The organism is Bacteroides sp. 224, assembly GCF_010500995.1.
Classification (GTDB): domain Bacteria; phylum Bacteroidota; class Bacteroidia; order Bacteroidales; family Bacteroidaceae; genus Bacteroides.
In genome coordinates this window covers 1-113,492 of record NZ_QVMK01000013.1, presented here as the reverse complement: position 1 = coordinate 113,492, position 113,492 = coordinate 1, and the positions used below count along the sequence as shown (strand labels likewise).

Annotated in this window: 79 protein-coding genes, 1 tRNA gene, 3 pseudogenes and 1 riboswitch; of the genes and pseudogenes, 42 read left to right on the top strand and 41 right to left on the bottom strand. The window is 38.6% G+C overall.

Going from position 1 to position 113,492, the window contains the following annotated elements; genetic code table 11:
* From D0T60_RS08645 to D0T60_RS08575, 15 genes are all read right to left on the bottom strand, one after another.
* Positions 1–1,125 (bottom strand): hypothetical protein (locus D0T60_RS08645; protein WP_163217770.1); only part of this gene is annotated, 1,125 nt, incomplete at its 3' end.
* A gap of 129 nt (positions 1,126–1,254) precedes the next feature.
* Positions 1,255–2,217: a hypothetical protein gene (locus D0T60_RS08640; protein ID WP_163217769.1), complete on the bottom strand. Its 963-nt coding sequence runs from the start codon at positions 2,215–2,217 to the stop codon at positions 1,255–1,257.
* A gap of 8 nt (positions 2,218–2,225) precedes the next feature.
* On the bottom strand, positions 2,226–3,161 hold the full coding sequence (locus D0T60_RS08635; protein WP_163217768.1) for a hypothetical protein: 936 nt from the start codon (positions 3,159–3,161) through the stop codon (positions 2,226–2,228).
* Between the two features lie 8 nt (positions 3,162–3,169).
* Positions 3,170–3,439: a hypothetical protein gene (locus tag D0T60_RS08630; RefSeq protein ID WP_163217767.1), complete on the bottom strand. Its 270-nt coding sequence runs from the start codon at positions 3,437–3,439 to the stop codon at positions 3,170–3,172.
* Positions 3,436–4,116, bottom strand: coding sequence for a hypothetical protein (locus tag D0T60_RS08625; RefSeq protein WP_163217766.1), 681 nt, complete (start codon positions 4,114–4,116; stop codon positions 3,436–3,438). Before D0T60_RS08625 ends, D0T60_RS08630 begins: the two co-directional genes overlap by 4 nt.
* 8 nt (positions 4,117–4,124) lie before the next feature.
* Positions 4,125–5,096, bottom strand: coding sequence for a hypothetical protein (locus tag D0T60_RS08620; RefSeq protein ID WP_163217765.1), 972 nt, complete (start codon positions 5,094–5,096; stop codon positions 4,125–4,127).
* Between the two features lie 3 nt (positions 5,097–5,099).
* Entirely contained in the window at positions 5,100–9,446 is a 4,347-nt protein-coding gene (locus D0T60_RS08615) for a PAAR-like protein (RefSeq protein ID WP_163217764.1), read from the bottom strand.
* Between the two features lie 3 nt (positions 9,447–9,449).
* Positions 9,450–10,349: a hypothetical protein gene (locus D0T60_RS08610; protein ID WP_163217762.1), complete on the bottom strand. Its 900-nt coding sequence runs from the start codon at positions 10,347–10,349 to the stop codon at positions 9,450–9,452.
* A 12-nt stretch (positions 10,350–10,361) separates the two neighbouring features.
* A complete protein-coding gene (locus D0T60_RS08605; RefSeq protein ID WP_163217761.1) occupies positions 10,362–12,197 on the bottom strand; it encodes a type VI secretion system Vgr family protein in 1,836 nt (611 codons plus the stop codon).
* Between the two features lie 713 nt (positions 12,198–12,910).
* Positions 12,911–13,609: a 16S rRNA (uracil(1498)-N(3))-methyltransferase gene (locus D0T60_RS08600; protein ID WP_163217760.1), complete on the bottom strand. Its 699-nt coding sequence runs from the start codon at positions 13,607–13,609 to the stop codon at positions 12,911–12,913.
* Positions 13,610–13,615: 6 nt separating this feature from the next.
* Positions 13,616–14,191 (bottom strand): bifunctional nuclease family protein, encoded by a 576-nt coding sequence (locus D0T60_RS08595; protein WP_163217758.1) that lies wholly within the window; start codon positions 14,189–14,191, stop codon positions 13,616–13,618.
* Between the two features lie 7 nt (positions 14,192–14,198).
* The gene (locus tag D0T60_RS08590; RefSeq protein ID WP_163217757.1) at positions 14,199–15,485 is read right to left on the bottom strand and encodes a nucleoside permease; all 1,287 of its coding nucleotides are present in this window, start codon (positions 15,483–15,485) and stop codon (positions 14,199–14,201) included.
* Between the two features lie 260 nt (positions 15,486–15,745).
* A complete protein-coding gene (locus tag D0T60_RS08585; protein WP_163217755.1) occupies positions 15,746–16,930 on the bottom strand; it encodes a class I SAM-dependent rRNA methyltransferase in 1,185 nt (394 codons plus the stop codon).
* The gene (locus D0T60_RS08580) at positions 16,917–17,549 is read right to left on the bottom strand and encodes a 3'-5' exonuclease (protein ID WP_163217754.1); all 633 of its coding nucleotides are present in this window, start codon (positions 17,547–17,549) and stop codon (positions 16,917–16,919) included. Before D0T60_RS08580 ends, D0T60_RS08585 begins: the two co-directional genes overlap by 14 nt.
* 12 nt (positions 17,550–17,561) lie before the next feature.
* Positions 17,562–18,134 (bottom strand): DUF5063 domain-containing protein, encoded by a 573-nt coding sequence (locus D0T60_RS08575; protein WP_163217752.1) that lies wholly within the window; start codon positions 18,132–18,134, stop codon positions 17,562–17,564.
* 103 nt (positions 18,135–18,237) lie between these two features.
* On the opposite strand from D0T60_RS08575, the gene D0T60_RS08570 reads away from it, so the two are divergent.
* The 3 genes from D0T60_RS08570 to trxB are packed head-to-tail and all read left to right on the top strand — an operon-like array spanning position 18,238 to position 22,290.
* Positions 18,238–20,640 (top strand): DNA translocase FtsK, encoded by a 2,403-nt coding sequence (locus D0T60_RS08570; RefSeq protein ID WP_163217751.1) that lies wholly within the window; start codon positions 18,238–18,240, stop codon positions 20,638–20,640.
* Between the two features lie 31 nt (positions 20,641–20,671).
* The gene (locus D0T60_RS08565) at positions 20,672–21,307 is read left to right on the top strand and encodes a LolA-like putative outer membrane lipoprotein chaperone (RefSeq protein ID WP_163217750.1); all 636 of its coding nucleotides are present in this window, start codon (positions 20,672–20,674) and stop codon (positions 21,305–21,307) included.
* A 23-nt stretch (positions 21,308–21,330) separates the two neighbouring features.
* Positions 21,331–22,290, top strand: coding sequence for a thioredoxin-disulfide reductase (trxB, locus tag D0T60_RS08560; protein WP_163217749.1), 960 nt, complete (start codon positions 21,331–21,333; stop codon positions 22,288–22,290).
* Positions 22,291–22,393: 103 nt separating this feature from the next.
* On the opposite strand, the gene D0T60_RS08555 is transcribed toward trxB, so the two are convergent.
* Positions 22,394–23,095 carry a Crp/Fnr family transcriptional regulator gene (locus D0T60_RS08555; RefSeq protein WP_163217748.1) on the bottom strand — a complete coding sequence of 234 codons (702 nt, stop codon included), beginning with the start codon at positions 23,093–23,095 and terminating at the stop codon, positions 22,394–22,396.
* A 164-nt stretch (positions 23,096–23,259) separates the two neighbouring features.
* On the bottom strand, positions 23,260–25,449 hold the full coding sequence (locus tag D0T60_RS08550; protein ID WP_163217746.1) for a glutamine synthetase III: 2,190 nt from the start codon (positions 25,447–25,449) through the stop codon (positions 23,260–23,262).
* A gap of 344 nt (positions 25,450–25,793) precedes the next feature.
* Between D0T60_RS08550 and D0T60_RS08545 the strand changes: the two genes are divergently transcribed.
* The 10 genes from D0T60_RS08545 to D0T60_RS08500 all read left to right on the top strand — a co-directional run bounded on the left by D0T60_RS08545 (position 25,794) and on the right by D0T60_RS08500 (position 35,841).
* Positions 25,794–28,004, top strand: coding sequence for a DUF5686 family protein (locus D0T60_RS08545; protein ID WP_203558308.1), 2,211 nt, complete (start codon positions 25,794–25,796; stop codon positions 28,002–28,004).
* Positions 28,005–28,170: 166 nt separating this feature from the next.
* Positions 28,171–29,964, top strand: a complete 1,794-nt coding sequence (rpsA, locus tag D0T60_RS08540; RefSeq protein ID WP_163217745.1) for a 30S ribosomal protein S1 — start codon at positions 28,171–28,173, stop codon at positions 29,962–29,964.
* Between the two features lie 85 nt (positions 29,965–30,049).
* A complete protein-coding gene (locus D0T60_RS08535; protein ID WP_163217744.1) occupies positions 30,050–30,964 on the top strand; it encodes a ribonuclease Z in 915 nt (304 codons plus the stop codon).
* Between the two features lie 96 nt (positions 30,965–31,060).
* Positions 31,061–31,621, top strand: coding sequence for an RNA polymerase sigma factor (locus tag D0T60_RS08530; protein WP_163217742.1), 561 nt, complete (start codon positions 31,061–31,063; stop codon positions 31,619–31,621).
* Positions 31,622–31,668: 47 nt separating this feature from the next.
* The gene (locus D0T60_RS08525) at positions 31,669–32,049 is read left to right on the top strand and encodes a DUF5056 domain-containing protein (protein ID WP_163217741.1); all 381 of its coding nucleotides are present in this window, start codon (positions 31,669–31,671) and stop codon (positions 32,047–32,049) included.
* Positions 32,050–32,072: 23 nt separating this feature from the next.
* Positions 32,073–32,543 carry a hypothetical protein gene (locus tag D0T60_RS08520; RefSeq protein ID WP_163217740.1) on the top strand — a complete coding sequence of 157 codons (471 nt, stop codon included), beginning with the start codon at positions 32,073–32,075 and terminating at the stop codon, positions 32,541–32,543.
* 318 nt (positions 32,544–32,861) lie between these two features.
* The gene (locus tag D0T60_RS08515; protein ID WP_163217739.1) at positions 32,862–33,224 is read left to right on the top strand and encodes a MarR family winged helix-turn-helix transcriptional regulator; all 363 of its coding nucleotides are present in this window, start codon (positions 32,862–32,864) and stop codon (positions 33,222–33,224) included.
* Between the two features lie 234 nt (positions 33,225–33,458).
* Positions 33,459–33,623 carry a rubredoxin gene (gene rd, locus D0T60_RS08510; protein WP_163217738.1) on the top strand — a complete coding sequence of 55 codons (165 nt, stop codon included), beginning with the start codon at positions 33,459–33,461 and terminating at the stop codon, positions 33,621–33,623.
* 66 nt (positions 33,624–33,689) lie between these two features.
* Positions 33,690–34,265, top strand: a complete 576-nt coding sequence (locus D0T60_RS08505) for a superoxide dismutase (protein WP_163217737.1) — start codon at positions 33,690–33,692, stop codon at positions 34,263–34,265.
* A gap of 124 nt (positions 34,266–34,389) precedes the next feature.
* Positions 34,390–34,598, top strand: a riboswitch (cobalamin riboswitch).
* Positions 34,599–34,737: 139 nt separating this feature from the next.
* Positions 34,738–35,841 (top strand): DUF4465 domain-containing protein, encoded by a 1,104-nt coding sequence (locus D0T60_RS08500; RefSeq protein WP_163217736.1) that lies wholly within the window; start codon positions 34,738–34,740, stop codon positions 35,839–35,841.
* Between the two features lie 111 nt (positions 35,842–35,952).
* Here the strand turns inward: D0T60_RS08500 and D0T60_RS08495 are convergent, their stop codons facing one another.
* Positions 35,953–36,849: a hypothetical protein gene (locus D0T60_RS08495; RefSeq protein ID WP_163217735.1), complete on the bottom strand. Its 897-nt coding sequence runs from the start codon at positions 36,847–36,849 to the stop codon at positions 35,953–35,955.
* A gap of 420 nt (positions 36,850–37,269) precedes the next feature.
* On the opposite strand from D0T60_RS08495, the gene D0T60_RS08490 reads away from it, so the two are divergent.
* The 3 genes and pseudogenes from D0T60_RS08490 (at position 37,270) to D0T60_RS08480 (ending at position 42,067) form a co-directional block, all read left to right on the top strand.
* Entirely contained in the window at positions 37,270–38,493 is a 1,224-nt protein-coding gene (locus D0T60_RS08490; RefSeq protein WP_163217734.1) for an ATP/GTP-binding protein, read from the top strand.
* A gap of 2 nt (positions 38,494–38,495) precedes the next feature.
* Positions 38,496–39,128: pseudogene (locus tag D0T60_RS08485) on the top strand (RloB family protein).
* 38 nt (positions 39,129–39,166) lie between these two features.
* On the top strand, positions 39,167–42,067 hold the full coding sequence (locus tag D0T60_RS08480) for a TOTE conflict system archaeo-eukaryotic primase domain-containing protein (protein ID WP_163217733.1): 2,901 nt from the start codon (positions 39,167–39,169) through the stop codon (positions 42,065–42,067).
* A gap of 463 nt (positions 42,068–42,530) precedes the next feature.
* Here D0T60_RS08480 and D0T60_RS08475 read toward each other — a convergent pair whose 3' ends face one another.
* On the bottom strand, positions 42,531–42,815 hold the full coding sequence (locus D0T60_RS08475) for a hypothetical protein (protein ID WP_163217732.1): 285 nt from the start codon (positions 42,813–42,815) through the stop codon (positions 42,531–42,533).
* A gap of 307 nt (positions 42,816–43,122) precedes the next feature.
* Here D0T60_RS08475 and D0T60_RS08470 point away from each other — a divergent pair.
* Positions 43,123–44,265, top strand: a pseudogene (locus D0T60_RS08470) (YhcG family protein).
* A 29-nt stretch (positions 44,266–44,294) separates the two neighbouring features.
* On the top strand, positions 44,295–45,098 hold the full coding sequence (locus D0T60_RS08465; RefSeq protein WP_163217731.1) for a TOTE conflict system archaeo-eukaryotic primase domain-containing protein: 804 nt from the start codon (positions 44,295–44,297) through the stop codon (positions 45,096–45,098).
* 183 nt (positions 45,099–45,281) lie between these two features.
* Here the strand turns inward: D0T60_RS08465 and D0T60_RS08460 are convergent, their stop codons facing one another.
* From D0T60_RS08460 to D0T60_RS08445, 4 genes are all read right to left on the bottom strand, one after another.
* Entirely contained in the window at positions 45,282–46,361 is a 1,080-nt protein-coding gene (locus D0T60_RS08460) for an RES family NAD+ phosphorylase (RefSeq protein ID WP_163217730.1), read from the bottom strand.
* Positions 46,362–46,470: 109 nt separating this feature from the next.
* Positions 46,471–46,543: transfer RNA gene (locus tag D0T60_RS08455), tRNA-Lys, on the bottom strand.
* A gap of 77 nt (positions 46,544–46,620) precedes the next feature.
* On the bottom strand, positions 46,621–47,760 hold the full coding sequence (locus D0T60_RS08450) for an AI-2E family transporter (RefSeq protein ID WP_163217729.1): 1,140 nt from the start codon (positions 47,758–47,760) through the stop codon (positions 46,621–46,623).
* A 5-nt stretch (positions 47,761–47,765) separates the two neighbouring features.
* The gene (locus tag D0T60_RS08445) at positions 47,766–48,353 is read right to left on the bottom strand and encodes a thymidine kinase (protein ID WP_163217728.1); all 588 of its coding nucleotides are present in this window, start codon (positions 48,351–48,353) and stop codon (positions 47,766–47,768) included.
* A gap of 113 nt (positions 48,354–48,466) precedes the next feature.
* On the opposite strand from D0T60_RS08445, the gene D0T60_RS08440 reads away from it, so the two are divergent.
* The 8 genes from D0T60_RS08440 to D0T60_RS08405 all read left to right on the top strand — a co-directional run bounded on the left by D0T60_RS08440 (position 48,467) and on the right by D0T60_RS08405 (position 59,330).
* Positions 48,467–49,036, top strand: a complete 570-nt coding sequence (locus tag D0T60_RS08440; protein WP_163217727.1) for a hypothetical protein — start codon at positions 48,467–48,469, stop codon at positions 49,034–49,036.
* A gap of 14 nt (positions 49,037–49,050) precedes the next feature.
* Positions 49,051–49,731 carry a 16S rRNA (cytidine(1402)-2'-O)-methyltransferase gene (gene rsmI / locus D0T60_RS08435; RefSeq protein WP_163217726.1) on the top strand — a complete coding sequence of 227 codons (681 nt, stop codon included), beginning with the start codon at positions 49,051–49,053 and terminating at the stop codon, positions 49,729–49,731.
* 22 nt (positions 49,732–49,753) lie between these two features.
* Positions 49,754–50,608: a hypothetical protein gene (locus D0T60_RS08430; protein WP_163217725.1), complete on the top strand. Its 855-nt coding sequence runs from the start codon at positions 49,754–49,756 to the stop codon at positions 50,606–50,608.
* Positions 50,609–50,738: 130 nt separating this feature from the next.
* On the top strand, positions 50,739–51,428 hold the full coding sequence (locus D0T60_RS08425; RefSeq protein ID WP_163217724.1) for a YjjG family noncanonical pyrimidine nucleotidase: 690 nt from the start codon (positions 50,739–50,741) through the stop codon (positions 51,426–51,428).
* Between the two features lie 73 nt (positions 51,429–51,501).
* Complete coding sequence (gene hflX / locus D0T60_RS08420; RefSeq protein ID WP_163217723.1) at positions 51,502–52,749, top strand: GTPase HflX; 1,248 nt, start codon at positions 51,502–51,504, stop codon at positions 52,747–52,749.
* Positions 52,750–52,761: 12 nt separating this feature from the next.
* Positions 52,762–54,753 carry a DUF4954 family protein gene (locus D0T60_RS08415; protein WP_163217722.1) on the top strand — a complete coding sequence of 664 codons (1,992 nt, stop codon included), beginning with the start codon at positions 52,762–52,764 and terminating at the stop codon, positions 54,751–54,753.
* Between the two features lie 454 nt (positions 54,754–55,207).
* Positions 55,208–56,851 (top strand): fumarate hydratase, encoded by a 1,644-nt coding sequence (locus D0T60_RS08410; protein WP_163217721.1) that lies wholly within the window; start codon positions 55,208–55,210, stop codon positions 56,849–56,851.
* 208 nt (positions 56,852–57,059) lie between these two features.
* Complete coding sequence (locus D0T60_RS08405) at positions 57,060–59,330, top strand: glycoside hydrolase family 3 N-terminal domain-containing protein (RefSeq protein ID WP_203558306.1); 2,271 nt, start codon at positions 57,060–57,062, stop codon at positions 59,328–59,330.
* A gap of 537 nt (positions 59,331–59,867) precedes the next feature.
* On the opposite strand, the gene D0T60_RS08400 is transcribed toward D0T60_RS08405, so the two are convergent.
* The 5 genes from D0T60_RS08400 to D0T60_RS08380 are packed head-to-tail and all read right to left on the bottom strand — an operon-like array spanning position 59,868 to position 69,864.
* Positions 59,868–62,132: a glycosyl hydrolase family 95 catalytic domain-containing protein gene (locus D0T60_RS08400; RefSeq protein WP_163217720.1), complete on the bottom strand. Its 2,265-nt coding sequence runs from the start codon at positions 62,130–62,132 to the stop codon at positions 59,868–59,870.
* A gap of 28 nt (positions 62,133–62,160) precedes the next feature.
* Entirely contained in the window at positions 62,161–63,420 is a 1,260-nt protein-coding gene (locus D0T60_RS08395) for a DUF4998 domain-containing protein (RefSeq protein WP_163217719.1), read from the bottom strand.
* Positions 63,421–63,440: 20 nt separating this feature from the next.
* Positions 63,441–64,646, bottom strand: a complete 1,206-nt coding sequence (locus D0T60_RS08390; protein ID WP_163217718.1) for a DUF5000 domain-containing lipoprotein — start codon at positions 64,644–64,646, stop codon at positions 63,441–63,443.
* Positions 64,647–64,664: 18 nt separating this feature from the next.
* Positions 64,665–66,668, bottom strand: a complete 2,004-nt coding sequence (locus tag D0T60_RS08385; RefSeq protein ID WP_163217717.1) for a RagB/SusD family nutrient uptake outer membrane protein — start codon at positions 66,666–66,668, stop codon at positions 64,665–64,667.
* Between the two features lie 13 nt (positions 66,669–66,681).
* Positions 66,682–69,864 (bottom strand): TonB-dependent receptor, encoded by a 3,183-nt coding sequence (locus D0T60_RS08380; RefSeq protein WP_163217716.1) that lies wholly within the window; start codon positions 69,862–69,864, stop codon positions 66,682–66,684.
* Positions 69,865–70,244: 380 nt separating this feature from the next.
* Between D0T60_RS08380 and D0T60_RS08375 the strand changes: the two are divergent.
* Positions 70,245–72,191: pseudogene (locus D0T60_RS08375) on the top strand (sialate O-acetylesterase).
* An 82-nt stretch (positions 72,192–72,273) separates the two neighbouring features.
* Here the strand turns inward: D0T60_RS08375 and pelA are convergent.
* From pelA to D0T60_RS08355, 4 genes are read right to left on the bottom strand one after another with little or no spacing between them, the layout of a single operon-like run.
* The gene (gene pelA, locus D0T60_RS08370; protein WP_163217715.1) at positions 72,274–73,371 is read right to left on the bottom strand and encodes a pectate lyase; all 1,098 of its coding nucleotides are present in this window, start codon (positions 73,369–73,371) and stop codon (positions 72,274–72,276) included.
* 14 nt (positions 73,372–73,385) lie between these two features.
* Entirely contained in the window at positions 73,386–74,705 is a 1,320-nt protein-coding gene (locus D0T60_RS08365; protein ID WP_163217714.1) for a TolC family protein, read from the bottom strand.
* Positions 74,702–77,734 (bottom strand): efflux RND transporter permease subunit, encoded by a 3,033-nt coding sequence (locus D0T60_RS08360; RefSeq protein ID WP_163217713.1) that lies wholly within the window; start codon positions 77,732–77,734, stop codon positions 74,702–74,704. The genes D0T60_RS08365 and D0T60_RS08360 overlap by 4 nt, the downstream gene beginning before the upstream one ends.
* A 13-nt stretch (positions 77,735–77,747) precedes the next feature.
* Entirely contained in the window at positions 77,748–78,833 is a 1,086-nt protein-coding gene (locus D0T60_RS08355; protein WP_163217712.1) for an efflux RND transporter periplasmic adaptor subunit, read from the bottom strand.
* Positions 78,834–79,489: 656 nt separating this feature from the next.
* Here D0T60_RS08355 and D0T60_RS08350 point away from each other — a divergent pair.
* Complete coding sequence (locus D0T60_RS08350; RefSeq protein ID WP_163217711.1) at positions 79,490–80,803, top strand: AAA family ATPase; 1,314 nt, start codon at positions 79,490–79,492, stop codon at positions 80,801–80,803.
* Here D0T60_RS08350 and rsgA read toward each other — a convergent pair.
* Positions 80,800–81,765, bottom strand: a complete 966-nt coding sequence (rsgA, locus tag D0T60_RS08345; RefSeq protein ID WP_163217710.1) for a ribosome small subunit-dependent GTPase A — start codon at positions 81,763–81,765, stop codon at positions 80,800–80,802. The two genes, D0T60_RS08350 and rsgA, sit on opposite strands and share 4 nt — an antisense overlap.
* A 43-nt stretch (positions 81,766–81,808) precedes the next feature.
* On the opposite strand from rsgA, the gene D0T60_RS08340 reads away from it, so the two are divergent.
* Both D0T60_RS08340 and pbpC read left to right on the top strand, forming a co-directional pair.
* Positions 81,809–87,415, top strand: coding sequence for an alpha-2-macroglobulin (locus tag D0T60_RS08340; protein ID WP_163217709.1), 5,607 nt, complete (start codon positions 81,809–81,811; stop codon positions 87,413–87,415).
* 152 nt (positions 87,416–87,567) lie between these two features.
* The gene (pbpC, locus tag D0T60_RS08335; RefSeq protein WP_239059524.1) at positions 87,568–89,871 is read left to right on the top strand and encodes a penicillin-binding protein 1C; all 2,304 of its coding nucleotides are present in this window, start codon (positions 87,568–87,570) and stop codon (positions 89,869–89,871) included.
* A gap of 30 nt (positions 89,872–89,901) precedes the next feature.
* Here pbpC and D0T60_RS08330 read toward each other — a convergent pair whose 3' ends face one another.
* The gene (locus D0T60_RS08330) at positions 89,902–90,591 is read right to left on the bottom strand and encodes a response regulator transcription factor (protein WP_163217707.1); all 690 of its coding nucleotides are present in this window, start codon (positions 90,589–90,591) and stop codon (positions 89,902–89,904) included.
* Positions 90,592–90,838: 247 nt separating this feature from the next.
* Here D0T60_RS08330 and D0T60_RS08325 point away from each other — a divergent pair, with 247 nt between their 5' ends.
* The 12 genes from D0T60_RS08325 (at position 90,839) to creD (ending at position 105,737) form a co-directional block, all read left to right on the top strand.
* Complete coding sequence (locus D0T60_RS08325; RefSeq protein ID WP_163217706.1) at positions 90,839–93,424, top strand: tubulin-like doman-containing protein; 2,586 nt, start codon at positions 90,839–90,841, stop codon at positions 93,422–93,424.
* A gap of 45 nt (positions 93,425–93,469) precedes the next feature.
* Complete coding sequence (locus D0T60_RS08320) at positions 93,470–94,042, top strand: hypothetical protein (RefSeq protein WP_163217705.1); 573 nt, start codon at positions 93,470–93,472, stop codon at positions 94,040–94,042.
* A 33-nt stretch (positions 94,043–94,075) separates the two neighbouring features.
* Entirely contained in the window at positions 94,076–97,183 is a 3,108-nt protein-coding gene (locus D0T60_RS08315; protein WP_163217704.1) for a tubulin-like doman-containing protein, read from the top strand.
* 9 nt (positions 97,184–97,192) lie between these two features.
* The gene (locus D0T60_RS08310) at positions 97,193–98,023 is read left to right on the top strand and encodes an Ig-like domain-containing protein (protein ID WP_163217703.1); all 831 of its coding nucleotides are present in this window, start codon (positions 97,193–97,195) and stop codon (positions 98,021–98,023) included.
* 12 nt (positions 98,024–98,035) lie between these two features.
* Entirely contained in the window at positions 98,036–99,193 is a 1,158-nt protein-coding gene (locus D0T60_RS08305) for a hypothetical protein (protein WP_163217702.1), read from the top strand.
* 12 nt (positions 99,194–99,205) lie between these two features.
* Entirely contained in the window at positions 99,206–99,967 is a 762-nt protein-coding gene (locus D0T60_RS08300) for a hypothetical protein (RefSeq protein WP_163217701.1), read from the top strand.
* The gene (locus D0T60_RS08295) at positions 99,960–100,973 is read left to right on the top strand and encodes a nuclear transport factor 2 family protein (protein ID WP_163217700.1); all 1,014 of its coding nucleotides are present in this window, start codon (positions 99,960–99,962) and stop codon (positions 100,971–100,973) included. Before D0T60_RS08300 ends, D0T60_RS08295 begins: the two co-directional genes overlap by 8 nt.
* 37 nt (positions 100,974–101,010) lie before the next feature.
* On the top strand, positions 101,011–102,414 hold the full coding sequence (locus D0T60_RS08290) for a hypothetical protein (RefSeq protein WP_163217699.1): 1,404 nt from the start codon (positions 101,011–101,013) through the stop codon (positions 102,412–102,414).
* A 23-nt stretch (positions 102,415–102,437) separates the two neighbouring features.
* The gene (locus D0T60_RS08285; protein ID WP_163217698.1) at positions 102,438–103,187 is read left to right on the top strand and encodes a hypothetical protein; all 750 of its coding nucleotides are present in this window, start codon (positions 102,438–102,440) and stop codon (positions 103,185–103,187) included.
* Between the two features lie 184 nt (positions 103,188–103,371).
* Complete coding sequence (locus D0T60_RS08280; protein WP_163217697.1) at positions 103,372–103,962, top strand: hypothetical protein; 591 nt, start codon at positions 103,372–103,374, stop codon at positions 103,960–103,962.
* Complete coding sequence (locus D0T60_RS08275; protein WP_163217696.1) at positions 103,962–104,261, top strand: transcriptional regulator; 300 nt, start codon at positions 103,962–103,964, stop codon at positions 104,259–104,261. The genes D0T60_RS08280 and D0T60_RS08275 overlap by 1 nt, the downstream gene beginning before the upstream one ends.
* Before the next feature lie 129 nt (positions 104,262–104,390).
* Positions 104,391–105,737, top strand: a complete 1,347-nt coding sequence (gene creD, locus D0T60_RS08270) for a cell envelope integrity protein CreD (RefSeq protein WP_163217695.1) — start codon at positions 104,391–104,393, stop codon at positions 105,735–105,737.
* Positions 105,738–105,830: 93 nt separating this feature from the next.
* Here creD and D0T60_RS08265 read toward each other — a convergent pair whose 3' ends face one another.
* The 7 genes from D0T60_RS08265 to D0T60_RS08235 all read right to left on the bottom strand — a co-directional run bounded on the left by D0T60_RS08265 (position 105,831) and on the right by D0T60_RS08235 (position 113,167).
* Entirely contained in the window at positions 105,831–106,682 is an 852-nt protein-coding gene (locus D0T60_RS08265; RefSeq protein ID WP_163217694.1) for an energy transducer TonB, read from the bottom strand.
* Positions 106,683–106,869: 187 nt separating this feature from the next.
* On the bottom strand, positions 106,870–108,573 hold the full coding sequence (locus D0T60_RS08260) for a M56 family metallopeptidase (protein ID WP_163217771.1): 1,704 nt from the start codon (positions 108,571–108,573) through the stop codon (positions 106,870–106,872).
* A gap of 13 nt (positions 108,574–108,586) precedes the next feature.
* Positions 108,587–108,952 (bottom strand): BlaI/MecI/CopY family transcriptional regulator, encoded by a 366-nt coding sequence (locus tag D0T60_RS08255; RefSeq protein ID WP_163217693.1) that lies wholly within the window; start codon positions 108,950–108,952, stop codon positions 108,587–108,589.
* 153 nt (positions 108,953–109,105) lie between these two features.
* Entirely contained in the window at positions 109,106–109,519 is a 414-nt protein-coding gene (locus D0T60_RS08250; RefSeq protein ID WP_163217692.1) for a Fur family transcriptional regulator, read from the bottom strand.
* 217 nt (positions 109,520–109,736) lie between these two features.
* A complete protein-coding gene (gene ahpC, locus D0T60_RS08245; RefSeq protein WP_163217691.1) occupies positions 109,737–110,303 on the bottom strand; it encodes an alkyl hydroperoxide reductase subunit C in 567 nt (188 codons plus the stop codon).
* 691 nt (positions 110,304–110,994) lie between these two features.
* The gene (locus tag D0T60_RS08240; RefSeq protein ID WP_163217690.1) at positions 110,995–111,642 is read right to left on the bottom strand and encodes a hypothetical protein; all 648 of its coding nucleotides are present in this window, start codon (positions 111,640–111,642) and stop codon (positions 110,995–110,997) included.
* A 19-nt stretch (positions 111,643–111,661) separates the two neighbouring features.
* Complete coding sequence (locus tag D0T60_RS08235; protein ID WP_163217689.1) at positions 111,662–113,167, bottom strand: IPT/TIG domain-containing protein; 1,506 nt, start codon at positions 113,165–113,167, stop codon at positions 111,662–111,664.
* Between the last annotated feature and the right edge of the window lie 325 nt (positions 113,168–113,492).

Below are 113,492 nucleotides of genomic sequence, written 5' to 3'. Positions count from 1 at the left end.
TGTTCCAATTTTTTCAAGAATGGGAGTCTCACGCATGGGATTTTCGCAGAATTCACGAAGAAGAGTATAGCCATAGTAATTGTTGGAAAGAAGAGATTCACGTACAAATGTTTGCCCTCCTTCTGTAATACCTTCAATTTGATAATCTCTCTTACCAGACATATATTCAACTACAACTTTATTTTGAATTTTGTGCTTTAGTTGAATTAAAAAAGAAAGTACCGTACAAATTCCTCTATGTGTTGAATAACTAAACCAAGGTTGATTTTTGTAACTGTGCAATACACTTCTTAAATAAGTAAATGAAACATAGCCCGTTTCTAAATCCAAATCAAATCCTAAGTCTAAACAATTATCCTTAATTAAATTGTTCCCTCCAATAACTCTTCCTTTTTTTTGTTCATTTTGAATATATAAAACCAGTAGATCACTTCGAATATCAGATGTTCTTTTAAGACAGTCTGGATTCGATGAAATTTTATAAAGACCATATTCATATCCATAATAAGAGTGTTCGTCAATGTATTTATAAAAATTATAAGGATCGGGAAGAAGAAAGATAACGCTGTTGTAAATCATATATTGGAAATCAGCCAAAGACATCACATCTTCATCAATAATCTCAGATTGTGGTGTGTTCTTTTGATATGCTTTTCTCTTATAGTTTTCTAACACATTAACAGCGGTTGAATCGTTAAAAAATAGATACTGTCTCATAAAAGGGTAAATTGTATCAGGAGGAATAGATACTGAAAACGGATAGTTCTCTACATTAACAAAACCTTCTATGGTTTGATGTTTTACAGACAGTTTAAATTCCTCGTTTCCAAACCAAATTTTTGAATTTTGAGGATAGTCATTCACATCAATACCCCACAGCATTTTTACACGTCTTCGAAAACGATCTGGGCGTAAAGGAGGACATTGTTTATAATGCTCCAAGGCTCTTAATCTTGTTTGCTCTAATGTTGTGTCTATCGTATATTTAAATAGTTGATTAGCTTTTAAGTCAACTGCTATACAATCGTTTTTTTGTTTGGGAACAAAGGAAACGAATAAAAACAATATAAAGAAACAAAGTAACGAAGTAATAATCCACCACATTTTTTTTGTTATAATATTCATTAAAAATTTAAGTTTAAGTCAGAATTTGGCTCTATCAAATCAAAGAAACGATGAAAATCAACTATATCATTTCTGTTTAATATTGTTGTGTCTGTTCCTGTGTCATATATAGTTTTTTTCTTTTTAAGATCATCTCCTATAAATAAACGAAGAGATTTTCAATTCTCCATCTACTCGCATGATGCGCATTGCATAGGTTTTAGGGAAAATTTTGCTTTCATCTTCAATACATTCATCATAGTAAACAAAAAATTGCCCACAATCATAATCCGTCATGTATTTATACGTCTCTATATCATCATCTGATACATACATATTTTCTGTTTTCTGTATAAATATCCCTCCTCTATTATATGTGTCCACACGCAGAGGTATAAAATGTGTATATTGAGGAATATCTTTAGAAATTATAGTTATCACATCTTTCCATTCCTTAAAGTTCTGCTCTCCCCACAAAAAATCCAAGTTTTCATGCAATGAGTCATTGAAAGCGACAGGGAAATTTATATAACTTTCAGCAAGTGCTCTGTTTTCTATGTTCACTGCTTTACAGAATTTATCCACTAATATTTCCATATTTTTACTGTCTCTAAAAAAGACAGCAGTATCTCCTAAAACATTTGGTATCACATACTTTTCATCCCAATAAATATATGGGATTTTTGAAATTCTATCCTTTATTCTCCCAACGCTTATAGAATTTAGCTCCCCTTGAATTTCAAAAAAACCGCATTCGTGAATATTTCCTTCTATCTGAGTTTTATTGTTAGGGTATATTTCTATAAAGTGCTCATTTGAAGAGTAATATGGGATATATTCTATTTTCTCAATTTCCCCCAGATATGACTTCATACTATCTTCTTGTAGATATTTAAAAACGATAGATGTATCTGATAAGTTAAGACACTGTAAGAATTTAAGTTCATGCCTTTCATTCTCATCTTCTACATTCGGAGAAGAATCACATAGAATAGGTCTTTTTTCTACAGAAGAATCAACAGCAAGTACTTCATTGCTTGTTTTTGTATTATTACTATTTTTACAGCCATTAAAAATAAAAATCAATAAAGTAAAATAAAGAATCTGTTTCATAATTTGTTTTATTCTATTTCTACCTGCATCGTATCTTTCACTTCCTCCTCCAATATCACCTCCTGCAGCTTTATAGAATCAGTAGTGGTAGCAAGTAAGGAATCTGGCAAATCTATAGCAATGCTGTCATCTTCGATAGGAGGATATTTTATGAATTTATCATTTATTGACTCAGAAATAAGAGTTGGAATCCCTTTCCTCCAATAATAAGATTTAGAGTTTATTTCTTTTATTTCTTTAGAAGATATTTTATACTCATAAGCAAAATGCAAAACTGTAAGATTCTTATTTGTGACATCTTCAGAAACTTCATCTTTTAAATGTTTAAATCCTTCTCTGTGAATATCGCCTATTCCATAAGGAGTGTCATAAATTCTTTCTATTATTTTATAATTTTCATTAATAAGACTTAGGCTATAATTACTTCTTGAATCAAAAATTCCAAATTCAGAAAGAATTCTACCTTTTTGACTACACACAATAACCCAGTATGTGTCTACATGGATTTTTCGATAATACAACAATACTTCTTCACCTGTAGGTAATGGAGGTAAACGTTTTGAAAAATAAGAGTCTCGTACATGAAACTCTTCACTATAAACAGGGTTCGGATCATTTGGAAGTCTTAATTCTTCAATATTCAATTTATATACATTCAATGTATCATAACCATAAGGAGGCAGTGAATGGTCCGATAATGGTTGATAAATATTAAGTGTATCAATTCCGCTAATACCAAAAGGTAATGGAGTAATGGGTACCTTAGCCACCAGTTCGGAAAAGGTTAAAGGCTTCTCATATATTTCATCTGAAGTATCGGTTGTTTCTACATCTACCGAAGCAGAAGCAATAGTATCAGTTATAGAGGAAACTGAAGCCGATTTCTTATTATTGGTACAACTAAGGCAACTAATAAACAAGAGCAATAATAAACTATTTTTCATAAGTCACTTTATTCTATTTCTACCTGCATCGTATCTTTCACCTCCTCCAATGCCATCTCCTGCAGCTTTATAGAATCAGTAGTGGAAGCAAGTAAGGAATCTGGCAAATCTACAGTAATGTTGTCATCTTCGATAGGAGGATAATCTATAATTCTATCATCTATTATTTCATAAATAAGAGTAGGATTTCCTTTCCTCCAGTAATAAGATTTAGTACTTATTGCTTTTATTTCTTCAGAAGATATTGTGAATTCATTAGTATGAATTAAAACTTTCAAGTTATTATTTTTTTTACAAAATCAGGAACTTTATCACCTAAATGTGTAAACCCAAATTCATGTATTTTGCCTATTTCGCGTGGTAAGCGATAATAATTTATTACTGCTTCATAATTCTTGTTTATATAGCCAAGTACATGGTCATTGCCTGATTCAAAAAGTCGTAATTCGGAAATCAACTTTCCATCTTGATTGCATACTATAAGCCAGAAAGCCGATCCTTCCTCTCTTCTCCTTTGAAAATATAATAATACCTCTTCCCCTGTAGATAATGGAGGAAAACGTTTTGAAAAATAAGAATTTCGTTCAGAAAGAGCTTCTTCTTCACTAAAAATAGAATTCAGATCATTTAGATATCTAAGATCTTCAGTATTTAATTTATATACATTTAATGTATCATAGCCATAAGGAGGCAGTGAATGGTCCGACAATGGCTGATAAATATTAAGTGTATCAATTCCACTAATACCAAAGGGCAATGGAGTTATGGGTACCTTAGCTACCAGTTCGGAAAAAATTAAAGGCTTCTCATATATTTCATCTGAAGTATCGGTTGTTTCTACATCTACCGAAGCAGAAGTAATAGTGTCGGCTGTAGAGGAAGCTGAAGCCGATTTCTTATTATTGGTGCAACTAAGGCAACTAATAAACAAGAGTAATAATAAACTATTTTTCATAAGTCACTTTATTCTATTTCTACCTGCATCGTATCTTTCACTTCCTCCTCCAATACCATCTCCTGCAACTTTATAGAATCAGTAGTGGTAGTAAGTAAGGAATCTGGTAAATATATAGTAATGCTGTCATCGATAGGAGGATATTTTATGACTTTACCATTTATTGACTCAGAGATAAGGGTTGGAATCTCTTTTCTCCAATAGTAATATTTATGTTTTGTTTTTTTTATTTCTTTAGAAGATATTTCGTGCTCAGTAGTATAATGCAAAACTGTAAGATTGTTATCTACTACATATTCAGGAACTTCATCTCTTAAATGTTTAAACCCTTCCTTTGGAATTTTCCCTTTTTTATACGGTGGATAATAGTGCTTCCTTATTACTTTATATTCTTCATCGACAGAACTAAGCATATAAAAACGGTCTGACATAAAAAGTTGTAATTCAGAAATCAACTTCCCATCTTGATTGCATACTATAAGCCAGAAAGCCGATCCTTCCTCCCTTATTTTTAGATAATACAACAATACCTCTTCTCCTGTTGGGAGTGGTGGTAAGCGCTTTGATAGATAAGATGATAGAGAAGACTCACTCAAAAAATCGCTATCTTTATCTTCGTCGCTATAAATAGGGTCTGTTTCGTCGTTAGCCCTATAATCCATAAAGCTTTTAATATTCAATTTATATACATTCAATGTATCATAACCATAAGGAGGCAGTGAATAGTCCGATAATGGCTGATAAATATTAAGTGTGTCAATTTTACTAATACCAAAAGGTAATGGAGTAATGGGCACCTTAGCCACCAATTCGGAAAAAGTTAAAGGCTTCTCATATATTTCATCTGAAGTATCGGTTGTTTCTACATCTACCGAAGCAGAAGTAATAGTATCGGCTGTAGAGGGTGTTGAAACCGATTTCTTATTGTTGCAACTAAGGCAGCTAATAAGAATTAATAATAATAAATTGTTTTTTAGCATAAATTATTTCCTTTTTTCTATTACTACTTTTTTTTCATTAAAACCTTCTATATGTAAATGATGGTGATGGTCTTCATAAGATTTTACTGACGATCCAAAGCCATCAAACTTCTTCATATTATCTTCTGAGGCTAATACTAAGAATTTTGAGTATCCAAATTTTATTAAAGCGGCATGAAATGCATTCTGGCGAGCTAAATCCAAATCATCCCAACCTTCACTTGTATTGATATGCAAAGACCCTTTTCCTCTACTTCTTAAATATTGCATATCAATATTATACCCAGTATAATGACTCCTGCTCGGTATCCCTATTCCATATTGACAGGTACATCCGTTAAATGCAAAATCACCATAACTACATTCTGCTAATGCTCCTAAAAATGAAGCGAAAGCATCCGGACTGATATAATCTCGGAATGGATTCTTTTGAGGTTCCTGAAAAGTGGTGTTGTACCCAATGTAAGTTTTACCAAACGTTTTATTAAAATCGCGAGGCATATTAAGCAGCAACCTTGTTCCAGAGGCTATCTTGTCACGAGATTCCCTGTTGTTGGTTCTAAAAACCACGAAAGTTCCCAGAAAACATTTCATTCCTTCATCATCGTGATAATAGTAATGAAAATCAAAGGGCTCTTTAGGGGTATCAATAAGAGTGTCGTAATTTTCGGGAACTATTTTCTTAATTTCTCCCGAAGCATAGATATGATACTCTACGCATTCTTTCGAGTTTAAATGAAATGGACATTGCGTAAGAGAATATTTCTTTTTCAATCCGTTATAACATTTAATTCTTTCATCGAGCTTAGTATGGTTGCCTCCAACTTTTCTCATTATATCCCCAATATTTCCCTTGTCGGCCAGGAGGTTCAAACTTATAGTTTTGTAATGGCACCAATACCACATTGTAGATAAAATTAAGATATCTAACTTCTCTACCATTTTTGTAGGATCATCTAATACATTAGGGGCAGCATCTCCTAATTTCTTATCCAAATATTTCTGCAGTTCTTTATAGGCTGCTTTTCCTGTAATCTGAATTAGTCCATGCCCACGGTATTTGTATCCGTCGCCATTATCATTCTCATTTCCCAATCCCAGTTTTCGCTTTTCCGACATGGTTTTACCATAAACATAATTGCCTAATTTTTCCGGGTTTTCCAAGTAACTTTTTGGATTTTCCTTCACATCCGGTCTTCCTCCAAAGTTAGCTATCAATCCTGTTTCTGTTGTATAATAGAGATTTTCTTTTAGAGTTGTAAAATTAGTTTCTGAATAGCAAAAAGTCAGATACATTATTTTACGGTTGCAATTCGTTATTCCAAACTCCTGAAACTGTTTGTTGAGTTCCTTTACAAAATCTTCTACAGATGTGGTTCGAATGCTTTCCGGATTATTCTTATCAGAAAACAATCTCGAAAGATTGGGAAACAGTTGTTTGAATTCTTCTACTGTAAGTTCGCCACAACGAGGACAGTACTTCTTCCTCTGGCTATGATCCGTCCATTCCACCACAGCCAATCCATCCAGCACTTCTGTTTTGTCGGATGTTTCTTCTTCTGTCATTTCCACATAAATGTATCCATTTTCAGAATTTATATACTGCTTTTTGTTTTCGAAATATTTATTTGTACTCTTGGTTTTTACTCTTGCATAGAGCTTTTTCAGAATCTTAGGCGGCTGTTCTACCGCAAACTTTGGATCTTCATTTTCAACGGATTCTTGATAAGCCGAGGCATCTTCTTCTATGAGTACCGGCTCTTCGGTAGAAGCAGAAGGAGTATTCTCAGGTTCTCCACTCCATTCTTTTTTTAATGTGATGTTACATTCTGCTACTCCGGATGCATCTACAATGGCTTCGTGGGTTTCTATAGGGGTAGCGCCTGAGCATGTATCCAGATAGAGTTCGAAAACCAGTGTTTCTTCTTTCATATTTAGTGTTTGTACGGTCATCGTTATCTCTTTTCCGTACCGTATAGGGGTGAGGCGAGGTCGGTTTTTACCTGGATCGTTAAAAATGAAAGAGTGGAATAATGATTCGTTGGCAATCAGTACACTGTTTCCAAATGGGTAAAGATAGCTTTCGCCTTCGTATACAACTTCGGGCATGTTTTTTGGTTGAAAATTAAATCCCCCCTTTTTCTGAATAGTGAAAAACAGAGGAACAGGAGCACCATTGTCTGGGAATATTTGTTTCGTAGCCAACTCGTATTTTTCTTTACTAAATGTGTAAGCTTCTACCAAATTTCCCTCATTATCAAATGTATTTCCATGCAATACATCCAATATTTTGCATTTGGCAACATTGAAAGTAGTCATTCCTTGTTCGCCCACCCAAATAGCAATAGAGCAACATCGTCCGGCAAAGATTGGTGCCTCTATTACATAATGTATCAGCTGATTAACACCTGCTTTCCCGAAGATGCGTTCGCCGGTGTTGAATATCCAGAACGCGTTTTCCATGGTGGGAGTCACTACTTGAATTTGCTGTATTAGTGTTCCGATTTTATTATCTTTGACAGTTTCTAATGATGACAAGTAAGGTTGCACATAATATTCGCCTGTTCGTTGAAAAGTAAGTTGGATACCATCTCCTTCCATTTTTTTTGCGTTAATGCCCAGCATGGTTAATGGTTCCATACACGCATTTCTAACTATCTCTTTCTTTTCTTCATTATATATCCCCCACTTGATTGCATCTCTTTCACTCTCCCATACATCCGAAATTTTATAATCCTGAACTGCCAGTTTCAATTCTTCGTTCACAAACACAATGCACTTGTTTTCGCTGTATACTCCTCCTTCTTTACAATGACTTTTTACGGGGTAGTTCAGCGTAACATCAAACCTTTGCTTGTCAACCGTTTTTTTCTTAAACTGAAACCGCATTAAGTTAGCCCCTGTTTTTGTATTTAGGAAATATTGTCCTTCCTTTTGAATAAAAAAACAAATAGAATCGGAGTCGGGTGCTCTTAATGGACCTATGCCAATAAAGTGTCCTTTGCTATCCAAGAAACGTTTAAATTCTTTGTTTTCTTTTTTTGAATTAAAATCGTCAACGCTCCATATTAATTTGCCTAATTCTTTTTTTGAATTAATAGGTCTTATGTAGGAATAGCCGTCGCCGTTTTCATAGAATCTTTTTACAAGCGCTACAATAGACTCATTTGGGCGAAACACAGTTTTATTCAGATGCAGACTTACAGGTATATTGGGTAGTATCTCAATTCTTATATGTTGAATTTTGTCGGGAATAGTTTCTAAAGGCTTGTAGCGAAACAGTTGCAGGATGTATACTCCATAATTGAAGAAGTTGAACGAAAATTTGTTTTTCTGGTCACAGGTTAACAAGTTATTGCAAACAGTGTTCTTATCTTCTGTTTCTCCTTCTTCTATGATTGCCCAATGGTATTTCCAAAGGTCGTTTTTGGGATCAATATCATAGTTAAATACACCTGTAAATTCTATCTTTCCAGGTGGATAAGCCGCTAATGCATCTTTGGCATTTATATCAAACTCATCCGCTTCCTTATTATTGGTATGTTTTAATACTATCTTGCCTATCGAATTTTCTTCTACCTCAAAAGAAATAGTGCACGAATTATCGTTAGGGGTTTCGCCATAGGCTTCTATCTTATAGCGCCCTATTTCCGGAAAAACGAATCCTGTTAATTCTTGTCCCAACCTCACAAACTCTTTGTAAGGTATGTATTTTTTCTTAACCTCACGAGTAATTCTCCAGGATATAAGATCGGGATCTCGATTTGAATCCGGACGAGGCGTTGCTGTTAAATCAATCCTATGGTTTTTAAGGACGGACATTTTTTGAGTTCCTACAGCTTCTTTGTCGAAATGTTTAGCTGTAATTCCTGACACTCTCGATGGTCTTTTTGATGTTTTCTCAGCTTTAAACAAGGGGTCGACAAATGGAAACTGACATACGCTGACTTCATCTTGCTGATTGTTTAACAGTTGCATAGTTGCCGCCACCATTTGCCCATGATGCTGTATGGTTATTATACCTTGGCATCGTTGGCAAGTACCTTTAGAGATATCCAGCAGGAAACCAAATCTTTTTTCACCTGTAACGTATGTATACACATCTTCCCAAACTACATTCGGCACACATGGAATAGGCTTACTTGGATCTCTGTAGCAAGTAATAAAACTAAGAGAACGGATATCCTTATCTTCATCAGTAATCATCCATTTTTGAAATGCAGGGTTAGTGATGGTGTACTTTTGCTGCGAAACAGTTTGCATTATAGCCGGGGTTTTAGCAAAAGAACACTTGGCAATTGCACCATGACAAACCCAAAAAGCGCTGATTCTACCTTTATCATCCGACATATTTTATTCTCCTTTCAAATTACACATAATAGTTACCTTCTTTTTGTATAAACTACCCATTCTGGAGTCGATTTTAATCTTCATAGTTTTGATAGCTCCGGAAGTCGCTAAGATAGACTCTCCCTCTATTGCAGAATAAAAAGGCTGATTTGTGCAACTCTTTTTTAGCATTAGCGACAAAGATTCGGTTAATCCCCGATGTTTCTTGCTATGCCCCGAAATAGAAAATTTATATTTATCAAAATCGGGCAGATGCAATTTCTCTTTAACGGTGTAATAAATATCCGATCGACCAATCAGATTTTTTAAAGTCAATTCGCGAGTAGTATCTTTTATATATGGTTTTGGGGTAGCTCTTACTGTAGGTTCAATAATCCATGAGTTAGCAATTTCGGTCTTGGCGGGAGGTGACACCACCTCGTATTTCCGAAAAAAAGGATAACAAAAAAAGAATGTAAATAAGTCGCCATTTATCAATTCATGGAAGCTTTTTGAGTCAACTAAATTCGCTTCCATTTTATCAAGAAATTCGGTTACTATATTCCCTTTGTAAGTTAATTCTACTTCTGAGCGCTGAACAAACCATAATTCTTTTATTCTTTCCCAGTTGGTTATTTCAATAATACTTCCGGCATCATCGGTTAAAATATCCAATTGATAGAGGCATTTACTCACTTTTTGTAAAATGTCATCAAATAGATTCAAAATAATTTTATCATTTAACCGAACATTACTTTTATTCAAACGCACCAAATGACCTTGTTTTTTCTTTTCTATATACTGATATGCTATATCATAAGTCAGTTCATTAGAACTCTTCTGAAATTCGCTCTCCGCAATGATGTTCATCCGAACTTCGTAATTTCTGATTTCCTCAAAAGGGAGTAGCTTGTTGGGTATCATTTGAGTCATTGCTTAGAATAATTGTACTTTTTCCGAACTTTGTATATCTATTGTTTTGGAAGAGGCCAACTCCATATTCTCCTTGGTGCTGTCTATCCGAACTTTCTGTGCAGTTAATTCGTATTCTTTGGCAGTTTCCTCCATACGTTCTTTTGCAACAGTAGTAATTTCATTAGATTTTAAACTGAATTGATTGTTTACAATTGCCTCTAAATTTTCGCCAACTTTCATAAAAACATTTTCAGAAGCTGAAAGTATGATGTTTGTAGCATCTAATGCCAACGTTTCGGGGGCTGAAATTTTGATGTTGCTTCCTTTTGTGTCCAGATGAATTACATTGCCATTCAGATCCTTTATGGTGATTCCCAATGTTTCTTTAGTATCATCAAATTCCACTGTATGCCCACTACGCGTAACAATACTCTTAACAGCATTTTCTGCTGCGGCTCCCCCTGTATTCTTCCCATGAAACATACTTCCCATTACATACGGTCGGTTAGGATCGCCAAACTCGAAGCCTACCATCACCTGATCTCCTTCTTCGGGAATGAATACCATTCCCCGGTTCTTTTCTACAACACCTATTTTTTTATTGCCATAGCCTACAATTCCTCCGGCATCGGGACTCATTACACGCAACCAAGCATCACCAACCCTGTCTCGTGCAAAAGGAAACTCTACTTGTACGCGCCCCAATCCTTCAGGGTCATTGTTTTTAATCACTGTTGCCAGAACAGAACTGGCTACAGGCATTTTCAGTTCAGGAGTTGGAACAAATTTCAAATCAGCCGGAATAGCTTCGAACTCACAACTATAACGATGATTCTCGTCAATACGATGAACCACCTTAATCACTCTATATGTACCCAATTCTGAAGTGCCCATGCCTTGTGGCATTGATATGGTTAGCAATCTTCCGATACGTGGGTCGCATGTTTTAGAAACACCTCTTACATATACGCTGCGAGAGGCTGTTGCCGTTTTCCGCCGCTCCACCATATCATCCAGTGCACCTTTATCTTCTACGGCAAGAGAAGCCGGCAGTAGAGTAGGTCTATTAGTTACCAGCTCTGCAGCTTTTTGAGCAGCTACATATAAGTATTCATCTGAGTTTTCAATTTCACTCGGTGATGTTTGCCGAAGAACTTCATCTTTAGCAGATAAATATTGATAATTGGTAAATGTATTAGCCAACAATCGTGAGCCAAATTGAAGTGTCATTATTTCTCTGTCGTACATTACTTCAAATGGCTCCCAATCTTTATGAGTACCAAATACAAGATCTCGCCCGGTGTAATATAATGTTTCGCCCGATATAGCTGATAAGCGTTGCAAGAATTCCCAATCGCTTTCATAATATTGCATCAGGAAGTTTAAGCGTACGTTGTACCTTGGAGTATTTACAATTGATAAAATATCTTCTTGTACACCTGCAGTAACCTCTTCTACAACGTCTTGCAGAGACATTCTGCCAAAAATATCCAATCGCTGGCCTCTTTCCAGCAAGTTGGTCGGACTGCTACCTTCCAGCACCAGATAGCCATACTTTCCTTCCCGACCTTCGGTGTATACGTTGTCTATTACTCCTCTAAACTCGTATACCCATGCGCTATCGTCGCCTTGCTGCAAATCAATATCAAGTGTTTGTCCCATCAAGGCTATCTGGTTTGATAAATCACCGAACAGCGATTGACTGGCCACATCATAATCTAATACTACTTTAAATCGATGGTGTTGACCAAACTCCTGATTCAGTTCCAAGGAAACAACATTATTCATTTTATCTCCTTCAATATACACAAATGCATTGGTAATGTGTTTTTCATCCAACAAATTCGAGGTCGCCATATCTTTTATTCTTTTAAGTTTATAAAGTCGTGTTAATGCTGCTATAGTACATCACATCCTTATGTTGCAAAACAAAAATGTGCACGAAAAGAATTTTTCACAGACGAAAGTATAATAAATTCTGTAAAAAAACAACTATTCCCCAAAATATTTCCTTAAGCCTTTTTCTGTTTCAAGTAAGTTAAGAAGAGTTTTCCATCAACTTTGTTTACCTTACGTACACCCGGGTATACCGGGGTTGTGCACCCGGATGTACGGATTTGGTAGATGTGGATGTAGATAACCCGTACACCCGGGTGTGCAGACTATTTTCTTAATGATTTAAAAAATTAAAAAAGTGTATAAAGCAAAGAACTGAAATAAAGAATAAAAGCATAATGCATGTAATAATATAGAAAAAGGTGGGACTTTGGTGGTACTTGGTGGAACTTTTTTTAGGAAGTTCCATTAATATATTCTGTTGTATATCAATTGATTATGTGTCTGGTGGAACTTGCGGGACTTTTTTGAAGAAAAAACTTTCTGGGGGAGAAATAACGCCCCTTAACTATTTCGCAACAAATGACGCGGATTGTACAGATTGCACGGATCTTAAAACACGGATAAAATGCATAAAGAATAATCCGTGATTTTAATCCGTGCAATCTGTGCAATCCGCGTCTAAAAACACCGATCATTTATTGAAAACAATCATGTTCCGTGTTCACTATCGCTCACTGGTTCATCAAACTAAACGTAAAGCAGGCCGCCAGTGCAGCCGTTTCTGTCCTTAATCGCGAGTTTCCCAGGCTGATAGGCTGAAATCCTTTTTCTAAAGCTTTGGCAACTTCCTCTTCGCTAAAGTCTCCTTCCGGACCTATCAGGATAAGTGTATCTTCATTGGGAAGCAACATATCCTTGAGTAATTTCTTCTCTTGTTTGTAACAATGAGCTATAAACTTTTGTCCTTTAAATTCCTGATTCAAGAATTTGTCGAAGGCAGTCATTTCATGAATCAGGGGCAATCTTGCTTTTAAAGATTGTTTCATTGCCGAGATTACAATTTTTTCTATGCGATCTGTTTTAATATTCTTGCGTTCGGAAAAGCGGCAATCGAGAAAAGTGATTTCGTCGATACCAACTTCGGTGGCTTTTTCGGCAAACCATTCGTTCCGGTCCATGTTCTTGGTAGGAGCCATGGCTATGTGCAAGTGCCCGTTCCATAATGGTGGTTGAGGAGTGGTTTCCAGAATAGACACTAAGCATCGCTTGTTGTTGGCACCACTGATAGCTGCCTGGTAAAAGTTACCCTTTCCGTCTGTAAGGGTTATCTCGTCGCCTTCTGTCAGTCGGAGTACACGGGTGCAATGCCGGGCTTCCTCTTCCGGAAGCTCGGAGGTAGATAATATGTTGGGAGTATAAAATACGTGCATGAATGGTTATTTTCTTCGGGATATTTCATCTCGTAGTAAAGAGGCAAGTTCATAGTTCTCTTCGGAGATGGCTTTTTCCAGTTCTTTTTTTAGTGCGGTAAGGCTTTTACCTTGCAATGAAATAGTTGATTCGTTAGTAGATTCCTCGGTATAAAAATTGTCGGATATGTCTTCTATAAGCAGTTGTTCTTTTTCCAGAATAGATTCATATACATAGATGGGACAACCGGAACGTATGGCAATTCCGATGGCATCTGAGGTACGGGCATCTATGCGGGTTCGGGTATCATCCTTCCTGAAAGTGACGTAGGAGTAAAATACCCCCTCTTTAGCTTTGTAGATTAATACTTCTTCTGCTGAGATAGAAAATGAAGCCATACAAGTAACAAACAAATCATGAGTAAGGGGTCTGGGTGGTTGAATTCCTTTGAGACTCAATACTATAGATTGTGCTTCGGCAGATCCTATAATGACAGGCATCTGTCGTTTTCCTTTCACCTCCTGCAAAACCATGGCGAATGCGGAAGCTTGTTCTTGGCTGTTGGCTACGTTTACTACTTTTACCTCTATCTTCTGATCCATTTTTTTGTTATTTTTTCGTTTCCTTTTCCGGCTGATGTTTGTATTTAAACACAAGGGCAAAGAGTATGGCAACCACTAATGCATAAGCAGCAAAAATGTACCAAACGGTACTCCATTCTCCTACTGTATAAAATGCGCCTTCATATTCTTTAGAGTATGTAAAATGGTTTACCACTGCTTGTGCGCCCAGCGTTCCTACGGTAGCTCCCACACCATTAGTCATAAGCATAAACATTCCTTGCGCGCTCGAACGAATGGCGGGTGTTGTTTCCTTATCAACAAACAAAGAACCCGAAATGTTGAAGAAATCGAAGGCAACGCCATATACAATCATAGAAAGGATAAACATCCAGACATTCGGACCAGGATCTCCGGCTCCAAACAAACCGAATCTTAATACCCAGGCTACCATGGCGATGAGCATTACTTGCTTAATACCGAATTTCTTCAAGAAGAAAGGAATAAGGAGGATGCACAATGTTTCCGAGATTTGCGAAAGAGAAATCAAAGCATTGGCATGATTTGCACCAAACGAGTTGGCAAATTCGGGCATGGCCTTAAAACTGGTGATAAATGGATTGGCAAAGCCATTGGTAATTTGCAGAGATACCCCAAGAAGCATGGAGAATATAAAGAATAAAGCCATTTTGCGACTTTTAAAAAGCTTGAAGGCATCAAGCCCCAAGCTCTCGGCCAGACTTTTCTTTTCTCCTTTATGGCTCGTTACCGGTATATTAGGAATAGCCGAAAATGCGTAAACGGCCAAGAGCAATCCCAATGCTCCTGAAGTAAAGAATTGCGCATAAGTAAATTGATAGCCGGTAATATCTACAAACAGCATGGCACATATAAAACCGATGGTGCCGAATATGCGGATGGGTGGAAATGCTTTGATGGTATCCAGACCTGCTTTTTCCAATATGGAGTAAGCTACCGAATTAGATAGAGCAAGCGTAGGCATATAGAAAGCCACACTAAAAGCATAGAGTGTAAACAAAAGCGGGAATTCTACTCCACTTCCGGCAGTATATCCATAATATCCGGCAGCCAGCATAAATAATCCTCCCACAAGATGACAAAAACTGTACATTTTTTGTGCAGGCACCCAGCGGTCGGCCACGATACCAATTAATGCCGGCATAAACATGGAAACAATACCTTGTATGGCATAAAACATCCCAATGTGTGAGGCTTGGTTAACACTTACTAAATAACTTCCCATAGAAGTTAGGTATGCTCCCCACACTGCGAATTGCAGGAAGTTCATAATGATCAGACGGTATTTTACACTCATATATTTTGTCTTTTATATATTCTTTCTGTAAGGTGTAAGGCAAATATACAATTTCGCAATGATAAGTCGGGCAAATAAAAACAAAAAAAATTGGCTATCCTCCCGGACATCCAATCTTTGTTAACCTTAAATCTAATACCATGAAAAACACAGTGCAAATATAAGGTTAAATATGTTATGCAACATAATATTTGCGCTTATTTCTCTTCTTGTATAACGTTAATTAACTTTTTAGTTCAATTAATTCTCTTAAGTCTTTATTATTCTACGTATAAAACGAGTCCTTTCAGGTATTCGCCTTCGGGATGGTAAATGTTAACCGGATGATCGGCAGGCTGCGTTAATTGATGCAGAATGCGAACACTTCTTCCCGATAAAGCGGCAGCAGTAAATACAGCCGTACGGAAATTGTCTTTAGTAACAACCTGAGAGCAGGAGAAAGTAAACAGGATTCCTCCCGGTTTAATTTTCTCGAAAGCCTTGGCATTTAGTTTCCTGTATCCTTGAAGTGCATTGCGCAAGGCATCTTTATGTTTGGCAAATGCAGGTGGGTCAAGAACAATCAAATCATATTGATCGCCCATGCGATCTAAGTATTTGAATGCATCTTCTGCAAAGGCAGTATGGCGGTTGTCTCCCGGAAAATTTAACTCTACATTCTTGTTGGTCAATTCTATTGCTTTGGCAGAGCTGTCGACAGAATGAACCTGAGTAGCTTCTCCTCTCATGGCATAGAAAGAAAACCCTCCGGTATAGCAAAACATATTCAATACAGAACGGTTTTTAGAGTAACGTTCCAGGAGAGCACGGTTTTCGCGTTGATCTACAAAGAAACCGGTTTTTTGTCCTTTCAGCCAGTCGACGTGGAATTTTAGCCCATATTCCTGAGCAATGTTTTCTGCACTTCCTCCTTTTAAGAAACCATTTTCGGGGAATAAATCGGCTTTGAAGGGCAGCGTTGTTTCAGATTTATAATAGATGTTCTTTACGGAGTCTTTCATAACTTCGCTTAGTGCTTCGGCAATGGCCATACGATCTACATGCATACCTGCCGAATGTGCCTGCATAACAGCTGTTTCCGCATAAACGTCGATAACTAAGCCGGGGAGGTTGTCGCCTTCGCCATGTACCAAACGATAGGTGTTATTGGTGGGGTTGGTGGCTACTCCTATGGCTTTCCGCATATCATAAGCTATTTGCAGTTTGCGCTTCCAGAAATCTATATCAATAGGTTCCTGTTTAAAGGAGAGCACACGTATGGCAATGCTTCCAATCTGGAAATGCCCTTTCGCAATGAATTCTTTTTTAGAAGTGAATACCTCTACAATTTCCCCTTCGTCGGGATCACTTTCGAAACGTGCAATGGCACCGGAGAAAATCCAAGGATGAAATCTTTTTAACGATTCTTCTTTACCCGGTTTCAGATAAACTTTATGATATGACATGAGGAGTATGAGTTTCTGGGGCTAATTCGTAATCGCCCGTTTGTTTTAGTTCTTCAAGAAAGTTATATATTTTTAGGCAAGCCCACGCGTCAATAGCCGCATATTGTTTTTGGGGGTCTGTCAGTACATCCGTTTCCCAATTAGATAGTCGTTGAGATTTTGATATTTTCTCTCCAAACAAGATGGCGTATATCTTTTGCAGACTTTTATCGGTTATACCAAATTTGTTCACATAGTCTTGCAGTTCTATGCAAGATTGCTGTTTGAACTGACTGCGCTTGTGAAGCATCATGAAATCATCTTTCAATGATAATCCTACTTTAATCACTTCCGGATTCTCCAACAGCTCAATGATGGGAGAGATAAGTCCGGTACGGTTTAGCCTGAACAGGAAACAGCATTCGTCTGATGATATTTGCAGTAAAGCCACTTTATGCGTTTGTCCTTTGGTAAAAGAGGGGCGGGTTTCACTGTCTATACCAAGTACTTTTTTTGATAACAGATAGTTTATTGCCTTGTGTGTCTCTTTTTCCGTGTCGATAACATGTATTTTTCCCGGAAAGGTGGTTTTAGGTAATTCTTTTAGGTGTTCTTTGTCTATTGTTCTTTGTATAATCATAACATAACTTAATTAGTGATAGTTATCATGGTCGTCATCCGCATAATGATAATCATCATCTTGATCGGTAGCTTGGTTATACTTAACGTCGTGCAGTGCGCGTAGTGTATTAACTAATTTCTGTCCCCAAAGTCTACCAAAATTTTCTTTGCAAATGTATAAGGCATCATTCATGGTTTCGTTAAGCCCCAGGCGGAATACAAATACAAAGTCTTTGATATCCTGGTAAATGTCGGCCAAATCTTCCGATATATTTTTTTTGATGGGGGTGTCGCTGTATGCCATCTCCGGAAGGAATACTTCCAGATAATCGTCTTTCTCTGCAAGAATGTCGGCAAGATTGATACGAAGTATGGTGTAGGTTTCTTCGGTAACGTAAGATTCAAGTTCTTCCTCGCCAATTTGTTCTATTTCCGGTAGCATAGATGCCTTTATATATAATAAAGGTAAAATTTTAAGCATCGTATTAACAAAAGTCTCCTGCTTCATTCCTTCTGCGCGTTCAAGGAATGCACAGAACTCTGCGGCTACAGTAACAAACTCTACAGCGTTTCGGTCGAATATAACTTGGCTCTCTCCATTCATGATACAAAGTAATTGAAACGCAAAGGTAAGAAAAAAAAGAGAGTGGGAATCTTTTTTTTTGCTACATTTGCATGGAAAACAATCATATATCATATCTCATTTTATGGCCAAAAAGAAAGTTGATAAAGAGACTGACAAGTATGCAGTCCTACCAAATAAATTTACCTCATTCTTTAAGAATGAAACTATTCACTTTGTTATCGGATTGGTTCTGGTGATTTTCTCTGTATATTTACTACTTGCCTTTTCCTCCTTTTTCTTTACGGGATCGGCCGATCAGAGTATTATCGATTCTGCCAATTCGCAAGAACTGGCTTCCACTCATAATCGGGTGAGTAACTATGCCGGATCTCGTGGTGCTCAGTTGGCCAGCTACCTGATTAACGATTGTTTCGGTCTTTCTTCATTTTTTATATTGGTCTTTCTGGCTGTTGCCGGAATAAAGATGATGCGTGTTCGAAACATTCGCTTGTGGAAGTGGTTTATCGGTTGCTCATTGCTATTAATCTGGTTTTCTGTCTTTTTTGGGTTTGCTTTTAGAGATTTCTACCAAGACTCTTTTATTTATCTGGGAGGGATGCATGGATATAATGTAGGTCTTTGGCTGGAGTCGCAGGTTGGAGTACCGGGTGTCTGGATGATACTGCTTGTTACTGCCATCTGTTTCTTTATTTATGTAAGTGCCCGCACCGTTATTTGGCTGCGTAAACTGCTCACCCTGAATTTTATAAAGAGAAAGAAAAAAGAAGAGGAAGTAACCCAAGCGCCGGAAGAAAAAACTACAGAAAGTGTAGATGAGTTTTCGGTAGACAGAACCTTTGTGCAACAAGAACCGTTGACGACTAAAGCCGAGGAAGCATCAAATAAAGGTCTGGAAATGATTTTTGAAGAAACAGCGGCAGAATCGGAACTTGCCGCCGCCGCTGCCGAAGAAGCCGAGCCGGAATTTCAGATTGAAGCAAATTTGGATGATGATGAAAATTACCGCGGACCGGAACTGGAGTCTTATAACCCCAAACTGGATTTAGAGAACTATCGTTTTCCTACTATCGATTTGCTGAAGCGGTATGATAATAGTGAGCCCACTATTAATATGGAAGAACAGAATGCCAATAAAGATCGGATCATTCAGACATTGCGAAGCTTCGGCATTGAAATCAGTACTATTAAGGCAACGGTAGGACCTACCGTAACTCTATATGAAATAACCCCCGAGCAAGGCGTTCGTATATCGAAGATTCGCGGTTTGGAAGATGATATTGCCCTGAGCCTTTCTGCATTAGGTATACGTATTATTGCTCCGATTCCGGGTAAGGGAACTATTGGTATTGAGGTACCGAACTCCAATCCGAAAATTGTATCTATGCAATCCATTATTGGTAGTAAGAAGTTTCAGGAGTCCTCCTACGATTTGCCTGTTGCACTGGGTAAAACCATTACCAATGATGTTTTCATGGTAGATTTATGCAAGATGCCCCACGTGCTTGTGGCAGGTGCTACCGGACAAGGTAAGTCGGTTGGGTTGAATGCCATTATTACCTCCTTATTATATAAGAAGCATCCGGCAGAATTGAAGTTTGTGTTGGTCGATCCGAAAAAGGTAGAGTTTAGTATCTATTCGGCTATCGAGAATCATTTTCTGGCAAAACTGCCCGATGGTGATGAGGCTATTATTACCGATGTGACAAAAGTGGTACAAACGCTGAATTCCATTTGTGTGGAAATGGATAGTCGTTACGACTTACTGAAAAAGGCCCATGTACGCAACATCAAGGAGTATAATGAGAAGTTTATTAACCGCAGACTGAATCCTGAAAAAGGACATAAATTTATGCCCTACATTGTAGTAGTAATTGATGAGTTTGGCGATTTAATAATGACAGCGGGCAAAGAAGTAGAACTTCCTATTGCACGTATTGCCCAGTTGGCGCGTGCGGTGGGTATACACATGATTCTTGCTACGCAGCGTCCTACAACCAATATTATTACAGGTACCATTAAGGCTAACTTCCCGGCTCGTGTGGCTTTCCGTGTATCGGCTATGATCGACTCGCGTACCATTCTCGACCGTCCGGGCGCAAACCAACTGATAGGGCGAGGAGATATGCTTTTCCTTCAGGGAGCAGACCCCGTGCGTGTGCAATGTGCCTTTGTTGATACCCCCGAAGTAGAAGATGTTACTAAATATATTGCTCGCCAGCAAAGTTACCCAACTGCCTTCTATCTGCCCGAATATGTCAGTCCCGATAGTGGAAGCGACTTGGGGGATGTAGATATGGGTAGGCTTGATCCTCTTTTTGAAGAAGCCGCCCGACTAATCGTGGTGCATCAACAAGGTTCTACCTCGCTTATTCAACGTAAATTTGCAATTGGGTATAACCGTGCAGGACGTATTATGGATCAGTTGGAAAAAGCAGGCATTGTAGGGCCCAGCGAGGGAAGCAAAGCACGTCAGGTGATGTGTTTGGATGAGACAGATTTGGAAATGCGTTTGAGCAGCTTCTAACTACTATGTACTAACTACTACAATATTGATTATGGGTAAATATTTGATTATACTATGTATGTGTTTCCTTACCATTTCGGCTTTGGCCCAACAGCAGGAAGCAAAAAATGTGTTGGATAAAACCTCGGCTGCTTTTGAAAAAGCAGGTGGCGTAGAAGCCAACTTTGACTTTGAATTCTTGGAAAAAGGAAAGACGTCAGGACATCATGTGAAAGGTGAAATTCAACTCAATGGAGATAAATTTAAAATGTCTACCGACCAAGGAGTTACCTGGTTTGATGGTACTACCCAATGGACTTATTTAAAGAACAACGATGAGGTAAACATTAATACTCCCACAGAAGATGACTTAAAAGGAATAAGCCCTTATAGCTTCTTTTCTATGTACAAAAATGGCTATAACTACAAGTTGGGCACTACCCGCACTTTTAAGGGGAAGCCCGTTATAGAGGTAATTCTAACAAGTATTAGTGATCCGGAGTTGCCTCGTGTTAGGGTGTATATTACTAAAGGAACATATCAACTTTGGTACATCGAAGCCGAATATAATGGCAATTTACAGAAAATCGTGATCTCAAATTATCAAACTGGCAAGGTTTTTGCTGATTCGATATTTAAATTTGATAAAAAACAATACCCAACCGCAGAAATAATAGATTTGCGGTAACACTATGATTATTTTATAATATTATGGAAAGAGAACAAGTAAAATGTTTGATTATTGGTTCGGGACCTGCCGGTTATACGGCAGCGATTTATGCCGGACGTGCTAACCTTTCTCCCGTACTCTATGAAGGAATACAACCTGGGGGACAATTGACTACTACTACCGATGTAGAGAACTTTCCGGGATATCCAAGTGGTATATCCGGTACACAGATGATGGAAGACTTCCGTCAGCAAGCGTTGAGATTTGGTACAGATATTCGTTATGGAATTGCTACCGCTTCGGATTTAAGTCAATCTCCTTACAAAATTACCATTGATGGCGAGAAAGAGATAGAAACCGAGTCGTTGATTATCGCGACAGGTGCTACTGCTAAATATTTAGGATTACCCGATGAAGAAAAATATGCCGGTATGGGAGTAAGTGCCTGTGCTACTTGTGATGGTTTCTTCTATCGTAAGAAAGTAGTTGCCGTAGTGGGTGGTGGTGATACTGCCTGCGAAGAAGCTATTTATTTAGCCGGATTGGCCTCTAAAGTATATTTAATTGTACGTAAGCCTTATTTGCGTGCTTCTAAAATTATGCAGGAGAGAGTACATCATCATGAAAATATAGAAGTGTTGTACGAGCACAATGCAGAAGGACTATTCGGCGAAAACGGTGTGGAAGGAGTTAAACTCGTAAAACGCTTAGGCGAATCTGACGAAGAGCACTATGAGGTAGCTATCGACGGTTTCTTCCTGGCTATTGGGCATAAACCAAACTCCGATATCTTTGCCAAATATCTGGAAACAGACGAAGTAGGATACCTCAAAACCATTGATGGTACTCCTGTTACCCGCGTTCCCGGTGTTTATGTTGCCGGCGATGTAGGCGATCCTAATTATCGACAAGCAATTACGGCAGCTGCAAGTGGTTGTAAAGCAGCTATTGAGGCTGAACGTTATTTGGCAGAACGCGCCTATCAGGAAAGTATAGGTTAAGAGTTAAAAGATAAAAGTAAAAGAGGGGAAGTTAATAGATAATACTAAATCAAATATCTATTCTCTTCCCCTCTTTGCTTTTAACTCTTATCTTTTATCTTCTCTATCCTATCTTACTGATTTTCTTCAGTTTTTCTTCGTCTATAATCTTGATTTTTCTTCCGTCTATGGTGATTAAGCGCTCATTTGCAAAATTAGAGAGAGTGCGAATGGCATTGGAAGTAGTCATGTTAGAAAGATTTGCAAGGTCTTCTCTTGAAAGGTAAATACTAAGGGTTGAGCCATCTCCTTCCAAACCATAACTTTCTTTCAGGAAAAGAAGCGATTCGGCCAATCTTCCGCGAATATGTTTTTGTGTAAGGCTGACCGTGCGTTCATCTGAAATACCTAAGTCAATGGAGAGCTGTTTGATGAAAAACATCGCTAATCCACTGTTTTGGGTAATTAATGTTGTAATGATACTCATTGGAATCAGGCAGATAAGTGAGGGCTCTACGGCAGCAGCGGCAGTTAAGTATTCTTCTTTGGCAAAGTAAGCACGGTAGCCAAAATATTCAACGGATTTAATCATTCGAATAATCTGACTTCGCCCACCAACACCATCCTTGAAAACTTTAACTTTTCCACTAAGGAGGCACATTAAATGAGCGGGCATTTCACCTTCGCAGTAAATTAATTCATTCTTTTTGTAATTCTGCAAGGTGAAATTACTCGATAACAGTTCTCTCTGCTCGGGTGTCAGAGGGGTCCAAATATCAAGAATATAATCCGGAACAGTGATGTCCGAAAAGTTAGATTTAACCATAAGATGCTGCAAAACCGTGTTATACAGCACAAATGTAACAAGAAAATCTGAAATAGATATAAAAAAGGGGGAAAAGCTTCATCTGTGGAGAGTTGAGAGTGGGGAGTTGAGAGTTACCATGCGGCATCGTAACTCTCAATTCTCCACTCTCCACTTAACTAAGTTTACTTATTAAAAAGCAATTCTCTATATTTAGGCAGTGGCCATATTTCGTCGTCTACCTCCATTTCGAGGCTATCTATATGATCGCGGATTTGCTCCAGATAAGGGCGAACCGTTTTTTCGTAAGCAAAAGCCTTTTCTTCGTGGCAGGTTTTGTGATTAGCTGCTTTTCGGGCTTCCGTCATATCTCTTACTAATGTTTTGATGGCTGTTACCCGGTGAGAAATTTCTCTGACCAGTTCTCTGCGATCCAGGCTTAATGTTTCGTACTCTTCCGGCGAGAAAACTTCTTTAAGACCTCTTAAATTGTCCAACAGTCTGTTTTGATAAATCACAGCAATGGGCACAATGTGATTGATTGCCAAATCGCCCAAAACGCGACTTTCAATCTGAACTTTCTTGGTAAACTTCTCAAATTCAACTTCCAGACGACTATTTAGTTCACTTTCATTAAATACTTTTTCGCCTAATAATACAGAGCGAGATTGTGCATCGGTGTAATGTAGTAATGCTTCGGGCACACAAGCTATGTTGCTTAATCCTCTGCGAGCAGCTTCTTCTTTCCATTCGTCGGAATATCCATCTCCTTCAAAACGAATAGGTTCCGAAGTAATGATCATTTCCTTTAGAATACGGAAGATGGCTTCATCTTTCCCTACTCCTTCTTCCATCAGTTTATCTACAGATGCTTTGAATTCGTTGAGCTGATTCGCCATGGCTGCATTAATGACAATCATCGAAGCTGCACAGTTGGATGAAGAACCGGCGGCACGGAACTCGAAACGATTTCCGGTGAAGGCGAAAGGGGATGTACGATTGCGGTCGGTGTTATCCAGAAGAATTTCAGGAATACGTCCGATACCCAGTTTCAGCGTTGTTTTTTCTTCCGGTGTCATTTTAGAATCAGTTACTTGCTTGGCAATTTCGTCCAGCATGTATGATAGCTGTGAACCTAAGAAGATGGAAAGAATGGATGGAGGTGCTTCGTTGGCTCCTAAACGATAACAGTTTCCGGCGCTGGCAATGGAAGCGCGCAATAAATTCTGATTTTTATAAACCATCATAAGCACATTCACAAGGAAGGTAAGGAATAGCATGTTTCCCTTCGGATTTCTTCCCGGAGCAAACAGGTTTACTCCTGTATCTGTGCAAAGCGACCAGTTGTTGTGTTTGCCCGATCCGTTAACACCACTGAAAGGCTTTTCGTGAAGTAATACGGCAAATTGATGTTTGCGTGCGATTCGCTTCATTAAGTCCATTACAAGCTGGTTGTGGTCATTGGCCAAATTGGCATTCTCGTATATAGGTGCCAGCTCAAACTGATTGGGCGCTACCTCGTTATGACGGGTTTTCACCGGTATGCCTAATTTGTGACATTCAATTTCCAGCTCTTTCATGAAAGCAGTAACACGCGGAGGAATCGAACCAAAATAATGATCCTCTAACTGTTGATCTTTGGCAGAAGAGTGACCCATCAAAGTGCGTCCTGTAAGGCAAAGGTCCGGGCGAGCACTGTAAAGCGCGAGATCTACCAAAAAGTACTCCTGCTCCCATCCTAAATTAGCGAAAACCTTCGTTATATTCTTATCAAACAATTGGCAGACTTCGGTTGCTGCTTTATCTACAGCCGCCAATGCTTTGAGTAATGGCGTTTTATAATCTAATGCTTCTCCTGTATAAGATATAAATATGGTAGGAATACATAAAGTTGTATCTACTACGAACGCAGGAGACGAAACATCCCACGCTGTATATCCGCGTGCTTCGAATGTGTTTCTGATTCCTCCATTGGGGAATGAAGAAGCATCCGGTTCCTGTTGAATTAGTAATTTGCCGGAAAATCTTTCGATAACATCTCCATCATCCGAGAATTCGATAAAGCCATCATGTTTCTCGGCTGTGCCATCGGTTAGTGGTTGAAACCAGTGAGTATAGTGAGTTACATTGAGCGATTTAGCCCAACTTTTCATTCCGTTAGCGATCAGGTCGGCCATTTCGCGACTAATTGGGGCTCCTTTGTCAATGGCATCTGTTACAGCCCTGTAGGCTTCCTTTGGTAAGTATTCCTGCATTTTTTTTTGGTCGAATACATGGCTGGCGTAGTAATCCGAAAGTTTGTTGGAAGGAGGAGTTACCTCTAAAGCTTGCCGATGAGTAAGCTCTTGCAAAGCGTAAAATCTCAATTTAGACATAATGAGTTTTGAATTTATGGGTTGTTTATGATGCAAAACTATATAAAATTTCAAATACACCCCCTAAAAAATAGGGGTCTTTTTGGAGTTTTATATGTTATTTTTCATTTGAACCCCTAAAATATAGGGGTGTGCCGCTTTGTTGCTTTTAGAAATGGGTGTTCGTAATGCTATAAATGGAACCCTTCTTTTGGTTTGAATGAGGTACTCTTTTCTTCTCTTAGAGAGAATGCTTTTCATCTTTTTTAATATTCATTCTTCATGACTTTCTCTTTCTTGGCTATCTTAATCTTGTTTTTATATGATATTTTTTTTAAGTTTGTTTATTCGAAACAGGAGGCTAATTGAAACAACGACTAATATATGTATGGTTTCTTCTTGTTTTTTTATTTTCCACTGCCGTTTGGGGAAATGAAGAAACCACACCGCCATCTTTAAGTAACCCTCCGGTGTCAGCAGATTCGGTGCTGAATAAAGTGATGCAACTTGCGCCATTGTATGAAACACTGATTGATGAATACCGGACCGATATTTATTTAAAGGGGCGTATTTATATACGAAAACGAAACTTCCTGATGCGTTTTGCTCCTTCTTTTTTTAAAGCCAAGAGGGGAGTGAGGGAATATTTAACCGAATCTTATGGCGAATTACATTATACAGCTCCTAACATCTATGACCAAAAACTAAAGGCTACCTATGGAACCATCGATAAATTTGAAGGAATAGGGGTTGATGTTTTAGATTTCTTCCATGTGAATATTTATTCTACCTCCCTGCTGACCTCTAAGCTAGTATCACCTTTATCATCGAATGCACATAATTATTATACTTTCTCTATTGATTCTTTAGAATATGTTGATAACAGCCTGGTTTATCGGATTTCTTTTACTCCTAAAAATAAAAGTTATCAATTGGTAAAAGGGCATCTGTTGGTTAGTGAAGGGGTGTGGAGCGTGCGCGAAATGCAATTTAGTGGTCGTTCCGAATATCTTTACTTCGATAATAAGATAAGAATGGGAGGGGTAGGGCAGCAAGATGAATTTTTGCCCGTACACTATGCTTTGAATGCTACTTTTCGTCTTTTGGGAAATGTAGTGGATGGTAATTTTATGGCAGCCTTTGACTACAAGTCGATTAAACTTAAAAAGAAAGAACCTAAGGTTAAAAAGAAGAAAACAGATTATGACCTGACGGAGTCTTTTACACTACAGTGCGATACCTCTACCTATTTAAAAACAGATAGTGCCGCTTTTTCAGCCTTACGACCTATACCTCTTACGGTGTCCGAAGAAAGATTTTATTATGACTATTTTTCCGAGAGAGATAGCGCGAGTACACCAAAGCCACGTTTAAAGAGTACTACACAACTCTTTTGGGCAGAAGTAGGAGATGTAGGCGAGGCACTTGTTCGTAGGCATACATTCGATTTGGGGGAAGGACAGCGTGTTAGATTTTCTCCTATCCTTAATCCTTTTCTGCTGAGCTATAGTGGAAAAGATGGTTTCTCTTATCGATACGACATTCGTTATAACCGACTTTTTAAGGGTGATAAATACTTGCAGTTGGCTCCACGAATTGGTTATAACTTTAAGCATAAAGAATTCTATTGGCGTATTCATGGAGATTATGATTATTGGCCGGCTAAAAGAGCATCATTGCATGTGAGAGTGGGGAATGGAAACCGAATCTATAGTAGTGATGTGTTGGACGATATCAAAGAAATGCCGGATAGCATTCTTAATTTTGATAATATGCAGCTTGATTATTTCCGAAATATGTCTGCGGAAGTTATTCACCGGTTAGAGGTATTTAATGGTTTCACTGTAAATGTCGGACTTTCCATGCATCGTAGAAGTGCCGTGAAAAAAAATGATCCCCCTGCTGATATAGCCGAAGAAACCCCGGAATTATTGGAAAAGATCAGGAGTCATTATACCAGTATTGGGCCTCGTATTGGGCTTTCGTGGACTCCCGGCCAGTATTATTACCTGAATGGCAAACGTAAAATAAACCTGTATTCAAAATGGCCAACATTCTCCACCGATTGGGAGCGTGCTATTAAAGGAATCATGGGTAGTACTACCAAATATGAACGATTAGAAGTTGATGTGCAACAAAAAATACCGCTTGGCTTGATGCGTAGCCTCTATTATCGTGCAGGTTGTGGAACGTTTACAGATCAGGAGCAACTCTATTTTGTGGATTTTGTGAACTTTGCCAAGAACAATCTTCCTACAGGATGGAATGATGAAATCGGAGGAGTTTTTCAACTGTTAGATCGTCGTTGGTATAACTCTTCCAGAAAATATATGCGTGGGCACATTACGTATGAAGCCCCTTTCCTTATTATGCCTCGTTTGCGGAAATATACACGTAATATTCTGAATGAACGTTTGTATTTGGGTGTATTAACTATGCCTCACCTTAACCCTTATATAGAGGTGGGTTATGGCATCGGAACCCATGTTTTCGACTTTGGAGCATTTGCAAGCTGTATCAATGGCAAATTCTCGGATGTAGGAGTGAAGTTTACATTTGAATTGTTTAATAGATAAACGAGAGCTATCTCTGTGGTTATAAGCGAAAAAGGATAGAAAAACATCCCTTTTTTATGTTTAGTATGCTTTGGTTTTCAGGAAAATACCATTATCTTTGCGCCCGATTTATATATCAATATAATGTCTTACTTAATTAAAGTATTTTTAAACAATTAAATTATTAATGGAAGAACTAAAAAACATTGCTCCTGTTGAAGACTTCAACTGGGATGCGTATGAGAAAGGTGACACTTTCGCTCCTGCCGTTCGTGAAAGCCTTGAAAAAGCTTATGACGGTACTTTGAACAAAGTTAGCGACCGTGAGGTAGTTGACGGAACTGTAATCTCAATGAACAAACGTGAAGTTGTTGTTAACATTGGATTCAAATCAGACGGTATCATTCCTTTAAATGAATTCCGTTACAACCCTGAATTAAAAGTAGGTGATTCTGTAGAAGTATACATCGAAAATCAGGAAGACAAAAAAGGACAATTAGTATTGTCGCACAAAAAAGCACGTGCTGCTCGCTCTTGGGATCGCGTAAACGCTGCTTTGGAAAACGAAGAAATTATCAAGGGATTCATCAAATGCCGCACTAAGGGTGGTATGATCGTAGATGTATTCGGTATCGAAGCATTCTTACCAGGTTCACAAATCGACGTGAAACCAATCCGCGATTACGATGTATTTGTTGGAAAAACAATGGAATTCAAGGTTGTTAAAATCAATCAAGAGTTCAAAAACGTGGTTGTTTCTCATAAAGCTCTTATTGAAGCTGAACTTGAACAACAGAAGAAAGAAATTATCGGTAAACTTGAAAAAGGACAAGTTCTTGAAGGAACTGTTAAGAATATCACCTCTTACGGTGTATTCATCGACCTTGGTGGCGTAGACGGTTTGATTCACATTACAGACCTTTCTTGGGGACGCGTTAGCGATCCGAAAGAAGTGGTTGAATTGGATCAAAAACTTAACGTGGTTATCCTCGACTTCGATGATGAAAAGAAACGTATCGCTTTAGGATTGAAACAACTTACTCCTCATCCATGGGATGCGCTTAGCGCTGAGCTGAAAGTGGGTGACAAGGTGAAAGGTAAAGTAGTGGTTATGGCCGACTACGGTGCATTCATCGAAATCGCTCCGGGTGTTGAAGGTTTGATCCACGTATCAGAAATGTCATGGTCGCAACACTTGCGTTCTGCTCAAGACTTTATGAAAGTAGGTGATGAAGTAGAAGCAGTTGTATTGACTCTTGACCGTGAAGAACGTAAGATGTCTTTGGGTATCAAACAATTGAAACAAGATCCATGGGAAACTATCGAAGAAAAGTATCCTGTTGCTTCTAAACATACAGCTAAAGTTCGCAACTTCACTAACTTCGGTGTATTCGTAGAAATCGAAGAAGGTGTTGACGGATTGATCCACATTTCAGACCTTTCTTGGACTAAGAAAGTAAAACACCCATCTGAATTTACTCAGATTGGTTCTGAAATCGAAGTTCAAGTATTGGAAATCGACAAAGAAAACCGTCGTTTGAGCCTTGGTCACAAACAGTTGGAAGAAAATCCATGGGATGTATTCGAAACTGTATTTACTGTAGGTTCTGTACACGAAGGTACAATCATCGAAATGTTGGATAAAGGTGCTGTAATCGCTCTTCCTTATGGTGTTGAAGGTTTTGCTACTCCAAAACACTTGGTAAAAGAAGACGGTTCGCAAGCTCAGTTGGACGAAAAACTTGAATTTAAAGTTATCGAATTCAACAAAGATGCTAAGAGAATCATCCTTTCTCACAGCCGTATCTTCGAAGATGTTGCTAAAGCAGAAGAAAAAGCAGAAAAGAAAACTTCTACTAAGAAGACTTCTTCTAAAAAAGAAGAATCTCCAATGATTCAAAATCAAACTGCATCTACTACATTAGGTGATATCGATGCATTGGCTGCTTTGAAAGAGCAATTAGACAACCAAAAGAAATAAGAAATTATTTTCTTGAATAATATGAAAAAGGAGTGCTTTTGAGCGCTCCTTTTTTTATTCTAACTTCTTTTTTTACCTTTGCTCTATGGAGAAATTTGAATTACACATACTGGGTTGCGGTTCTGCCCTTCCTACAACTCGCCATTTTGCAACTTCGCAAGTGGTGAATATACGCGAAAAGCTTTTCATGATTGATTGTGGAGAAGGAGCACAAATGCAACTGCGCAAGTCTCGCTTGAAGTTCTCCCGTTTAAATCATATATTCATTTCTCACCTCCACGGCGATCATTGCTTTGGTTTATTGGGGCTTATCTCTACTTTTGGTTTACTTGGTCGAACCGCAGATCTATATATTCATTCTCCACAAGGCACAGAGAAACTATTTCGGCCGATGTTGGATTTCTTCTGTAATAGACTTCCTTATACTGTGTTTTTTCGCGAATTTGATACCGATAAACCAACGCAGATATATGCCGACCGTTCCGTAGCGATAACAACCATACCATTGCGTCATCGGATTCCCTGTTGTGGATTCCTGTTCGAAGAATCTCCCCGTCCTAAACATATCATTCGTGATATGGTTGACTTCTACGAGGTTCCTGTTTATGAGTTAAACAGGATAAAGAATGGAGCAGATTATATCAATCCTGACGGCGAAGTAATTCCCAACTCCCGTTTAACACGTCCATCAGAGCCGATACGTCGGTATGCTTATTGCTCAGATACCATTTATCATGAGAAAGTGATTGAACAAATAAAAGGAGTAGACTTACTTTTTCATGAAGCAACCTTTTCGCAAAGCGAGCAGCACCGGGCGAAAGAAACATTTCATACTACAGCCGAACAGGCCGGACGTATTGCTTTGTTGGCGGAAGTGAAGAAACTTGTAATCGGGCATTTCTCTGCTCGGTATGAGAGTGAAAGCGTATTATTAAAAGAGGCACAGGCTGTTTTTCCTAATACAATTCTGGCTAAAGAATCTCTTTGTTTAAATGTTTAAAAGTCAGTTTAATTTTAGCGGAATCTTTGTTCAGTAAAAGATATCCTTTTATATTTGTGGAACTTTAGGCAATTATGTCGGGAGATTAGAATAGAAGTGAGTCAGAAACCATCTTTTAATGAACAGAAAGTAATCTCTTTACTCCAGGATAAAGAATCTGTGAGAAAAGGATTTGAGATGATTGTTTGCGAATACAGCGAGCAGTTATATTGGCAAATCCGTCGGTTAGTACTATCTCATGATGATGCTAACGATATATTGCAGAATGCTTTTATCAAAGCCTGGCTTAATATTGATTATTTCAGGGGAGATGCAAAAATCTCTACTTGGCTTTATCGGATAGCATTGAATGAGTGTCTTACCTTTCTGAGTAAACAGCGTGCAACCAATAATGTTCCTATTGATGATCCGGAAGCTTCTATTATTCAGAAATTAGAAAGTGACACTTATTTCTCGGGAGATAAAGCAGATCTTTTACTTCAAAAGGCATTGTTAACTTTACCGGAAAAACAACGTATGGTTTTCAACCTGAAGTATTATCAGGAAATGAAATATGAAGAGATGTCGGAGATTTTTGGAACATCAGTCGGTGCTCTCAAATCATCTTATCATCATGCAGTGAAAAAGATCGAGAAATTTGTAGAAGAACACGATTAAACCTTTTGACTTTATAATCGTCTAAGTTTAAAGAGAGGAGAAAGCTTATGAAAGAGGAAGATAAATTATTAAAAAGATTCGGCACAGAGAATAAATTCACCGTGCCCGAGAATTACTTTGAGCAGCTTACTTCAGAAGTAATGGATAAGCTTCCTGAACACGAATCATCTAAATTTGAATATAAGGAACCAACAGTATGGGAACGCTTTAAACCTTGGGTTTATATGGCAGCCATGTTTATTGGAGCTGCTTTAATTATAAGGGTAGCTTCTTATAATCCGAATCCCTTTGAACAGAAAGAATCACCGGTTGCAGAAAACGCAACAGAACAGCTTATTTCTGATGAATATCTTGATTATGCATTGAGCCAATCAATGCTGGATGACTATTCTTTATATGTTTATCTCACCGATGCGAATGCCGAATAATGACTTAATACAGACTTAATAAAATGAAACGAATACTTATTCTACTGTTTATATTGACAGCCGGCATATCTGCTGCTATTGCGAGAGATGGGCTAAATCAACATCTGTCTCCTGAAGAATTTAGAGCAAAGCAACAGGCATTCATTACAGAGAAAGCCGATTTAACCAAAAATGAAGCCGCAAAATTCTTTCCCGTTTACTTCGAACTTCAAGATAAAAAGAAGGCTTTAAATGATAAAGCCTGGAAGTGGATCAATAAAGGAAAAGATGAAAAAACAACCGATGAACAGTATGATGATATAATGCAGAAAGTATATGATGCTCGTATTAAATCTGATGAATTAGATAAAGAATACTATCAAAGGTTTAAAAAAATACTTTCGCCCAAGAAAATCTATTTAGTTCAAAGAGCTGAAATGAGGTTTCATCGGGAGTTGGTAAAAAGCGCACATAATAAGGGAGATAACCCTCAACCGCCCAGAGGGAAGAGATAATAAGAGCCGGATTAATTCCGGCTTTTTTAATGGTTATTTTTCCAATGAAGTGGTTTGATTTAAACTTCGCTTGAGTGTCTTTTTGTTAAGCCGTTGTGTATTTGTTCTCAAGCCCTTGAGTATTTATTCTCAAGCTGCTAAGTATTTGTTCTCAAGCCGTTGAGAAAATATTCTCAAGCCGATGAGAAAAAGACAGAGTTAACCGTATCTACAAAAAGACACACACAGAGTATGAGTAATCTAAATTAGAAATATTTTCTTTCAGAAATTAATTCCTATATTTGTTCCTGATAAATTAAAGTTTAAAGAAATTGAGTTATGCGGAATTTATGTACACTACGCGAGATTTATCGTGTAATCAGAGACTTTGAGGAAAAGTTTCAGCAGGAGCATGGATTGAGTTTAAACGAAGGAATGCTTCTTTGTGGGTTAAAATCAAAACAATGTACTTCGAGCGAAATAGCAAAAGCGTTGGGATTAACCAACTCCAATACTTCGAAAGTCATCAAGTCGGCTGAGGATAAAGGATACATAGAACGCTCTATCGGAAAGGATGACAAGCGACAAATGTACTTCTCTATAACAGAGGCAGGGAGAATTAAAATAGCGAATATTGGTACCGAAGGGCAAGCTATAAATACTCTTCTGAAAGAGATTGTTGACAAAAGCAAAGATGTTTGATATATTCAAGCCTTGCTCGTTCTTTTATTTTAGTGTTGTTTCTTAGGTTGTTTGTATCCTTTTTGAGCTGAAAATCAGCGGTTGGTAAAGTCAATAGTGATTATTTTTAAGTTGTATTTGAACAAGTATGCAAACATAAGTGTTATGCTTATAGATTTGCTCTCTATAGGGTACATACTCTTTATTGTGTGAATCATGATGAAATTATTATAAACCAACTAAAATTTTAGATACATGAAAAAGTACATTTGCACTGTATGCGACTATGTTTATGACCCGGAAAAAGGTGATCCGGATAGTGGAATAGCTCCGGGAACAGCTTTTGAGGATATTCCGGATGATTGGACATGTCCACTTTGTGGAGTGAGTAAAGATGATTTTGCTCCTTATGAAGAGTAATCAATCCGAGAAAAGATAACTCATAGTATTTACTTAAAAACGAGAATAAATAAAACTAAATTTATCATGAAATTTGAATTACCTCAATTGCCTTATGCTTTAGATGCATTGGAACCAAGCATTAGTAAAAAAACATTAGAATTCCATTGGGGAAAACACCACCAAGCGTATGTAAACAACCTAAATAACCTGATACCAGGTACTAAGTTCGAAAATGCTGATCTGGAAACAATGATTCGCGAAGCTGATGGTGGTATTTTTAATAATGCTGCCCAAGTATGGAATCATACATTCTATTTTGAGTCTCTATCTCCGAATGCTTCGAAAGAACCTAAAGGAGCATTGGCAGAAGCTATCAATAAGAACTTTGGCTCATTAAATGAATTCAAAGAACAATTCGCCAAATTGGGTGGATCTTTGTTCGGATCGGGATGGACATGGTTGGTGAAGAAAGCCGATGGCTCATTGGCTATTACTCAGGAATCGAATGCTGGTAATCCACTTCGCAGTGGAGATGCTCCATTGATGACATGCGATGTATGGGAACATGCATACTATCTTGATTACCAAAACCGCAGACCGGATTATTTAAAAGAATTCTGGGATGTGTTAGACTGGAAAGTAATTGAAAAAAGATTCTAAAAGAATAATGACTGGATAATAAGAAGGCAGTGTCGAAAAGATGCTGCCTTTTTTAATTGTCTGAAAACAAATAACCTAAATAGAAATAGTTTAGTTTATTTTTTGCCAATAAAACAAAAATGCAGATATTTGCCGCCGATTTGGTGTCACTACTCCTATTAAACCTCGGGAAAGTGATGAAAAGGGAATCAGGTGAAAGTCCTGAACAGACCCGCTGCTGTAAGTCCTGCCAATCTCCTATAGAAAACTCATGCCACTGCTTCTTTGAGAAGTGGGAAGGTGCTACAAGGAGAAGGATAAGTCAGAAGACCTGCCAGATTATACATTGTTTTTGACTTTCGGGAAATAAAGTCGGAAAACGCAAAGAATAGCTATTGGCTCTGTATTCTTTTTATCGTTTTCGTTTCTATTTTGATTGTTTAAAGATGATGTATGTAAATGCAATTTATGTTGAACCAATTATATACGGAAAATGAAAAAGATTAATTTGTTGTTGATGCTATTTGTTTCAGTAGTGTTTATGTTTAGCTCATGTTCAAGTGATGATGATCCTGTTTATAAGCACGGAGTGATTGAAATACCCAATCCAGAAGGAGGATATGTTGTGAAAATGGGGGAATTGCTGACTATTAACCCCGAAATAGAAACAGAACCGGGAGATGTCTATGAATGGAGTATTGATGGAAAGCAGATATCAAACAAGCGTGTATTGGAATACACTTTTGAAAAGTCCGGCACGTATGAGGTTGTTTGTATGGTGGTAAATGATATTCACTATTATTTAAAGAGTGCTAAGGTTACAGTAAAAGTATTATCATATACACATTTGGATTTATCAAAATTTGATTTATCAGATGGTATAGCAACAGCCGGCGGCAAATATTGGGTAGATACGTATAAGGTAGGTGAAAAAGGCAAAGATGGAGAAATAGAAAATGCTCATGTAAAAAGTCAAATCTTCCGTTTTTCTCATACTGCAATGGATTTTGGTGGAGGCTGGACTTCTTGGGATGGATTTACAGTAAGTAATTCCAATGACAACAGCGAACAGGCAGACTTTGTAACCAATCAATTTGCATCTATGGCAAAAGGAGGAGTGAAAGGAGAGTCAACTCCTTATTTGGTAGTCTATGCAGCAGAAGGAATGCGTGCTGATAAAGGGGAATTTAAGGAAAAAGATTATACTACTTGGGTGCAAATAAATGATAATGAAAACAGTTATAAAGCTGTGGGGGCTTATGTTTCTAATCATTCATGGCCTTATTATTGCATAACCAAAGGAAATGGCGTGGCTCGTAAATTTAAGCAAGGAGACTACTTAAAGTTGAAAGCTTATGGAGTTGATGCCGAGAATAATATAAGTGAACAGCCTGTTGAATTCTATTTAGCTGATTATCGTTCTGTTAATGAATCGGAATGGACTGTGAATGATAAATGGGAATGGATGGATTTATCTTCGCTGGGTGAAGTGAAATATATCTTCTTTAAACTGGAAACAACAGATAAAAGCGGAAATTGGTCCAATACATCTCTTTATTTTTGCTTAGACAACCTTACCGTAGAGAAAATCGATTAGAATAGGTTTTTGTTTGCCGAATCACAGAGGCTTACTTTTGCTCATAGGTAACTGCCTCTGTGATTCTTTTTTTGTAGTAGAGATGGTTATTAAATCTAACTTTTCTTGTATTTAATCAATTTTCTTAATTAAATTCATCTTCAACCATTCTTTATATTGTTTGTGCAAACCCTGTAGCTTCTTCCAATCCTGAATATTTCCTTCTTTCGGCAAGGTTACATTTATGATAGTTAACTTTGTTTTGTTGGGTTTGATAACTTCCAAATCATATTTAATGTTTGCGATGGTATCTCTTGCTATGGTATCCTTCCCACTAACATCTTTCCAGTACTGAATGATATTGTCGGTTTGATAATAGCTTCTTTGGCTTAGTTGAGCAACAGAATCTCCATAATGAAAGGGAGACTTACTGTAATAGATAAATTCATCATGATAATCACAATTGTATCCTAAGTTTTTGATTGTGTTGATAATAGAATCTTTAGAGAGCTTAATTGTGTAGGATTTTCCGATATATACTGTGCCTTGGGGTATTTTGTATAAATGTTGGGGAGGGGGCAAGGTTGTAGCGCAAAAAGCAAAGAAAGAAACTCCTAACAAAGCGTATTTGAAACAGTGCTTAATACATGAAAAAGAAAAAGCAGTTTGGCACTTTTCTGTTTTGATCAGATAATAGCTTAATGGTAATATGCTCAATGCCATATAATCTGTATAATCAATAGTTCGGTATATTCCCCAACCTGTTACATGGTTAATTGAATCAATAATAGGTGTTATTATGGGTAGTTTCCAAAGTATAAAGCCGATGCCGGTAATGAGAACGACCCACTTCTTAAAGCGTGGTGCAACAGTCGCTATAAATAATGGGAAGATAAGTAACCCTGCGAAGTCGGATAACTTTCCGGTAAGGAAATTCCCAAACGCCTGTTTTAAATAGAAATCGTTTATCAATAAAAGTGATAGCCCGATGATAAAATAAGGGTTAAGGATTAATTCTTTGTTTCTCATGGCTTTTTGTTAATGTTAAGTAGGGTTGAAATTAGGTGCAAGTGTGGTGCAAATTTATAAAAAGCAAGAAGTTGAAAATTAGCAACTTGCGTTTTTTTTTTCGATTCGCTTGGAAACGTTCTTCGCCATTTTGGGGGTTCAGAATCGTTTTTGTAACAGGCTGAATGTTAATGTCTTAATAGCCATCCAATACATGTTTCTAGGCTAGTTTAATAACACAGCGGTAACACAATAAATTATTTAAAAGATCTATTTTAAAATCACAATACAAATATAAATATTTACAAAACACTTTCAGGCATGATTGGACAATATTTTAAATAAATAATCAATCTTGTTTAAATAAAGCATATTATACTACCAATATATAGAGTTTAATCGTTATATTTGCGATAAATGCTCAAATAAACGAGTTAAATTATGATTATTCAGTTTACAACAGGTAATTTCCTTTCTTTCAAAGAACAATCCACCCTTTCACTGGCAGTCTCAGCTTTGAAGGAGATACAAGTTCCATCTGAAGAAATAATCTTTGGTGTGGGGAGTACAGGACTGTCATTGTTAAAAAGCGCAGTTGTCTATGGAGCCAATGCCTCAGGAAAATCCAATTTCATCAAAGCATTCGAGTTCTTTAAGTGGTATGCAATAAATTCATCCAAAGATATTCAAGCAGGTGAACGTGTTAATATTGAGAGTTTTCGATTAAATTCCCTTACAACCGAAGAACCAAGTTGCTTTGAAGCCATATTCTGTGATACAGAAAATCAATATAGATATGGTTTTGAAGCAGATAACTCATTAGTGCACACAGAATGGCTCTATCAAAAAGCAAATAAAAAGAGAGCCAAAGAAATTGAGCTGTTTTATCGGGAAAAAGATAATTTTGATATTCATCCCAAATTTACAGTAGGTAAGGAAGTTGCCGGCAAACGGATGGTGAGAGCAAATGCATTGTTACTCTCTGTTGTTGCCCAATTCAATGATCCAAGAGCTGTAGAAATTATGAAATGGTTGAATGATACTACTATTATTTCAGGATCCAATGATGAAAAAGCATTATGGAATACGGCAATAGATCACTTGGATGACGCTGAAATGCGACAACGGATAGTTGAATTTTCCCGTTATGCTGATTTAGGTATTGAGAATATTGAAAAGATCGAAAATACTATTGTCAGTAAACATGCACAATATGATGAAGAAGGTAATGAAGTGAAAACAGTCTCTTTCCCATTTCAAAAAAATGAATCGGAAGGAACTATTAAATACTTCTCTTTAGCATATCCTATCATTGATGCGCTGGACAATGGTAAACGTCTGATTATTGACGAATTCGATTCGAAAATGCATCCACTTCTTACCAATAAAATAATAGCTTTATTCAATTCGAAAGAAACAAACCCTAAAAATGCTCAATTGATATTCACTACCCATGACACCAATTTGTTAAGTGCAAACATGTTCAGACGGGATCAGATATGGTTTACACAAAAAGATCGCTACGGAGCAACCGATTTGTATTCATTAGCAGAATATAAAGTACGTAATGATGCCTCTTTCGAAAAAGACTATCTCTCAGGGAAATATGGTGCTATTCCTATTGTTGGTGATTTGTCGCGTTTGTTTAATGCCTCAGAAGAATAATTATGGCAGCAACAAGAAAAGGCACAAACCCGCGTATAGAAAGAAAATTAACTCGTGTTAGCGGAGTGCGCGAAGTAAAATAGACATTTCTTATTGTATGCGAAGGAGTCAATACCGAACCCGATTATTTCAATGCTTTCCGTTTAACTTCTGCCCATGTAAAAGCTGTTGGCCATGGAATGAACACATTGACACTTGTGCAAAAAGCAATTCACATTAGAGAAGAAGAAAGACGGAAAGGGCGATCATATAACCAGAATTGGGTAGTTTTTGATAAAGATGATTTTCCAGAAAAAGACTTTAATACAGCTATCTTTATAGCTCGGCAAAATGGCTTTGAGGTAGCATATAGCAATCAAGCATTTGAATTTTGGTTTTTGCTTCATTTCAATCTATATCAAGGTTCTTTACATCGTTCTCAATATGAGAGAATGTTAAGTGATTTACTTGGATTTCCTTATACAAAGAAGACGGGTGTAAGTACTAAAATGTTTAATTTATTGTTTCCTAAACAACAGAAAGCCATTCAGAATGCTAAGATTGTAATGAAGCGGTTTAATGGAAATAATCCAGCACAGGACGAGTCCTCAACAACTGTTTATCGGTTGATAGAAGAACTGATTAGATTCTTATGAGAACTAGTTATATTTGTTAGGAAAAAGCTTATGGTATCATGTCTGAATCAGAATTGTTAAAGCAAATAGCTGAATTGAAGACCCAGAATCTAAAACTTCTTGCAGAGAATGAAAGATTACGGGAAATGCTGAACTTGCCTCAGAAAAACACTGAAAAAACGACTCTATTGTCAAACATTCTGAAACAGATAAATACAGAGAAACCCTCTGCAACTTCAATAAACAAATATAGCACCCCTGAAGAAAAGATTGACTTATTTCAATCCCTGTTTCAAGGTCGGACAGATGTATATGCCAAGCGTTGTTACAGTAAAAAACATCGAAGCAGTTATTATATCCCTGCATGTAAGAATGAATGGGTGAAAGGCATTTGTGATAGAACACGCGTCAAATGCAAAGATTGTACCAATAGGGATTTATTGCCATTGACAACAGAAGTTATAGATAGTCATCTACGAAACAAAGATGAACATGGCGCCGGTATTGTTGGAATTTACCCCCTCTTACAAAACGAGAATTGTGTTTTTCTAGCTGTTGATTTTGACAAAGAGAAATGGAAAGAAGATATAACCACATTTCGTTCTATTTGTAACACTTATAATATTCCGGTTGCCATAGAACGCTCCCGCTCAGGAAATGGAGCTCATGCATGGATATTTTTTGCACTTCCCATTCCTGCCGTATCTGCACGGAGACTTGGTAATGCCCTTTTAACAAAGGCAATGACAGTCAGGCATGAGATCAGTTTCACGTCATACGATCGAATGTTTCCAAATCAGGACTTTATGCCTAAAGGTGGCTTTGGTAATTTGATAGCATTGCCACTGCAAGGGGGTGCACGCGAAAATGGGAATAGTGAATTTATTGACGAAAACTTCAAAAGCTATTCTGATCAATGGTCTTATCTGGCCTCTGTCAAAAAGATGAATTTAACTGAAATAGAAGTTTTACTTCCTCTATTGTGCGAAGGAAGCAGTTTAGGTGAACTCGGACGCATAGAGGATAATGAAGGAAATCTATTTAAACCTTGGGAAAACGGAAATCCTGATAATATTGAAAAGAAAGACTTTCCGGAAATTTTGACTATTGTTGAAGCAAATTTGATATATATTCCTAAAGAAAGAATAAGCGCACGAGCGCTTAATCGTATCAAAAGATTAGCTGCTTTCCAAAATCCATTGTTCTATAAAACTCAAAAGATGCGAATGTCTACCTACGGTATTCCAAGAATTATTTATTCATTGAATGAAACAGATGAATATATCGGCATTCCGAGAGGCTGTAGATCTTCACTTGTACATTTACTTGAAAGCTCAAACGTACAATATGTTTTTGATGATAAACGGAATAAAGGAAAACAAATAAATGTTCACTTCAAAGGAACATTTCGAGAAGAGCAACAGTTCGCAGCAGACGCTTTGCTCCAGTGCGAAAATGGAATATTATCTGTTCCTACAGCTTTTGGGAAGACTGTTATCGGGGCTTCACTTATTGCAGAAAGAAAATGCAATACATTGATATTAGTTCACTTGCAGACTTTATGCGATCAATGGAAGAGGTCATTGGAACAGTTTCTTGAAATAAATGAATCTTTGCCTGAACCGGAGAAGAAACGGGGACGAAAAAAGGCACGTCCCATTATCGGACAAATATGTTCAGGGAAGAAAACTTCATCTGGTATAATTGATATTGCGCTTGTTCAAAGTTTAGTCCGTGAAAATGAAGTGAATGAACTTGTAAAGAATTATGGGATTGTAATAGTCGATGAATGTCATCATGCTTCCTCGCTTAGCTATGAAAAAGTACTTAGCGAAATAAATGCCAGATATGTTTATGGATTAACTGCAACACCTAAACGGCAAGACGGGCAGCATCCAGCAACTTTTATGCAATGCGGACCGATACGATATAGCATTAGTGCAAAAGAACAAGCTGACAAACGAAACTTCGAACATTATATTGTACCCTGCTTTACCAGATTCAGAAAACCTTTAAATCAAAATGAATCCGATTGGCATATTACGAAAGTATATGCTGCACTTGCAGAAAATGAACCTCGTAATCAACAGATAGCAGCTGATGTGAAAGAAGCTATAACAAATGGTAGAACTCCTATTATCCTTGCCCAACGGAAAGAGCATGTTAATCGATTGGCAGCTATTCTTGGAAGTCAAACGAGTGCACAAATAATAACACTCATTGGCGCCAATTCAACAAAAATAAGGAATAAAATGGTAGAATCATTAGCTGCTATTTCTGACGATGAAAAACTTATTGTGATTGCCACAGGAAAATACATTGGAGAAGGGTTTGATTATCCACGTTTAGATACCCTGTTTCTTGCATCTCCAATTGCATGGAAAGGAACATTGGCCCAATATGCCGGACGCTTGCATCGTGATTATCCCGAGAAACAGTATGTAATTGTTTACGACTATGTAGATATTCATATCCCTGTTTTAGAGCGAATGTATCATAAACGCCTTACTGGTTATGCTCAAATTGGATATAAGACTTTGTCTTCAAAGAATGAACCGGATAAGATTAATATGATTTATGATTGTGATACTTTTGTATCAGTCATCCGTAATGACTTTGCTAAAGCAGAGAAAGAAATCCGGATAGTGAGTCCTTATATTCGGAGAAAACAACTCAATGTAGTATTTGAATGGCTGAAAGTACCTTTACAAATCGGTATACCTATTACAGTTACAATTCGTCCTGTAGAATCATATAAAGAACAGGAACAGATAAGGGAGTGTATAGAGGTTCTTCAAGCTAGGTTGACTGTTGTGCAAGAATCGGATATTTATCAAAAATACATTATTATAGATGATAGGATTGTTTGGTATGGGAACATCAGCCTTTTTGATCCAGGTAATTCGGAAGATACTATTATGCGACTGGATTCCAAAGAGTTAGCGAATGAGCTATCATAAGGCAACTACTGAATGTGCGCTTAAAGTTTTAACAATTCAACCTACTTTTCGGATTGACCCCTGATTTTCGAATTGACCCCTGTTAATCAAAGTTATACTGTAGTAGAATGAAAAAAGGACTTAAAAAAAGTCCTTTTCTACTGGTGATCCGCCTGGAATATGAACCATGCGTATAATCGGCTTATTTCTAACACATTGCAAATTGTCAATAAACTTAGGACATCAAATGGCCACAAAACTCATTTTGTTATAGATGTCTCTCGGAATAGAGAATATTACTTCTCATCTTTTCTTTTCAGGTTCGAAAATACAATTTTTTGGTCTAATAACCAAATGTTCTGTAAATTAATGATTTATCTTTTTTCTGTAGTCCAAGCCCAGTGCAGAGTGCGAGCCCTTTATATATAAAGGCTTGCACTCTGCACTGGTGATCCAAATAAACTGTCTATATGCCTACATGGGATTATATTTCTATAGCCTTGTCGCGTTGGAAAGGCAGGTGTTCATCATTGAACACATAGCCCAACTGATTTGAAACATAAAGAGTATTACCAATCTGTTTGTCAACATTATAATGTGAGTGTCCATATATCCAATACTGAATATTGCTATCTTCGACACAATCAGCTAATTTTACTGTAAAAGCACCATTGGCATGGCTGTTGGCATCTACATAAATACCCTTCAATTCAGACTTGTCCAAAAGCCTAAAAGGTGTTTTTTTTCCTGCTATGATAATTTTATGCATGTATTTTCAATTGCTATGCTCTGTTTTTAGTTGCAGTGAAAACGATGCAAACATACTGGAATAAAAGAAAATCATCTAGTGCAAATGATTGTTCTGTTTTTCTATCACATATTTAAAGCCTCTGAAAGTACATTGGACATTCCTAGTCAGAGTTGGACAGAATTTTAGAGGTGGTATGTTTTCGCTCTTATTCTTGATGTTGGCGATTCTGGCAATATTGGCAATTTCGAGTGATTGATAAGGATATGAAAAAAGAATTCGTAAATTTGTTGAATTAAACAATTCAAATAAAAGGCGGAAAAAATATATGAGCGCAGATATAATAAAGGAATCTGAATTTAGACAATGGTTGATTGATTTGAAGGGAAGGATTCGACAAAGTCAATTAAGAGCAGCTGTTAAGGTTAATTCCGAATTGCTGCGATTATATTGGGATTTAGGACAGGATATAGTCGTTCGCCAAATGGATGCTGTATGGGGAAGTGGATTTTATTCTCGTTTAAGTAAAGAATTAAAGAGAGAATTCCCTGATATGCAAGGATTCTCAGTCACTAATCTGAATTATTGTAAACGATTTTATCAATTTTATGCAAATAGTAAACAGTATAACCAACAAATATATGAAGGATTCCACCCTCAAGCTGGGGGTGAAATTCAAATAACTCATAATATGGGTGATATAATTTACCCCCAAGTTGAGGGTGAATTTCAAGACAACCCATTATTCTCAATTCCCTGGGGACATCAGAAGCATCTTATTGATAAATGCAAGTCTGTACATGAGGCGCTATTCTATGTACAAAAAACGATCAAAAATGGTTGGAGTAGAGCTATGCTAATGAATTTCATGGATGTCAATCTTTATCAAACACAAGGAAAATCAGTTAACAACTTTGATCGTTTGCTTCCTGAAGTTTAAAGCGATTTAGCAAGAGAAACTTTGAAAGATCCATATAATTTCGATTTTCTCACTCTCACGGAGGATTATAAAGAAAAAGAGTTGGAAGATGCCTTAGTTACAGATATCACAAAATTCTTGCTGGAGCTTGGACAAGGTTTTGCTTTTGTTGGCAGACAGTATCCTATAAAAGTTGGTAATAAAGAACGGAACATTGATTTGTTATTCTACCATTTAGAACTACGCTGTTATGTAGTAGTGGAGTTGAAAGTGAAAGAATTTGAACCCGAACATGCAGGGAAACTGGGTTATTATATTGCTGCAATCAATGACCTGCTGAAAAAAGATATGGATAACCCAACTATTGGTTTACTTATTTGCAAAACAAAAGATAATATAGAGGCTCGCTACTCTTTAGAAAGCAGTAGTCAACCAATAGGCATTTCCGAATACACATTTTCAGAATTATTGCCTAAGAACCTTAAATATTCACTTCCTTCCATCGAAGAAATTGAAAGAGAACTAAATTTAGAGGATGAAAACAAAAAATAGAAATACAATGTAATAAATATAAGCGCAATATGTCCGAATTTGACCTACGAAAACGGATCACAGAATTAGAGGTTGAGAATTTTGAGTTACTCGCTGAAAATGAAAGGCTGCGAAAATTGCTGGGATTTTCTCAGAGGGAACATATTCCACAAGGAACCTTTCCAGTATCGAATAATCTAGAGCAAAATAATACTAAAAAGACCTGTATTCCCTTAATAAACAAGTACAGTACTCCTGATGAAAAAATAGAGTTGTTTCAATCGCTGTTTCAAGGACGAACAGATGTGTACGCCAAACGATGCTACAGTAAGAAACATGGAAGCAGCTATTACGTTCCAGCATGCAAAAACGAATGGGTGAAAGACCTTTGTGACAAAACACGCATTAAATGCAAAGATTGTCCTAACCGGGATCTGCTGCCTCTGACAAAAGAAGTAATCAATAACCATTTAAGAAATAAAGATGAACATGGTGCTGGAATTATCGACATCTACCCACTTCTGCCAAATGATAATTGTCTACTTCTTGTCGTTGATTTTGATGAAGAGAAATGGAAGGAAGACATAGATATATTTCGTTCTGTATGTAAAACATGCAATGTTCCGATTGCTATAGAACGATCTCGCTCCGGAAATGGCGCTCAAGCATGGATATTCTTCGAAAAATCAATTTCAGCATTATCTGCGCGAAGAATGGGAAACGCACTTTTAACAAAGGCAATGTCTGTTCGACCTAAAATTTGTTTCACTTCGTATGATCGAATTATATTGGCAATGAAGCTAATAGTGCTATTCGCCATGTTTGTATCTGTCCGCTGTATGCGGTTTCGATGATGCATTCAATCATGTGAATATAAAATTAAAGAAGAAAATATGAAATTCTACAAAAACAAACATTGCTGTTGATTTGAAGGAGCGGAGTTCCCTGCTATTGTTATCACAACTAAACAAAAATAAGCAGATTAAAGAAATAAATACCTTCATGCCCTTCCACCATTGGTTCTTATAATCCCTATGTTAATCCCAATTATAAATAAGTTTGGCTTCCTTGCTCAAAAGTCTACTCTCTATTTGCCCAAAGATGGAATCTTTGTATTGTTCTGGATATTCTAAAGAGATGGACTCACTACTTTCGTTATAGTTAAATAATATCGTTTGAAATGGTTTCTTTATTATTTCATACTCATAGCTTGTGGGCATAGTTATTTTAAATAAATTTTTAAGTTTGGAACAGTAACCTTCCTTTGCTTTCGCATCTCTAACCGGAATTGCTATATTATCAAAAACGATTTCATTCCATTGGAATACAGGGTTTTTACGTGTTGAGCTATAAATACACCCTATAATATCTGAATTTTCAGCTAATGTTAGCATTATTTGTTGAGGTATTATATATTCTGGCTTAAAGGAGTCGCTCTGATTATATGTTTTTATTGAACATGCAATGATTAAGGGATAGGTGTTTAGAATTTTGATTAAATCACCGCGGTGTTCTATGTTAAAATCGTTTACTGGAAGTCTCAAATCTAATAATCTAATATCTTCAACTACTTCAACCCGGGATACATAAAAATCAGAAAGCGAAAGCTCATGCATTTCTGCCCAACATGTATGAATTGTTCTGCCTAAATACAAGCAAGGATAACCAGGTATACTATATCTTTGTGTTTGAATTTTCCCCCTTAATTCAAATGGTATATGGAACATCTCTCTAGGCCTAAAAAGCTCCTTCTCAGATTCTTTTTTACGCATTCTATACCAATGTGCATCCTCCTTATTGTCGCATGATATTGAATAAATGTTCAATGAGGTACTTGTGGCATTTTCTGAGATATAATCCTTGATGAGCTGATAACAATCTGCAATCCGTGCAGATGAATAATAGTCAAAAGCTTTTATGATTGTATCACATAAAGCTTCAACATTCTTTATAACTTTACCCCATTCGTCTTTTGATAAAATACTTTCGCTATTTTTAAGTTCTGCTATTCCTTTTCTATAAAGTTCAAATATTTTACTTAATTCATTTTCATAAGATTGTTCCCTTCTCTTTAAGAGTTCATCTTTAATTTTTTTATTTAGTTTTGATATTGACATATTAAATGTTGTTTGCGTTGTTTGTCTGCTGACCCTTTTATCCGAATCTCACAGACGTTTATCAGACGACCGTTGAGAGCAAAAAAAAACGGCTGAAAAGCCGTTTTTGTGATCCGCCTGGGGCTCGAACCCAGGACCCCAACATTAAAAGTGTTGTGCTCTACCTGCTGAGCTAGCGAATCAATCCTTTATTGCGGTTAAGCGGGTGCAAAGATATGGAGTTTTATTTTAAAAACCAAGACTAAAAGAAAGAATTTTTTCATTTATTTTTCTTTTTTCTCTTTGGAGTCTGATTATCAGTGGGTTGTGGAGGACTGGAAATTATTCTTTCATGATCTATAATAAAGCGTTGGTAATAAGAAATCATCAGAGTTGTTAGTGGGAGTGCGATAATCATGCCTACAATTCCCATTAGAGAACCCCAAATGGACAAAGAAAGTAAAATGATGGCGGGGTTCAATCCGGTGATTTTGCCCATAATGCGAGGAACAATTAAACCATCTTGTATAATTTGCACGATGGCAAATACGGCAAGAGCGGAGAGAATGATTATCCAAAAGTTCTGTCCGGTATCGGCAGCTTTGAGTATGGCAAGCATAATGGTGGGAACAAAACCGATGATTTGTAGGTAAGGCACCATATTGAGAGCACCTATGAATAACCCTAAACCGATAGCTAAGGGGAAGTCGATGATCAGAAACCCAATGCTGAATAAAATGCCTACGAAAAGAGCAACCACTGCTTGTCCGCGGAAGTACCTGTTCATGCCTACTTCCACATCCGAAACCAGATTTTCTGCAAATTGGCGGTATTTCTGGGGGATCAACCTGCTCCATCCTTTGGATATTGATTCGTAATCCATTAGTATGAAGACAATATAAAGAAGGATGATAAAAGAAGCGAAGATGCTTGCCAGAAAGCTAATAGATTCAGACAATATTAACCATAGCTTTGGCAAAGCTCCTTTTACGGAATTTATAATATTCTCTTCATTGAGCGTTTCATTTAATGTCTTTAGGTCAATATTTTCGCGAATAAACTCCGAAAGACTCTGGGGCACAGTGCTTGCCTGTATACCTTCTGTGAAATAGGTTATCAATAAATCTTTTACTTTCCCGAACTCCTGTATCATAGGCGGAATCAGAACCAGAAATATGGTACAACCAATAATAAGTAATAGAAGCAAGGTACAGAGTATAGCGATTATACGGTGCTTCATTTTTAATTTATACTGGAAGAACTTCACAACAGGGTAAATCAGATAGGCAATAAGCCAGGCCAAAAAGAAAGGAAGTAATACTCCACTGAGGTGGTCAATTAAAACCAATATGCCGATTACGATACCTAAACCGACAAGATTTCGTATAAAACTATCGAATGTAATTTTGTTCTCAAACATATAACTTAGGGTGTTGAAATAGCTTTTTGGTAACAAACTCTACACAAAGGTTCGTATTCTTCTGTTTCGCCAAGCAGAAACTGTTTATCATTCTGCACAATGCGGTGAGAGAAATTTGCCAGACTACCGCAATGTACACAAATAGCATGTACTTTTGATACTTCGTCTGCAATGGCACAAAGTTTGGGCATTGGACCAAATGGTCTTCCTTTAAAATCCATATCCAAGCCGGCAATAATCACTCTTACTCCATCATTGGCCAACTGATTGCATACATCCACAAGGCCTTCGTCAAAAAACTGCGCTTCATCTATGCCAACTACATCAATCTCTGAAGTAAAAAGTAAAATGCTGGCAGAAGTGTCAGTAGGGGTAGAGGCAATGGCATTGCTATCGTGCGAAACTACATTTTCCTCGGAATAACGCACATCTATGGCCGGCTTGAAGATTTCGACCCTTTGGCGGGCAAATTTGGCTCGTTTTAATCGCCGGATCAGTTCTTCTGTTTTGCCTGAAAACATAGAGCCACAGATAACTTCAATTCTTCCTCTTCTGTTTGTCTCTTTATTGTGATCTTCTGAATAGACTACCATATATCTTATAAAACCTTATATTTGTTACAAATGTAACACATTTGTCCGCTCGACTTACATGATATAGATTATTTCTTTCTACATTTGCGCGTATAAAATAAGTAATTTGCTTTATGACTGAAATTATAAAGGAGATAGAACAAGATCTTGAAGAACTAAAGCTTTTGTCTGAGAACATGCCCGAATCTGCCAAAGATTCTTTTCGTCGCCTTATGCAAAGAAGGGTAGAGGAAATACGGAAAAAGCTGGATATACTACAGAATGAACTCTCCAAAGAACCCGTATTGGAAAATAGGGTGTCGGAAGAGTTTGTCGATACGGAAGAGGCTATTGCCGAAGAGTTTGTTCTTGAAGAATCATCTGTTGTAGAAGAAGCAATTTCAGCCAACCATATAGAGAGAAAATCAGAGGACTTGCAAGAGAAGATCCCTGCTATAAAAATCGTTGGAGAAAAGTTGAATCGGGACGTAAACCTGCAAAGTGTATTGAGCTTGAACGATTCTTTTCGATTCTCTCGCGAGTTATTTGAAAATGACAAAGAAAGGATGCAATCTGTACTGGCAAAAGTAGGAACGATGAATTCTCTTGAAGCCGCAGAGGTTTATCTTGCAGAAGAAAATCTGAATCGCGAGAATGAAGCATATTCTGATTTAATGAGTATCCTTGAAAAGTATTTCTCTTAAGCTAAAATAAGACTATGGGAAAATTATATGTAGTACCAACTCCGGTCGGAAATCTGGAAGACATGACATTCCGTGCCATCCGTATTCTAAAAGAGGTTGATTTTATTTTAGCCGAGGATACGCGTACATCCGGAATTCTTCTGAAACACTTTGAAATCAAAAGACCGATGCTTTCTCATCACAAATTTAATGAACATAAAACGGTTGAAAATGTTGTTAGTAGAATAAAAGGAGGAGAAACGGCTGCACTTATATCTGATGCAGGGACACCCGGAATTTCCGATCCCGGCTTCTTGATAGTCAGAGAATGTGTTCATAATGATATTGAGGTGCAGTGTTTACCGGGGGCTACGGCTTTTGTGCCTGCCTTGGTGACAGCCGGTTTACCGAACGACCGATTTTGTTTTGAAGGCTTCCTTCCGCAAAAGAAAGGGAGAATGACAAAATTGAAATCTTTAGTGGAAGAGCGAAGAACCATGGTCTTTTACGAGTCTCCTCACCGTTTGCTGAAAACATTAATTCAGTTTTCCGAGTATTTTGGGAGTGGAAGAGATGTTGCAGTTTCGCGGGAAATTTCTAAATTGCACGAAGAAACAATTCGTGGAACACTTGAAGAGGTTATACAGCACTTTACGGCTGTTGATCCCAGAGGTGAAATTGTTATTGTATTAGCAGGAATAGACGAATTAAAATAACTTTAATTTAAAACTTTTATTTATGAAGAAGTTAGGACTTTTACTAGTATGTATGACCTTGTTGATATCATGCGATAGTATAACAGGTAAAAAGAAATTGCAGGAAGAAAGAGACTCACTCTCTACAGCATTATCGCAGCGCGACGCAGAGTTGGATGAAATGATGAGTACTTTCAATGCTGTTCAGGAAGGATTCCGCCAAATTAGTGCCGCCGAGAGTCGTGTGGATTTACAACGTGGCACCATCTCGGAAAATGCAGCTACAGCTAAGCAGCAAATTGCGGCTGATATTGAGTTTATCACTAAAACAATGGCCGACAATAGAGCACAGATTGCTAAACTGCAAGAGCAATTGAAGGCCAGTAATACAAATTCTTCTCAACTGAAAAAGGCAATTGCGTCTTTAACCGAAGAATTAAAAGCCAAAACTAAACGTATTGAGGAGTTGCAAGCAGAACTTGCATCCAAAAATATTCGTATTCAAGAGTTAGATGCTGCTGTAAGCGGATTATCTGCTGATAAAGAAACGTTGGAAGCTGAAAACGAAGCCAAAGCAAGAACTGTTGCCGAACAAGATAGAAAAATCAATACAGCATGGTTTGTGTTTGGAACAAAAGCCGAACTGAAAGAACAAAAGATTGTTCAAAGTGGCGATGTGTTGAAGAGCGCTGACTTCAATAAAAACTATTTCACACAAATAGATATCCGTACTACTAAGGAAATTAAGTTGTACTCAAAACGTGCAGAACTTTTAACTAATCATCCGAAAGGAACATATACTCTTGAAGAAGATGATAAAAAAGAACTCACTTTGAAAATCTCCAATCCTACAGAATTCTGGAGTATTTCTAAATACTTAGTGATACAGGTTAGATAATATCTTGATAAACGAAACCACAGGTGTGTCGACAATAGATGATAGCGTTGACACACCTGTTCTTTTTTTCATTCTATCTACTAACTCCTAGCTCCTAACTACTGACTACTAACTCCTATCTCCCAATCCCGTGAAATACAAAAATATATTTTTCGACTTAGACGATACCCTTTGGGCTTTTTCCGATAATGCCCGCGATACTTTTGAGGAAATGTATCATCAACATCATTTTGAACAATACTTTGACTCTTTCAATCAGTTTTATACCCTTTACCAACAAAGAAACACTGAGCTATGGGTGCTATATGGAAAGGGTGAAATAACTAAAGTAGAATTAAATAAACAACGTTTTTTATATCCGCTTCAGGCTGTGGGAGTTGATAATCCGGAGTTGGCTCAAAGGTATTCGGATAATTTCTTTTCTGTAGTACCAACCAAGAAAAAGTTAATGCCTTATGCTAAAGAAATCTTAGAATATCTTTCCCCAACCTATAATCTGTATATTCTATCCAATGGTTTCCGAGAACTTCAGGCTAAGAAGATGGCTGCTTCCGGTATCAATCATTATTTTAAGAAAATAATTCTCTCGGAAGATTTGGGTGTCATGAAACCTTATCCGGAGATTTTTCATTTTGCTTTATCTGCTACTCAATCCGAACTAAAAGAAAGCATTATGATAGGAGATAGCTGGGAAGCGGATATTGTAGGAGCCAAAGGGGTAGGGATGAAGCATATTTATTATAATTATGCAAAACGAAAAGACAAATTCAATTCCGATTATGTGGTTGAGGAATTGATAGAAATAAAAGATTATTTATAAGAAACTGTTTTCTATTATTCCTCTTTTCATATTCTATTCTTATATTTGTCTCCGTTAATAACCCAAACATTCAATGAAAGAATTTATCATCTCCGAATCTCAAACCGAAACTGCCGTACTCGTGGCTCTCATTACCCAGAATCAGGATGAACGAAAAACCGCCGAGTATCTGGACGAACTTGACTTTCTGGCTGAGACAGCCGGGGTTGAAGTTGTGAAAAGTTTCACCCAAAAACTGGATTATGCACACCCCGTTACATACGTGGGTAAGGGTAAGTTGCAGGAAATTAAAGAATATGTAGATGAATATGAAGTGGGGATGGTGATATTTGATGATGAACTTTCTCCCAAACAGTTGCGCAATATTGAAGCGGAACTGAAAATCAAAATATTAGATAGAACTTCGCTCATTCTCGATATCTTTGCCATGCGTGCCCAAACGGCCCATGCCAAAACACAGGTGGAATTGGCTCAATATCAATATATGCTCCCCCGATTGAAACGTTTGTGGACTCACTTGGAACGCCAAGGGGGTGGATCGGGTAGTGCCAAGGGTGGTTCCGTAGGTCTTCGCGGACCGGGTGAAACGCAGTTGGAAATGGACCGCCGTATCATTCTTACCCGTATGACATTGCTGAAAGAAAGATTGAAAGAAATTGATAAGCAAATGTCTACCCAACGAAGAAACAGAGGACGCATGATGCGTGTGGCGTTGGTAGGATACACCAATGTAGGTAAATCTACGTTGATGAACCTCCTTGCTAAAAGCGAAGTTTTTGCAGAGAATAAACTCTTTGCTACGCTCGATACTACTGTGCGTAAAGTAATTATAGATAATCTTCCTTTCTTACTGTCTGATACAGTTGGGTTTATCCGCAAACTCCCGACAGGATTGGTAGAATCCTTTAAATCGACACTCGATGAAGTACGCGAAGCTGATTTACTGCTTCATATTGTAGATATCTCTCACCCTGCTTTCGAAGAACAAATCGAAGTAGTAAACAAAACATTGGCAGATATTGACAGTGCCGGCAAACCAAGTATACTTATATTTAACAAAATAGATGCTTATTCTTATATAGAAAAGGCCGAAGACGACCTTACCCCCCGAACCAAAGAAAACTTAACACTCGAAGAACTGATGAAAACGTGGATGGCTAAGATGGAAGACAATTGTCTCTTTATCTCCGCCCGCGAGAAAATCAATATAGAGGAAATGAAGAGTGTGGTTTATCAAAAAGTAAAAGAATTGCATGTACAACGCTTCCCTTATAATGATTTTCTTTATCAGACCTACGACGGTGACGAAGAAAATGATTAAAAGATAGCAAACATGAAAACGTATCGGAATTTAACTGAAGGAGAGATTCTTCAGTTAAAAGCTCAGTCGTGCCTGGCTGATAATTGGGAAAAGGTATGGGTTACAGAAAACTTTGATACCGAGTATATACACCATACCCGTTTCTCGGGAGAGGTAAAGTTGGGTGCTTTCCTTACGGAGTTCACACTGCCCGGGGGAATTAAGAAGCATGCCGGGCTACGCCATGTTACCTTACATAATGTTACCCTGGGAGACAACTGCCGCATAGAAAACATTCAGAATTACATTGCTAATTATGTAATAGGCGATCATACATTTATTGAGAATGTAGATATCATTATGGTAGATGGCATCAGTAAGTTTGGCAACGGGGTAGAAGTATCCGTACTGAATGAAACCGGTGGTCGCGAAGTATTGATTAATGATAAGTTATGTGCTCATCAAGCCTATATACAAGCGTTGTATCGGCATCGTCCCGAGTTAATTAACCGTATACGGGAAATTACGGACTACTATTCCAATAAATATGCATCATCAACCGGAACCATCGGCAATCATGTTATGATTATCAATGCAGGTGCCATTAAAAATGTGAAAATTGGCGATTTTTGTCACATAGAAGGTACATGCCGTTTAGAGAACGGAAGCATCAATAGTAATAAAGAAGCTCCCGTACATATAGGTTATAGCGTAATTTGCGAGGACTTTATTATTTCTTCCGGTTCGCATGTTGACGACGGAACGGTGCTTACGCGTTGCTTCGTTGGTCAGGCTTGTCGCTTGGGGCACAATTATTCTGCTTCCGATTCATTATTCTTTAGTAATTGCCAGGGAGAGAATGGCGAAGCCTGTGCTATTTTTGCCGGGCCTTATACCGTAACCCATCATAAATCTACGTTGCTGATTGCCGGTATGTTTTCTTTTATGAATGCAGGCTCAGGCTCTAACCAAAGTAACCACATGTATAAGTTAGGTCCTATTCATCAGGGAACGATGGAACGGGGAGCCAAAACCACTTCCGATTCTTATATACTTTGGCCGGCGCGCGTAGGAGCTTTCTCTTTAGTTATGGGGCGACATGTACACCATGCCGATACCTCTAACCTGCCTTTCTCTTATTTAATAGAACAATCGGATACTACCTATCTGGTGCCGGGAGTTAATTTGCGCAGTGTGGGAACAATTCGTGATGCCCAAAAATGGCCGAAGCGCGATAAACGTACCGATCCTAATAAGTTAGACTTTATCAACTACAACCTTCTTAGTCCGTATACCATTCAAAAGATGTTTAAAGGACGTTCTATCTTGAAAGACCTTAAACGGGTATCGGGCGAGATTTCAGAACTCTATTCGTATCAGAGCACCAAGATAAAAAGCTCTTCGCTAAACCGGGGACTGAAAATGTACGAAACAGGCATTCAAAAATTTCTCGGCAACTCCATTATCAAACGTCTGGAAGGTATTCAGTTTAAAAGTAATGAAGAAATACGTCAACGCCTGAAACCCGATACGGAAATTGGAGTAGGAGAGTGGGTAGATATCTCAGGACTGATAGCTCCCAAAAGCGAGATTGATAAACTGATGTGTGGTATTGAAAGTGGCGAAATTAATCGTTTGCGTTGCATCAACGAAAGCTTCGAGAGGATGCATAAAAACTATTATACGTACGAATGGACCTGGGCTTATAACAAAATACAAGAGTTTTACGGAATAGATCCGGAGGCAATCACTGCGCAAGATATTATTCATATTGTGAATATGTGGAAGGATGCTGTGGTAGGTCTTGATAAGTTAGTGTATGAAGATGCCCGTAAAGAATTCTCCCTTTCCTCCATGACCGGTTTCGGAGCAGATGGCTCTCGCGACGACATGAAACTTGACTTTGAATATGTGCGTGGCGACTTTGAAAGCAATCCGTTTGTTACTGCCGTATTAAAACACATTGATGAGAAAACGGCATTAGGTAATGAATTGATTGAAAGAATGACTCTTCTTCAATCTTAAAGAACTTTCATATAGGATAAAACACCCGGGTCTTTCGAGTCAAAACACCCGGGTGTTTTAGAGTGAAAGATCCGGGTGCTTTGAACCTCAATGAGTTGTCTTTCAAAAAATAGCCAATATTTCTTTCGTCTTTTTAGTATGCACAATCATTTGTTATGTGTGTAATGAATTTGATTGTGAAACATTTTCTGTGTTTTCGTATTTTGATGCCGCGTTAGGTGCGTGATTGGTGCGTTAGGTGTTTTTGCCTACCTAACGCACTTTAAGTATTTAATATACAGTGAGATAAACCCCAAGTGCGTTAGGTGCGTTAGGTTTTGGCAAAAAAATCTCTGTGTAACCTGTATTTTTTCTGCGTTAATCCGCGTTAATCTCCCTCTCAATCTTCTTTTTCTTCTTTTAATATTCTTAACTTTGTCCCTCTAACTAACAATTACGTAATAAATTAAAAGATATGGCAACACCTCCGTTTAAGTATCAGGAACCCTTTCCAATGGGTAAAGATACTACCGAGTATTATCTGCTTACCAAAGATTATGTTTCTGTAAGCGAGTTTGAAGGTAAAGAAATTCTGAAAGTAGAGACCGAAGGACTCACTGCAATGGCCAACGCCGCTTTTCGTGATGTGGCTTTTATGCTTCGTCCTGAACACCAACAACAGGTGGCTAAAATACTTTCCGATCCGGAAGCAAGCGAAAACGATAAATATGTAGCATTAACTTTCCTGCGTAATGCAGAAGTGTCTGCTAAGGGAAAACTTCCTTTCTGCCAGGATACCGGTACTGCCATCATTACAGGAAAGAAAGGTCAACAAGTTTGGACAGACGGTTGTGATGAAGAAGCACTTTCTAAAGGAGTTTATAAAACATATACCGAAGAGAACTTGCGTTACTCTCAGAATGTACCTTTAAATATGTACGATGAGAAAAATACCGGTTGTAATCTTCCTGCTCAGATAGATCTTTATGCTACGCAAGGAGCCGAATATAAATTCCTGTGTATTGCCAAAGGTGGTGGATCTGCTAATAAAACGTATTTATATCAGGAAACCAAGGCATTGCTGAATCCTGCCAAATTGGTTCCTTACTTAGTAGAGAAAATGAAGACGCTGGGTACAGCAGCCTGTCCTCCTTATCATATTGCCTTTGTAATTGGAGGTACTTCTGCCGAAACCAACCTGAAAACAGTGAAGCTGGCTTCTGCCAAGTATTACGATAATCTACCAACAGAAGGAAACGAAGGTGGACAAGCATTCCGCGATGTTGAACTCGAAAAGCAAGTACTTTGCGAAGCTCAAAGAATGGGACTCGGTGCTCAATTCGGCGGTAAATACTTTGCCCATGATATTCGTATCGTTCGTTTGCCACGTCACGGTGCTTCTTGCCCCGTAGGTATGGGCGTATCTTGCTCTGCCGACCGTAATATTAAAGCCAAAATCAATAAAGACGGAATCTGGATTGAGAAACTGGAAGAGAATCCGGGCAAATACATTCCGGAAGAACTCCGTAATGCAGGCGAGGGTGATGCCGTAAAAATCAACCTGAATCAACCCATGACGGATATCTTGAAAGAATTAACCAAATATCCGGTTTCTACTCGTTTGTCTTTAAACGGAACCATCATAGTAGGGCGTGACATTGCTCATGCTAAACTGAAAGAGCGTCTGGATAGGGGAGAAGGTTTACCACAGTATATCAAAGATCATCCGATCTATTATGCAGGTCCTGCCAAAACTCCGAAAGGAATGCCTTCGGGTTCATTTGGTCCTACTACTGCCGGTCGTATGGATTCTTATGTGGATCTGTTTCAGGAGAATGGCGGAAGTATGATTATGATTGCCAAAGGAAATCGGGCACAGGAAGTTACCGATGCTTGTAAAAAGCATGGTGGTTTTTATCTGGGAAGTATTGGTGGTCCGGCTGCGATCCTTGCACAAAATAATATTAAGAAGGTAGAATGTCTGGAATATCCGGAACTGGGTATGGAAGCTATCTGGGAGATTGAAGTGGAAAACTTCCCGGCATTTATCCTGGTAGATGATAAAGGAAATGATTTCTTTAAGCAGTTGAAGCCGTTGGATATTAATTGTAAATTGTAAAATAGGTTTAATCCTGATATATCCTTGAAAGATTAATTCCTACTGCCCTTTTCTAAGAGAAGGGTGGCAGGAATTTCTTTTATAATCCCTTCTACGTCTCTTTGGCATATATTATTGCAGCAAATTTGTTGTTTTTTGCAGCATTTGTGGTGAATAGAAGCATTTCCAATCTTTACCTTTGCTTCATTCATATTTAATCCTTATCAAAATGAGAATTCTTAAACTTTCTTTCTTGGCTTTATGCCTGTGTGTTTCAATTGTTCGAGCTGATAATGAACCTGTCTATAAAGATAAAAACGCGCCTGTCGAAGAGCGTGTGGAGGATTTATTACGGCGAATGACTTTACGTGAAAAAATAATCCAACTACAGAATCGTTCTACAGGAGATGCAAATGATCTTCCTAATACTTATAAAGGAGAGAGTTTCGGATCTATGCACGAAATGGGTCTTTCTGCCCAAGATGTTGCTAATTTATACAGGAAAGTATTTGAATACATGAAAACGGAAACTCGTTTGGGAATTCCTATCTTGTCTTCCGCCGAAGGTATTCATGGCATTTTACAGAATGGATGTACTATTTTTCCCCAGGCAATAGCACAAGGAAGTACCTTTAATCCCGAACTAATCTTTCAAATGGCTGAAGCAGAAGCTGTTGAGGCTCGTGTGATGGGTATTCGCCAAGTATTGTCTCCGGTGCTGGACATTGCGCGGGAACTTCGTTGGGGACGAGTGGAAGAGACTTTCGGAGAAGACCCCTATTTGATTTCCGAAATGGGTATTAACTTCGTTCGTGGCTTCCAAAAGCATGGAGTAGGATGTATGCCTAAGCATTTTGTGGCACACGGAACACCTACTGGCGGATTAAATTGTGCTTTTGTGGCAGGTGGCGAACGCGAATTGCGCAGTATATATGCCTATCCTTTTGCGCGTGTTATCAAAGAAGCCGATCCGATTGCTATTATGGGTTGTTACAGTGCTTATGACGGGATTCCCGTAACCGGTTCTCCTTACTATATGACCGATTTTCTACGCGGAGAGTTAGGCTTTAAAGGATTTGTTTATTCGGATTGGGGTTCTGTGGATCGTCTGAAATTGTTTCATTTCGCAGTTCCTACCACAGCCGCAGCCGGTAAACAGGCACTTATAGCCGGTGTTGATATGGATGTTTGGGATTGGGCGTATGAAACTTTACAAGAGCAAGTTGAAAAGGGACAGTTAGATGAATATTATATAGATAGAGCTGCCCGTCGGGTGTTGACCGCTAAATTCAAATTGGGCTTATTTGATGATCCTTATAATGATCCGAAGAAAGTGGATAAGATTGTTCGTAGCAAGGAACATGTGGCATTAGCTAAAAAAATAGCAGATGAAAGTGCTGTTCTGCTGGAAAACAAAAACAATATACTTCCTTTAGATATTTCTAAGTATCGTTCGATAGCAGTTGTCGGCCCTAATAGTGCTCATGGTATAGCCGGAGATTACGCGTGGGTCAATGCAGAAGATAAAGAATGTGTTTCTTTGTATGAAGGAGTGAAGAATGTATTTGGTAAGAAAGTAACGATAAATCAGGTAGACGGATGCGATTGGTGGAGTCAGGATGAAACAAAAATTGTTGATGCTGTGAAAACTGTAGAAAATAGTGATTTAGCTATCATTGCAGTAGGTACACGCAGCTACTGGTTGGGCCGCAATGCCAAAGCCCATAAAGTAACTTCGGGTGAAGGTTTTGATCTTTCTTCTTTGGAATTGCCAGGCAAACAATTGGAACTATTAAAGGCTATAAAGAAAACCGGAAAACCGATGATTGTTGTGTTAATTACAGGAAAACCCTTAGTTCTTTCGTGGGTAAAAGAAAATGCGGATGCTTTATTAGTGCAATTCTATGCCGGAGAGCAACAAGGCAATTCAATGGCGGATATTTTGGTTGGGAATGTAAATCCTTCCGGGCGTTTAAATATATCTTTCCCACGTAGTACAGGCAATACCCCTTGTTATTATAACTACTATCCTACGGATCGTGAACAGATATTTGACCAAGGTGGCTCTTTAGACAATCCTGGAGGGCATTACATATTTGAGAAACCTTATGCTTTATATAACTTCGGCTATGGTTTAAGTTATACCGATTTTAAATATAATCAATGTGTATTGAGTGATTCTATATTCTCTGATGCCGGAAGGTTGGTTGTGAATGTGGAGGTGGAAAATACAGGAAAGCGAGCCGGAAAAGAAGTTGTGCAGTTATATGTCAGAGATAACATCAGCACAGTATCTACTCCGATTCAACAACTAAAAGCTTTTAAAAAGATGGATCTCAAACCAGGAGAAAAGAAAACAGTTACATTGGAACTGCCTATTTCCGAATTGGCTTTGTATGACGCATATATGAAACGAGTGGTAGAACCTGGAGATTTTGAAATACAAGTTGGTGGCTCGTCTGATCGAATTCATTTTAGAAATACGATTGCGGTTCGGTAAATGACGTTTTGTCAAAATGAAAATTAAAACGTTTCAGAATAGCCTATTTATCCACTAAACTACAGAAGAGGAAAATAGCGAAAAATAGAGCAGTTGGAAATAGCTGAAATGATATTGTTTTAAGTTGATTTTGATTAAAATGATGGAATCTAAATAAATATTATGTTGATATGGTATTGAATTGGTGAATAATGAGTAAAAAGATATATTGCCATTCTCTTTAAAATATACTCATTTAGAGTTGAAAAGCTCTCCTAAAGTACCCTTAAAAACAAAAACGGCCGCTACAGCATATTGCCGCGGCCGTTCCAATACCCTGTAGCGGCCGCAATAGCATATATGAAACGGCCGTCACAAACTACCGGAATGGCCGTATGAAATCAATGAAATGTCCGAGGGATAATAGAGGGATGTTCTAATGACTAATTTTAACACCTCTTCACTCCTCCTTGAAGAGAAAATGAAGAGGTATCTGTTATGGGAAATGTGTATATTCGAAAAATATGAAAGTGTATTCATTGATTCAGTATCTTTCTGCTAAAACGAGCTTATAAGGTATGTATCCCCCATGGCTGTTTCTATCGTAGTTACATAATATCCTTTCCCATCTTTTATAGTATTCGTAGTTAATCCTTTTACCTTAATTAACTCATTCGTCCTTATTATACACTTGCCTCCCTGCAAAGACTTTATAGAAGCTGACGACAGTTTGTTATTTTTCCATTGTATATTCACTTCAAAAGCACCTCTTGCTCTTAATCCTTTCACTTCACCCTCTTTCCATACATCCGGCAATGCAGGCAATATATGAAGCTCTCCCAAATGGCTTTGCAGCAGCATCTCCGAAATACAGGCTGTAGCTCCTAAATTTCCATCAATTTGGAAGGGAGGATGAGCATCAAACAAATTCTCATATACACCTCCTTTTTCCATATAATCCATACCCGTATCATCTGTTAGCATGAGAGCACTTTGAAGGAGCTTATGAGCCCGATTTCCATCTAACAAACGTGCCCAGAACGCTATTTTCCATACACGGCTCCATCCGGTTCCGCTGTCGCCTCTGGCATCTAAACTTTTGCGGGCGGCATCTGCATATTTTTTATCAAGAATTGGTGAAATGGCTTTGCCCGGATATAGAGCCATTAAATGAGATACATGTCGATGCTTATTGTTGGGATCATCATTTGTATATTTCCATTCCCGAAGTTGGCCCCAATCACCTATATGAAGTCCATTGTCGAGTTTTGAGAATTTCTCTTCCAATTCTTGGATAAACTTGGTATCGGTATTTAATATCTTACCTGCCTGAATTGTATTATTGAATAGATCCCAAATAATTTGCTGGGCATGTGCTACACCATTTTCCCAAGGACCGTGTTCGGGCGACCATTCGTGAGCTGCAAGAAGTTGTCCGTTGTCATCCGAGAATATTCTGTCTAACCAGAATTCGGAGGCAGCTTTCATGGCGGGATAGGCTTTTTCTTTCAGATAATCTTTTTGAAGATTGAATAAGTATTTGTCCCATAGATGCATACAATACCAGCCGTTGGCCGGGCGGTTCCAGTTCCAATCTGAGTATCCGAATATATTGTTTTGGGTTTTTATCGTCCATCCGCGACAATCTAATTCTGCAGCCATCTTCCTCCATGATTGCTGAATCATGGCTTCATTATAAATGTAGTTTATAAATGGCGTATGGCACTCGGAAAGGTTTGTTACTTCCGTAGGCCAGTAGTTCATTTGAATGTTGATGTTCGAATGAATATCCGATCCCCAGGGCGGATCATTGGAGTTATTCCAAAGACCTTGCAAATTGGAGGGTAGATCAAACCCGGTTCTGGAGGAAGCAATAGTTAAATAGCGCCCATACTGAAAGAATAGAATATCCATGTATGGATTGTATTCACCTTCGAGATATTTTGCTAATAATTCATTGGTTGGGAGATTTGATTTCTGATTTCCAAGAGTTAATTGAACTCTCTTAAATAAAGAATGATAATCCTGTAAATGTTCCCGAATGAGTTGACCATAGGTGGAAGAAATAGCCTTTGTTCTTGTATGTTCAAGTTCTTGTTCCCAATTATTTCTTGTTAGATAATCGGGAGTTTCCGGGGCATAATTTGTGCCGGCTGATAGTATTAATGTGGCAGAATCGGCATTTTCTACCCGAATGGAAGAACCATTTGTCGAAATCTTTCCTCCTGTATTTAAAACAGTCAGGGAAGCTTTGTAGGATAATAATGTCAGTTTGTCGGAAATTTCAAGTGTGTTTTCGGTTACTTTCGTCTTTTCATCATGAGCACCATTCAATCTTACCTGGAAATCAATTTTACCTTTTTTGTCGGCTTTGAGGTTCATCACAATTACTTTGCCGGGGTGGCTGGCAAAATATTCTCTGCTGTAGGAAACACCTCCTGATTTATAGTTTACATGCGCAGTTGCATCTTCTATATTTAAAGAACGTGTATACGCTGAATATTCGGAATGTCCATTGAAATGAATATAAATATCTCCAAAGTTCTGATAACCACCCCGGTTTTGGGTATCTCCTGTCCACAGGGATTTGTCATTGAATTGGATGTGTTCCTCTTCCACTCCTCCGAATATCATCGCTCCCAGACGGCCATTGCCTATGGGTAGGGCAGAGGTCATCCAGTTCTTAGCCGGAGTTTTATACCATAAAACCAAATCTCCCTGAGGAGATTTGGAAGCATTGATTTGCCCCGAACAAGCGAGACAAATCAATGCTAATAGAAAAAATACGTTGTTTCCTGTTCTTTTTACCTTGTATGAAAACATATTTCTTGGGTTATTTATGTATCTGTACCTATTCTGCTACACTCCATAATCTGATAGACTTGAATTCGATATTCTTACGAAGTTCGAAGAATGAAACTACCCATCCGATGGTTATAGTCGTTTGCTTATCGAGTTCAAAGGTCGGCATGGTGATGTTAACATGACCATTATCAAATTCATAGCAGGAAAGTGCGGCATTGGGAAGATAACTATTATCCGGCAACTCGTTACCTTCCATTACGGCAAAATGAATGGTATGATCTCCTTGGTGGCAATTGGCTACTTCTATTCGCATTTCATATTTGCCTTTAGGTAGAGTAATGGTTTGCCACAATTTACCATTTTCGTAGGTACCTTGATCCCATCGGGTTGTCTCGAATTGTACGATTCCACCGCCATACGTAGCGAACCCTGCACCACCTGCACCATTTTGGTTACGAATAACATCATTCCACGACCAATGGTCGAGCAACCCCCAATTATTGGACACTTCAGAGCCGGTAAATGGGTATCCTGCGTTTTTGATATAAACACCTGTTAGGTCTTTGGTAACACCGACATAATTTTTTTCGGGTAAAGTTACCTCTTCCTTTGTTGTGGTAAAAATATCCAATGCAGTTTCTTCAGGCATGTACTCTGTGTTATAGCGCATAATTCCTCCTGACTTAAAATTCTCCAATTGAGTGGAAGTATCATCTACAGGAATGTATAGGGTTTTAAAAGCTCCGTCTTCCTGTTCGTATTCAAGGTTACATCCTATGATACCATCGCCTCTCGAAATATTCCAGTTAATCTGCGTGATCCATTCCCGTTCATTATTCTTTCCCATTCTCTCTTCAGGAGTGATGCTTCGTATAATTCTGCCGGTTAATGTTTCCGCATATTGATTTCCATAGGCATAAGCTGATACAGCATTGGGAATAGATTGATTGCCTTCCGGGTCGTACGTAACGATGGAGAAATCGTACTGGCCTTCCTTCAGATTATCCAGCATGAATTCAAAGGTTTCCCCGGCTTTTTCTCGAACAATGGGGAATTCTTTTGAATCTTTTTCTAAGGTAACCGGGTCGATCCAGTTGATTACACATTTTACCTGATTGACTCCGTAGATCATTTGTCCTTCAATCTTTATTCTGTTCTTTCCTGAATAAGCTTGTAATAAATCCAGCTTTCCAACATGGATGGTTTCTCCTTCTTTCAGGAATCCATCAATATTATCCAGCATATCACTACAAGAATATGACATATATAGTAATGCGCTGATGATTATCCAATGTATTTTTTTCATATCATTTTCTTTTTATCGGTTTATTTTATAGGAGTTCCATAAAACCATAATTGCTGCATAACTACCAATCCTGCACCGGTGTGGGTTGAGTTAATTTTGAAGCGGATATATCTCACAGCAGGAGTACCCATCGGGAATTCAAATTCTTCTCCTCTTCTTGCATATTCGATATCTTCTTCGGATTTAGAGCCGGAAGGCCAACCGGATGGTTTGATGCTTTCACAATCCATCAGCTTAGTCCAGCCGTCCCAACTGCCGGATTGATCGGGAACATCTGCAGAACCCCAAACTTCCCATTCTTTGATGGAACCATTATCATATAAGAAATCTCCATTGTTCATCAAACGTTGCCAATAGGTGAATCGGCTAAGTGTAGCCACTTGCCCCATATCAAATGTAAACCACACCGGGAACTCGTCCGGATTAAAGTCTTGGCTATGAGCTAAGTTCATTTCATCCCAACGGTTGTTTCCATTAAACAAATTCTCCATTGGGCCATATACATCTACTTTTAAATCTCCCGGTAATACCAATGCTTTAAACTTGGTTAAGTCCAGTTTCTCTTCATACAGAGGAGTTATATTAGTGGAGTATGTTTCTGACGAGTTGCCCCATAAATCCCTGATTGATATTTTGAAGTCTCTTGGTTCGGCAGCAAAACCACGTACCCGAAACTCAATTCCTTTCATGGATGTATATTCTGTATGAACAGTATACCATTTGTCATCTTCATCTTTTGTAGAAATATCTAGCATGAGATAATTCGTATGATCGTTTGTGGTATTAATAAATATACCTCCGAAAGTGGGTCCGGTCTTTAACTCTTCGTATGCGGTAATGCAGGCCGGTGTTCCGGGGATAACATCGAAAGAAGTAGACTCTCCTTCATTCTCATGCCTGTCTACGGCTGATATCCGGAGATTTTTACTCTCTGTGTTTCCAAATCCCTCTACCAGAATTTCGTCAGAATATAAGGATGCTCGTGCTTCCATATCTTTTCCGTTATCCAGTTTATAATGCACTTTTACATACATTAAGTCCTCGTCGTTGGGAGCTATAAATTTTATTTTTACTCCACCCGGAATCTCTTCGTAAGAATCTACGGTTACTTTGCCCGGAACTCTTCCGTCATCGCCTCCAAACGGTTTACGAGTTTCTATATCATCCCCGCAACCACTTGCCAGAAATAACAGGCTTGTAATTATTGTGTATACTATCTTTTTCATTGTTGTTCAGATTTAAAATTACCAACCATAGGTTTGAATAAGTTTATTGTCTATTTGGAGGTCATGGTCTTTGATCGGCCATAAATATTCTTTGTTTGTAAATGCTTTGGCATTATACAACACTGTTATTTTATAGTATTCTTCTTCAGTTTTTCCATGTACATTCCATCCTTTGACAGGTTTACTTAGTTCTTTAGTAGCATCTTTCCATCTTCGAAGGTCGTGGTATTGCTGTCCTTCCAACGCTAATTCAATTTGGCGTTCATGTTTGATGATTTCGCGTATTCCGCCTTTAGAAAGAGGCTTTGTGGGATCATTACTGTATTTTTCCCAAGCAACTCTTACATCACCGATGTCTTCTGTCTGTCCGAATAGTCCTTTTTTCAAGCCCGAACGTTCGCGTATGCGTTTGAGGTATTCGTAAACTTCCGGGTTTACTTCTTCGCCTTCTGTCGACTCATTCAGGGCTTCGATATACATGAGATATAAATCGGCTAAACGTACAATCGGGAAGGGGTATTCCTTAATATCCTGTTTGTCGTTGGTTATTTCATTCTCGTAATGAACCAGTTTCTTTGCAAAATATCCGGTGGCAGAATACAATGTGGCCCATTTATCACCAGAGTTCTTTCCACTCTTGGCATCTACATAGTTTTTGCTATTTTCATCATTGGCATCTTTCCAACCATTGCCATACCAGGTGGAGCCGTCGAATCCAAGTGAACCGTAGAAACGGGGTTCTCTGTTGAAATTCAATACAGCCGTGGTAAAGCCCGATTTTAAGTTGTACTTTTCTGTATTGGGAACTTGCTGAGTGCTGTAACGATTGTTGTAATATCCTTTGTTTATCCACTCTAAATCTTCGTTAATAGGTACTCCGTTGGCCGAATAGAATCTTTCGGCAGTTTCTATGGTTGGAGCAAATACTCCGGTGGCACAAGCCTGTAACATTGCTCCGGTAACCTTACCTTGATTCAGGGCCGGTATAACACAAGCCATAGAATTTCTTTGTAGTGCACCTGTGCCTTGCTTGCCTACACTCCATATTAATTCCGCATTGAATCTTTCGGTTACTGCTTGTCGGATATTCATAGCGTAATGAATTTCATCGGGTATGGAAAATACGGCATTCATGCTGAAATCATATAATGCATGTCCGTTTTGTTCAGCCAGTTTGATGGCGGCGTGACAAGCTTCCATAGCTGATACCCATTTTTCGCGACTGTATGTTTGATTGATTAAATGTTCTCCTTCTTTGTTCCTGAAGTTAGCATAATCGGTATTACCATTGAATAAAGGACTTGCTGCCCATAATAGTATTTTGGCCTTGATAGCTAATGCAGCCGGTTGAGTTAAGCGTCCCATCTCCGTTGCCGGAAGAAAGATTTTGGGAGGTAGATTGTTGTAAGAGTCATCAATCAGTTTCACCATATATTCCACCACTTTATCTACCGGTACACGAGTCACTTTTACTTCTTCTTGCGAGGCAGATACCGGCACATAAGTATCGGTTATGGGAATGGGACCATATAGATGAAATAAATAGTAATGGTAAAATGCTTTTAGTATGTTGACCTCGGCAATCCACCTTTTTCTTTCACTGTCGCTCAAGTCGGGAACACGCTTACGGTCTCTTACATACTCAAGAAATATATTACATTCTCTGATTGCCCTGAACATAGGTTTGGCTCCTTGTTCTCCATCCCAATAATTAGTTAATGGGTTTGTGGTATTTTGTAATCCTCTGGCAATTCCCCAAGAGGTATTATTGGAAAATCGGGCGTCGCCTTTTTCTGTATAATACCAAACTTCATGCCCACTGGATAAGCCGGGGTTATCCCATAAATTCCCATATTCAGGAACAAAAGAGTAGCAGTTGAAAAGATATTTTTCCGCTGTTGTTTTATTGTTGAATACAATATCGAGTGTGGCTAAATTATCGGGAATAACATCCAGATAGTCCGAACATCCATAATTCAAAGACATTAATAGTACAATGAATATATTTACCAACTTTTTCATATATGTTATTCTTCTAAAAATTAATATTAATACCTGCGTTATATACTTTTTGGATAGGGTAGCCTAAACCATTGCTTCCCATTTCAGGATCCCATAACTTGAACTTGCTGAATGTCATCAGGTTGTTGCCCGTAACATAGAGTCTAACGGTTTCCAGTTTTAATCTTTTAGTTAACTTTTTAGGAAGCGTATAACCTAATTCAATGGTTTTTAAACGTAGAAAAGAAGCGTCATGCATCCACCAAGTACTTCTTTGATTATTATTCTCAATTAAAGTAGGAGATAGACGAGGCCAGAACGCGTATGAATTGCGGTTATCTTCCGACCAATGATCATCGGCTATTACTGCAAGTAGGTTATTTACAGTTGTTAAATTGCTGTCGATACCCAGATCGTTCTTCTCTTGTCCCGTTAAATCAATAAATGGAGCGATTTTATTGGGTTCAAGGAAAAATGAAACTCTGGCATTCCCTTGAAAGAATACAGATAAATCGAAACCTTTATAGCCGGCAGATACGCCAAATCCATAAGTTATTTCGGGTTGATTGGGATAGCCAAGGAAAACCTGATCTTCTTCTGTAATCTTTCCGTCTTTGTTAATGTCTTTGTATTTTATATCGCCTGCCATAGCTCCACCTTTGAATCCGGTTTGTGAAGGAGAGTTGAGTACATCATTTTCGTCAATGAACAGGCGTTCCGCAATATATCCCATATTATAGGCAATGGGCTGTCCTATTCTCGACCTCCAAGGCTGACCGAATCCAGCGTAGTCAGGCTCTTCAAAAGCTTCATACTTTCCTTTTGCATAAGTAAAGTTTCCCATACCTTTTATCCAATAGTCTTTATTTATGATGGAATAACTTGCGGATAAATCGATACCACGGGAAGAAGCTTCACCAATATTTGCATAAACACCTGCCGACAATCCCATGGATGCAGGAATATAAGAGCGCCCCTGATATATGTTAGTACGATATTCGTAAAATAGATCGGCCTGGATTTCGAGTGCGCTATTGAACATGCCCAGTTCAATTCCAAAGTTTGTTTTCTTTGATTTTTCCCAGGTTATGTTTGGGTTGGGATAACGTGAATTGGAAACTCCGTCTTTATAATTAATGAATTCCGTTCCGAAGTGTTGTCCACGTCCACCATCGCTCATGTTTACTTCTGACAGGTAATAAAATCTATCTTTAGGATCGCCGATGGCATCGTTACCTACAAGTCCGTATGTCAATTTAAACTTCAACTTGTCGATGGTATTGGTTAAAGGCTCCCAGAAGTCTTCGTTGGAGATAATATATCCGGCTCCTACAGAAGGAAAGAAACCATAACGCTCATGTTTAGAGAAACGCTCGGAACCATTATAACCAAAGTTGAGCTCGGCAAAGTATCGGGAATCATACGCGTATGTAAAACGTCCGGCCACTCCTTGATTGCGGCGTGGTAATGATAATTGAAGACTTTCTGCATTGGACGTTTTTCTTTCCTGTCTTGTAAATACCAGCATACCGCTTACACTATGTTTATCGAATATACGATTGTAACTCATGGCTGCTTCCATGTAGTTTGTTGTCTCGGCATTCTCATAACCTTTATAGTATCCCAAATGTTCTTCTCCGTCTGTGTTGAGGAGCTTAAGTTGGTAAGTATCTGTCTGCTTATCATAATCATTAGCCTGATAATGGAATGGTTTATTATACCTTAAAGTTTCATTATATGACGAACGAGTGGTACTAACCATTATGCGGGCTTCCAACCCTTTAAGAAGGAAATCGAATTTTTGCTTCAATTCAGCTTGTGCTACAATGAGAGTGCGATTGTATTCTTTATATCCTTTTACCATGTCGGCATAAGGATTCAGATATTTGCTGTTTTCCGCATTTCCAAAAAGTACATGAGTTGCATTTGCTTGGTCTCCAATTGCCGGATAACTTTTAGGATATAATACCGGACTGGTTCTCATCACTTTGTTGAAGAGTTGATCTCCACCATTTAACGGTCCCACATAGTCGTCGAAATTACCATTAACTCTTATGATAAACTCTGTAGATTTACTTAGATCCATGTTTACGTTAGAGCGTACGGTATACTTTTGCAAATTAATATTGTTATTGTAGTTATTCAGCTTTTCATTTTTTAGTACACCTCCGTCTTTGGTATAGGATGCTGCTACATAATATCTTACCATGCTTCCTCCTCCACTCAAGCTCATATTGGCTCTGTGTGTTAGTGCATAGCTTTTAAATAACTCATCATACCAGTCTACAGCCGGGTATACATAAGGATTGGTTCCTGCAATGGTATTTTCTATTTTCTCTTGGCTATATAACAGTGCACCATTGGGTTTTATCAGGTCCCGACGAGTATTTACGGCTTCATTGTTGAGGTTCATGAAAGTAATAGGGTCGGCAACATCTATCATCTTTCGTGGTTGAGATATAGAACTTTCAGCGCGAACCGAAATCTTAGGCTTTCCGGTATGCCCTTCTTTGGTAGTGACAATAATTACTCCATTGGCACCACGAGCACCATATAACGCGGTGGCTGTGGCATCCTTCATGATGGAGAATTGGGCAATGTCATCTACGTTCAAACGGGCAAGGTCATTGGTTGTTAACTCAATATTATCTATAAGAATAAGCGGATCTTTTTTGTATCCGAAGGTAGTAACCCCACGAATAAAGAACTGGGCGTTGTCATTTCCGGGCTCACCACTTTGTTGATAAGCAATTAGTCCGGCTATTCTTCCTGCAAGTGCAGTAGTAAGATTACTGCTGGGCACTTTCAAATCTTTTGGGTTTACTGTGCTGATAGCACTTATCACACTTTCTTTTTTCTGTTTGGCGAATGCTACTACAGTAACATCATCAAGTTCGTTGGCTAATACTTGTAACTGAATGTTGTAAACGTTGCGAGAGTCAATAACTATTTCGCTGGTTTGCATTCCTACATAAGAAAATGCCAATGTATTTCCCATAGCTACATTGATAGAGAATTTACCGTTGATATCGGTAATTACTCCTCCGGTTGTGTTTTTCAGTACTACTGTTACCCCGGGGAGAGGTTCGTTGGTATCATCTGTAACAGTTCCTGTTACGGTTTTGTTGTTTTGTGCATGAAGAGTCTGTAAACATAGTATACAAGAAAAAAGCACAAAGGTTCTTTTTATTAAAAAGAGAAAACTTTCATTACTCATATTTCCATTGATTAAAAGATTGTTTTTTAAGTTTTTATTTAGATTTTGGGCTATTTAATGCTTTCCGTTTTTCCTCCTTTCTTTATTATAGATTTAGTGATTAATTGATAATAGCGAATTATTAATTCAGGATAATAATTGTTCTTCATATTGTATTATTTGTAGTTTTAGTTATTGTATAATAGGATAGATATTTAAGTGCTCCAAAAGTAATATGTCTATGTGGTTTTTTGTAGTTACTAATGCTTCAATAATTAGCGTAAAAGGGTCAAAATCACTCATTTGGCGCATTCGTATCATCTTTTGGCGTATTTGTAATATAAACCAGAACCTATATTTCCTACTTTTGTGCCTACTACAATTAATTATTAACTGGAAAAATGAAGAAATACCAATTAACACTCTTATTGCTTTGCTTAGCAAGCTTTGCACAAGCTAAAATTACATTGCCATCGTTCTTTACTAATAATATGGTAGTGCAACGGAATAGTACACTCACTATTCCCGGAAAAACAAAAGCCAATAAAAAGGTAACTGTTACGGTAAGTTGGAATAATGAAAAGTATATCACCAAGGCAGCCGCCGATGGCAGCTTTAAAATAGAAGTTCTTACTCCTGATGCGGGAGGTCCTTATCAGATTGCTCTTTCCGATGGAGAAAAGCTAACTCTAAAGAATATCATGGCAGGAGAAGTATGGATTTGCTCCGGACAATCAAACATGGAAATGCCTGTAGGCGGATGGGGTAAAGTAATGAACTATGAAAAAGAAATAAGTGATGCCAATTACCCCTCCATTCGTTTGTTGCAGGTGAAGAAGACCATTGCTTTTACTCCGCAGCAGAATGTAGAAATGAATATGGATGGTTGGCAGGAATGTAGTTCGGCTACTGTACCCGAATTTTCATCTGTTGCTTATTTCTACGCACGCAAATTGTGGGAGGAATTAAATGTCCCTATTGGTGTTATTGATTGTACGTGGGGAGGAACACCGGCTGAATCGTGGACCAGCCACCAAACCTTAAAGCAAGTGATGGGCTTTGAGGATAAAATGGCTCAAATGAGTAGCTTAGGATTTGACAGGGATAAGCTAATTGAAGCATATTACCGGGAAATGGAAGAATGGCGTGAGAAGATTTTCATTAATGATGCCGGATTCATAAATAAAGTACCTCAATGGACTTCTGCTTTGCAATCAGGCGAAGGATGGAACACCATGGAGCTACCAGGCTACTGGGAAAACAAAGGATTGAATTTTGATGGAACTGTTTGGTTTCAGAAGTCTGTAGAAATCCCCACAGAATGGGCAGGCAAAGAACTTACTCTTAGTTTGAGTATGATTGATGATGATGATGTTACCTACTTTAATGGTGAAGAGATCGGTAAAACCTCTGGTTGCTCTACCCTACGCAATTACAAAATTCCGGCAAGATTGGTGAAGGCCGGAAAAGGTATTATTACCGTACGTGCTATAGATTATGGAGGCGAAGGAGGTATACATGGAGATGCCCAAAACTTGTTTGTGGAAGCAAATGGAAAGAAAATTTCATTGGCAGGTAACTGGAATTATCATATAGGTGCGTCTATGAAGGAGGCTGGTGCCAGACCAGTTACTCCCGAATCTTATGGCTATCCAACTTCTTGCTATCCTACTGTTTTGTATAATGCTATGATACATCCTCTGACTGTATTCCCAATTAAAGGAGCTATCTGGTATCAAGGAGAGAATAATGTGGGGCATGATGTGCAGTACAGTATGCTCTTTCAGGCAATGATTACGGACTGACGAAGAGCATGGAAGCAAGATTTCTCTTTCTACTTTGTGCAGTTGGCTAATTATTTGAAACCGGAGGAGGTACAACCGGATTCTAAATGGGCAGCTCTTCGCGAGGCACAATCACATTCATTGCATCTGCCTAATACAGGTATGGCGTGTGCTATTGATCTTGGTGAAGCTTATGATATCCACCCGAAGAACAAACAGGAAGTAGGTAGACGGTTGGCGCAAGTATCTTTGGCTAATACCTATAAGAAGGGTACCTATAACGTTCCGACTTATGTAGGTTATCGCATTTCTGGGCGTACACTGATTCTTAGTTTTGATCGGGAAGTAGTAGCTAAGGACGGTGACCCCAAAGGATTTATTCTGGCAGGACCGGATGGAAAATATCATCCCGCAAAAGCCTCTATTCAAGGAAAAGAAGTGATTCTACAGGCAGATGAGGTAGAAATACCTACTGCGGCATGTTATGCATGGGCAGATAATCCGGTATGTAATTTGTATGGTACAAGCGGACTTCCTGTGGTTCCTTTCCGAACAAGAAAGTAATCAGGAATTGTGAAACAAACAGGGTAGGGCTGTTAGTGCTTAACAACCCTACCCTGCAAACATATTGGTTAGTAGCAATTATTTATTTTTTTTTCTCTTTTCTCTTCTTCCATTGCGCATACTTCTTGAATACTTTCAATCCATCATGATTATACCAGGAGTAGCCGTTTCTTCTTTCATGACCAATCTGGGCTATGGAGTAAACCCTCTTTCCATCCCTGTCGCAAAAGAAAGGTCGGTTGGTTTCAAGATCGTAGAAGCGTGCCCAAAGTGGATCGCAATCTATGCAAGGTACCATCTTATAATCTTTCTTACCTTCTTTGTTGGTAAAGAATTCTTTTTTAATACCTTCTATCTTTACTTTCTCGAACCATTTAACTGCACCTTCTATCGAATTGATGATTTCTTGTGAAGGGTTGGGTAATGACATCAATAAGATAACAACCTCATCAGACTCCTGTCCGCTTAAAGACGGAAGCTCATAAGCACGGGCTTTGGTAGGTTGCAAGGTAATATGATCGTGTTGAGCACACCATACGGTAAGTTCTCCGTTTTGTTTTACCTGTGTTTTTAAGATACATTCTACACCCTTATCGAAGGCTTTGCGGGCTTTGGTGCAATATTCTTCCGGAGCAAAGGTGAACGGTGCTTTTTGTTCGTAAACCAAACGAAGCAGATTCATTACATTAATCATTGCATTGTCATTGTAAGTGATTTCGATGTAATAACCTTTGGGCCTTGGGTAGAATTGAGGCCATCCACCATTGTCGTACTGTGCATCGAAGAGATATTGCAAACCTTTGAGTGCAGCGTCTTTATATTTTTCGTTAAAAGTGGCGTTGTACATTTTGGCTAAGTAAACAATCTCTGTAGTAGTAGCATTATTGTCGATAGTGCTTTCATTTACTTTGTCTTTATGGGCAAGTGCATCTTCTCTTTCTGCTTCGGTGAGTTCGGCAGGTATATAGATGTTCTTCGGCCATCCGCCGGTGGTTTGCTGATAGAGCAATACATTCTCGGCAATTCGTTTGGCTTCTTCCGTTTTAAAGAACTCTTCGGACAATGACCTGGCCACCTTGTACCATTCTTTGTAAGAGCTTTTGTCTTTGTAAGATACTTCCTGACTCATGCAGGCTAAAGTGAAGGCTACCAATAAGCATGATAATAACAATCTTCTCATAACTGTTTTTTTATTTATTCTAAATAGTTAATTACTTTTCCGCTGATTTGCATTAAGGAGATTTCGCACAACTTGGTATTGTATGCAGCCGTCAGGATACGTTCCTCTGCATCCAGCAAGCTCTTTTGGGCTTCGCGCATTTCGAAGCCGGAAAGATCTCCTAACATATACCGATCCATAGCAATTGTATGGTTTTCTTTGGCTGCAATCAGGTTCTCCTGCTCAAGCTTTAATACCTCGATATTGTTTTGATAGGCTTGCCATAAGTTGGCCATGTCTGCTTGCAAATTTAGTTCCAGTTGTTGGCGTTGTAAGCGCGCGTTCTCTATGGCTATTCGTGCGTTTTTTCTCTCTCTGCTTCTGTTGCCATCAAAGAGGTTGATGCCAACGGTTACTCCGCCGTTGAATCCCCAATTGCTTCGTTGTTTGTTGGCAGCTATATCATATTTATATAAGGTATATCCGTAACCGGAATTGAGCCTTAAATAAGGATAGTTGCGAGCGTTTACGATTTTCTGATCTAACTGAGCCAGCATATTGTTTTGTTCCGCTTTAATGAGGGATGCATTGGTGTTCATGGTTCCTTCCCAAAGATCGTTGTAAATCAAGGTCATGTTTACATCAATGGCAGAATCCGGAACGAAGAACATTTCATCTACATTATGATTGGCCATTAACTCATTCAGGGTGATGCGCGAAGTGTTCAGCAACTCCTGTTGTTTCATATATTGAGAACTGTCGGCGTTAAAATCCACGCGTGCTTGTTGCAAGTCCAAACGCGAGAAACTACCTATATTATAGCGAGCTTCCACAATGCGCACACGCTCTTTGGAGAGGGATACGGCATACTTTAAGTTCTTCAAGCGAATCTTTTGCTGAATATGGTTATAGTATTCGGCAGTTAGGTTGGCAATGAAGTCTTCAACGGCGATGCGAGTATTGGTTTCTCCTTGTTTCTCCAATTCTTTCAGGCGTTGATAGTTGGTAGAAATCTTAAAGCCATCAAATATGGTCCAGTTTAAAGCAAGCCCTGCATTGAATGTCTGATCGAATACGCCACTATCTTTGGCCTTCTCGCCGGTGGCTCGAACAGTGGTTTCGGTATTGTCTATGGTGGCTTTGTAGCTTCCCGTCAGATCGAGTGTAGGCAGGAAACCTGCATTGGCAAGCGTAGCATTGTTTTTATTGACTTGTTCTTCATTGCGACTGATGCGGATGGAGTAGTTATTTGCTAATCCGGTTTCAAGGCACGACTTTAATGTATATGTTTGCTGTGCATTGACAATACCCGGCAAACAGATAAGCAAGCATATATATAAGTAAATTCTTCTCATTTCTTTTCTTTATTTAGGCGATTGGTAGAAATGTAACTGTAAATAGCAGGTACAATATAAATTGTAAGGAAGGTGGATACCAACATCCCCCCAATTACAGAAACTCCCATGGATATACGCTGGTTGGCTCCTTCGGCAGAGGCAAATGCCAACGGCAGAAGTCCCAGCATAGTGGATATACTGGTCATAAGAATAGGGCGTAGTCGTTGCAAAGATGCTTCTTTAATAGCCGTAAACTTATCCATGCCGGCTTCTTGCTTCTGATTGGCGAACTCCACAATCAGAATACCATTCTTGGCAACCAACCCGATAAGCATAATAATACCAATTTGGCTGAATATGTTCATGGTAATTCCGCTGAACAACATAAATACCAATGCTCCGGCAATAGCCAACGGAACGGTAAGCATCACAATTAGCGGATCTTTGAAACTCTCGAACTGTGCAGCAAGAATCAAATAGATTAATACAATGGCAAGAACAAAGGCAAACATTAAACTCGAAGAGCTATCTCTGTACTCTTTAGAGTCTCCGGTAAGTGCTGTACGGAAGGTGTCATCCAGTACTTCTTTGGCTATTTTGTCCATTTCATCCAGCCCTTGACCAATGGTTTTTCCCTCTGCCAATCCGGCTGATATGGTAGCAGACACAAAACGGTTGTAACGATATAGTTGAGGCGGAGCAATGTCTTCATCAATCTGTATCAGGTTATCCATCTGGGTCATCTTTCCCCGGTCGCTACGTACATAGATGGAACGGAGGTCGGCCGGCTTATTGCGATCTTGCCGGTTGATTTCTCCCAGAATTTCGTATTGCTTCCCATTCATGTAAAAGTATCCCATGCGCTGTCCGCTTAGTCCGTATTGAAGTGTTTGGGCTATGCTGCGGGTGCTGATACCTAACATGTTGGCTTTCTCTCTATCTATGCTGATACGTGCTTCGGGTTTGCTGAATTTAAGATTCACATCGGCCATTCGGAATAGTTCACTCTCATTTACCCGTGCCATAAATTCGGGTAGTATTTTCTGTAAGCTTTCTATATTGGTGGCCTGAAGCACATATTGTACGGGCATACCACCTCGTCGCCCTCCGAAAGTGGTTTGTTGGCGAACGAATGCACGAGCCTTGGTTTTTGTTTGTACGGCTTTAGTTAATTTTTCTGCTACATCCATCTGGCTGTAGTCCCTGTCTTTCATATCTTCCAGCGATACCTGTATGTTTCCGCTACTGCTTGATACGCGTGCGGTAATGGTGCGAGCATCGGGTACTAAAGAGTCTACCAGTAAGTTAAGGTCTTCCACATAATCTCTCATATATTCGTAAGTAACTCCTTCGGAACCACTGGCGCTGATGGTAACCATAGAACGGTCTTCCAATGGAGCCATCTCGGCAGGAATCGTATTCCATAAATAGCCGATTAAGACGATAGTGATAAGAACAAGTGGAATAGCAATATATCTCTTTCGTAAAAATATAGCCAGGCTTTTACTGTATATACGATTCATTCCTTCGAAGAAAGGTTCTGTTTTATTGTATATCCAGTTCTTCTTTTCTTGTCTTTTCAATAATTTGGTAGCCAGCATGGGCGTAAAAGTCAATGCCACAAAAGAAGAGATAATAACAGAACCGGCAATTACCACACTAAACTCCCGGAAGAGTCGCCCGGTCATTCCTTCCATAAATACGATGGGGAAGAATACCGCCACCAAGGTAATGGTGGTAGAAACTACGGCAAAGAAAATTTCTTTGGCACCTTCGATGCCTGCTTCCTTGGGAACCATGCCGCGTTCTATACGGATGTAGATATTTTCCGTCATTACAATGGCGTCATCTACTACCAGCCCCACAGAAAGTACAATGGCTAACATGGACAGCACATTGATAGAGAATCCGGCCAAGTACATCACAAAGAATGCACCAACCAGTGATACCGGAATAACAATACATGGTACTAACGTAACACGCCAGTCTCGTAAGAACAGGAAGATAATGATGATAACCAGTACGAAGGCAACATAAACCGTTTCTTGTACCTCTTTGATAGAAGCACGGATGAATTTGGTATTGTCGAAACCGTAATTGGTGATTACATCTTCGGGAAGATCTTTTTTCATCATCTTCATGCGGTCATATACTGCATCGGCTATTTCGATATGGTTGGCACCCGGCTGTGGAATGACCACGACCCCAATCATTGGGATGCCGTTCATCTTCATGTAGCTTTTAAGATCTTGCGGGCCAAGCTCTGCTTCTCCGATATCGCTGAAACGAACAATGCGGTTATTACTTTCTTTCAATACTAAATTATTAAACTCTTCGGTAGTGCTCATTAACCCCAATGTACGGATGGTTAATTCGGTAGTATTTCCTTCGATCTTACCCGAAGGAAGTTCTACGTTTTCCCGGTCGACTGCATTCTTTACATCCATCGGAGTAACACCGTAGGCTGCCATTTTCATCGGATCGAGCCATAGACGCATAGAGTAACGCTTTTCTCCCCAAATAGATACCCCACTTACATTGGGGATGGTTTGGAGTTGCTCTTTTACGGTAAGGTCGGCTATCTCGCTTAATTCTAATAAAGAACGTTTGTCGCTTTGAATGGCCACCATCAGAATGGGTTGCGCATCTGCATCGGCTTTCGACACAATAGGAGGGTCGGTATCTCTCGGCAGATAACGCTGGGCACGAGATACTTTGTCGCGTACGTCATTGGCGGCCGTTTCAAGGTCGACCGAAAGTTCAAACTCAATGGTGATACGGCTTTGCCCCTGACTGCTGACGCTGGAAAGAGAACGTATGCCGGGAATCCCGTTGATGTTCTGTTCCAAAGGTTCGGTAATCTGGTTCTCAATTACATCGGCATTTGCTCCGGGGTACGAACAAGTTACGGAGATAATGGGGTTATCTACCGAAGGATATTCTCTTACTCCCAATGAGGTATATCCAATCATCCCGAAAAGGAGGATGATAAGGGTTAATACTGTAGCCAATACCGGTCGGCGTATACTTAATTCGGATATATTCATAAGGCTACAGTGGTTATTCTATTTCGTTTAAGATGACAGACAGTCCGGTACGTAATTGTAGTGTTCCCGAAGTGATTAAGGTATCGCCAAACTGTAATCCTTCCAATACTTGTACTAATGATTCGTTGCGTAATCCTTTAGTAATGGGTACAGGTTGTGCTTTGCCCGATTTGTAAAGGAATACTTTATCTACTCCTAATTCGGGGACAATGGCTTCGGATGGAATAGCGATGGCGTTATCGGCTTCCCACATTCTTATTTGTATGTTGGCGGTACGCCCGGGCTTAATGCGACCATTGCTGTTGGGGTAGATGGCTCTTACTGTAAAACTGAATGTGTTAGGATCAATCTTTGAATCGACAGCATAAACCTGCCCTTGATAAGTACCCAAATCGTTTTCCAGAGTGAAGCTTAACTTAGTGCCCGGTTTCAATTGGTTGGCATATTTCTCGGGTGCGTAGAATTCTATTTTTAAAGGAGTAACTTTGGTAAGAGTAGCAATGATGATGTTTGGAGAGGCATAAGATCCTTCACTAACATGTCTTAACCCTATAATTCCATCAAAAGGCGCCCTCAATTCGGTTAAATCAATGTTGGCCTTTATCAACTGAATGTCTGCATTCAGCATAGCCAGCTCCGTTTTTACCTGTTCGTAAGCTTCCTTACTAACGGCATCTTTTTCCAGCAGAGCCTTCTGGCGATATACTCTATCTTCTGCAAGCTGTATTTGAGCTTGTAATCTTATAAGTTGAGCTTGTAGCGGAGCATCGTTTACCTTAGCCAATAATTGCCCTTTTCTTACAGCTGTACCTTCCGTGAAATATATATTGGTGATAAGTCCGGATGTTTGGAAAGCAAGATCTACCTCCTCATCGGGTAATAAAATACTCTTGGATTTGTAATCATCAACCAGCATTTGTGGCTTAATGACAACTGCGTTAACGTTTAATGATCTTCCTGCATTTCTTTGTCCGCTTGGTGGTGCAGGAGCTTCGTTTTGTTTATTTGTACTGGTTTTAGGTAAAAAACGGTAAAGGCCCAAACCCGTCAGACCAACAATAATAAGGATAATGATTCCCCATTTAACTCTTTTGTCCATGAATAGTTTTATTGTTTTTTTTAAAGATACAAAAATACACCTTTTGTTAGACTCGAGGAAACTCAAAAGGTTTAATGATATACAAAAGAATGATTGAAGAAAGGAAAAAAGGGTAGAGACGCGAAATTCATCAGTTACACAGGGAATTTTTTGCCAAAACCTAACGCACCTAACGCACTTGGGGGTTATCAGTCTAACCGTCAGTTATTTAGGGTGCGTTAGGTGGGCAAAAACACCTAACGCACCAATCACGCACCTAACGCGGCATTAAAATGTGTGGGTATGGAAAATATTTCACAATCAAGTTCCTTGTATTCGTGGCGAATGAATGTGTATACTAAAAAGAGGAAAGAAGTATTTGTAGAGTGTAGAATGATAGTTTGTTGCGAGAAAAAAGACCCGGGTCTTTCGGGTCAAAACACCCGGATGTTTTAGGGGGAAAGACCCGGGTGTTTTTAGCACATCGACATATAGATAGAAAGAAACGTTGGCAATAGATTAGAACTTTAGCCGATATGATGGGGAATTGTGTGGATAATCATTTTATAAATACTATCTTTGTTTAAGAAACTGTTTTGAATTTTAGGGATAATTTATTGTCGTTTCATAAAACTCAAAACCACATCTAAAAGATTTTCGGAATAAAAATCCTTGCTATGTCAACCAACAATAAGAATAAAGTTAAAGGTATTCCCTACGGGCTAAGTGATTATGCACGACTGGTGAAAGATAATTATTATTATGTAGACAAGACCCGGTTTATTCCTCTGATTGAAGAAGCCGCCTTGTATTTCTTTCTCATTCGTCCTCGACGTTTTGGTAAAACGTTGCTGGTGAATATGCTTGACTCTTATTATGATATAAATAATGCTGATCGTTTCGAAGAACTTTTTGGCGAACAATGGATATACAACCATCCTACCAATTTGCGAGCTAAATTCCTGATATTGCGCTTTAATTTTTCGGCTGTAGATTCGCGTCCCGAACGTTTGGAGGCATCTTTCGAAAGCCATTGCAACATGCGGTTCTTGGATTTCTGCAATCGCTACGAGCATCTTTTTAATCCCGGTTTTCGTGAGGAACTCAATAGCCTCACTATCTCTACCGATAAATTGGAGTACATCAATACACAAGCCGGAAGCTTGGGGTTACATATCTACCTCATTATTGATGAGTACGATAACTTTACAAACAGTATTCTTGCTACCATTGGTAAAGATGCTTATACCCATACCACACATGGTGATGGATTTTTTCGTTACTTCTTCAATGTACTTAAACTGATGACTTCTGAAAATGAGGCTGCTTTGCGACGTATGTTTATCACCGGAGTAAGTCCCATCACTTTGGATGATGTAACATCGGGCTTCAACATTGGCTCTAACTTTACTACCGACGCACAGTTTAACAATGTTGTGGGATTTTCAGAAATTGAACTTCGCCAAATGTTGGAATATTACCATTCTGCCGGCATGTTAGCTGTAACCCCCAACGAGATGATGGCCGAGATGAAGCCATGGTATGATAATTATAGTTTTGCTATGCGAAGTTTGGGCGGAGAAAGTATGTATAACTCCGACATGGTACTTTATTATATAAGTAATTACCTGCGTACAGGATATCCACCTGATGAGATGATCGACAAAAATATTCGTACCGATTATAATAAGTTACGGCATCTGATAAAAACAGACAGGAATCTTGGCTCCAACTTCTCTGTAGTGCGAGAAGTGGTAGAGAACGGTTATACCACCGCCATAATCAGCAATGGGTTTTCGGTAGAAGAGATGACTAATCCGCATAACTTCAAATCATTGCTCTACTATTTTGGGTTGCTGAGTATACAGGGTGTGGAGGCAGGAGAAGCTATACTTAGCATCCCCAATCATGTAGTGCGCGAACAGATGTATACTTACCTGATAGAAGGTTTTGCAGATGCCGACATTTCTGGAATGAGTGAGGAAGCTTAATACGCCGCCCTATACTTCCCTTCCTCCATATCTTCCAGAATATTCAGATAAGAAGTATATCTCGATTCGCTGATATAATATTTCTCTACTGCTTCGCGTACTGCACAGCCCGGTTCCTTTTGATGCGTACAATTATTAAAACGGCAATCTGCCGAAGTCTTGAATATTTCGGGGAAGTAATGCCCAATCTCTCCCTCATTCATGTCGAAAGTACCGAAACCTTTAATTCCCGGAGTATCAATGATATACCCGCCTTGAGGTAACTCAAACATTTCGGAGAAAGTGGTGGTGTGCATACCTTTCTTGTGATAAGAAGAAATTTCTGCCGTACGAACATTCACATCCGGAAGAATCTTATTAATAAGTGTGGACTTACCAACCCCCGAATGTCCCGAGAATAGGGTTACTTTATGCGCTAAATCTTCTCGAACAGCCTCTATTCCTTCATTGTTGAGTGCCGATATTTTAAAACAAGGATAACCTATGTGAGTATAAAGAGAGATAAGCGCTTCCATATATCGTAACTCATCTTCATCGTAACGGTCTATCTTGTTAAAGATTAATTTAACAGGGATGCGATATGCCTCTGCCGAAGCCAGAAAACGATCGATAAAAGTAGTACTCGTTTCCGGGTAGTTGATGGTAACTATCAACATGCACAGATCCAGATTGGCAGCCAGAATGTGCGATTGTTTCGATAAATTGGAAGAACGACGGATAATATAATTCTTCCGATCTTCTATCTCAACGATAAAAGCAGTCCCCTCCTGATTCGGAATAATGTGAACATGATCGCCCACAGCCACGGGGTTGGTACTCTTAATCTCTTTCAGGCGAAAGTTGCCTTTGATTTTGCAATCAATCACTTCGCCCTCAACGGTTTTAACCTGATACCAACTGCCCGTATTTTTTATAACGGTTCCTTGCTTTGATATTTCGCTTATTTTGTTTTCCTTTGTCATACGATCCATATTCTATGGCAAAAATAATTAAATAAAAACAATAATGAGAACGTACACAAACATTCTTCACTTCTTAAGATGCGCTTTTGCATTTATTCTTGTATTTTTTATACATTCCTGTAAACAAGAAGTTACCGAAGAAATCATTCCTTCCAATGAATATGCTCCTTATATAAGTGCATATACGGGTGGGGGAATCAGTCAAAATTCAACCATTCGTATAGAGTTTGCCAAAGAGCAACCCAACGTGGAGTTGAATACGGAACTGAAAGGGAAATTCTTTTCCTTTACACCCTCGTTGAAGGGTAAAGCCTATTGGATCAATAGTAATACGATTGAGTTCGTTCCCGAAGAAGACGCACTAAAGCCCGGTACGCTTTATAAATGTTCTTTTCGGTTGGGCGATTTTGTGGAAGTTCCCAAAGATTTACGCAAATTCGAGTTTACCTTTCAGGTAGTTAAACGCGATTTTGCGATGAATATGCAATCATTGTCTATTCAGGCATCTTCTTCGGAGTCAGTGTCGGTAAAAGGAGAACTGCGGTTTAGCGATTTGGTAACAATTACCAAAGAAGATGTTGACAAGATGATTAAAGTAAGTACAACAAACAATCAAAAACTTACTGCCAAAGTAACACCTACCAGCAGTCCGCTTTATTTTGAGTTTACAATTGATGATATCAAAAAGGAAGCAGAGAACTTCAGAATTAAGATAGAAGTAGATGGCAGCACTTTGGGTGTAGATAAAAAGATCAGTAGAGAAATAACCATCCCGGCCAAAGACCGTTTCCTCTTTCTGTCTGCCGAGCGTGTGTACGAACCGGAGAATGGAATAGAAGTTACCTTTTCCGAATCAGTATCTACCTCTCAGAACCTAAAAGGATTAATTACTGTAGAGGGTGCTTCCAATGTTCGCCTTCAACCTAAAGATAATAAAGTGAATGTGTTCTTCGATCCTCCCAAAGGCGGATCTGTGACACTTAAGATACATGCCGGAATCCGCAGCACCAATGACAAGAGGTTGGAAAAAGAAGAAACCATTCAGTTTGTGGAAAAAGCAGAGAAACCTCAGGTAGAACTACTGGCAAAAGGTACCATACTGCCCGATTCTAAGAACCTGATTATTCCTTTCCGTGCAGTAAGTCTGCATGCGGTAGACTTAAGTGTTATCCGTATTTACGAAAGCAATGTATTGATGTTTCTGCAAGACAATAGCTTGAGTACAGCAAGTGAGTTGAGGCGTTCCGGGCGATTGGTGTACAAAAAAACGTTGCATCTAAGCAATGAAAAAAACGTAACCCATTGGCAAGACTACTCCATTGATTTAAGCGGACTGGTAGCACAAGAGCCCGGAGCCATTTACCGGATTATGCTATCATTTAAAGAAGAATATTCCGCTTACCCTTGCGATGGAGACGATGCCAAACCTGCAACGGAAGCATCGGAAAAGCAAATGAATCGTATCTTAACCGTTGGGCAAGAAGAGCTGGACGATTCGGAATGGGATACACCAAGTACCTACTATAACCCGGAATACGAAGGGTATGATTGGAACATATATGAATGGGAAGAAAGAGAAAATCCTTGCCATCCTTCTTATTATATGAATTCGGAACACAAGGTGTCTTGCAATGTATTGGCCAGCGATTTAGGGTTGATTGTAAAAGCAAACTCAACCAATAAACTATGGGTAACAGTTAACAACATAGTAGATACCAACCCCATAGAAGGAGCCGATGTAATTGCTTATAATTTCCAGCTTCAACCCATTGGTACAAGTAAAACAGATGCCAACGGATTCGGAGTGATTGACTTGAAAGGGAAACCTTTTGTGGTGGTAGCATCTAAAGACAAACAAAAAACATACCTCAAAATTGTAGATGGCGAAGAGAACTCCGTCAGCCGCTTTAATACAGGTGGAAAAGTACTGGAGAAAGGCTTGAAAGGCTATATCTATGGCGAGCGCGGAGTATGGCGACCGGGAGATACCTTACATGTTTCTTTTGTGTTGGAAGATCGCGAGAAGAGAATTTCGGATAAACATCCTGTATCCATCGAATTGTATAACCCCAGAGGACAATTCTACGATAAACAAATCTCTACTAAGGGAGTCAACGGATTCTATAGTTTCCGTATTCCTACAAAACAGGAAGATCCAACCGGGTTATGGAGCGCTTATGTAAAGGTAGGAGGAAGTTCCTTCTATAAATCATTACGCATTGAAACCATTAAACCTAACCGTTTAAAGATTAACCTGAAGTTTCCAAATGATATTATTAAGGCAACCAAAGGTAATTTCGAAGCTAACTTATTTTCTTCTTGGCTTACAGGTGCCACGGCTTCCAATCTGAAAGCCGATATAGAAATGAGATTGACAAAAGTACATACACAGTTTTCGGACTACAGTCAATATAATTTCAATAATCCTGCCACGAATTTCAGTACCAATACGATGGAGATATTTGATGGGAAATTGGATGAAAGCGGAAATGCGACCTTCGATTTTAGTGTGCCCGAAGCAGAAGATGCTCCCGGAATGTTGAATGCTAATATTACCACCCGTGTGTATGAACCGGGCGGAGATGCCAGTATAAATACCATGAGTGTGCCTTTTTCTCCTTATGATGCTTATGTGGGAGTTAATCTGAATCAACCAAGTGGAAGATGGCTGGAAACAGATCAGGATCATGTTTTTGATGTAGTAACAGTTAATTCCGAAGGAAAACCGGTGAACCGTTCCAACCTTCAATATAAGGTGTATCGCATCAGTTGGAGTTGGTGGTGGGAAAGAAGCAGTGAGTCTTTTGCTTCTTATATAAATAATTCGTCTTATACCCCGGTTGCGGAAGGAAAGCTCCGGACTGTGAATGGAAAAGGAGAATTTAAACTTCGTATCAATTATCCGGAGTGGGGACGTTACTTGGTGTATGTGAAAGATGTGGATGGCGGACATGCTACCGGAGGTACTGTGTACATTGACTGGCCGGAATACAGAGGACGTTCCAATAAGTCGGATCCAAGTGGAGTAACCATGTTAACTTTCTCTCTCGACAAAGAATCTTATGAGGTAGGAGAGACGGCAACAGCCACCATCCCGGCTTCTTCTAACGGAAGAGCTCTGATTGCTATAGAAAACGGAACTTCCGTATTGCATCGGGAGTGGGTGAATGTAACTGCCGGTAACGATACCAAATATCAATTTAAGGTAACGCCCGAAATGGCGCCGAATGTATACTTGCATCTAACGTTGTTGCAACCACATGCTCAAACCATTAATGACTTACCTATCCGTATGTATGGAGTGGAACCGGTGTTTGTAACCAATAAGGAAACCATACTGGAACCCAAAATTGATATGCCCGACGTGCTGCGTCCGGAAGAAGAATTCTCCGTAACAGTCAGCGAAAAGAAAGGCAAACCAATGACGTATACCTTGGCTATTGTTGATGAAGGTTTGCTCGACCTGACTAACTTTAAAACACCCAACCCTTGGGATGATTTTTATGCTCGCGAAGCGCTTGGTATTACTACTTGGGATATGTACGATCAGGTAATCGGTGCTTTCACCGGTAAGTATAGTTCACTGTTCGGAACAGGTGGCGACGAAGAAATGAGCGGTGCAAATACCAAAGCCAATCGTTTCCGCCCTGTAGTGAAATACCTGGGTCCCTTTACTGTAGGCCGTGGAGGAAGTAATACACATAAAGTGAAATTCCCCATGTATGTAGGTTCTGTACGTACCATGGTAGTGGCCGGTCAGGATGGTGCTTACGGAAGCGCAGAGAAAGCTACTCCTGTGCGTTCGCCGTTGATGATACTTTCTACATTACCTCGCGTATTAAGCACAGGAGAAGATATATTATTGCCGGTCAACGTATTTGCCATGGAAAATTCGGTGAAAGATGTAACCGTAGAAATCGAAACATCCGATAACCTGAAACTGACCGAAGGCAAAAAACAAAAGGTAAGCTTCTCTCAAACCGGAGACAAATTGGTGTACTTCCGTATAAAGACAGGCTTTGTTACCGGTAAAGAAATAGTGAAGATTACTGCTTCCGGTAACGGACACTCTACCAAAGAAACCATTGAAATAGATGTTCGCAACCCGAACCCAATGGTTACACTGAACCAGAGCAAATTGCTGAAAGCCAATGAAAGTGTGGAGCTAAGTTATGAAGTAGGCAATAACTCGAAAGATAATTGGGTAAATCTGGAGACTTCGAGGATTCCAAGCGTTGATTTAAGTCGTCGTTTCGATTATCTGTACTCTTATCAGCATTGCTGTACAGAGCAGTTAACATCCAAAGCATTGCCTTTATTGTTCATTTCTATGTTTAAAGATGTATCTGCCAAAGAACAGGAAGTTATAAAGAAGAATGTGCAGGAAGCCATTAAGAAATTATACGAACGCCAATTAAATAATGGAGGCTTTATGTATTGGCCGGGATATACCAATGCAAACGATTGGGTATCTACTTATGCCGGAATCTTCTTAGTAATGGCTTACGAGAAAGGCTTTGCCGTTAATCCGAATGTGATAAACAAATGGAAAGCTTATCAGCGGAATGTAGCAAAGAGTTGGACACCTTCGCAACGAACAGAAAAGCGTTATTATTGGGAGTCGGACTACCAACAGGCTTATCGCCTTTATTCGTTGGCCCTTGCGGGAGCTGCCGAACAAGGAGCTATGAACCGTTTAAAAGAAGTAACTAACCTGCCTTTACAAGCAAAATGGAGACTTGCGGCTGCTTATGCCTTGAGTGGTAAAATGAATGTAGCTAATGAACTGGTATTTAATATTGCCGCAACAGTGGAACCTTATCCTTCTTATAACAATGTATACGGATCTTATGATCGCGACGAGGCTATGATCTTAGAAACATTGGTGTTGATGGGACAAGATGAAAAAGCATTTGAGCAGGCGAAAAAGGTTTCAAAGAATCTTTCAGCTGCCAATTACTTTAGTACCCAATCCACAGCTTATTCATTGATGGCAATGGGAATGTTGGCAGAGAAGTTATCCGGCTCTATCGACTTTGAATGGACATTGAACGGAAAGAAACAAACTTCCGTGCAATCCAAACGGGCTGTATATCAAACGGCTATCCCTACCTCTCCGTTGAAGGGAAAAGTAGTTCTGAAAAATCAGGGAGGCGGTGCCTTGTATGTTGATTTGATTTCGCGTACACAACTGGCAGTAGATACCTTGTCCGAAATAGCCAATAACCTGCGTCTGGAAGTACGTTATGTAGATATGGCCGGCAAAGCTTTTGCTATCGACAAGATTAAGCAAGGAGCTGACTTTAAGGCAATTGTGAAGATCTCCAATATCAGTGGAACAGAAGATTATAGGGATATTGCACTTACCCATATAATACCATCCGGATGGGAAATCTTCAATGAACGAATGGTAAGTGATTATGGTGGTGCAAGTTCCGGCTCAAGAGGAAACTTCGACTATCAGGATATTCGTGATGATCGTGTGCTTACTTATTTTGATTTGAGAAAGAATCAATATAAGGAGATTACCATACGTTTACAAGCTACTTACGCCGGAGAATTTGTTTTACCTGCTGTGCAGTGTGAGGCGATGTATGATATATCGGCGCAGGGCAGAACAAAGGCTGGAAGAGTAGTGGTGGAGCGGTAGTTAATTATTTTTGAACCACAGATTATCGCAGATTATGAAAATAAATTAGGTTTAAATAAAACCTAAAAACTCTGCGATAATCTGCGTTAATCTGTGGTTCAATATAATATTAAGTTATCATTAAAATATAAATGAGATTAACTCTCCGAAATATGAAAACAAGTAGGAAGATTGGCTGCTTAATTGCCATCATCCTACTTGTTCTTTATATGGGTTGCCTGCCTGGTAAACTATTTGATGTATCTTATTCAACAGTAGTAACCGATCGTAACGGTGAGTTACTGGGTGCTCGTATTGCGAATGACGGTCAATGGCGCTTTCCTGCTTGTGATACTGTTCCTTTGAAACTGAAAGCATGCATTATAGAATTTGAAGATCGTCACTATTACCAACACTGGGGAGTAAACCCACTTGCCGTAGGAAGAGCCATTAAACAAAACCTACAACAAAAGCGCATTGTGAGCGGAGGAAGTACCATCACCATGCAAACCATTCGTCTTTCTCGGAATAAAGCACGTACACTGGGAGAGAAAGTGGTTGAAGCCATACTTGCCACCCGACTGGAATTCAGTTACTCAAAAGAAGAAATTCTGGCGATGTACGCTTCTCATGCCCCTTATGGAGGAAATGTAGTGGGGTTAGATGCTGCTTCATGGCGATATTTCGGTCATGCAGCGAAGGAACTTTCCTGGGCGGAGGCTGCTACTTTGGCAGTATTACCCAACTCACCTTCCATGATGCACTTATCTAAAAGCAGACAAGCTTTGAAGAATAAACGAGATAGATTACTAAAACGCTTATTCGAAAAGAAAACAATAGATGATATCACTTACGAACTCGCGCTGGAGGAAGAATTGCCTGATGAACCCTTGCCTTTACCTCAAGTAGCCCCACACTTGGTTGCCCATTTATATAAAACAAAGAGAGGGCAGGAGTCTGCCTCTACCATTGATAAAGGGATTCAAATTCGGGTAGAAGAAGTGGTGGAACGCTGGAATGATGAATTTACAAAGAGCGACATAAAGAACCTGGCAGCTATTGTGCTTGATGTGCAAACCGGCGAAGTAGTGGCCTATTGTGGTAATGCTCGTTTTGAGGAAAAACGATTTGGAAATCAGGTAGATGTTATTCGCTCCCCTCGTAGTTCCGGAAGTATTTTAAAACCATTCCTTTATTATGTAATGTTGCAAGAAGGAGAAATATTGCCTGCTACCTTGTTGCCGGATATACCTGTAAATATCAATGGTTTTACTCCTCAGAACTTTAGTCGTCAGTTCGAAGGTGCTGTTCCTGCCGGAGAAGCTATTGCCCGGTCATTGAATATTCCCTCGGTTCATCTGCTAAGAGAATATAGTGTGCCTAAATTCCATGATTTTCTGAAACAAATAGGATTAAAAACCTTGACCAGACCCTCGGCCCATTACGGACTTTCTCTGATTCTGGGAGGAGCAGAAGTCACCTTATGGGATGTAACCGCTGCGTACGCGGATATGGCACGAGCACTCCAAAACTTAGATAGAGTACCTTTCGCTCTGCTTCTTTCGGAAATAGAAAATCGCAAGTCACAACCACCTCTTTTTAAGCCGGGTGCTGTGTGGCAAACCTTTAATGCGATTAAGGAAGTGAACAGACCCGAAGAAATAGACTGGCGTTTAATTCCCTCTATGCAAACCGTTGCCTGGAAAACGGGAACCAGTTATGGCTTTCGCGATGCCTGGGCAGTAGGAGTTACTCCTCGTTACGCTGTAGGCGTATGGGTAGGAAATGCAGCCGGCGAAGGAAAGCCTGGTTTGGTAGGTGCTCGAACAGCAGGACCTGTAATGTTCGATATCTTTAATTTACTCCCTTCTTCCGATTGGTTTTCAACGCCTTATAGTGAGTTTACGGAAGCCGAAGTTTGCAGAAAGTCTGGTCATATTAAAAGTCGCTTTTGTGAGGAAACCGACTCTATACTGATTCTTCCTGCAGGCTTTCATACCGATCCTTGTTCGTATCATCATTCCGTTACTTTATCGGCAGATGAAAGATACCGCCTTTATGCTGATTGTGCAGAAAATGAGCCTGTGGTATTGCGCAATTGGTTTACACTGCCCCCTGCATGGGAATGGTACTATAAACAGCATCATTTGAATTACAAGTCCTTGCCTCCTTTCAGACCAGGCTGTGGAGAGGATATGCGTTCGCCTATGCAATTTATTTACCCGCAGATGAATGCGAATGTCTTTTTGCCCAAGCAGTTAGATGGTACTCCCGGAGCCATCACTTTTGATTTGGCACACACTAATCGTAGAGCATCCGTTTACTGGCATTTAGACGGTGCTTATATAGACATGACACAGGATTTTCACAAAATCTCCTTAATGCCCGAACCCGGTAAGCATGCTATGACAGTAGTAGACGAAGAGGGAAATACACTTTCGGTGACTTTCTTTGTGCAGAGCCGGAAAAAAGATTAATAGGAAAGTCCTATAAGCAAGTTACAACTCTTATTCATGTTTCTTTAGTATATCCTTTTTGTTGATGAAACCGTGAATGATAGCTTTACCTACTAATTCGGTGGCACTGTTTACGCCCAGTTTCCGAAACAAGTCTTTCTTATACGACATAATCGTCTGTTTAGTATGTCCCGTTTTTGTGGCTATTTCCTGCGAGGTATAGCCTTGAGCAGTCAGCTTGATGATGGTTAAATGTATATCATTGAATGCCTCTACCAATAAAAAAGAATCAGAATCTTTATCATCCGAGTCTTTACTGATTTGTTTAAACCGTTGGCAGTAAAATTTTCCTCCGATGTAGACTTCTTCTACCGCTTTCTTTAGGAAATCTAATGATGAAGATTTTAGAACAACCCCTTCGATATTGAGTGTCAGTAATGATTTGATAATCCATAACCCTTCATGCATGCTATAAACAATAATCTTAGCATTTGACTGTATGCCTCTGATTATTTTGATAAGCTCCAATCCTTCTACATCTTTGAGATTTAAATCCACAATGAAAATATCTTGCGGTTTAGTTCTTATATGTTCTAAAAGTTTAGCCCCTTCTGTAAAAGTGGAGATTTGTACATTGATAAAGTATTTTTTAAGAAATGAACAGACGCCAAGCAGAACAGAGTCATGGTCGTCGACAATTGCAATATTAAACTTTAATTGCTGTAGCGAAGTGGTGGTCATTATCGTGATTTTATAGCATTAAGTTCCGAAAATATGACTTCAAAGTTACAAATAAAAACGCGTACATATACCCATATATATGGGTGTTTGCGTATTGAATATTTTATAAACTTTGCGATTCGTTATATTTTTCAGCTAAAAAAGGAAACACACGTTAAATTAAGAAAGATCATCTATATGTTTTTAGCTTATATTCGGGTTCAATAAAAATATAAGGAAAGGCTAATGAGGATGGAAGGCTAATACAATGACAAATCATTTGATAATTGGGCTTGGGGGTACTGGACATGGAATAATGAAAGCGATTCGAAAACGTATTGCTGAAGAATTTCATAATGATTTGTCTATGAATGGGGTGGAAATAGAATATTTGTATGTCGATACCATTCATGCTGTTTCAGCAGACACTTCTTTGCTTTCATTACAAAAAATAGCCCTTTATGGGGTAGATTCTAATGTATTTGATAATCTTTCTTTATATCCTACTATTCAATCCTTTATTACTCCGGTTGATAAAGAACTACTTTTAGGAAATGCTAATCATTTGAATAATGGTTTTAGTGGGCAAAAACGGAGGTTGGGACGGTTATTACTCGCAAATAATATTCTCGGACTTCATGATGGAAGCTTTACTGCACGGTTGAGAAACAGTGTACTGAAACTGATTGACAGAAGTAAAAAAGAAGAAGTCACTTTTCATATTTGTTCAGGTTTAGCCGGGGGAGTTGGTTCTGGATCAATAATTGATATTATTGCGCAAATTCGTAAACAGTTTGATCCCAGAAAAAGCACTGGTAATCGATATAAATTGTATTTATATCTAAATGTTCCTGAAGGCAATATGGTTGATCCTATGTGTAATGCAGGATATTATCAGGCCAATAGTTATGCTGCTTTGAGCGAGTTAAATGCTATCTCTATAGGTGTTTATAAACCTTGTGATTTAGACTCCCACTCTAAAAGGGAAGATGGAAAAGTAGAGAGATTATTAGGAGGGTGTAATGCTTTTGAAATGGCTTATCTCTTTACAAATAGCGATGAGGATGGACGTCAGCAACAGTTTGATAGTAAAATATCAGCTTCTGTTGCGGATTTCTTATTCCAAAAGATTTATGTACATATGCATGGGTTACTTAGAATGGAAGAATTTAGTTTCGATGACATACGGAATGATGTGGGTACACCTATACTTAGTAACAGTTTTTCCACTTTTGGCATTAAGAGAATAGACTATCCCGAATTAGAAATAGAGAAGTATGTGACTTATAGTTTTGTAAGGCAGGCTATTCTTCAATCATTATACGATAATTGGAATCATAAATCCGGGTTTGAAGAACTTTCGTTTGATGAAGTTAACATTGATATAGTTGATGAAAAGATACGAGAAGAGTTTTTGTTAGCAGATCGTTACTTAATACTTTCTACACCTTTAATTTATGATTCCACAACCAAAAAATGGAAAGAAATAGCTCCAGAATGGGAAACATGGATACAACTCTTTGCCGACGATATCCAAACCGGACAAGATAAAAAGAAGTGGTTGAGTGACTTTAATTCTTACTGTGATTTACAATATCATGCCCAATATCGTGGTTCTGGAGTCAAAGAATTTTATAAGATTCAGATAAACGAAAGATGGAGATATGCTGATTATATTCGTCAGCATATTGAAGAAAAATTATTCAATGGATGGAGGAGTGGAGCAAAGTCTTTATTGGAAATTGTGAAGTTTTTGCATCTTCTCATAGAAGATTGTGATAAGAGAATTCCTGAGTTTCAAAAAAAAATAGAAGATTTTGAGTATTCTATACAACACGAAATTATTCCGGAAATTGAACTTTGCGAGAAGGAATGGAAAAAAGTCGGTTGGTTAATAAATATTATAGGTAGTCCCTATCGTAAGATATTCCTGGCATACAAAATGGCTAAAGGTTCTTACTATGAATTATTGACATTGACTGAAGGATATCAATATGCTATATCACTGATTAGTTTGGTGAAAAGTGAATTGGCAAGAATTCTTGAAACTGTGAAATCATTATATTTTCTGATTTCGGAGATATTGATTCATATAGAAACGGAATTAGATAAGAACTGTAAGCATCCGGGGGAATTTGTGAAGATATGCAATCCTGAATGGGTGAAAAATCTAACCAAACAATTTGTTTCTGACGAATTAGTGCAAAAGCACAATGCCTCTTTAGCTCGAAATGGATTGGCTGAATTATTGGGTACGGATGGAAAAAGAGGCTTTACTAATATGCTCGACAAGTTAGATATGGTTAGCATAGAAGATACATTTATCCAGGTTTGCTTAACAACTGCTTCTTCTGTGATGGCTGATTTGGAAGTTACAGATCCTACTCAGAAGATAATAGACGTAAATATTCTAGAGAAGATTAAGAAGTCATATACTTCAGATGAACAATTAGAAGAGTTAATTCAATATCTGGTGCAATCTTCACAGTCCTATTTGCAGTTTAACTCGGAAGAAGTTGATAAATTAGCTATGAAATATGGGATTCCATTGCGGCATGTTGTGCAATTAAGTTTACCAGAGTATTATGATGCAACTAATTTTAGACAAAAGTTTATTGATATGTTTAAAAAAGCATGTCCGAAGTTTAGCGTTCATAGTGACTTGTTGACTAATTATAAAAGAACCGAGTTGGTAGTTGTTAATGCCACTGTTGGTTTCCCGTTGAGTATTGTTGCGAATATTGAGACATTAAAGGATAGATATAATGAAATGTTGAATGGTTCTGAAGCTGCTTTGCATAAGATGATGCTCCATACAGAAAGCGACATTTTGTTACCCAATTTGCTTTGTTAAGTTTTGAATAAAGAGGAATGAATAATATATAAAGAAAAGATTAGTATGTTATACGTTATTGGTGAATTGTTTTCCTGTATCTTTTGGGGAGCACTTATTGGCATAGCAACAACCTTGGCGTTGTTTTATTTGCCTAAGATGATCGCTCCTCATTATTCATACAATCCTTTAGGTTTTTTTCTTCTTGCATTTGGACTTATATTCCTTGGGTTTCAATCAACTTTCTTTATAGGTGGGGTTAAGGTGAAGTCTTATCTGCCCACCAAAGAGCAGATTGTGAGTTTGTTACCGCAGGTAAATATCTCTTCTTCTTCCGTCAACTTAAAAGAGGTGTCCGCGGAATTAGTTAGTCAATATCCGATGCTGGCCGATTATGTGGAGGATATTAACATAGAAAAGTTGGAAGTGGGTGAAACGGTCTTTTCCAATGCCTTTGAAGTGGCATCTTATTATACTAAGAATATTCAAAGCGCTGTAAACGGTTACCTGTGGAGACGCGTGGCTTGGTTTATGGGGGCGGTGTGCCTGATTGGGTTTTACTTTTTTAATGATGCGTCGAAGCAGGGGAGGAGAAGAAGAACTGCCACCACAAGACGAAGAAGTAGGATGTTAGACTAAAGTATAAGTGAAAATAATTATAATATAAATATCATGGCAAACCATTTAATTATTGGACTTGGAGGAACCGGAGGTTCCGTTTTGCGTGCTTTACGCAAACGTATTTATGAAGAGTTTCGTTCGAACGATCCTACGAGTGATGCACATATCGAATATTTGTATGTAGATTCCAGTCTGGCTGATTTGAACAACGAAGAAGATTGGCAGACATTGGGTATGTCGGTGCAACTTTCTCCTGCTCAACGCTTATCAATCAATGGAATAGGTTTCGGTGTGTTGAGTAATTTAGATCAATATCCGGGTATCAATGCATTTATCAATCGCAAAGATGAAGCGATGCTGAAAGAGGGAATTGGCGCTATAATCAGTGAAGGTATTGGCGGACAGCGCCGACGTTTTGGGCGTATGTTAATCGCCAATAACATGTGCGGATTACCACAAAACACATTTGTAGGTCAAGTACATTCGCGTGTAAAAGCATTAAAAGAGAAAGAAGATGTGGATGATGTAACTTTCCATATCTGTGCCGGATTAGGTGGTGGAACGGGTTCAGGCTCCATCGTTGATGCTGTGACACAAATTCGAAATGAGTTTCAACGTACCGGAGATGACCGTGCAAAATTTAAGATACAGTTGTATCTCTATGTACCAGAGAAAATCATTCAAATACCGGGAGGTGAAGATAGTAACCGCTACTATCAACCTAATGGCTATGCTGCTTTGTTAGAACTGAATGCCATGTCTGTAGGACGTTATTTTCCTACAGATGTAAAAGGAAATACCGACGAATATGGCAATGTACGCCGTCTTCTTAAAGGACAGGACGCATTTGATATGGCCTATCTCTATACCAATGTTAATGAAGCAGGCAAGGAGGTGAACTTGCACAAAGTGCTACCCAACATTGTAGGAGACTTCCTCTTTCAAAAGGTGGTGGCTTCATCAATGCAGAGTGGAGGAAAGATGGCGCGCTTGGAGAGCAACGAGAATAATGGCTTGCTACCGGAAGAGAATGAAACCAAAGAACCAGTACATAGCCGTAAGTTTATGACATTCGGTGTAAAGCGCATAGAATATCCCGAAACTGAGGTCGTGGAATATGGTGCTTATTATTTTGCTCGTCAAGCTTCTACGCAAATGCTCTATGGCTTGTGGGATGATGCACGCGGATATATAGAATGTACTGAAGACATGGTGGGTAAAAGTTATGTTCATGATGTTGATAAAGACTCTGAAAGAGAGGCAAACTTGCTGACCGATGACTATTTGCTGCTTAGCAAACCACTACCGTCAATAGAAAAGCATGTTACCAACTGGAAACCAATTGTTCAGGGTTGGGAATTTTATATAGATCGTTATAAACAGGATGTACAGACTGAATGTCCTAAAAAAGAATGGTATGAGGAGTTTAATCAACTCTGCGAGAAATTCTTTGACTCAATGTATCGCGGTTGTGGCGTGAAGAAGTTCTATTTCGATTATGAAACTCAAATTTCTGGTTTTGCTGAAGAGATTTGTCGTCGTATTGAAAACAACTTGTTTGCCAAATGGAAGAATGGTGATATGTCTATCATGGAAGTGCATAAATATATCACATTGTTGATAGAAAAATGTAACCAGCGCTTAGATGATTTCAAGAGTAAAATTACCAAACGAACAACTTACCTGAATGAAGATTTAGCAGATCAGCTGGAAGGTATTCGCAGAGATTGGAACAATATTGGCTGGCTCACAGATGCACTCACGAATGCTTCTACCAAAACATTCGGGCGTTTTGCTGATGCAAAACGGGAACAACTCACTGTGATGACCTCTGTAGCAGCTTATGGGTATGCTGTAAAATTGATGTCGGAAATCATAAATATGCTCACTCTGTTCAATGTCAATACTATTGAACCATTTATGAGGGTGTTGGATGATTATGCTGATATCATGAAAAAACAGGCGGAGGAGAAATGTAAATTGAGCGACGCCGAAATGGGTAATATGAATGGTGAAGTAGTAAAAGAGTATGATCCTAAATTGGTACGTGATACAATTCAGGGATTTCTTAAGAATAAAGCCAATCAGAAGCTGCATGCAGATAGCTTACGTGCGAAGATCATAGAATCAGTGGGCATTACTAATGATGGATTCAGTACACTCAGCAAGAAAATAAATGTAGGCACATTGCAGGAAATAACTCTGAAAGCTTGTATTGAGAGTGCACGTAAAGAAATGGATGATTATTCGATGAAGAATGCGAATCAACGCTTGGTTAATGTGAACATTCTGGATAAATTACGTAACACTGATTGTAGCACACCAGACAAGCGTAAACGCTTTGTGAAAGAAATATATAATGCTGCGCAAAGCTTCTTACCTTTCAATGGTTCGGAAGAAGGTAAAGGAAGTCCGGAAACAGCAGCCAACCATCAAAAGATCATTCAACTCTCATTGCCCCTTTACGAAGATGATGATACGTTCCGCAATGACTTTATTAAAGATTTTGGCGAAAGTGGTAAAATTCCATTTAATAAGGATTACGATGTGTCAGTTAACTTCAAAAGCAATCAAATTGTTGTAGTCACTGCGCACAGTGGATTCCCGTTACGTTATGTTGATAATGTGAGAGTATTGAAAGAAAAATATGATATACTGACCAGAAGCGAAGTAAACCGCATGGTTGTACATACTGAAAGCTTCTCTAAATCGTCGTTGCCTACCCTTTTTAGCAAAAGTGCTGAAGAAGCCGAAAAAGAACTCATGCCCATTGTTTTGTTGGCTTATGCGATTGAAGGTATTATCATAGAGCGCGAAGATGTGGAGACCGGAGAGAAGATGAAAGCCTTTGCCGGAGAGAAAAATAAAATGGGACGTATAAGCCGATGGATTGATGCTGGAGACGATATTATCTCTACACTTAAAGAACTGAGTAAGATGACCCGTGCAATGGATGCGGCTATGTTAAAGAAAGTTGTAGTAGAAGAATTAAATACTAACTACAAGGGCGAGAAGAAAAAGGCATTGATGCTGAAGTTAGGTGAAACACTAGACAACGTAGTTCTGCCACTTGTGGGTAGAAATGAAAAGAATCTGTTATATGTTGCTTTCAATGCAGCAGCAGAAGAGTTATGTGATAAAGATTTAAAAATTGATTAAAATAGTTTTATGGCAAAGAAAACAGGTATTTGCAGGAATCTTGACTGCGACAATTATAAAAAGGAAATAGAGGTAGAACCCGGAGGAGATTTTGAGTGTCCACTGTGTCATCAGCCTTTGGGCGAAGGTAAAAAACGTAATAGCAAGGATGATCCTAATACGGGTAGTCCTATGAAAAAGATTATAATAGCAGTGGTAGCCTTGATAGTTCTTGCTGGCGGAGGCTATTTTGCGTATACTATGGTTGCAGGAGGCGACAAAGAGGAACCTACAACATTAGAGTCTATAGCCCTTAATCAATCTTCTACTACTCTTGAAGTGGGTGCTGTAGAAACCTTGCAAGTCACTAAAACCCCTGCTAATGCAGAAGCAACATATATTTGGACTTCCAACAATGAAGCTGTTGCAACAGTGGAAAATGGTACTGTTACTTTACTGAAAGAAGGTGAGGCTACCATTACTGTAAAGGCTTTGGAAAACGAATCACTTAGCGCTTCATGTGTGTATGTAGTGGAAGGAAAAGGTGGTGGCGACTCTGACCCCCTTGTAAGAATCGAAACCGGCGATGCCGCCACCGGCACCGGTACTGGCACCATCAGCTATCACTACGGAAAATACACCGGAGAAATAAAGAATAACAAAGCAAATGGTACAGGAAGCTTGAAGTTCTATAAAGCATACCGATTGAGCCAATACGATAAACAAGAAAGAATGGCTGAATCAGGGGATGTGGTATCCGGAACTTTCAAAGACGACAACCTGACCAATGGTAAATGGTTTGACAAAGATAACACCCAAAAAGGTGCTGTGTTAACCGGAGAATTAGGCACACCTGAATAAAAACGAAAGAAAATGAGGCTTACATCTGTTATAACTCTCATAATGCTTTTCTGCTTCCAAGCACTTTCTGCCCAGCCGAAGGCTGAAACGGAAGTAATGAAACGTATGTATAAGGATGCTCAGGAACGGAAAATCACTATAGCGAAAAGTGGAGAGATTGCTTTGGGAGCAATATGTCCGGGCAAGTCGATGAGAGTGGTTGTTACAGATGGGGTGCTCAGCGAAATGGGAGTAACCTTGTTTCATCCGGGGTTGGATAGAAAGGTTGCTCCTCCTGTGTATATATTTATAGAACGCTATTTGCTAAGTTTATTATTGAAGAAGAATCAAACTGAGCAAAAGTACTTGATGCGTGAAGATTTTGTAGAACTAAAATTGAATGGTAGAGATTTGTTTCAAACAAGTCGTTCTGTTTCATTAGTGTTGCAAACGATACAGCCGGGAACTCCTTTTACGCTGATTGGAAACGATACTCATTTTACAGCACGATGGACAATAGATAACGGAAACACCTCTTTCGAAGTTCGCTTTCCTAAACAATATGACTTGATATTAGGGAAAGACAAAAAAGAAACGGCTCAAGCTTTTTGTCAGGATGTGTTGAATTATCGTTTTACCGAACATTCCGGAAAATTAGATTCACTTTACTTTAAGTATATCCCCGAGAGAAAGGTATTTGAAGAGATTGTCGATACATATATGATTCCTCAGGTAAGAAATGGAAAGTATATCCGCCAAAGGGGAGGTACATTTGAGTATGTATTTAATGAAAGAATGGGGGTGGAATCATTGTTAAATCTCTTTCTTCATGCCGATGAGATGGATTGGAACAACGCCATTTCATTAACTATCAAAGGATACTATCAGATGAATCAGGTAGTGAAACTTCCATTGAAGAATCTGTGTGCTTATCTGAAAGAACAAAAATGTACCGGTTATCTGGGGATGGAAGAAGAAACAAATAAGGAGTATAAGGGCACGGTGTTCTATATAAATAGAGATTTAATGTATAAACATCTTTTATACTTCAAGTTTCCCAAAGAAGCTTTTAAGAAAGGAGATATTGTAATTACGGCAGATTTCTACCCATATATTCCAATAAATAATATTGGAGATTTGTATGAAGATATAACGACTTCCCAAAAGAATATTCTTGCACCAAATAAATAAAAAACAATGAATATGAAACATATTATAGCATGTTTACTGATGGTTATTCCTACGATGATTTTTGCGCAGGTAGATTATCTGGAAGAGAAAACCAAAATAAATTCGATAAAGAAGAACAAAAATTATATCTATGGCGAAGGTATGGCGGCCACCGAGCAGGAAGCTTTGGAAAGTGCAGAAAGTAGCCTACGCACAGAAATCATGCGTTTGATTACCGAAAAAGAATCGCTACAGGATGCAGAAACCATATTGCTGAATGCCGTAAAGAAGAACTCTTCTAAAGTAGCACTGAAAAGAGGGACTATGGAAAGAGTGTTTTTGTATGTTCATAAAGATAATATAATGTCGGGTGGCACAGTGATGGCAGTAGACAATCCGGTTGCTGTGGCGGTTACTAAGTCTGACGAAGCAAAAGTGATTGTGCCGGATTCTTCTTTAGAAGATCTTGTGATTGAAGAAGAAATAGTTAAAATAGAAAACGAAGTGAACCTAAATGAAATAGCTTCACCTGTTCTAAGAACAATTGTATCTAAAAAAACTGTAGCCGATGTGCAGAAATGTATGCAGGAGCTAAAAGCTGAGCATAAAATAATGTATGGCAATGTCGGTGCTGAAATGAATCCTACCTGGTATATTTTGGTTTATTCGGATCAGGGCATCGAAGCCATTCTGGATAAAGGAATGGGTAAAAGGAAAAACTTCCTGACAGGAAATATGGATAACATGAATCTTTATGGTAGAAGTAAGAAAGTGTGGTTTTTAATTTATGAATAAAGAAGATATGAAAGTAAATCGTTTCATGAGTATTAAGAATTGTATTATACTGGTTTTGGGATTATTGGTAAGTGTATCGGTAAAAGCTCAATATAAAACATCCTTTGAATTGCTTTATGCCTCTGCAGGTATGAAAAAGACTTTGGAACAGAATGCGGGAAAACTGATTACCGAATTTAATAATGCACAGGGAGAAAAAAGAAATCTCTCTCTTGCCGGTATTGATATTGCGCCGGAAGCAGCTTCGTCTATCTTTACACTGTGGGAGATATGCCCTTTTCGTTGTGATGAAATAGAAGTGGTAGAAAACTGTACAAGCAAACTGACTGGTGGTTATCAGGTTCGTAATATCCCCATGATTATGGAACCGCGTTCGGGAGAGAAGTTTGATGCCGACCGCTTTCAAACCATCGTTCTTAATTTTGATGCCAAAGGACAGATAGAAAGTTTATTCTTTGGAATCAGATCTGACGAGTATAAAGACCTGATGGCTTCGGATAGAGAGGTGACAGACTTGCGTAAGCGAACAATTATTTTGGATTTCGTAGAGCAATTCCGTACGGCTTATAATAAGAAAGACTTGAACTTTCTGCAAGATATATTCAGCGATGATGCTCTTATTATCACCGGTAGAGTGGTGCAGAGAAAAACGCAGGAAGGTGCAGTTGCTATGCCGGGAGGCAATGTGGAGCTGATTACACAAACTAAAAAGCAATATTTGAGTCGCCTTGCCAATGTGTTTAAGAATAATGCACGTATCAATGTGGTGTTTGAAAATATTAAAGTAAACTCTCATCGTTCTAATAAGAATGTTTATGGGGTGAAACTTGTTCAGCATTGGAATTCCGGTTCATATAGCGACAAAGGATATTTGTTCCTGATGTGGGAGTTTGATGAAAAGGATGAAACCAAACCTCCAATGATTCATGTACGTACATGGCAACCATATAATGAAACACCTAAAGAGAAAGTGTTTGAGTTGGGAGACTTCAAGATAAACAAGTAAACCAATAATAGATAAAAGATATTAGAAGCAACAAAATATGAAACGAATTATAGCAGTCTTTTTCCTTTTCGGTGCCTTTTCTCTATTTGCTCAGAATATGAATGTAACCGTAGGTAAGCAAGAAGAAGTTTACAAAGGCAGCAAATACAAAGCCCGTGTAGATTTTATTTCTAACTCTCCGGCATTAATAATAGATGAAAACAATGGTGAAAAGATTGAAGCACCTGTGAAGAAAGATGGTAAATATATTTACACCTGCATTTGCGACACACGCGATGCCAACAAATTCGGCTTTAATATTTCTCTGAAAGGAAGTACGGCAAAAAGAGATGTAGCCGTTTTTCTGGAAGAAGGAAACTGGATGGAGTACTTGGTAGATGTAGATAATTCCTCTGTGCAAATAAGAGTAGATAAGGACGAATCGCTAACAGTAGTTCCTATTGAAAATACAGCCAAAGTAATCATCTCTTGTAAGGATGAAAAGCTGAAAGTGAAAGGAAATCATGGCGAACCGGTAAAAGGACCTGTTAAAAATGAAGTAGGTACTTTTACTTATGAAGTCATATACGATTTAAGCAATCCCGAAGACCGGGCACTGGAACGAATAGTACAATTATCTGTGCCGGGCATGAATAGGCCTATAGATTATAAAGTAGAAGGCTTAGGCCCTAAAGTAGGGATAGAACTCGCAGTATTGGTTATTAAAGAGTCGTGCTATTTAGATCAAGTATCTCAAGCGCAGAATTACACATTGAAGGGCAACTATTTAGGTGCTTACCATATCTATAAGAATCTACTGGAAGGAGATCTTTGCGACGATAAACCCAAAGACCCTACTGCCGATGAGAAAAAAAAGGCAGAACTCGAATATTTAGCTAAAGTACTTATAAAAGCACAACAAGAATACACCAAAGCCGAAACCTTTCAGGCACAAGGTGAGTGGCAAGATGCACGTAAGCACCACGAAGAAGCACATAAGTGCAGGAGGGTTATTTTAAAAAGCAACCCATCTGACGTTTATTGTTTAGAATACAATCGCAAGTATGATGCCTTTCAAGCCATAGCGCCACGTACTGTAGAAGGAATCATTTGCGACAAAACACGGATGGATGTCAATAATAAGCACCTTCCTTTGGCCAATGCATTTATTGTGTTGCAAGCCCATGAGCGAGATACAAAAACTGTAGGAGGCATTAAAGTTCCTGCTGCCGGAAAAGTAATCAAAGGACAAGAGAAACTCTTAGGACAAAGTGATGAGCAAGGACATTTCAGTGTATCCGTTCCTCACAACACCAATGAGATTATTTATAAGATTTGCTTTACCACCAGCGAAGGATTCAAATCAAGTGTATATGGTTTCGAATATATGCCTACTGACCAGAAATATACTGGAGGATTGAAAGTGCTGATTGCTCCCAAACGAATCAATATACAACGATGATTAATATAAAAAACTAAAACAAAATGAAGAACTTAGTCTTGAAAATGATGCTGTTTACTCTATTAGGTATAGGGTTTGCAGCCATACCTGCACATGCTCAGAAAAGCAAGAAAGAGAAAAAGGAAAAGAAAGAATTTAACTGGTCAAACATTCGTCCGGATGAGTTGAGCGGTCTTGAGGATTTGGATGAGTATATCCTGACCTGCGACACCATTTGGGAGAGAATAACTACCTACCGTGATTCGATCACTTTCTTTCAGATTGACACCATAAAAGCACAAGATCCGGCTACAGGAGAGCTATTTAAGGTGATGAAAATACGCGATAAAGATGGAAAAGAACGTAACTTCTCCGGTTCTTTTATGCAGTGTGTGGAAATGGCCACTACAGGTGTAGGCATCCTAACGGATGTATCGATCATCACATTACTCAATGCATCGGCGGCTACAGACTTGGTGTCTAACCCTCTGTTAGCTTTGAAGTATGGAAAATGTCTCAAGGGCGGAGTAAATATAATTTCAATGGCTTTTCGTGAAGTAAAAACAATTATAGAAAAGTCTAAAAAGCAAGGAGCCGATATCAAAGCATTGAAGAAAAGCCAACTTGGACAATCTACAGATACCGCCATCGTGCTTACTGAGGAAAGAGAAGAAGGAAAGGATTATAGTGAGTATGTAGATATCTCGGATATAGACTTGGGTACTCCGGAAGAAGGTGGTATCAATATCGACGAAATAGATATAGATAAAATAGAGATTCCTAAGCAGTCTTAATCCAATCCTCGTTTTATAGTCTAAAAATACTTCTTAAAACTTATAAGCTGTTTCAACCCACTCGTTGAAACAGCTTTTTTAATTCCCTCTTCTTTCTTTATCTTTTAAAATCTGTTAAATCTCCTTCTGTCTTCTTTGTATTATCATTTCTATATTTAACTTTGCGGTACAAAGTACTTTTTATATGGATAAAATAAAAGCAATACAATCAGTAAACGAGATTAAAGAGTTGATGGAACGCTCTTCTAAATTTGTCTCATTAAGTGGGCTGACAGGGATACTCGTCGGACTTTATTCGTTAATAGGAGCATGGGTGGCTTACTCCTCCATGAATGTTTTGGCAACAACTCGTTTGTACGACGTTGTATTGATAGCCTTAGTTGTATTAACAGTGTCGGTAGTTACCGCTTTTCTTGTGTCTTATTACAAATCGAAGAGATCTAATCAAAAGTTGTTTAATAAGCTTACTTATCGAATTGTATGGAATTTCTCTATTCCTCTTTTGACAGGAGGGCTGTTCTGTTTAGCCTTATTATATCATCAGCATTATGGCTTAACTTCAAGTGTAATGCTTTTGTTCTATGGTCTTTCACTGGTCAATGTGTCGAAGTACACTTTCTCTAATGTGGCTTGGCTTGGGTACGCTTTTCTGTTTCTTGGTATTCTCGATGCCTTCTTTGAAGGATATGGACTGTTATTCTGGACACTTGGCTTTGGAGTATTCCATATTATATATGGTATTCTGTTTTATTTTTTATATGAAAAGAATAGATAATGCTGGAGGATTTTCATCATATAAACAGAGCCTTTGAGAATAAAGTTCGTCTTGGAATTATGGCTATTCTCATGGTGAATGAAAATGTAGATTTCAATATGCTCAAAGAGCAATTGTCTCTGACGGATGGGAACCTGGCCAGTCATGCAAAAGCTTTGGAAGAATTGAAATACATCTCATGCAAGAAGACATTTGTTGGGCGCAAGCCCAAAACAACCTATAAGGCAACCAAAAAAGGAAAGGAGGCATTCAATGAGCACCTTCTTGCTCTGGAACGGTTTCTCAAATCGGATTTTTGAAATAGTAGTCAGTAGTTAGAATATAGTAGCATATACTTATGCAATCACTATAAAATAATTACTGCTACCCTCATAAATCCTAACTACTATATTCTAACTACTAACTACTATCTACTAAAATTATAAAACATGGAAGAATTAAATGACTACCCACCCGTTTACGAAGAAAAGAAACGAGGCTTTTTTCAACGTATTTCTAAAATACTGAAGGTGGTAACAATTGGCTTTTTGGTATTACTATTGTTGATTCCAATGAACATGATCAGAGGGCTTATCAACGAAAGACACGACACCGAAACCACAGCTGTATGGGAGGTAAGCGATAAATGGAGTGGCAAGCAAACCATTGTAGGTCCTTATCTGAATTTTGATTATGGTATCATGCGCGATTCTGAAGGCAAGCAAATAGTTACCAAAGGAGCAAAGAACCTTACCTTGCTTCCCGAAGAACTGAGCATTGATGCACAACTTATTACTGATAAACTAAATAGAGGCATCTATGAGGTGAATGTTTACCAGTCAATACTTACTTTAAAAGGAAACTTTAGCCCTAATGATCTTAAAAAGCAAGGTATTAACATTGATAAAATAAACTTTGAAAATGCTACCTTATGTCTTGGCATTTCGGATATGAGAGGTATCAGTGAGCAGATTAAAGTTGTACTTGGCGATTCTGTTTATAATTTTGAACCGGGATTGAATGGTAAGATGTTAGCATCTTCGGGTGTTAATAAGGTGATCGACATAGAAGAATTGAGAAATAAAGTAGTGCCTTATACCATTGAAATAAAGCTGAAAGGTTCTCAGGGAATGTTCTTTGCTCCATTAGGCAAAACAACGAAAATTGCCATGAAAGGTAACTGGGGAACTCCGAGCTTTGATGGAAGATTCCTGCCGGAGAAGCGCGAGATTACCAAAGAAGGCTTTACCGCTCAATGGCAAGTTCTGAATCTTAACCGTAGCTTTTCACAAGCTTTCATAAGCAATGATGCAGTGGAAGAAGTGGAAGAATCTCTGTTTGGAGTAAACTTGAAAGTGCCTGTCGATCAATATCAGCAATCTACCCGCACAGCCAAATATGCTATACTTATTATATTATTAACCTTTATAGTGATATTCTTTGTAGAGATTATGGATAAAAAGAGTATTCATGCTTTACAGTATTTGTTAATAGGTTTGGCACTTTGTCTATTCTATACTCTATTGATTTCTATATCAGAGCAAACAAGTTTTGGTATGGCTTACCTAATTTCTTCGGTTTTAACCATCACCTTGATTGGGTTGTACATCCGCGGAATTATGAAAAAAGTAAAGCCGGCACTTATAATGATAGGATTATTGAGTGTATTATATGCTTATATTTATGTATTAACTCAGTTGGAAACGCTTGCATTGCTGGCAGGAAGTTTAGGACTGTTTGTGATACTGGCCATGCTGATGTACTTCTCTAAGAAGATTGATTGGTTTGGGGAATAAACAGCTCTTTAGAAGATACTGAATACATAAAGCACCGGAATTTCAAGAAACATTATCTTGATTCCGGTGCTTTGCTTTTAGTGATTAATTGCCTCAAAAAGTAGAGAAAGGATCATCCATTTTATATGGATTCTTTCTTGCCGGTAATTTGAAGTTTAAGGGTACAGTATATCTTACCTTCACCTTTTTACCCTTTTGAATACCTGGTTTCCAAAGAGGCATTTTCTTTATTACTCGTTTGGCTTCAGCATCTAAAAAAGGATGAACGCTTCGTATAATACTCGGATCAACAGCTTTTCCGTTAGTATCGATAACAAACGATACTATAACGCGACCGCTAACACCAAGTCTCAGAGCTTCAGTAGGATAGTTTACATTTTCAGCAAGGAATCTTTGAAGTGCTGATGCGCCACCCGGAAATTCGGGCATAATCTCAACTATTTCGAGCACCTCTTCTCCTTTGGCTGGAAAGATGTCTTTATCCAGTATTTGTACAGTTTTCGATTCGTTAATAACAAAAGAAATAGGTAATGTATATTTGGTTCTTACACTTTTTTCATTTAATTTGCCGGATACCCAATGTGGCATAGTATTTACTATTCGAATAGCTTCGGCATCAAGTTCCGGACTTATGCTTTGAAAGACAGTCGGGTTAGTTATTGTTCCATCCTTCTCTACAATAAATTGTATCAAAACCATTCCTTGATCTCCTTTCTCTTTAGCAGCTTCCGGATAAACTATGCTTTTATTAATAAAGCTAATCATTTCCATTTGCCCTCCTGGGAATGAAGGTACCAACTTTATAATATCATACACAGTAGAATCATTCATCAACTCACTGTCTTTTGTTTGTGCATTAACATTATTAGGGATTACGGATGAGATGGTGAAGAGGAAAAATAGTAATGTAAGTTTTCTCAGGGGTTCTTTTAATCTGTTTTTCATATTTGTTAATGATTATAGTTTAGTAGCTTACTATAAGACCTTTTACAAATATAATTACTTTTAAAAAGAATGCAAGGGTTTATTCTGATTTTGTGATTAGTTTTTGGTTTTTATCAGGGCAGACACAAAGCCTGCCCTACATCATGCGGAACATGATTTTATATAGAATTTATCACTCCCCCTCTCTCTACTTATTCTCAATTTCTGTTCGAGGTTTCTCGTTTAAGCTAAAAGTTATAGGTACTGTATAATTCACATTTACATTCTGTCCTCTTTGCTTACCCGGTTTCCAATCGGGCATGGTATTGATAATCCGAATGGCCTCAGCATTTAATGAAGAAGATATGCCACGTGCGATATGAGGATTTGTTACTTTTCCTTCTTTGGTAATAGTGAATTTAATAATCACTCGTCCTTCTTCCTTTGCATTTTGTGCCTCAACCGGATATTTGATGTTTTGTGCAAGAAAATTCATAAGTCCTTCTTTACCGCCAGGGAACTCCGGCATTGTTTCAACTACTTCAAAAACTTGGGTAGAAGGATCGGTTGGTGCAGAATTATTATAGGCAATGGTCACAACTTCCGCGTGGTCGATTTGTGTAGGGTTATTATGGGAAACGATCATAACTTCCTCGGGACCGCTTGGCCGAAATGAAACAGGTATTGTATATTTTACACGTACCGTTTTTCCCCGTTGTGTACCAGGAGTCCAGTTAGGCATATTAGAAACAACTCTGAGAGCTTCTTTATCCAGATACGGATCTATGCTACGCACTATAACAGGATTGTTTACGGAGCCATCTTTTTCAACAATAAACTGAACTACAACTCGTCCTTGTATTCCGCTTTCCATGGCTTCTGGCGGAAATTTAACATTGTTAAGAAGATATGTCATTAATGCTTGATGACCACCGGGAAATACAGGCATATTTTCTACTACTTCGAAAGGTACCGTGTCGGTTAGGGCTACGTGAGGTTGTACGGCCTGTCCTGCTAATCTTTCCGTATTTCGGGCTATGGCTTCGATGTTGCTGATTATCAGTAGTAAAGCGGCTAAGGGTAGAAACATAAGGTATTTGGTTCTGCCTATACGCCCTGTTCTTTTTGTATTCATCATTTTAATTCGATTTTTAAGTGGTAAAACATTGAAATTATTTGAGAGTGTAGCTACCTGTTTATGATGTGCCAATCCTAAAAGATGGTATTGATACCTTTTGCTGTCATAACCGTGTTCCAGTACTTTGTTGTCTGCCATAAATTCGAGGTTGCAGCGTACTTCGCGCTTCATCAACCAAATGAAAGGGTTGAACCAACAAATCATACAGAATAATTCACTGATTATCACATCTATGGAGTGCCATTGGCCGGCATGTGTTTTTTCGTGAGTCAATATTTCCTCTACTTCTTCTTTTTCATGAGCATCCGGATTAATAAATATCCATTTAAAGAATGAAAAAGGTCCTTGTTCTTTATTGAGTATATGAATTTTGACTCCGTTTATATAATCCGTTTTTGTACATGCGGCAAGCTTTATAATGCTGGTAAGTTGAATAAAGAAGCGAATGAATAAACCAGTACATACTGCCCAATATATATAATGTAGAGAAGAAAGAATAAAGTCTTTCCAACTGAATGCTTTCGAAGCTTCGATTTGAATATCCGGCAACATGAAACCGGCATAAAGATCGGCCATGGCAGCTATAGGCTCTTGACTCTTTACCCATTCCTGAATATTTAATAAGGGATAACATGCTGCTACCAGAAAGAAACAAAGTAAAGCTGTGCGTCTCCATTTAAAGAAGGTATCTTTATAGAAGAAGAGTCTATAGAATGCATAGAATAATGCGATGGCAATGTTGACTTTCAGAAAGTAGGTTAACTCGTGACTCATGGCAGGGCGAAGATTAGTTTTCTTTTCCTTTTTCAATCATGTGGATGATTTCTTTCAGGTCATCCGTAGAGATTTTCTGGTCTTTTGCAAAGAAAGAAACCATTTCCTTATAAGAGTTTTCGAAATAGTTGCGTACTACATTACTCATAAAACTCTTCTTATATTCATTTTCTTTGATGATAGGGGTATACTGATATGTGTTTCCATATCTTTTGGATTCGAGATATCCCTTTTTCTCCAGGTTCTTTACAACAGAAGCTATGGTTGTATATGGTGGAGTGGGTTTTTGATACTTTGCTACTATGTCTTTAACAAAACAACTTCCCAACTCCCAGATGTGGATCATTGCTTCTTCTTCTTGTATAGTTAGTTTTTCCATATTAATGTTGAATTACGAAACTATCGCAAATCTACGAAAGTTTCGTAGATAAGCAATGATGCTTCGGTTAATTAATGTAAAAGGGCGGTACAAACAAAGCCCTTACCAATGATTCGTTTGGTAAGGGCTTTGTTTTTCTTATTATAGTAGATGTTAATCTTGACAGTGCTCGCAGATGCCTAAGAAGTAAACTTGAGTTTCATCGAGCTTATGATTGGTGTCATTACTAAAAGGAGGAACTTGATTCTCATCTAATGGAATATCGTAGATTCTTCCACATTTTTTGCATTTAAAGTGTGCATGTGTATATGTATACGCATCATAGCGCACATTCTTCTCATCAATTGTTAGCGAGAGAACCGCATTCTTCTCGTACAGAAGTTTGAGCGTGTTGTAAACAGTAGCCTTGGATAATGTAGGTATCGAAGGAGACAAACTGCAAAAAATCTCATCAATGGTAGGATGAGTTCTATGTTCCATTAAGTATTGCATAATAACCACCCGCTGCATAGTGGGCTTAATATCATGGCTCTTTAAATAAGTATGTATCTCCTGAATATTCGTCATTGAATTAAAATATAAAAAGATAGTGCAAATATACTCTAAAAGTTATAAACTTGATTTAGATTAGCTACAGATTAACAAATATCGCTGCTCTTTTATCTAAAAATGTAGAATATTGTTCATACTCTTTTGTTTAGTAGAAAAAACGGGGCAAAGGAATAAGACCTTTACCCCGTTTCCTTGATAGAAATTTAGAGTTTATTTGAAATTGGTTAGTTAGTTAGATCTTACCTACAAGGTCAATACCCGGTTTCAATGTTTTCTCTCCTTTTTTCCATTTAGCAGGGCATACTTCATACGGGTTCTCAGCCACAAATTTAGCTGCTTCTGCTTTGCGGAGAAGTTCGCTTGCATTGCGTCCGATTCCATTATCATGGATTTCGCAAACTTTGATTTGCCCTTCCGGGTTGAATAAGAAAGTACCGCGATAAGCCAATCCTTCTTCTTCAATATATACACCCAATGCGCGAGAAAGTGCCCCTGTGGGGTCTGCTAACATTGGATATTGTATTTTTTTGATGCTTGGAGATTCATCGTGCCATGCTTTGTGCACGAAGTGTGTGTCGGTACTTACTGAGTATACTTCAATGCCAAGCTCTTGAAATTGAGCATAGTTCTCGGCCATATCTTCCAATTCTGTAGGACAAACAAAAGTAAAGTCTGCCGGATAGAAGAAGAAAATACCCCATTTCCCTTTTACATCTTTATCGGTAATAGTTTTGAACTCGCCATTGTGGAAAGCGTTTACTTTAAACTCGGGGATGTAAGAATTAATAATTGGTGCCATACATAAGGTTTTAAATATTTTATTGTTTTATTAATTTAGAATGATTACAAATGTAGGCTGATTATTCGAATTAGCAATAGTTATAGCTTATATTTTAGCTTCTTTAACGATTTTGCGATTCTATGAGGGAGAATATCAAATTACAAATAACCGTTCTCATGCATCATTCAGGTAAATGAAAGCCTCTTAGAATGGCTTTTTCTCGACCAACATTGGGGAAGGTTGAAAATAACGCAAGGAAATCGGGTTTAAGAAAAACGAAGTGATACTGTTTTTGCTCGAATTGTTTGCGTTTGTGCTGGTTGGTCTGTTGTTTTGTTCTCTTTTACTCCGTTGAAATGTGTTTTGTGAATGAATTAATAGCAAATTGATAATTTGGTTTTGTTCTTTCGGGAGGGGCTAATAAAAAAGGAATAAGGGTGAAGATGGTAATTTGAACCGGACCATACACTTTCAGCCTGCAAAGGTATATACCTAAAGGTCGCTTAAGTGTACACCTAATGGTTGCTTAGGTGTATATCTAAAGGTTGCTTAGGTGTACACCTTTGGGTTGCTTAGGTATATACTTACAGATATCTTAGGTACGTACCTTTAAAAAGTTTACATGTATACCTTTAGAATACTTACTTGTACAACAAAGCAAAAAAAATGCCGGAACTACAATAGCCCCGGCAGATTTCACTACATCTTTCTATTTCAAAACTTTAATTGCAGGAAGAGGTTCAATAGTTAATGTTCCTACCAAGAGTTCTTTATTGGAACCCAATGAGTTATCATAGATAAACTTAACCTGTACCGATATTTCTGTGTCTACTTCAGGAGCCACAAAGGAGATGCTGCTTTCATCTTTGCTTCGGTAGGTTATTTCTGTATTGTCTAAGAATATACTCTTAATAATTTTTAAGCCTGTTCCTTCCAGCTCTACAACCTTACCCGATATAACCGAGGAAGGTAATGATGAAGTCACTGTTGGAATCACAGGAGGTACAATTACCTCTAACTCTTCTGATAAAACGATTCTTTTATTGGTATTATAAGTTACAAACAACTTGACTTTTTGAGTTTCCAATAATTCAGGAACTACTACGGTTAAGGAATGTTTGTCTCTTTTGGCCAATTCAAGATTTACTTCAGCTTTGGCTTCTCCGAAGGTAACCTTGGTAATCAGGTGTATGTTAGAACCTGTAAAAGTAATTTCATCTCCTACGGTTACTGTGGTTTCTGTTATTTTGTTTACAGAAGTTTGAGGGATGTCGATGTCATTATCACGCGTACATGCAGAAAATATCAGTACGAGTGAATAAAGCATTGTTGATAATAAGCTATATTTTTGTTTCATGATTCTTTTCATTGAGGGGTTAACGTTCAAAATAAACATCAAATTCAATAGATGCATTAGCATCGTTATCAGCTTTCAGCTTGTCGTAGTACACGTTTATTTTTCGGATGTATAATAAACCTACCTTTTTCTTTTTCTCATTCTTGAATACTATCACACTGCCTACTTTAAAGATGCTTTCTGATTCTGTGCCAACGGCTTCGCCTGTTTTACGAGTTCTGACAGAGTTCTTATCTGCCACAATTTTACCATTAAATAGGGCAGGGGTTGCCTCGGGAGAGAGTTCGGCTATTTCTCCGTTTACAACTTTGTTAATAATTTCTGCTTGTTCGGCCTTACTGCTTAGTAATACTTTGAGAAGTGTTTTGGTGCTTAAAAAGTCGCCAAATCCTTCTTTGGTTAGTGCATCAAGTGTATTGGCTGTGGTAATTCCTTTGCCGTCGCACCAGTAGTTCCGGAGTCCGTTTACTGTGTTGTGCGGACTGTTAATAGCAAAATCAAATCCACTATTGAAAACAGATGCAAAATCAATTAAAGGTTGAGAAGCAGGGGTTTTAAGCACACAAACAGAACTTGCATCTCCGGTAGCAGCATTAAATAGGTTACCAAAATTGGCGTTTCTGTGCGATCCAAGCGTCCGGTTGAGGTAAGAGAATACTTTGGGGATAAATACTTCGCACGATTCGGACAAGGTAACAGATGCTGTTTCCTCATAATAATAGGCAACTACTTTAACAGAAGCGGTTTTGGGCAAAGTGGGTACGTGGAAAGTAAGAAAGGATGATTCATAGCGAGTTATCGATGCCTCTACATTGCCAAACATCACTTTCTTTATGAGATCTAAGTTTTCACCAGTCAGTGTAATGGTTTTTCCTTCGGTAACCTTTGCAGGCATAGAAGTTGAGAGTACAGGTCTGGGCTTTTCAATCTCGAACTTACTGTCGGCAGTGATACTTTGTTCGCCTTGTTCATTGGAATAGGTAAGACGGATGTCCACTAAATCGTCCAATACAAAAGGAACTTCTACCACCAATTCTTTTTCGCTTTGGTAGCTGATAACAGCTTTAGTGTCTTTGAAATAAACACTTTCAATGATATCTAAGTTACTTCCGCGAAATTCAACTTCTTCATTCACTTTGCCCGATTGGGGAATGGTTGCTAAACTCGGTTGTGGAAAGGTTACAGTGAATGATTGCTCACTTTGTGCCTCTTTCTCTTTAGTTTTAAATACGATTTTACCGTTTTGAGCCCCTGTAGGTACCACGATTACGGCTGTTTGCTGAGAAATAAGGTATTTAATAGGAGCTTCTACATTGCCGATATAAGCATGCAGTACATCACGGAAATATGCTCCGGTAACAGTTATTTCCGTACCGGCTTTTCCGCTACCGGGTTCAAATCCGGTGATTGAGGGATCTCCCTGAACAATTGTGTCAATCTTAAGGCTTTCACTACAAGACGAGGCTACTGCCAATCCCGATATAACGAGCAATAGTGAGAACAAACGAATTATATTCTTTTTCATGATTTCGTTTTCTTTAATGATTAATAATTGGGATTTTGAGTGAATACCCCATTGTTATTATCGATTACGCTTTGTGGAATAGGAAGAATCAATTGGTAATCTTCCAGATGGCCCGGAGCATTGGTATAAGTAGAATAAAAGCTCCACTCAATGCGGTGAATATGATCGTTTAGAATGATAGAGAGATAAGCAGTAATAAACGTGTTTTCATCTTATCTATTTTAAGTAAGTAGGTATTCATAATTAATTTATAAAATACCCCCTCCGCCCTTTGGGCACCTCCCCCTTGCAGGGGAGGAGTCGATGCCGCAGGAATTCCTCCCCT

Excerpts from the sequence above, each read along its gene's own strand:
- D0T60_RS08580 (WP_163217754.1), bottom strand. The coding sequence starts at position 17,549 with ATGATTATACAAAGAACAATAGACAAAGAACACCTAAAAGAATTACCT.
- D0T60_RS08590 (WP_163217757.1), bottom strand. The coding sequence starts at position 15,485 with ATGAGTGTAAAATACCGTCTGATCATTATGAACTTCCTGCAATTCGCA.
- D0T60_RS08460 (WP_163217730.1), bottom strand. The coding sequence starts at position 46,361 with ATGTCAATATCAAAACTAAATAAAAAAATTAAAGATGAACTCTTAAAG.
- D0T60_RS08360 (WP_163217713.1), bottom strand. The coding sequence starts at position 77,734 with ATGAATATATCCGAATTAAGTATACGCCGACCGGTATTGGCTACAGTA.
- D0T60_RS08515 (WP_163217739.1), top strand. The coding sequence starts at position 32,862 with ATGCGGAATTTATGTACACTACGCGAGATTTATCGTGTAATCAGAGAC.
- rsmI (WP_163217726.1), top strand. The coding sequence starts at position 49,051 with ATGGGAAAATTATATGTAGTACCAACTCCGGTCGGAAATCTGGAAGAC.
- D0T60_RS08305 (WP_163217702.1), top strand. The coding sequence starts at position 98,036 with ATGAGGCTTACATCTGTTATAACTCTCATAATGCTTTTCTGCTTCCAA.
- trxB (WP_163217749.1), top strand. The coding sequence starts at position 21,331 with ATGGAAAGAGAACAAGTAAAATGTTTGATTATTGGTTCGGGACCTGCC.
- D0T60_RS08300 (WP_163217701.1), top strand. The coding sequence starts at position 99,206 with ATGAAACATATTATAGCATGTTTACTGATGGTTATTCCTACGATGATT.
- D0T60_RS08275 (WP_163217696.1), top strand. The coding sequence starts at position 103,962 with ATGCTGGAGGATTTTCATCATATAAACAGAGCCTTTGAGAATAAAGTT.
- D0T60_RS08620 (WP_163217765.1), bottom strand. The coding sequence starts at position 5,096 with ATGCTAAAAAACAATTTATTATTATTAATTCTTATTAGCTGCCTTAGT.
- D0T60_RS08380 (WP_163217716.1), bottom strand. The coding sequence starts at position 69,864 with ATGAGTAATGAAAGTTTTCTCTTTTTAATAAAAAGAACCTTTGTGCTT.
- D0T60_RS08605 (WP_163217761.1), bottom strand. The coding sequence starts at position 12,197 with ATGGCGACCTCGAATTTGTTGGATGAAAAACACATTACCAATGCATTT.
- D0T60_RS08635 (WP_163217768.1), bottom strand. The coding sequence starts at position 3,161 with ATGAAAAATAGTTTATTATTGCTCTTGTTTATTAGTTGCCTTAGTTGT.
- D0T60_RS08395 (WP_163217719.1), bottom strand. The coding sequence starts at position 63,420 with ATGAAAAAAATACATTGGATAATCATCAGCGCATTACTATATATGTCA.
- D0T60_RS08315 (WP_163217704.1), top strand. The coding sequence starts at position 94,076 with ATGGCAAACCATTTAATTATTGGACTTGGAGGAACCGGAGGTTCCGTT.
- D0T60_RS08450 (WP_163217729.1), bottom strand. The coding sequence starts at position 47,760 with ATGTTTGAGAACAAAATTACATTCGATAGTTTTATACGAAATCTTGTC.
- D0T60_RS08475 (WP_163217732.1), bottom strand. The coding sequence starts at position 42,815 with ATGCATAAAATTATCATAGCAGGAAAAAAAACACCTTTTAGGCTTTTG.
- D0T60_RS08585 (WP_163217755.1), bottom strand. The coding sequence starts at position 16,930 with ATGTCATATCATAAAGTTTATCTGAAACCGGGTAAAGAAGAATCGTTA.
- D0T60_RS08500 (WP_163217736.1), top strand. The coding sequence starts at position 34,738 with ATGAAAAAGATTAATTTGTTGTTGATGCTATTTGTTTCAGTAGTGTTT.
- D0T60_RS08405 (WP_203558306.1), top strand. The coding sequence starts at position 57,060 with ATGAGAATTCTTAAACTTTCTTTCTTGGCTTTATGCCTGTGTGTTTCA.
- D0T60_RS08495 (WP_163217735.1), bottom strand. The coding sequence starts at position 36,849 with ATGAGAAACAAAGAATTAATCCTTAACCCTTATTTTATCATCGGGCTA.
- D0T60_RS08565 (WP_163217750.1), top strand. The coding sequence starts at position 20,672 with ATGGGTAAATATTTGATTATACTATGTATGTGTTTCCTTACCATTTCG.
- D0T60_RS08555 (WP_163217748.1), bottom strand. The coding sequence starts at position 23,095 with ATGGTTAAATCTAACTTTTCGGACATCACTGTTCCGGATTATATTCTT.
- D0T60_RS08280 (WP_163217697.1), top strand. The coding sequence starts at position 103,372 with ATGGATAAAATAAAAGCAATACAATCAGTAAACGAGATTAAAGAGTTG.
- D0T60_RS08445 (WP_163217728.1), bottom strand. The coding sequence starts at position 48,353 with ATGGTAGTCTATTCAGAAGATCACAATAAAGAGACAAACAGAAGAGGA.
- rpsA (WP_163217745.1), top strand. The coding sequence starts at position 28,171 with ATGGAAGAACTAAAAAACATTGCTCCTGTTGAAGACTTCAACTGGGAT.
- D0T60_RS08575 (WP_163217752.1), bottom strand. The coding sequence starts at position 18,134 with ATGAATGGAGAGAGCCAAGTTATATTCGACCGAAACGCTGTAGAGTTT.
- D0T60_RS08340 (WP_163217709.1), top strand. The coding sequence starts at position 81,809 with ATGAGAACGTACACAAACATTCTTCACTTCTTAAGATGCGCTTTTGCA.
- D0T60_RS08520 (WP_163217740.1), top strand. The coding sequence starts at position 32,073 with ATGAAACGAATACTTATTCTACTGTTTATATTGACAGCCGGCATATCT.
- D0T60_RS08385 (WP_163217717.1), bottom strand. The coding sequence starts at position 66,668 with ATGAAAAAGTTGGTAAATATATTCATTGTACTATTAATGTCTTTGAAT.
- D0T60_RS08640 (WP_163217769.1), bottom strand. The coding sequence starts at position 2,217 with ATGAAACAGATTCTTTATTTTACTTTATTGATTTTTATTTTTAATGGC.
- D0T60_RS08430 (WP_163217725.1), top strand. The coding sequence starts at position 49,754 with ATGAAGAAGTTAGGACTTTTACTAGTATGTATGACCTTGTTGATATCA.
- D0T60_RS08260 (WP_163217771.1), bottom strand. The coding sequence starts at position 108,573 with ATGAGTCACGAGTTAACCTACTTTCTGAAAGTCAACATTGCCATCGCA.
- hflX (WP_163217723.1), top strand. The coding sequence starts at position 51,502 with ATGAAAGAATTTATCATCTCCGAATCTCAAACCGAAACTGCCGTACTC.
- D0T60_RS08505 (WP_163217737.1), top strand. The coding sequence starts at position 33,690 with ATGAAATTTGAATTACCTCAATTGCCTTATGCTTTAGATGCATTGGAA.
- D0T60_RS08365 (WP_163217714.1), bottom strand. The coding sequence starts at position 74,705 with ATGAGAAGAATTTACTTATATATATGCTTGCTTATCTGTTTGCCGGGT.
- rsgA (WP_163217710.1), bottom strand. The coding sequence starts at position 81,765 with ATGACAAAGGAAAACAAAATAAGCGAAATATCAAAGCAAGGAACCGTT.
- D0T60_RS08400 (WP_163217720.1), bottom strand. The coding sequence starts at position 62,132 with ATGTTTTCATACAAGGTAAAAAGAACAGGAAACAACGTATTTTTTCTA.
- D0T60_RS08570 (WP_163217751.1), top strand. The coding sequence starts at position 18,238 with ATGGCCAAAAAGAAAGTTGATAAAGAGACTGACAAGTATGCAGTCCTA.
- D0T60_RS08535 (WP_163217744.1), top strand. The coding sequence starts at position 30,050 with ATGGAGAAATTTGAATTACACATACTGGGTTGCGGTTCTGCCCTTCCT.
- D0T60_RS08350 (WP_163217711.1), top strand. The coding sequence starts at position 79,490 with ATGTCAACCAACAATAAGAATAAAGTTAAAGGTATTCCCTACGGGCTA.
- pelA (WP_163217715.1), bottom strand. The coding sequence starts at position 73,371 with ATGAGAAGATTGTTATTATCATGCTTATTGGTAGCCTTCACTTTAGCC.
- D0T60_RS08295 (WP_163217700.1), top strand. The coding sequence starts at position 99,960 with ATGAATAAAGAAGATATGAAAGTAAATCGTTTCATGAGTATTAAGAAT.
- D0T60_RS08265 (WP_163217694.1), bottom strand. The coding sequence starts at position 106,682 with ATGAAAAACAGATTAAAAGAACCCCTGAGAAAACTTACATTACTATTT.
- D0T60_RS08615 (WP_163217764.1), bottom strand. The coding sequence starts at position 9,446 with ATGTCGGATGATAAAGGTAGAATCAGCGCTTTTTGGGTTTGTCATGGT.
- D0T60_RS08525 (WP_163217741.1), top strand. The coding sequence starts at position 31,669 with ATGAAAGAGGAAGATAAATTATTAAAAAGATTCGGCACAGAGAATAAA.
- rd (WP_163217738.1), top strand. The coding sequence starts at position 33,459 with ATGAAAAAGTACATTTGCACTGTATGCGACTATGTTTATGACCCGGAA.
- D0T60_RS08490 (WP_163217734.1), top strand. The coding sequence starts at position 37,270 with ATGATTATTCAGTTTACAACAGGTAATTTCCTTTCTTTCAAAGAACAA.
- D0T60_RS08240 (WP_163217690.1), bottom strand. The coding sequence starts at position 111,642 with ATGAAACAAAAATATAGCTTATTATCAACAATGCTTTATTCACTCGTA.
- D0T60_RS08310 (WP_163217703.1), top strand. The coding sequence starts at position 97,193 with ATGGCAAAGAAAACAGGTATTTGCAGGAATCTTGACTGCGACAATTAT.
- D0T60_RS08480 (WP_163217733.1), top strand. The coding sequence starts at position 39,167 with ATGTCTGAATCAGAATTGTTAAAGCAAATAGCTGAATTGAAGACCCAG.
- D0T60_RS08290 (WP_163217699.1), top strand. The coding sequence starts at position 101,011 with ATGAAACGAATTATAGCAGTCTTTTTCCTTTTCGGTGCCTTTTCTCTA.
- D0T60_RS08625 (WP_163217766.1), bottom strand. The coding sequence starts at position 4,116 with ATGAAAAATAGTTTATTATTACTCTTGTTTATTAGTTGCCTTAGTTGC.
- D0T60_RS08390 (WP_163217718.1), bottom strand. The coding sequence starts at position 64,646 with ATGAAAAAGATAGTATACACAATAATTACAAGCCTGTTATTTCTGGCA.
- D0T60_RS08250 (WP_163217692.1), bottom strand. The coding sequence starts at position 109,519 with ATGACGAATATTCAGGAGATACATACTTATTTAAAGAGCCATGATATT.
- D0T60_RS08610 (WP_163217762.1), bottom strand. The coding sequence starts at position 10,349 with ATGATACCCAACAAGCTACTCCCTTTTGAGGAAATCAGAAATTACGAA.
- D0T60_RS08355 (WP_163217712.1), bottom strand. The coding sequence starts at position 78,833 with ATGGACAAAAGAGTTAAATGGGGAATCATTATCCTTATTATTGTTGGT.
- D0T60_RS08550 (WP_163217746.1), bottom strand. The coding sequence starts at position 25,449 with ATGTCTAAATTGAGATTTTACGCTTTGCAAGAGCTTACTCATCGGCAA.
- D0T60_RS08410 (WP_163217721.1), top strand. The coding sequence starts at position 55,208 with ATGGCAACACCTCCGTTTAAGTATCAGGAACCCTTTCCAATGGGTAAA.
- D0T60_RS08465 (WP_163217731.1), top strand. The coding sequence starts at position 44,295 with ATGTCCGAATTTGACCTACGAAAACGGATCACAGAATTAGAGGTTGAG.
- D0T60_RS08255 (WP_163217693.1), bottom strand. The coding sequence starts at position 108,952 with ATGGAAAAACTAACTATACAAGAAGAAGAAGCAATGATCCACATCTGG.
- ahpC (WP_163217691.1), bottom strand. The coding sequence starts at position 110,303 with ATGGCACCAATTATTAATTCTTACATCCCCGAGTTTAAAGTAAACGCT.
- D0T60_RS08285 (WP_163217698.1), top strand. The coding sequence starts at position 102,438 with ATGAAGAACTTAGTCTTGAAAATGATGCTGTTTACTCTATTAGGTATA.
- D0T60_RS08600 (WP_163217760.1), bottom strand. The coding sequence starts at position 13,609 with ATGCACGTATTTTATACTCCCAACATATTATCTACCTCCGAGCTTCCG.
- D0T60_RS08595 (WP_163217758.1), bottom strand. The coding sequence starts at position 14,191 with ATGGATCAGAAGATAGAGGTAAAAGTAGTAAACGTAGCCAACAGCCAA.
- D0T60_RS08320 (WP_163217705.1), top strand. The coding sequence starts at position 93,470 with ATGTTATACGTTATTGGTGAATTGTTTTCCTGTATCTTTTGGGGAGCA.
- pbpC (WP_239059524.1), top strand. The coding sequence starts at position 87,568 with ATGAAAACAAGTAGGAAGATTGGCTGCTTAATTGCCATCATCCTACTT.
- D0T60_RS08235 (WP_163217689.1), bottom strand. The coding sequence starts at position 113,167 with ATGAAAAAGAATATAATTCGTTTGTTCTCACTATTGCTCGTTATATCG.
- D0T60_RS08330 (WP_163217707.1), bottom strand. The coding sequence starts at position 90,591 with ATGACCACCACTTCGCTACAGCAATTAAAGTTTAATATTGCAATTGTC.
- D0T60_RS08440 (WP_163217727.1), top strand. The coding sequence starts at position 48,467 with ATGACTGAAATTATAAAGGAGATAGAACAAGATCTTGAAGAACTAAAG.
- D0T60_RS08415 (WP_163217722.1), top strand. The coding sequence starts at position 52,762 with ATGAAAACGTATCGGAATTTAACTGAAGGAGAGATTCTTCAGTTAAAA.
- D0T60_RS08325 (WP_163217706.1), top strand. The coding sequence starts at position 90,839 with ATGACAAATCATTTGATAATTGGGCTTGGGGGTACTGGACATGGAATA.
- creD (WP_163217695.1), top strand. The coding sequence starts at position 104,391 with ATGGAAGAATTAAATGACTACCCACCCGTTTACGAAGAAAAGAAACGA.